This window comes from Streptomyces sp. NPDC002889 (assembly GCF_042888425.1).
Lineage (GTDB): Bacteria > Actinomycetota > Actinomycetes > Streptomycetales > Streptomycetaceae > Streptomyces.
The window spans coordinates 1-114,394 of the sequence record NZ_JBIAPT010000016.1 but is presented as its reverse complement, the minus strand read 5'-3'; the positions used below and the strand labels follow the sequence as shown (position 1 = coordinate 114,394).

Sequence of the window (114,394 nt, the reverse complement as noted above, 5' to 3'; positions counted from 1 at the left end):
GGCGGCCTGACGGCGCCGGTACGCTCGCCCGTTGCGGCGTCCCACAGGCCCACGAACCCGTCGCCGCCGGCGGTGACCACACGGGTGCCGTCCGGCGAGAACACGGCGGTGTGGACGGACTTCATTGCGTGTCCCCGCAGGGTGAAGGCGTGGCGCGGCTCCGCGCAGGCGGCGCCCTGCCACACGTCGGCGACCGGAAAGAACGAGCCGGCGGCCACGCGGTCGCCGTCCGGCGAGAAGGCCACCGAGCTGCGCCGGTTGCGCCAGTCGCCGACCGTGAAGCCGGCCGGCCCACGGAACAGCACATGCAGACGGGACCCGTCGAGTGCGTCCCACAACGTGAGGTCGCCGTAGCGGGTCAGCGTCGCGATGCGCGTGCCGTCCGGAGAGAAGGCCGCCCACTGCACCTCTTCCCCCGTCTTCAGACGCAGCACGGCCTTGCCGTCCTGCGTCCGGTGCACGATCGCCGTTCCGTCCGCCGAGGCCGTCACGACCCGGTCGCCGCCCGGGGCGTACTCGGCCGAGCAGACCTGGCCGGTGTGCCCTTCAAGGACCAGGAGTTCGCGCCGCTCGTCCACGCTCCAGAGCCGGGCCGTGCCGTCGTCGGACGCCGTTGCCAGGGTGGTGCCGTCGGGTGCGTAGGCCACCGAGTTCACCGGGCCGGTGTGCCCGGTCATGAGCCCGGTGAGGCGCGAGGTGCGGACGGCCCGGTCCAGGGCGTATCGCGTTCTCGGCGTCGGCGGGTACTCCTCGATCGCCGCCAGCGAGAGTACGACGGCCCGCTGCGGGTCGTCCTCGAGGTCGGCGAGCACCCGTCCGGCGAGCAGGTCCGCCGCGCGTCGAAGTGATGCCTGGTCCCGGGCGTGAGAGCAGTCGAGGAACTCCCGTACGAGCGCAGTGGGCGGCGTGGTGCGGCCGGCCGTCCATGCCTCGGCTGTTCGGAGCCGCTCGGACCGGAGGAGGTAGGAGCCCTGCCGCCCGGCGCGGTCCCAGTCGCGGGCCAGCCGCTCCAGCTCGGCCCGGGTGCGCAGGTCGTCGCGGGAGGCGGCGATCGCCTCCCGCAGTGGCGGCCAGGCCCGCAGCAGGGTCTCGTGGGCGACCCGCACGGCGGCCGCACCGCCGTCGGCGGTGCTGTCGCTGACCAGGAGCCGGGCTTCGGTGAAGGCACTCAGGACGGCCCGCTCGGCCGGGGCCAGGCCGCTCTTGGCGAGGGGACGGCCGAGGGGCTCGTCGTGGTCGTCCACGGCCACCAGCCGCAGGAGCGTCGGGATGACGGCGTCGCCGTGCCCGGCCTCGCGCAAGGCTGCCAGGGTTTCGTCGGCCCGCCGCCGCAGGGCCCCGGCGACGCCGCCGAGCCCGTCGTAACTCGCGGTCGTGACCAGGCTGTCGGGCCCGTGCCGCTCGTAGAGCTGCTGGAGGGCGTAGCCGAGCAGCGGCAGCGCGTCGCCGCCCCGGGTGTCCTCGGCCATGCGCTGGACCAGCCCGGGCTCGTAGCGCAGTCCCGCCCGGCGGGCCGGTCCCTCGATGACCTCGGCCAGCCGGGAGCGCTCCAGCGGGCCGACGACGACGGGGTCGTGGACGAGGTCGATCAGCTCGGGGTCGGCGGCCATCGGGCCGAGGAACTCCGAGCGCAGGGTGCTCACGACGCGCACCGCAGGTTCGCCGCGCGGGCTGTGGCGGAGGATGTCGATGAACGCCCGGCGCTCGCGCTCGGCGGGGCCGCCCGTCTCCTCACGCCGCAGCAGCTGCTCGGCCTGGTCCACCACCAGCAGGACACAGGCCGGGGTCCCCGGGCCCGCCGCGGAGGCCACCAGATCCCGTACCACTTCCCCGAACTCCTCGGGAGACTCCCGCAGTTGCCGTTCGACGGCCGCTCTGTCCGCCGCGCCCCGCGGCCCCGAGACCGCCAGTGCACGGGCCAGCGCCGTCACGGGCCGTGCGCCCGGGACGAACGGCTCCAGCACCAGCCAGCCCTGCCTCGGCCGCCGCAACCGGGGCACCAGGCCCGCCCGCACCAGCGACGACTTTCCGCACCCGGACGGGCCGACGACGGCCACGAACGGCCGTCCCTGTCGGCCCAGTGTCGTCGCGATCCGGCCCAGCAGATCCCGGATCAGATCCGAGCGGCCGAAGAACACCGCTGCGTCCTCCGGCCGGTACGCGCTCAGGCCCGGGTACGGAGGTCGCCCCGGATCCCAGTCGAAGGAGTCCTCTGCGCCCAGCCCGCGCCGCCTCATCGCCGACCACAACCGCCCGTACGCCGCCTCCCCCTCCGCCACGGCGTCGACCCACTGCACGTCATGGATCAGCGGATGCCCCACTCCCTCCGCGACCCGCACCGGGAACAGCGGCTTCCCCATCGCCCGCGCGAACGCCAGCTCGGCGAAGCACCACCGTGATTCCACCGAGTGCTCCGTCCCGAGGAACAGCACCGCGTCGGCCCGCTCCAGCGCGGCGTACAGTGCCGGTTCCCACCGGCAGCCGGCGGGGATCCCCCGATCAGGGTCGTGGTCGACGAAGACGGCCTCGAAGCCCTCCGCCCTCAGCCGGCGCACCATGTCGGCGACCGGAACACGGTCCCGGGAGCTGTGGCTGATGAAGAGCGAGGCCATCCACCCACGTTGACATACCGGCGTCACTCCCCGCGGGGTTTCCCCGAGTCGACCCAACGCACCGGCGCCGTGTGCCCCCGTCGTCCTCCCTCCTGCCGGCCGCCGGGCTCACGCCGTCAGATCGAGCGAGCTCCGTGCGCCGGGACATGCGGACAGTCGGAAAGGGGGAGGTGCCTTTCGAAGCCGGCCTCGTCTCGGGCGCGGGGCCGGCCGTTCCCGCCTTGTGGCACCTCTACCGGTCGGCGGGCTCGGGGACGAGACCATCGGCGACCAGGCCGGCAAGGACCGCCTGACCCAGAGCATGCACGGCGGACTGGGGGCGAACCATCACAGTGAACTCCTTGACCCGGCCCGTCCCGTCGAACTGGAGCAGGTCGATGCCGTGGATCTGCTTGCCGTTCACGGTGGCCCGGAACAGCAGGACGGTCGACGGCGCCTCGGTGCCGTCGGCGCTGGTCTCGGCGGCGCCTTCGAGCTCCCCGACGTACCGGAAGTCCTCGAAGGTGCGCAGCAGGACACCGAAGAGCCCCAGCACCATGGGCTTGCCCTCGAAGGGGGTGAACTTCACCGGACTGTAGAGGCGGATGTCCTCGGTGAACAGGTCGTCCAGCGCGGCGAGATCGCCCTTCTCCACGGCGGCGCGGAAGCGTTCGGCAGTCTCCATGACTCCTCCTGATACTCAAGAATATGACTAGTAAGATTCTTGAGTATGATGCAGGGGCGCACAAGGAAAGGGAAGGGGCTGCTTCGATGGCCTTGCGACATGCCGTGCTGGCGGCGCTCCTGGACGGCGAGTACAGCGGATACCAGCTGGCGAAGGCGTTCGACATCGGCGTCGCCAACTTCTGGCACGCCCTGCCCCAGCAGCTGTACACCGAGCTGGCCAGACTGGAGAAGGAAGGGCTGGTCGCCGGTCGGCAGGTGGTCCAGGAGACCCGGCCCAACAAACGCCTGTTCCGGGTCACCGACGCCGGTCGCTCCGAGCTGGAGAGATTCGCCGCAGCCGTAGCGAAGCCCTCGTTCATCCGCGACGACCTGCTGGTCAAGGTCCAGACGGCCGACCGTATCGGCACCGCGTCGGTGATCGAACAGCTCGAGGAACGAGCGTCCGCGGCCGAGGCCAAGATCGACCTTCTCGGCAAGCTGCTGCGACAGATGCGCGGCGATATGGACGAGGAGGGGTTCCTGCTCCGGGGCGAGCGCATCGGGGCGTACCTGACCGGCCTGCGCGGCCTGGCCTTCGAGCAGGAGCACCGGGACTGGTGCCTGCGGATCGCAGGGGTTCTACGGGAAAGGCAGACGACCCATGCCGAACGGTGAATACCTGCGCTACGTCGCCCTGGGCGACAGCCAGACCGAGGGGATCGGCGACGGGGACGACACCGTCGGCCTACGGGGCTTCGCCGACCGGCTCGCCGAGCACCTCGCGGCCCTCAACCCGGGGCTTCGGTACGCCAATCTGGCCGTACGAGGACGCGTCGCCGCTCAGGTCCGCGCCGAACAGCTCGGGCCCGCCCTGGCCATGCGCCCCGACCTCGCCACCGTCGTCGCCGGGGTCAACGACCTGCTCCGCCCCCGGTTCGACGCGGCGGAGGTGGCCGGGCACCTGGAGGAGATGTTCGCCGCACTCACGGCCGCAGGGGCCCACGTGGTGACCCTGACCTTCCCCGACGTGGGGAAGATCGCGCCTCTTGCCCGGCCTGTCAGGTCCCGCGTGATCGACCTCAACACCCGCATCCGCGCCGCGGCCGCCCGCCACGGGGTCACGGTCGCCGAAGCCGGACGGCACGCCGTCGCCACCGACCCGCGGCTGTGGACCGCGGACCGACTCCACGCCAGCCCCCTCGGCCACGAGCGGATCGCCGCAGCCCTCGCCCAAGCCCTCCACCTGTCCGGCAGCGACGACGCCTGGACGCTTCCTCTGCCGCCACAGGCGGTCCCCTCCGGCCGGCAGGCCGCGGGAGCCGAACTGCGCTGGGCGGCCTCGTTCCTGGGCCCCTGGCTCGGACGCCGTCTGCGCGGCCGGTCCTCCGGCGACGGCCGCACCGCGAAACGCCCGCAGCTCCTGCCCCTGAGCGCCACACCCGACCCACCGGTGGACGCCGGTCGGCCCACCGCTTGAGTGACGTCAAGACTCGGTTCTGGCACAGATCTTGGGGAGCGAACGCGGAGGGTTACCCCGTCGTGATCGGACCGCTGCGGGGCCTTACAAGATCTCGACAGTCCCAGGCGGAACCGGCCCCTCGCCCGCGTAGGTGTCGCCCAGTGGCGCCGACGGCGCGTCGTCCTCGGCGAGCGTCAGGCTGGGCCAGGGCCTAGCGAGGGCGGCGTCATCCAGGGCGATCCCGAGGTGGTCCAGTACGAGGGCCACCACAGGAGCCATCCCGGCATCCTCGCCTTCGTGTGCCGCGAGCGCCGCTTCCACCCGATCCCACCAGGGGCCGGACCGGGTGTGCTCCTTGCCGGGCTCGAAGTACTCGACGCACTCGCCGTCACGCCAGTACTGGAAGACGTCGATCCCCTCGGTCGTTGCCAGGCTGTACGTCTCAGTGCCCCGAGACAGCGCCGCGAGCGTTTCTTCCCCAAAGCCGATGCCACCTTCCTCCTCGACGCAGAAGGCCCATTCACCGATCCTCCCGGACCGCAACAGCGAGATCATCCCGTCGCCGGAGTCGCCCGCGGGCAGGTCCGAGGCTGCGTCCCATTCGAGCAGGCGTGCCTGTTCCGGGTCGGCCCCGTACCGGGTGAAGACCTCCTCGGGGCTCAGGCCGCGGGTAAAGGTGACGCACATCCAGGCCACCGCCCAGCGGAGCGAATCCATGTCCGCGTCTGTCTTCATGTCTTGCCTCCGTCATTCACTTCGGTACCGCTCGCCGACCTGCCGGGCCGCCGTGTTCCCGGCCATGCGCGTGGCGCGACGACGAGCCAGGCTCATGCTGCCTGATGGCCGCGGAGGCTATTGCAAGCAGGATCATCTTGCGGAGTAGTTCGAATCCGGCTCGACCGTAGAGCTGCCTCTTGATCTTCTTGATCCGGTTTACGGCGCCCTCGGTGCCGCCGGAGCTCCATTCCAGGGTGAGTCCGGCCGTCACTGCGTCGAGGTCTCGGAGCAAATGGAGTGCGAAACCGGTGAGGCCGGGCAACTGGCTGGCATCGACGACGTCGATCCAGCTGGGGAGCGTGGTGCCGAGGCGATCGGTGAGTATCTCGCCGAAGTCGCGGATGTGCCCGGCGGCCGTGTCCACACCCAGCACCCGCGGAGTGCTGCCCTGCGGATCCGGCAGCGCCATGACCGGCGCAACAAGGTCATCCTCCCTGCTTCAAGGCCCAGTTGGGCGGCCAGCCTGGAACCGGCCCGTCCAGCCGGCGCCAGCCCGAAGCGCTCCAGGGCGCGGTTGAGCCGGCGGGTGAAGCGCGCGTACGGGGTGGTCAACTGCGCGAACGGCTCGGCGAACCTCCGGCGCGGGCAGTCCGCCGTGCCACAGATGAAACGCCGGACCGTCAACAGGATCACGACGTGGAATTCGCCGATCGGGAGATCTCTGAGTCTGCGCTGGTAGGAGCCGTGTACCGGTTCGAGCAGCCACAGCAGTCCGGACAGACGACCCAGGTCGCCCGGCCTCTTGCTACCACCTCGACCGTGCCGAAGCTGGCGGTCACCGCTTCGACGGCCAGGTCGTCGATCCCATCGAACACCAGCGAGTCCCAGAACGATACGTCGGCCTGCATGACCAGCACCGTCACCGGCCGCTACCACAAATGAGGGAGATCTACGGACACTTGACGGAGCGTCACTACTCGTTGTTCGGCGCGGTACGGCGTACGCGGTCTCACGCTCGATCCGTGTACCGCATTCGAACGCTGCGGTCACCCTCCGCGTTCGCTCCCCAAGATCTGTGCCAGAACCCAAGACTCATCGACGTTGATCACGACAGGTGCCGCGAAACGCCTCCCGAAGTCAACGTTGCCCCTACGGGACTAGGCTGATCGTCATGAAGACGACGAGCCGGCGCCGTACCGTCTTACCCACCGTTGTGGCTGTGTTTCCCTTGCTGGCCCTCGGGTGTTCGGCCCAGACGGATACCGATGGCGCGGGCGGCCCCAAAGGCAAAGGGCCTTCGTCCACCAGTGCCGACGACGCGCCTCGCCCCGTCGAGGGTCTGGGGAACATCGTCGTCGCCGGCCGGCCGGTCACCGGCTCACAGCCGTCGGGGCATGAGAGGGTCCCGTACCAACGAACCTACACGTCGGGGCCGTTGTATGCCGCCGTCACCGGCTTTCGGTCGATGGCCTACGGGCAGACGGGCCTCGAATCCGTGTACAACGAGGTGCTGTCCGCCGGCGTCAAGGGCGGGGGCAGCCGTTCGGGCCATGTCGTCACGACGATCCGCCCGGAACTTCAGACGGCCGCCGCCGACGCTCTGGGAAGCCGAAAGGGCGCCGCGGTTGCCCTCGACGCCGGCAGCGGCCGCATTCTGGCGCTGGTGAGCACGCCCTCGTACGACCCGTCCGCCTTCAGCGGGTACTCCGGCTCGGACGAGAAGGCGTGGAGGGAGCTGGTGTCCGACAGCGACAAACCCGTGATCAACCGGGCGCTGCGCGAGGCCGTGGAGCCGCGCGAGACGTTTCACCTCGTCGTGGCGGCTGCCGCGCTCGAGAAGGGGCTGTACCGGTCGGTCGACCAGGCCACGAGCGTCCCGCTGCCCTACACCCTGCCGGGGACGACGACCGAACTCACCTCGGATGCCGCCCCGTGCGCACGCGCCTCGATCCGGACCGCGCTCCGGCACTCGTGCGACAACGTCTTCGCCGGCATCGCCGCCGAGCTCGGTCACAGCAGCCTCGCGGCGACGGCCGAGGCGTTCGGCTTCAACAACGACGCGTCGGATGTCCCCGTACGGATGGTGGAAAGCACCTACCCCACGGGCGATGTGAGGGACACCGAGGTCGCCCTGTCCGGTATCGGGAAGGGCGGGGTGAGGGCCACGCCACTCAAGATGGCCGAGGTCATGGCAGTGATCGCCAACGGCGGCCGGTCCGTGGCCCCTTCGGTGGTCGACACCGTCGTCCTCGGCGACGGAACCGTACAGAAGCCCAAGCACGGGGCATCCTCCGCGGCACCGCGCCGGGTCATCAGCCAAAGCACTGCCGGGCAGCTGCAATCGGCGCTCAAGGACGCCGCTGATGGGAAAAGCGCCGTCGGTACGACCGGCTGGGTCGCACCGTCCACCGGGTCGTACGGCTCCGAGCCGACCGCCTGGTCCGTGTCGTACGCCAGGGACAAGGGCGGTCGGCTGATCGCCATCGCGGTACGGGTGGACGGCCCCGGCAGCGGCGGGACCGGTGATGCGCGCCCGGCGGTCGCCGTGACCGACCGGATGTGGGCGGCGATGTCCTGAAGGCGTCGTCGCGCGGCCGGACATGGCAGCGGTGGGGCAGGACCCGTCGATCCATCAGGATTCTCGGCCGCCCATGCCGACATGTGCCTCGACCTCACTCGGCAACTCGTCGGCGACGGCGAAGGCGACACCAAGCTCCTGCGTGTCACCGTCGGACAGGCCCGGGACGACGCCCGGGCCACGCGCATCGCACAGAGGGTGGGACGCCGTGCCGCTGCCGGGAGCCTTTTCCGGACGCTCTACTTTGCGCTGTCCTCGGCAAGGGTGTGCGCGACAAGGGCGTTGGCGTGGCCGTGGCCCAGTCCGTGCTCGGCCTTGAGCCAGGAGACAAGTTCCATGTGCTTCGTCAGGGGCGAGGAACGAATGAGGTCCTTCCACTCCGCAATCGGGCGGCCGTACCTCTTCTCGATCGACGGGAAATAGCCGGCGGGGCCCTTCACGGTTTCAGTCATGTCGGCAGTGTCCCGTCTCTTGTCTTTGAATGATCTTTGTTCTCGCGATCTGCGTGCCAAGTGCGGTAGGCCGCCGATCGGCTGTCGTCCCGCTACCGCGGTGTCGTTGCTTGTATGACGGGAGCGGCGGATCGAACTGATCGGTTCGGCGCATGTGATCCGGGTCATATCGACTACGTGTAGCCACCGGGCGAGGAGGTTGCGGGAGTTCACCGTGTGGAGGTGGTCGGAGCCGTGCACCCGCAGCCGGTCGGCGAGCAGCTCGGCCAACGCGGCGGCGGCCCCATCCGCATCCCCTGCTACCGGGCGAAGTCGTCGACGGCCGCGTCCGGCCCCTGGCCGCGTCGACCGCCGGCTCGAAGAGGCCCTCAACCACGGCGCCGATGCGCTCCACCTCGCGCTCGTCTTCGGCATCGACGAGAAGACGGCCATCCGCTACGCGGAATCGACTCGCGTGTTTCTGGGCGAGGCTGACGAGCGGTCATCGCAGTCAAACCAGCTCGACCTGGTCACCTCGTTGAAGAGATCATTGGGCATGGAGTTCCTCTGCTACCACCACGACCGGCCCGGCTCCCTGCCGCTGCGCGACGAGCTGCTGGAAGAGCATTGGTCCTATATGGACCGGTACGCGAAGGAGATGATCGCCCGGGGCCCGACCTTCGCCGGCGACGGCGATACACCCACCGGAAGCGTGCACATCGTCGACCTGCCCGATCCCCTCGCCGCCCGCGCGTTCGCCTTCGACGAGCCGAACTACCAGGCCGGCGTGTACCGGGACGTGCTGCTGCGACGGTGGCGCAACACGCTGGGGCGCACCATGTGGGACTTCCCCGGCGGCCGGACCGGCGGCAACCGGTACCTGGTACTCGGCCTCGGCACGGGGCATGCCGCCGACCTCGCGGTGCCGCCCGACCAGGACGAGCTGATCGCCTACGGGCCGCTGCTGTCCGACAACGGCGCCACCTGGCTGGGCGCGGCGGCGTTGCTCCGGGCGCCGGACCCGGACACGGCACGCGCCATCCTGACCCCGGACCGGTACGCCGACATCGAGGTGCACAACTGGCAGTTCGGCGGGCGGCCGACATAACCCGAGGACGTCCGGCCGACGTTACCGCCGAAGCCCTTCGGATCGCTCAGCATCCTCGTTTTTCACTCGAACCCACGGATGCATCGGCCTGACGCACATCGGTGCATCCGTGGGTTCGCAACTGAAGGATCTTCGGTTTCCCTGAACCCACGGGGATCACGGGGTGCCGGCAAGAACCGTGTCACCAGCCGCAAACAACGGCATCCGGCCTCTACAACTGTAGAGAATTCCTGAACCGAACGGAGGGGTGTTCCATGCCGAAACGTCACGCGGTGGTGGTCGGGGCCGGAATAGGCGGCCTCACGGCCGCCATCGCACTGCACCGCCGCGGCTGGCACGTCACCGTCTGCGAACGCGCCCCCGAACCCCCCACCACCGGCGCCGGCATAGGACTCGCCCCCAATGCCCTGCGCGCACTCGAAACCATCGACGTCGACGCCGCCCACGCCGCCGGCAGTGCCGTACCCACAACGATGGGCCTACGCCGCTCCGACGGCCAGTGGCTCACCCGGACCGACATCGCCGACATGGCAGCCCGCTACGGCATGCCCCCGATCGCCGTCCCGCGCCCGGCTCTGGCCGCCGCCCTGGCCGCAGCCCTGCCGCCGGAGGCCCTCCGCTACGGCACCGCCGTGACCGCCGTCGACGACGCCGCGGGCCGCCCGACCATCCGTACGGCAGCCGGCCCGGACCTTCCCGCCGATCTGGTCGTCGCCGCCGACGGCATCCACAGCCCGCTGCGCCGCGCGTACTTTCCCGCCCACCCCGGCCTGCACTACATCGGCGAGACCGCCTGGCGGACCATCGTGGACGCCCCGGACCTCCGGATACCGGCCATGAGCGAGACCTGGGGACGGGGCGAGCGGTTCGGCGTGACCCCGCTCTCCGACGGCCGGTTGTACCTCTACGCCACCGCAGTCGTCCCGGCCGGCACCCGGTCAGCCGACCACCGCGCCGAACTCCGCCATCGCTTCGGCTCGTGGCACGACCCGATTCCGGCCCTGCTGGACCGCGTCGGCCGCCTCGCCCCCGCCGACGTCCTCCGGAACGACCTCTACGATCTGGCCGCCCCGCTCCCACGCATGCACCACGGCCGGATCGCCTGGCTTGGCGACGCCGCTCACGCCATGGCCCCCAACCTCGGCCAGGGCGGCTGCCAAGCCATCGAGGACGCGGTGGTCCTCGCCCACCTGCTGCCCGCCGGAGACAGCGGTGACAGTTCAGACTCCACCCCGGCCGCTCTCGCCGCGTACACCGCCGCCCGCCGTGACCGTACCGACGCCGTGCGCGTCCGCGCCCGCCGGGTCGGCCGCCTGGGCGCCCTCCGTAACCCGCTCGCGGTGGCGGCCCGCGACCTCGCGGTCCGGGCCACCCCCGCCCGCCTGGCCCTGCGCGGCATGGACGACCTGTTCAACGGCTTCCGCCTTCCCGGGTAGCCGGGACCCGCCGGGTTCGTTCGTCAAAGTCCCGCCTGGCCCGTGCCACTTTGACGACAGGGCCTGGCGAAGACGATCGACGGCCGGCGCGGGTGCCGATGGACGTTGATGAGTTTGCGCATCTAGCGGTGTTCGAGGACGAAGACGTCGTTGCCGATCATCATCACCTCGCCCGCCTCCATCTGCTGGACGGCCTCGCCTTCGGTGCGGACGCCAACGCCCTCGTTGACGCCGACGCTGCCGACGAGGACCGTCAACGCGAGAACGAGCGTAGCCGCCGCGATGGCGTCCGTCTTACTCCCTGGCACGTGTGCCCACCCCCGATTACTGGTCCTGACGCTGCGTCAACGTTAGCGGACCGTGCTGCCCGCGGCCGGCGCAGGGCCGCGCACGCCGGCGTTCGCCGACGGGGCGCGCAGAGGCCGCACTGCGCGGCCCCGCTGGTCACCGACGCCCAGACTCCCGGCATCCGGCTACTGACCTGAGCCCCGCTACTGCTGAGATCTCAAACGCGGTCCTAGACGAAGACCCCTGCCGACCCGGCATCGCCGCGCCGCACGTCGACCACGGTGTCGAATTTGCGCCAGTCGTTCCCATTGAACGGGTTGTTGTCGTTGATGTTGAGCAACAGTCGCCCAGGATTCCCGCCCGGCGGGGTGCCTTCCCAGAACGGTCCGGTCTCGATCCAGCTGCCTGCCGCGCCACCGAACGAGACGAGCAACGCGAATGCGGTGCCATCGGGTTTTGGGGCAGCACCGTCCGCCTTGTGCCCGGGCCAGCCCTGCGGGCCGTGCAAACCTGCGAGGAAGATGCCGGACCAGATCTCGCCCGTGGTACGCACGGTTACCTTGTCTCCCGGGTTGACGTTGATACCGGTGTCGACGAGCCCCCCTCCCGGACCGTCGTAGGGGAAGAAGTGAGCTCCCGTCACGTCAGCGCCCTGGGCAGTCAGCGCCTGAACGTACTCGGCGGCGAGTCCCACGCGTGCCAGTGTTCCATCGGCAACGTGACGGGCCGTGAAGGAAATCGGAGCGCCCAGGTTCTGGGAATTGAACATGAGGCCGCTCCGGTAGACCTGTTGGAGTTCGGCTATGGGATCCGCGAGCGTTTGGAAATTGCGTCCGCCCGGCACTCCGATGGTGTACGCCTTCACATCTGAGCTCTCCAGTACCTCCTTTGTTCGTACACCCACGTTGGCGTTTACCGTTGTGGCTGCTTGAATGTTTGCTCTGAGCGCCGCCGTGAGTTCGGAGCTGGAGAAGCTGCCCCGTGCGGTCAGGCAGATGAGTCGTCCGTACTGAACGCTGTCGATGTAGAGCGGAGGGTTGCCTGCCCCGACGAACGGTGCGATGTCGTCGAAGTCGACACTTGCGTCCCAGAAGCCTCGAGCCTGCGGGTAACTCGGAGTGAAGGTGACAGAATAGAATATCTGCCGGATGACAGCGACAGCCACACTCTGTTTGTATGTCTGGTTGAGAGTCGCGTTGGCGTCGACACCGAAGCTCGACCCCTTGATGGAAATCCCGAGTTTGACGCCGACTTCACGCAGTGTCGAAGCCTTGTCGATGCCCACCTTGAGTACGCCCGGGGAATCCGTCGGGTTGACCTGCTGAATGATCGAGCGGCGTGCGGCATCGACACTCGCCGACGTCGGTTCCTGCAGGAGGCTGCTCTGTCCGGCGCCGGCAACGTTGGAGATGAGGTCGGTGACGATGTTCACCGTGCCCGGCACCCTCGGGAACGGGCCGACCGGCGCGACGTCGCCCGCAAGGAGGGGCCCGCCCTGGATCACTTGCCCCGGCCAGACGCCCATGGCGGCGATGTCTTGGAGAAAGGCATGTTCAACGGTCTCGTTGACCAGCCTGCGGCGCTGCTCGGTCACGGTGTAGGCGACGCCGTTCGCGTCTACTGTGGAGGCCTGGGGAGGGGCGACGTCCGTGGAACCGGTTACCACCGCCGGCAGTCGGCCGAGATGATCGAGCGAGGCGGACAGGCCGGCAGCCGCGTCGACGAGTCCAGCGGCGTTGATCGCGCCTGCTCCGCCGGGGATTCCCGTCGCCCAAACGGACCGTACGCCATCGTGCTTGATGACAAGGTTTCCGTCGTCCTGCAGCACGAGGTACGGGTCCACGAAGGCAGGACCCCACGTCCCGGAACCCCACCGAGGGATGTCATCCTTGTCGTAGAGCACCAGGTGCGCATCCTTCTGCAGAACTGCGCGGACCGGGCGTTGCGGCGCCGGTGAGGCCCAAGTGTCAGTGGCCCAGTAGGCAGTGGACCTTCCCAAGGGGAAGGTGAGGCCGCTGACTCCGGCCAGTTGGAGCCGAGGGATTCGCGATGGCCTCCGAAGTTGGCCCGGCAACGTGAACGGACTCTTCCGTTGATACAGCACAAGATTGCCATCACCCTGCATAACGAGTTCGTAGATCCCGTTGGATGAGGAGAGTTTTTCGTCGACCTTCAGTTGCTCATCGGCTGATAGCCGGTCAACCATGGCCCCTCCTTTTTCGGTCGTGAATGGGTCGTTCTCAGGTGTGTGTGGCTGTTTACACTTGCACTGGTTTCGTCGTCACACAAGATGAATTGAGGCCGCCCGTCAAAGACTCGTCGAAGAACCGGCCGACGAATCCGGCGACCTCCGTACGAGAACTACGCCCGCTGATGGCCTTGTCCCACCAATAGTCGCGGAGGGCCCGGGAATCTCCTGAGTTGCCCTTCACCTCAAAAGCCAACTCCCCTCGCAGTTACAGGATTCCACTGAGCACGCCCACCGCAGGGGCCTTGCTGCGCCATCTCAGCCGGCCCTTGCCCCGGCAGTCGGCGTAGCGGGCCTCGGCGAACAGATCGGTGCGTAGGCGATGGGCCGTCGCCCAACGTCGGGGGGCGACGCCGAACGACCCCACCCTGCGGGAGCTTCACCGCGCTCTGCGGCAGCTCCGGGAGGACCTGCGCTCGGAATTCGCGGCCTTCGCGAGCGGGCTGGAGAAGAGCCGCCGGTACGGGACCCGGGCCCGCGGATTGCCTCCGCCGCGAGCTCGGCCCGGTGGAGGCCACGTGACCTGATGCGGTCCTCCGCGGCTCGGATGAGGACAGTGCCCGGCCCGCACGACTGCAGGGCCGGGAGTACCCCGAGCCGCTACAGCGTGCCCGCGCCTGCCGCGACCCGGTGTCGACACCTCCGACCACCACCGGAAGTCCGGCAGGGGTCCTCAGACAGCTCCGCCCGCGGGAGGTGGCGGCGGGGGAGTCTGCTGGGCGGCCGCGACCGCTGTGACGCGGCGTGCGGGCCTGCCCAGCGCGTTCTCAAGAGTCCGCCCGGGCATACGGGACAGGCCGAAGATCACCGCGAGAGAGACCGACGGCGCGCCGACCGCGAACGCCGCGACCAGTGGCTCGCCCGCGTCGAGGCTGTACTTCGCGAAGAGGAGCATGGCAGCAACGGAAGTGAGGGCGAACAGCTGCCCCGCGGTTCGCTGGCCGACGGCTGCCCAGGCCAGGCGCCGCCGATGGCGTTCGTCCGTGCGGAATTCCTCCCAGATCTCCGCCGCCAGGCCGGGTTTGACGGTCTCCCACTCCTTGGCGACCTTCGCGTCCCAACGGGGACCGGGGCCTTCGTCCTGCCGCGCCATCACTGCTCCCGGCCGTTGACGGGTTCGATGCTGCTGTCAGCGTCGGTGTCGCCCTCCGGGTACACCCGGGAAAGGAACGCGTCCTCGAGCCGCTGAACCCATGCCAGGCCGGCGGAAGCCCTTGCGTGCCCGGCCCGGGACGCCCGGCGCAGCCACTTGGCCGCCTCCAGGAATTCGTCCTGCTCCGCGAGCAGCAGCCCGAGATTGTAGGCGGCGTGGGAGCTTCCGCGGTCTGCGCCCCGGAGCCACCACCGCTGGGCGCGCTCCAGGTCGCCCCGCTCCTGCCACAGAAGGCCCAACAGTGAATCCGCGTCTGCCACGCCCTGTTCGGATGCCACGGTCCAGGTACGTTCGGCTTCCTTTAGCCGCCCCGCGCGACGCAGGAGCAGCCCGAGATCCTTGCCCGCCAAGGCATGACCGCTGTGGAACGCCGACCGGAGACACCGCTCGGCCTGTGTGCTGTCGCCCACCCGGACGAGCGCCAGGCCCAAGTAGTGTTCTGCTCGGGTGTCGCTCCGGGTCGACGCCTCCCGCCAGAGGTTCTGTGCTTCCTGTACGGCGCCCGATCGGAACCGGAGCACTCCGAGGTCGGTGAGGGCCCGCAGGCTGCCGGCGTCCGCCAGTCCCTTGAGCAGCTGGGCCGCAGGGGCGGTCTGGCCGCCACGAACCAGATCGATCGCGCGAAGGTGGGAGTCGTACGCGAACGTCCGCGTGTCCTCGGGGGGCGGCGGCCCCAACGCGGCGTAGGCGGAGGCCCAGTGAAGTCTCAAGCGCTCGTGGAAGACGTCGGCCCTGTCGTGCCCGTCGGTCGGTGGATGACCGGGTGCGATGACGTCCAGTGCGCCGTCCAGGATGTTCCGCCACGCCACTGGCCCACCCCACCCCACATCACGTCGGTCACCACCCATGCTAGGGCGCGAAGAGCGGGTCGTGTGCCGGAAGTTCGCATCTGCCGTGGAAGCGCATGCGGACTCGACCAACAGGCACCCCCGCCCCGCGCTACGCGCCCGTCGTGCCGTCGACGCTCTCCCCGAGCAGGTCGGCGTGACCGTTGTGCCGGGCGTACTCCTCGATCATGTGGATCAGGATCCAGCGCAGCGAAACCCCCTCGTCATCGACGTAGCCCGCCTCGTCGCAGGGGAGCGGGCCCGCAGTCGTCCAGCGACGCCTCGGCGATCAGAGCGCGGCCTTGGGCGACCTCCGTGCGCCAGGTCGCCAGGGCCTCGTCGATCCCGCGGAACGAGTTTGGCGGGCGGGCTGGTTGTCGGTTCCAGGGCTCCCATGCTTGCGTCGTACCGACGCTGTTGACCAGCGGGGACGCGCGGCGGACCACCGGGCGCGACCGGTGGTCCGCGTGTACTGGGGCAGTCCCCGGTCTCAGCCGGGGAGTACGCCGGCGGTCGAGGACAGCGGCATCACGTCCCCCGGGGCCGGGGCGTTCGCGGTCACAGGCTTCCCGAGATCCGACAAGGTCATGGTCGCCGTGACACTCGTCATGCTGGTGAGCGACAGGCGGGCGCGTACCAGGCGTCCCTTCTCGTCGACCCAGGCATCGGCGAAGACGGGGATGTCGCTGTCGAGCAGGTCGCGCATCTTCTCGGCATTGGCCCGTGCCTTCGGTGCCATCCGGAGTGTGAGCGTCGCGTGGTCGAGCATGCCGCGGTAGTGCACGGCGGGCGCTCCGTTCACTTCTTCCTTGCCGACCTTCGAGGCCTTGCGCATCGCGGCCACCTGACGGAGCACGTGCTCAGGGTCGTTGACGGGTGCGCGGAGCGCGGAGTGGGCCTCGGCCTTGTCCCGCGCGATGGAGCCCCATGTGTTCTCGGATCCCTGGACGCCGCGCAGATAGACAGTGTCGCCGGCGAAGGTCTCGTCCAGGTGGCTGATGGCCCCGCCCGGAAAGTCCACCGAGAGCCGGCCCTTGTCCTTCGCCAGGTCGAATCTGCCGGTGACGGAGATCCTGTAGGTCGTGTCTCCGTCCCGTACCTCGATCCGTTCGTCGATCCGGGCGGTGCTCCTCCCGGTCGCGGCCACCGCGGCACGGACGGCGGACCCGTGGTCGGTCGGTGGGACGGAAGCGGAGCCCGGGCCTGCGGCGTCGTCTCCCGAGGCACCTGAGCAACCGGCGCACAACAGCACGGCGATGCCGATGAGGATGGGGGGACGTCGCATGGTGACTCCGAAAAGGCAGGGCTGGTCAGGGCCTTGTGGTCGCATGAATGATCGACCGAGCCCGGAAAGCCTGCCACACAGTCGTTCGCGACGCCCTCGAGTATCCCGTGCGGGTGGGGGGACGGACCCCGGACGGGCCCCCATACGCTGCACACCTGGCTGCCCGGGAGGATCAAGCCGATCGGGTGCGCCCGGTTGTCAGGGCGAAACCCGGTGCGGGCAGGGTCGTTCGCGACAATGTGGCGGTCACGGTGTTCCGTACCGGACGCCCGCATCGACCGAAAGGTGGCGCCACCCGTGAACTCGCCCACCCCGTCCCCGGGCGCCGGGCACCGTGTGCAGATCGAGTACTGCACACAGTGCCGCTGGCTCCCGAGGGCCGCATGGCTCGCCCAGGAACTCCTGACCACCTTCGAGGCGGAGCTCGACGAGCTCGCGCTCAAGCCCGGGACCGGCGGTGTCCTCGTCGTGCGCGTCGACGGCGAGGTGGTGTGGGACCGGAGGAAGCAGGGCTTTCCGGAGCCGACGGCCGTCAAGCGTCTGGTGCGCGACCGTGTGGCGCCGGGGCGGACCCTCGGCCACTCCGACAGGGCGGATACGGCGGAGAAGGCCGAATAGGACTCGTACGCCGATCATGTCACTGCCCGTGTCCGGGTCGTTGACGCGGGCATGGGGCGGGGTGATCTGAGCGATGCGGAGGGGGAACGGCTGCAGCCGTTCCTGCGGATGCACCGTGGGCTCGGTCGTAGCTCCACGCCCCTGATCTGCCGTGCCTTCGTACGTTTCATCAGCCTCTCAGGCGAGCTCAGTTGGCCCTGAGCGATGCGGGCGGGCAAGGCTGCCCGCCGGAGCGGCACGGCGGAATTGTTCGGGGTCGGTAACAGCCGCATCCGTTGACGTCCCCACCCCGTCCTCCCGGATGCAAGACGGGTGCAGGCGTAGGAAAGGGCAGGGGGCGGACATGGGGCGCAGTCGAAGCCGAGGGACGAACGGCCGTGTACTGGTGGCGGCCGTAGGAGTGGCGGGGCTCACCGCCCTGGCCGCGGCGTGGACCACTCAGGCCGCCCCCGCCGGGGCCGGGCCGGCCGCCCCGCCGAAGCCGAAGCCGATCGCGGGCCAGACCTCCGTGCCGGATCCCAAGCTCCCCGCCCCCGCTGTCAGCATGGACATCGCCCACGCCTCCGACAAGGGCCCCAAGGGCGTCAACATCACGATCGACGACGGTCCGGACCCGGCATGGACGCCCCAGGTCCTCGCGGTGCTCAAGGAGAACGGCGTCAAGGCGACCTTCTGCATGGTCGGCACGCAGGCCCAGGCCCACCCCGACCTGGTCAAGGCCGTGGTCTCGGACGGTCACCGGCTGTGCGACCACTCCGTCTCCCACGACACGACGATGGACACCGCGTCACGTGCCCGCCAGGCCAAGGAGATACTGGACGCTGAGCGGATGATCACCGAAGCCTCGGGCGGTGTCGAACCTCTCTACTACCGTGCTCCGGGAGGCGCTTTCACCCCGTACAGCCGTCAGCTCGCCGCCTCGCGGGGCATGCGGCCGCTGGGCTGGAACGTGGACTCCAAGGACTTCAAGCAGCCGGGAGCGGCCACGATGGTCGAGACCGTGAAGAACGAGATCTCCAACGGTCCGACGGTCCTCTTCCACGACGCCGGCGGCGACCGCAGCCAGACGGTGGATGCCCTGCGGCAGGTTCTGCCGTGGCTGCGGCAACAGGGGTACGTCTTCGGCTTCCCGGTGCGGTGAGACCCCAGCGAGGTTGCGACATCCGTCACGAGGGCCCCTCGGCAAGCGGGCCCGGGCGGGCGCCAGGTGCCCTCGGGCAGTGGGCTGTGGTGAGCAAGTAAAGGTTTCCGCCGCCCGTTTGGCCACCGTCGACCCCGTGCCTATGCTGCGGTGGATCCCGGAAGATCATCTCGCGGGAAGCATGCGGAACCATACCCGGCCAACCGGGCAGAAACAGCGGGGACATGAACAAGTACACAGCGATGGCGGCCGGTCTCGTCCTGTCACTCGGACTCGTCGCGGGCTGCAGCCCTTCCGACGGTACACAGGCCGACGGCCGGGGCGGGAAGAACAGCTCGGGCGCGTCCGAGGGTGACACGGCGGGCAAGGGACCGGTCTATGCCGGACCGGCGATACCGGGTCTCGCCGAGAAGCAGGCCTGGAGCCTTCCGCCCGCCGGTGCGATCGACCTCGGTGAGACCCTCCTCTTTGTCAAGGGCTCGGGGGGCACGTACGCGACAGGCGGGCCGTACGACGACGACCCGGTCGACGGCAGCACGGGAACGTTGCATTCCAGCGATGCACCGGAGCCCCTCACCCTGGAATTCCGTGATGTGAAGACCGGCGAAGTGCACAAGAGCCTGAAAGTGTCGGCCAGCCGGGTCGCAGCCACCACCTGGCACAACGGTGTGCCGGCCGTCGAGGTCCGTGCCGACAGCACGACGGAGTCCGACAGGCTGAGCGCGGAGAAGACCACCGTGACCGTCACCGTCTACGGCAGCGACGGCGCGGAGCTCGGGAAGGCCGAGCGGGCGGGCGGCCCCTTCCATGTCCACGAAGGCCATCTTGTCGAGGCAGCCGGTGATGCGAGCCTGCGGTTGACTCCCCTCGACGGAGGCGCACCGCGCACGGTCACCTGCACGGGCCCCCAGGCGACCTGCTCCTTCGACCCGCGCAACAAGGACATCGACGGCGGCTCGGCGCACGCCCCGCTGATCACCGGCACGTACACCTTCCACGTGGAGAACGCGTCCACCTATGCGGACGAGCCGACGCAGCTCGTCATGTCCGACCTCGCCACCGGCAAGAAGGTGTGGAGCACTGCGGACGTCACTCCCCCCGCAGGTGTGAAGCTGGATGCCGACAAGGAGCGGACCAGCGGATCCCTGCGCGTGCTCGACGTGCGCGACGGCAGGATCCTCACCGCATGGGGCGCCGGTGCCTTCACCCCGGACACCTGGGTCACCGCGACGTACGACATAAAGAGCGGCGAACAGATCGGCGGCTCCACCACGTACGCCTACGCCGACAGCCCCGCCGACACGATCAACACCGAGGGGTCGTCCGTCTTTTCTCCCGATCACCAACTGGCTGCGGCTGCCACCGAGAAGGGCAGCGCGGTGTGGCAGTTGGCCGACGGCAGGGAACTCTGGGCGCAACAGGACGGTGAGAATCCGATGACACCGCTGCGGTTCTCTCCGAACGGGGTGCTGTACGGCACTACGGACGGGGAGGGGGACGGCCGGACCGTGCTCGCTGTCGACGCCCGCACGAAGAAGGTGCTCGCCAAGAGCCTGCCGGTGGACAACGTCCCGCTGTTCTCCGAGCCCTCCGGCTACGGACACTTCCACACGGAAAAGGGCTTCTTCGTCTTCCCCTCGGCCCAGTGATGCGGGGCCGCTGACGAACAGCGGGAACGGCCGCGGCCGTTCCCGCCGATCAGAGGCTCCCCGCTTGATCGCCCGTCCGGAACCTGGCGGCGAAGACGCACATGCCCCCGGTGCTGTGCTGTGCTGTACCGGGGGTGGTGCGGAGGTATCGCGACAGGATCAGCCGACCAGTTGCTCGTACGCGGGCAGCGTGAGGAAGTCCTCGTAGTTCTCGTCCAGCGCGACCTTCAGCAACAGGTCGTGCGCCTGCTGCCAGTTGCCCGATGCGAACGCCTCCTCGCCCACCTCGGCGCGGATGGCCTCCAGTTCCTCGGCCGCGACCTGGCGCGCAAGCTCAGGAGTGGCCCGCACGGTCTTTCCCTCGTGCTCGAATTCGACACCCGCGTTGATCCACTGCCAGATCTGGGAGCGTGAGATCTCCGCCGTGGCGGCGTCCTCCATCAGGTTGAAGATCGCGACCGCGCCCAGGCCGCGCAGCCAGGCCTCGATGTAGCGGATGCCGACCTGGACGGCGTTGCGCAGACCCTCGTACGTGGGCCTCGCGTCCAGGGAGTCGATGGCGATCAGGTCGCCGGCCGCCACGGACACGTCCTCGCGCAGCCGGTCCTTCTGATTGGGCTTGTCGCCGAGCACCGCGTCGAACGATGCCATCGCGATCGGGACCAGGTCGGGGTGGGCGACCCAGGAGCCGTCGAAGCCGTCGCCCGCCTCGCGGTCCTTGTCCGCCTTGACCTTCTCGAAGGCGACCTTGTTGACCTCGGCGTCGCGGCGGGACGGGATGAACGCGGCCATGCCGCCGATCGCGTGCGCACCGCGCTTGTGGCAGGTGCGGACCAGGAGTTCGGTGTACGCGCGCATGAACGGGGCTGTCATCGTGACCGCGTTGCGGTCAGGGAGAACGAACTTCGCGCCGCCGTCACGGAAGTTCTTGACGATCGAGAAGAGGTAGTCCCAGCGGCCCGCGTTCAGGCCGGAGGCATGGTCGCGGAGTTCGTAGAGGATCTCCTCCATCTCGTACGCCGCCGTGATCGTCTCGATCAGGACGGTCGCACGGACCGTGCCCTGCGGGATGGCGACGTAGTCCTGCGCGAACACGAAGATGTCGTTCCACAGGCGTGCCTCGAGGTGGGACTCCGTCTTCGGGAGGTAGAAGTACGGGCCCTTGCCGAGGTCGAGCAGCCGCTGCGCGTTGTGGAAGAAGTACAGGCCGAAGTCGACCAGGGCGCCCGGCACCGGGGTCCCGTCGAGCTGGAGATGCCGCTCGGCGAGGTGCCAGCCGCGCGGGCGCATCACGACGGTCGCGAGCTCCTCGGCGGGCCGCAGGGCGTACGACTTCCCGGACTTCGGGTCGGTGAAGTCGATGCGGCGCTCGTAGGCGTCGATCAGGTTGAGCTGGCCGAGGACGACGTTCTCCCAGGTGGGGGCGGAGGCGTCCTCGAAGTCGGCGAGCCAGACCCTGGCGCCCGAGTTGAGCGCGTTGATGGTCATCTTGCGGTCGGTGGGCCCGGTGATCTCGACGCGGCGGTTGTCGAGGGCCGCCGGCGCCGGGGCGACCTTCCACGAGTCGTCCGCGCGGATCGTGGCGGTCTCCGGGAGGAAGTCCAGGGTGGAGGTGCGGGCGATCTCGGCGCGGCGCTCACCGCGGCGGGCGAGCAGCTCGTCGCGGCGCGGCGTGAACCGCCGATGGAGCTCGGCCACAAAGGCAAGGGCCGCGTCGGTGAGGACCTCTTCCTGGCGGGGCAGGGGCTCGGCGTCGACGATGGCCAGCGGGGACGGCGCTGGTGCGGACATGATCTGTCACTTCCTTCAGCGAGCTTCACGGGCGGTGCGGTGCGAGGCGGTGCCGGGGCGAGTGTCGGTACAGGGGCTGTGCGGGTGCCCGCCCGGCCGACGTGAGGTGGCACTCGGTGCCAGGGCTCCGGTGCGGACCGGTGGGCGCCGTCCGACGGGTCGGGCGCTTCTGAACAGTGGATAGTAGTTATCGCATGGTGGAAGTTCAATGGTTTGTTGATGTCGAGATTCTCTGGGTCGACATATCGTGGCGCTCAGTGCCACGCCGCTCACTCGGTGCTCATTCAAGGCGTGTCAGATCCTCGGGCGTGTCGATGTCGTACGCCTCGGCCACGTCGCCGCACTCGACCAGCTCCACATCGGCCTCATGTTCCGTGAGATACGCACGCGCTCCGCGGTCCCCGACCGCGCTCGCCGCGATGCCCCCCCAGTGGTCCGCGCCGAAGAGAACCGGATGCCCGCGCTTCCCGTCGTACGCGGCAGCCACCAGCGAACCGCGGGAGCGGTACGCGGCACGGACCCGCGCCACCGCCGCCGTGCCGATGCCCGGCTGGTCCACCAGCAGGACGAGCGCCGCGTCGGCGCCGGACGGCAGAGTGCTCAGTCCCACCCGCAGCGACGACCCCATCCCCTCCTCCCACTCCGGGTTGTCCGCGACCACGCAGCCGGACAGATCGGCTTCCTCGCGCACCCGCGAGGCGGACGCGCCCAGCACCACATGCACCGGGTCGCACCCGGCTTCGCGCAGTACGCGCACCGCGTGCTCGACGAGCGGCCGGCCGCGGTAGGCCAGCGTCGCCTTCGGCCGGCCGCCGAGCCGCCGTCCCCCGCCTGCCGCGAGCAACAGCCCCGCGACAACGGGTTTCTGAGCGGGTGAGGGAAATTCTGGTCGTGGCATAAGGACTCCCTACCTCATATCCGGGCGAAGCGCTGCGCCGAACGCGCACTCTCCGTCCCAGGGCTGCAACCGCCCGCGCACCGCGGGTCGTCCGACGTGGAGAGCAGGAGGGGACCTTGGATAAGGTTCAACTCCAAATAGTGAGGTTCGCCATGGGGGATCGAGAATCGATGAGTGGGCGCGCGCACCAGGGAGTATTCAAGCCACTGGGGGACGAGGATCCGCAGAACGTCGCCGGCTATCGCCTGGCGGCCCGCCTCGGGGCCGGCGGTATGGGCAAGGTGTACCTGTCGTACACCCCGGGCGGCCGGCCCGTCGCCATCAAGGTGATCCGGCCCGACTTCGGCCAGGACCCCGAGTTCCGGCGGCGGTTCGCACAGGAGGTGCAGGCCGCGCAGCGCGTGCAGGGCCTGTTCACGGCTCCTGTCATCGATGCCGACCCGGAGGCCGAACAGCCCTGGCTCGCCACCGCGTACGTCCCGGGGCCCTCCCTCGCCGACGCGGTTGCCCAGCACGGCAAGCTCCCGGTCGAGACCGTCCTGCTGCTCGTCGCCGGGATCGCCGAGGCGCTGCAGGTCATCCACGGCGCCGGCATAGTCCACCGCGACCTCAAGCCCGCCAACGTCCTGCTCGCCGCGGACGGACCGCGCGTCATCGACTTCGGTATCGCCCGCGCCGCCGACGCCACGTCGCTGACCAGCAGCGGCGTCACCATCGGAACGCCGTCCTTCATGGCCCCGGAGCAGGCGGCCGGCAGCCATGTCACGCCGGCCACCGACATCTTCGCGCTCGGCCAGATCGCGGCGTACGCGGCGACCGGCAGGGCGGCGTTCGGCGAGGGCACCTCGCACGGGGTGCTCTACCGGATCGTGCACGAGGAGCCCGACCTCAGCGAACTCCCTGAGCAGCTCCATGAGTTGGTGACGCGCTGCATGGCCAAGGATCCGGAGGGCCGGCCCTCGGTCGCCGACATCCTGAGCATCTGCCAGGTGGCCAACGGTGAAACCGTGCTGCGCCGGCCCGAGGAGTGGCTGCCGAGCGTCGTCGCCGCCGAGATCACCACCCGCAAGGCCGCGCCGGCGCCGCCGGTCACCCCGGCCGGCGGGCAGCAGGCCGTCGCGGCCCAGCCTCCGGCGGCCCAGCCGCCCACCGCGCCGACCCCCACGCCCACCGCGCACGCCGCGCCGACGACTCCGCCGCCCGGGTTCGGCCCGGCGCCGCAGCAGCCCGCCCAGCCGCACCCCCAGCCCCAGTCGTACGGCTATCCGCAGGCGACGGCCCCGCAAGCCCCGGCGTACGGATACCCCCAGGCGGCGCACCCCGGCCAGCCCGGTCACCCGTACGGCACGGTCCCCACGCCCCTGGCGGCCACCGGAACCGCCGCGCCCAAGAAGAAGAACAAGGCGCGCAATCTCGTCATCGCCGTTCTCGTCATGCTGGCCCTCGGCGGTGCCGCGGGCGGTGGGGCGTACCTGGCCCTGTCCGGCAAGGACGAGAGCAAGGGCAATGAGAGCCGGGACCAGGACAAGGGCGGTTCCACTCCGGAGACCAAGCCCGAGGACGACACCCCGGCGGATGACGCATCGACGCCGAGCAGCGAGGACAACGGTCCGGACACGCCGCCCGACGAGCCGGTGGCGGACCCGACGCCCAAGACGTACACCGGGATCGACATCGTGGACGACTACCACATCAGGCTCGACGACGACCCCGTCAAGCCCCTCAACGACGACTCCAACCCGGACTTCGAGTTCGAGTGGGATCTGAGGCGGGTGGAGGCGACGAACGGCCGGCTGATCCTGCTGCGCAACGGTCAGGCCGGAGATCTGGACACCTGTCGGAGCGACACCCGGTACGCCGACACCATCGAGCTGAACCTCCTGTCGAAGGGCTCGAAGATCTGTGTACTGACGGATTCCGGTCATGTCGGGGTGGTCACCTACCAGGGGAAGTCGTCCGACACCGACCCCAGCCAGTTCATCACCGTGGATGTGACGGTGTGGCGTAATGCCATGGACGCCTCGCCCTCGTACTGAATTCTGTCCGTGCGGTGGCGCGTTGCGGGCCGGATGGCGTTAACTGGCCCGCAACCCAGGGCGCTCGACCAATGACCCTGGGTCGTCAAACCGGGCACAGGGACGTGCGAGGGGCGGGGCTTTGTTGCGGAGCGTGGGGCAGACGCGGGTGACAGGCAGCGGCGAGGATCTGCGAGCGACGGAGCTGCGCGCTGCCGTCTCCCGGCTCCGCCGTGAACTGGCCGGACATCCGGCCGAGTTCTCGGACCGGGCCATCGCCGAGGACGAACTGGCCGTGCTGGCCGCCATGGTGGCTGCCGGGAATCCCGAGATCCCGCGGATGCGAAGGTCGTTACTCCTGATCGCGGGCGCGATCGGCTCGGTGAGCGCCCTCGCGCCCGCGCTGATGCAGGTGCGCAACGCGGTCGACCTGTTCGGCGAGGTTCCGCCGCAGCGCGCGCTGTGACGGCCACCTGGCGCGGGGCCGGCCGCCACAGCCTGCGCGACCAGGACTGCGGGGGCGTGCCCGGCAGGGCGGGCAGCGCCTGCCGGGCACGCCCCAGCTACGTCGCCGCCCGCGCCGGGACGTACGGAACCTGGGTCTCGTTCCGCACAGCTGCTGTCCACCGGGCCTGAGTTCCACCCGTAGTACTTCTGAGCTACGCGCAAGGTGCACTCCCTGGCGGGACGCCGGCCACACGGTGTGATCCATAGCTTCGGTACCGGAAAGCTCGACTGTCATCCGGTACGGAAGGACCATCCACCATGGCGTCCCGCCCGCGCACCAGCCGTCTGCGCCGCACCCTGCTCGCCGCGTTCGTCGCCGCCTCGGTGGCCGGGGCGGTGTCGGCGGCGGCCCGCCCCTCGGCTGTACCGGCGCCCGTGCCGGCTGCCCTCACCCCTCTCGGGTCCGCGACTCCCGCCGCCCTCGCCGAGCGATACGGCGCCCAGCGCGACGGAATCCGAGCGGCCGAGCGGATGGCCGCCGGGCACGGCGACCGGCGCCGGGCCGCCGTTCTGCGGGGCATGGCGGACCCGGCGCGCAGCTTCCTGTTCTTCGACGGCCGGGACGACGGCCGCATCGCCGAGGTCTTCGGTGATCTGTCCCGGGCGGAGCGGATCGCGGTGCTGGTGCCGGGCTCGGACACGGGTCTTGGCACGTACGAGCGCTTCCGGACCGGTGCGACTGCGCTGCAGCGGGAGATGGGTGGCCGGTCCGCCGTGGTCGCCTGGCTGGGGTACAGGACGCCGGGCACGCTCAGCCCCGAGGTGGTGACACCTGACCGTGCGGAGGACGCTGCACCCGAACTTCAGGAATTCGTGAGGGAGTTGGGTGGCGCAAGGCAGACCGCCCGGATCTCGCTCGTATGCCACTCCTACGGTTCCGCGGTCTGCGCCCGCGCCGCACGGGCCCCGGAGGTCGCCGACATCGTTCTGTACGGCAGCCCGGGCGTCGGCTACGACAACGCCGCCGCGCTGCGCACCCGGGCCACCGTCTGGGCCGGCAGGGGCGCCGACGACTGGATCGCGGACGTGCCGCACACGCAGCTCCAGCTGCCTTTTGGCACAGTCGGGTTAGGGCGTGATCCGGTCTCCGCACCGTTCGGTGCCCGTGTCTTCGCGGCCGGCGACGGCGGTCACAGCGACTATCTGAAGCCCGGTTCCCTCTCCCTGAGCAACATCGCCCGGATCGCCGGCGGACAGACCCCCGCCGAGGACGGCCGTCATGCGTGACCTCATCAGGCGTATCGACGCCGCGACGCCTCCCGGCCGCGACCGTGCCGTCGACGCGCTGCGTGCCCTCGCCATCCTGGGTGTGGTGCTCGGCCACTGGCTGGTCACCGCCCTGGTCGCCGACAGCGGCACGCTGCGTGGTGCGAGTCCGCTCCAGCACATGCCCCGACTCGCCCCCGTCTCCTGGGTGTTCCAGACCCTGGCGGTCTTCTTCCTGGTGGGTGGGCATGTGGCGGTGAAGAGTCGATCCTCGGCCCGCGCCGCGGGTGCGACGTACGGGCAGTGGCTCGGCGCCCGGATGGCGCGGCTGTGCAGGCCGGTCGCCGCGGTACTGGTGGTGTGGACCGTGGTGGCGGTGACGATGCTCGGATCCGGGGCCGAACAGGAGAGCCTTCGTACGCTGCTCAAGCTGGTGCTGTCGCCGCTCTGGTTCCTGCTGGTCTTCGCGGCACTGACGGCGGCGACCCCGCTCGTGGCGAAGCTGCACCCGCTGTGGCCGCTCGCCGTCGTCCTGCACGTCGACCTGATCCGGTTCGGCCTGGCGGGGCCGGCCTGGCTGGGCTGGATCAATGTGGCGGCGGGCTGGCTGGTCCCGTACTGCCTCGGCGCGGCCTGGGCCCGGGGCAGCCTGCAACGCCGCCCGACAGCATGGGGGCTGCTGCTCGGCGGAGCCGCCGCCACCGCCGGCCTCGTCCTGTGGGCCGGGTACCCGGCCTCCATGGTGGGGGTGCCGGGAGCCGGGATCTCCAACCTCAACCCGCCCACCCTCGCCGCCGTCGCCTTCGGACTCGCCCAGTGCGGAGCGGCCCTGCTGCTGCTCGGCCCGCTGCGGCGCATCCTTCGGCGGCCCGCGGCCTGGGCGGCCGTGGCGCTGGTGAACCTCTCGGCCATGACGGTCTTCCTCTGGCATCAGACCGCCATGATCGCGGTCACCGCGACCGGCCTGGTCGCGGGCGGGCCGCCGGCAGGCCTGCACACCGTTCCCGACGGCGCCGGATGGGTGCTCGCCCGCCTGGCCTGGCTGCCGGTGTTCGCGGTGGCGCTGCTGGTGTGCTGGGCGGCGTTCGGCCCGTACGAGCAGAAGCGGCGGGGGAGCCGCGGCGGCACCCGGGTCGTACGCGAACAGCGGCCTGCCCGCCCGGCGGCGAAGGAGCGTACCTAGGATGGATCTTGTGAACGAGCGGGGCGGGAAGAGCGGGTGGCAGCGGCTGGTGGCAGCACTGCTGAGCGCGCCCCGCGCCCTGCGCGACGATCTGTGGACGGTGGCCCGCGACCCGCTGCCGCGCCGGGGATGGCTGGGCTGGCTGCCGCATGCCCATGCGGTGCTGTTCGCGGTGCTCCTGCTCTGGCTCAACCTGGAGGACTACGGCCCGGGGAGGGAAGCCTGGGAACTCGTGCCGCTGCTCACTGTGCTCCAGTCGGCGGCCGTCGTCCTCGCGTTGTCCCGCCCGGTGCCCGCCTGGTGGCTGTCGACGCTCACGCTCTTCCTGATCGCGGAGCTCGTGGAGGCCGACAGGGCTTTCGAGCACTGGCCCTGGAACACCGCCGGGATCGCGCTGCACACCCTCGTCCTGTTCCTCCTGGCGCTGCGGGTCCCGCCGCGGATCGCGGCCGAGGCGCTGGGGATCACCCTCCTGACGGGGGTGGTCAACCTGGCCCTCGCCACGGATGTCCACAACGGTGTCCTCACGCAGTGGGGCGTCTTCTCCTTCGCGACCGCCGTGGTGGTCGGTGTCTCGCTGCGCATGAGCCGGGTGGCCCGGACACGGCTGGTCGAGCAGCAGGTGCTCACCGCCGAGGAGCGCGCCCGACGCACCCTGCTGGAAGAGCGCAACCGTATTGCCCGGGAGCTGCACGACGTGGTTGCCCACCACATGTCGGTGATATCCATCCAGGCGCAGGTCGCCCCGCATCTGGTCCAGGACCCGTCGGACGAGCTGAAGGAGAACCTCGCGGGCATCCGCGAGAACGCGGTCGAGGCCCTGACCGAACTGCGCCGGGTTCTCGGCGTGCTGCGCTCCGAGGACGCGCGGGCGGACGGGGTACGGCACGCCCCCCAGCCCACCCTCGACCGGCTGGACGAGCTCGTCGGCAATGTGCGCGGGGCCGGGCTCACGGTCACCACCGAGACCACCGGCAGGCCGCGACCGCTGTCGCCGGGCGTCGAACTGTCGGCCTTCCGCATCGTGCAGGAGGCGCTGAGCAATGCGATGCGGCACGCGCCCGGCGCGAGGGTGCAGGTGGAGATCGGCTACGGCTCGCAAGAGCTCAGCATCCGGGTCGCCAACACCGCGCCGGACGCCCCCGTCCCGCCCTCGCCGGGCGCCGGGCACGGGCTGCTCGGCATGCGCGAACGCGCTGCCATGCTCGGCGGCCACCTCGCCACCGGCCGTACCCCGCAAGGCGGTTACGAAGTGACCGCGATCCTGCCCGCCCCGCGCCCCGCGGCCGACTGACCCCGACTCCGTTGAGGACGCCCATGACTACACCTGTGACGACCCCCATCCGTGTATTGATCGCCGACGACCAGATGATGGTCCGTCAGGGCTTCACGGTCCTGCTCGGCGCCGAGCCCGACATCGAGGTCGTCGGACAGGCGGTGAACGGGATCGACGCCGTCGCCAAGGTCGCCGAACTTGCCCCTGACGTGGTTCTGATGGACATCCGGATGCCCGAACTCGGCGGCATAGAGGCGACCCGCCGCATCGCGGAAGCGGACGGCGCCACCGTCAAGGTCCTCGTACTGACCACTTTCGACCTCGACGAGTACGTGTACGAGGCGCTGCGCGCGGGCGCGTCCGGGTTTCTGCTGAAGGATGCCTCCGCCGACGAACTCGCCCAGGCGGTACGGGTGGTGGCGGCCGGCGACGCACTGCTCGCCCCGAACATCACCAAACGGCTCATCGCCGAGTTCTCCCGCATGACGGGCACCCCCCGCGGCCCGCTCAAGGACCGCGTCGGCAGCCTGACGGAACGTGAGACCGAAGTCCTGTCCCTGATCGCGCAGGGACTGTCGAACGGGGAAATCGCCCAGCGGCTGGTGGTCGCCGAACAGACAGTGAAGACCCATGTGAGCCGGATCCTGGTCAAGCTGGGTCTCCGCGACCGGACCCAGGCCGCGGTCTTCGCGTACGAGACGGGCCTGGTGCGACCGGCCGGATACTGAATACCCGCGCGCCCGGTCCGCGTCCGGCCCCGGGCTCAGCCCTGCCCGGACGTGTTCGCCAGCGCCTCGGAGAGATCCTTGGCCACCTGCTGCAGCACGGGGACGATCTTCTCCATGGCGGCCTCGGTGACCCGGCCCGCCGGTCCGGAGATCGAGATCGCGGCCGCGGTGGGGGAGTCGGGGACGGGGACGGCGAGGCAGCGGACGCCGATCTCCTGCTCGTTGTCGTCCACCGCGTACCCGGTGCGGCGGACCAGCTCGAGCGCGTCCAGGAAGGCGTCGGGTGTCGTGATCGTCTTCTCGGTGGCTGCCGGCATGCCGGTGCGGGCCAGCAGCGCCCGTACCTCGTCCGCGGGTGTGTGCGCGAGCAGCGCCTTGCCCACACCGGTGGAGTGCGGCAGCACGCGGCGCCCGACCTCGGTGAACATCCGCATGGAGTGCTTGGACGGCACCTGCGCCACGTACACGATCTCGTCGCCGTCCAGCAGGGCCATGTTCGCCGTCTCGCCGGTCTCCTCGACCAGGCGAGCGAGGTAGGGGCGGGCCCAGGTGCCGAGCAGCCGGGAAGCGGACTCGCCGAGCCGGATCAGCCGGGGGCCGAGCGCATAGCGGCGGTTGGACTGCTGCCGGACATAGCCGCAGACCACCAGGGTGCGCATCAGACGGTGGATGGTGGGCAGCGGCAGTCCGCTGCTGGCGGAGAGCTCGCTCAGCCCGACCTCGCCACCCGCGTCGGCCATGCGTTCGAGCAGGTCGAAGGCGCGCTCCAGGGACTGCACGCCGCCGCTGGAGGCGGACTTGGCTGCGTCGGTGGTGCTGGCGCTGGACGTCGGCACGTCGGCGGTCCTTTCGGGCAGGCAGGGCAAGCCAGCAGCCTACCGGGCGCTCGCGCCGGGCACACCGCTCCCGGCAGGGCGTCCCTGCCGGTCAGGGGCCGTTCGTCCCTGTGTCTGCGGTCGCCCGGGGGATCGGGCGACCCTCTCCCTCGGGGGAAGCGAGCTTTTGCTGTGCGAAATTCTACTTCCATCTTATGGAAACCGCTAGGCGGGCGGGGAGGCGGCATGCTGGGGGAAGAGGGTCTTGACGGGCAGGGGCGGGGGGTGAAGACTCCTTCAACAGTTCGTTGAATTTTGGCCGTGGTCCGGAACAGCGGGATCCGGAACACAGGATCCGGAGCAGCGGGAAGAGAGGGGCAGCGGGTGTCCGACGTGGACGGGAACGGCGACGTGGACCTGGTACTGCGCTCGACGCGCGTGGTCACCCCGCAGGGGGCGCGCGCCGCGACGGTCGCCGTCGCCGACGGGACGATCGCGGCGGTGGGGGCGTACGACGCCGAGGTGCCGAGCGGGGCGCGGTTCGAGGACTTCGGGGACGACGTTTTGCTCCCCGGCCTCGTCGACACCCACGTCCATGTGAACGACCCCGGCCGCACCGATTGGGAAGGCTTCTGGACCGCGACCCGCGCCGCCGCCGCCGGAGGCATCACCACGCTGCTGGACATGCCGCTCAACTCCCTGCCGCCGACCACCACCGCCGGTCATCTGGAGACCAAGCGGGACGTCGCCCGCGGCAAGGCGCACATCGACGTCGGCTTCTGGGGCGGCGCGATCCCCTCCAACGTCAAGGAACTGCGGCCGCTGCACGACGCCGGGGTCTTCGGCTTCAAATGTTTCCTCTCGCCGTCCGGCGTCGAGGAGTTCCCGGAGCTCGACCAGGAGCAGCTCGCCCGCTCCCTGGCCGAGATCGCCGGCTTCGGCGGCCTGCTGATCGTGCACGCCGAGGACCCTCACCATCTCGCGTCCGCACCCCAGCGGTCCGGGCCCAAGTACGCCGACTTCCTTGCCTCCAGGCCGCGCGACGCCGAGAACACCGCGATAGAGAGCCTGATCGCCCACGCCCGCCGGCTGAACGCCCGCGTACACGTGCTGCATCTGTCCTCCTCCGACGCGCTGCCGCTGATCGCGGCCGCCAGGGGCGAGGGCGTACGGATCTCCGTCGAGTCCTGCCCCCACTTCCTCACCCTCACCGCCGAGGAAGTCCCGGACGGCGCAACCGAGTTCAAGTGCTGCCCGCCGATCCGTGAGGCCGCCAACCAGGATCTGCTGTGGCAGGGACTGGCCGACGGCACCATCGACTGCATCGTCTCCGACCATTCCCCGTGCACCACCGACCTCAAGTCCCCTGATTTCGCCTCCGCCTGGGGCGGTATCTCCTCACTCCAGCTGGGTCTCCCGGCGATCTGGACCGAGGCCCGCAGACGCGGCCACACCCTCGACGACGTCGTCCGCTGGATGTCGGCGGCCCCCGCCGCACTCGTCGGACTGCACGGCAAGGGCGCCATCGAGGCGGGCCGTGACGCCGACTTCGCCGTGCTCGCGCCCGACGAGACCTTCACCGTCGACCCGGCGGCACTGCACCACCGCAACCAGGTGACCGCGTACGCCGGCAGAACGCTGCACGGGGTCGTCAGATCGACGTGGCTGCGCGGTGAGCGGATCGTGGAGAACGGCACCCTGGCCGCGCCGTCCGGCAGGCTGCTCGAAAGGAACAACTGATCGTGTCCTTCCCTTCCTTCCCCTCCTTCACCGGTGACGCCAGTCCGTACGGCGGTGGCGACCCGTACGCCGACTACCGCACCGCCGACTTCCCGTTCACGCACCACGTGGACCTCGCCGACCGGCAGCTCGGCGCGGGTGTCATCGCCGCCAACGACGAGTTCTTCGCCGAGCGCGAGAATCTGCTGAAGCCCGGGGCCGCCGAGTTCGACCCGGAGCACTTCGGTCACAAGGGCAAGATCATGGACGGCTGGGAGACCCGCCGGCGCCGCGGAGTGTCGGCCGAGCAGCCGCACCCCACCGACGCGGACCACGACTGGGCGCTGGTACGCCTCGGTGCCCCCGGCGTCGTACGAGGCATCGTCGTGGACACCGCCCACTTCCGCGGCAACTACCCGCAGGCCGTGTCCATCGAGGGCGCCTCGGTGGCCGGCTCCCCCTCGCCCGACGACCTGCTCACCGACGATGTGCAGTGGACGACCCTCGTGCCCCGCACCCCTGTCGGCGGCCACGCGGCCAACGGCTTCCCCGTCGACATCGAGCAGCGCTTCACGCATCTGCGGGTCAACCAGCACCCCGACGGCGGCATCGCCCGGCTGCGGGTCCACGGAGAGGTCGCACCGGACCCGCGGTGGCTCGGCGTGCTCGGCACGTTCGACCTCGTCGCTCTGGAGAACGGGGGACAGGTCGAGGACGCCTCCGACCGCTTCTACTCCCCGGCCACCAACACCGTCCAGCCCGGCCGCTCCCGCAAGATGGACGACGGCTGGGAGACCCGCCGCCGCCGCGACAAGGGCAACGACTGGATCCGCTACCAACTGGTGGCGCAGGCCGAGATCCGGGCCGTCGAAATCGACACCGCGTATCTGAAGGGGAACAGCGCGGGCTGGGCGGCCCTGTCCGTACGGGACGCAGAGGACGGACCCGAGGGCAAGTGGACCGAGGTGCTGGCGCGCACCCGGCTGCAGCCCGACACCAACCACCGGTTCGTGCTGCCCGCCCCGGCGGTTGGTACGCACGTGCGGATCGACATCTATCCCGACGGCGGCATCTCGCGGCTGCGGCTGCTCGGCTCGCTGACCGAGCGGGGGGCGGCGCGACTGAGCGCCCGTCACCAGGAGTTGGGCGGCTGATCTCTGACCGGACGGGCTGGGGAACCAAGCCCGTCCGGCGCGGGAGTTCCGCGCCCCTGCCCAGCCGCGGGCTTCCGTCAGGCAGCGTGCCCGCCCGGGTACCGCACCTACGAGGCCGACTGAAACATGTAGCACCCACGGGGTTCGTCCCGGTACGGTGATCGCTCCATGTGCGAGCCGCCGGGGTCTCCACCAGGCCGTATCCGTTGGAGAACCAGGTGTCGTCGATCGCCGTACCCGCCCCCGCCCTTGCGCCGCGCCGGGCCTGGCTCACCGACCTGCCCGTGCTGCTGGTGGCCGCCGTCTGGGGTGCGAGCTATCTCGCCGCGAAGGGCATCACCACCACCCACACCGTCGTGGCCGTGCTCGTCCTGCGCTTCGCGCTCGTCCTGCCCGTGCTCGCCCTCGTGGGACAGCGCACGCTGCGGACACTCACCGCGGCGCAGTGGCGCGGTGCGGGACTGCTCGGACTCGTACTCGGCGGGATCTTCCTGCTGGAGACGTACGGGGTGGTGCACACCTCCGCCACCAACGCCGGGCTCATCATCAGCCTCACCATGATCTTCACGCCGCTCGCCGAGGCGGCACTGACCCGGCAGCGCCCCTCCGGAGCCTTCGTGGCCGCCGCCGGCCTCTCCCTCGCCGGAGTCGTACTGCTGACCCAAGGCGGCGGACTCACCACCCCCTCGCTCGGTGACCTTCTGATGCTGCTCGCCGCCCTCGCCCGGACCGTCCACGTGCTGGCCATGGCCCGGCTCGAGGCGGTGCGCGGCGCGGACTCGCTCTCGCTGACCACGGTCCAACTGGGCGGCGCGGTCGCGGTGTTCGCCGCACTGGCCGCCGTTCCCGGCACCGGCGCGTCGCCGTGGGCCGTGGCCGTCGGCTTCGGCCCGCGCGAATGGGCCGGGCTGCTGTTCCTGTCCGTGTTCTGCACCGTGTTCGCGTTCTTCGTGCAGATGTGGGCCGTACGGCGCACATCGCCGTCCCGCGTCAGTCTGCTGCTCGGCACCGAGCCCCTCTGGGCGGCCACGGCCGGTATCGCCGTCGGAGGTGAACACCCCGGCGCCGCGGGCCTGGTGGGCGCGGCACTCGTCCTCGCCGGCACCACATGGGGGCGGCGGGCCGCCGACAAGCCTGCCTGCTAGGTTCGACCGCCATGCGATCGCTTGTGTACGACATAAACTTCCGCGCCCGCGCCAAGAAGACCCAGGCATGGGGCCTCGCCCTGCTGTCCGTGGCGGCGCTGCTGTGGGTGTGGTGCGCCGTGCTGATCGCCCTGCCGTACGAGGAGGACGAGGGCAGGGAGTGCAGGGCACGCCTGTTCACCGAGTGGGGCACGGCGAACGAGGGCGCGGACGAGTCGCCGTGTGCGGACGAGCGTGACTGGCCCGAGGCCCTCGCCGTCCTCGGTCTCTCCGTGCCGCTCTCGGTCGTCGGCGCGGTCCTCTACACGAGTGGCAGTGTCAGCAACCGGATGAGCGAGCACGCTGCCGAGATCACCCGCCTCAACGAGGCCGCCGACCGGGCCGACGGCCGGCATTGAGCGACGCGGGCGGTGACTCCTCGGGGGAGGCGTCTCGGCAGCGCTCCCAGAACTTCGTCGTTGGTGCTCGCTCCCACAGCGCGGGAAGGGGAGACGCACGTCACATTCGCTCATGTCACATCGTGCCGAGCCGTTCCGTCAGAGGTGTGTAGCCACCGACAACGGCAGAGGAGCACACCATGGATGCCCGTTTGAACGTCTTCGGCAGCCCGACCGCAGGCAAGGTCCTGAAGTACTTCACCTCGGCAGGCAAGGTGGTCTCGGACTCGGCACTGCCGGCCGCGACGCAGGAACTGGTGAAGATCCGCTCGAGTCAGATCAACGGCTGCGGTTACTGCCTCGACATGCACACCAAGGACGCCGCCGCCGCCGGTGAGACCTCGGCGCGCCTCAACCTGGTCGCGGCGTGGCGGGAGGCCACGGTCTTCAGCGAGGCCGAGCGCGCTGCGCTGGAGCTGACGGAGCAGGGCACCCGCATCGCGGATGCGACCGGTGGTGTCACGGACGAGGCCTGGGCGAACGCGGCCAAGCACTACGACGAGGAGCAGCTCACCGCCCTGGTGTCCCTGATCGCCCTCATCAACGCCTTCAACCGGCTGAACGTGATCATCCAGCAGCCCGCCGGCGACTACCAGCCCGGCCAGTTCGGATAGCCGGGAGTGCCCGGCCCGGAGAGCTGGTGCCGTTCCGCGCCGGCAGCAGCCCCGGGCTCCGGGCACCGCCGGCCGGATCCGGGGGGCGTTTCCCCAGCCTGATCTGAACGAAACTCCCTACGCGCGACGCCCATGGCGGCCCGTCGCCGTCATGAGGGCGAGGCCCACCACCGTCAGCACCACGCTCGCGTAGAGCTCGTAGCCGTCGAGCAAGTCCAGGCGCCGCACCACCCCCCCCACAGGCGGAACCAGCCGGTCAACTCGTGCAGTACTCCGGCCGCGCCCCACAGGAACAGGATGAAGCCGGCGACCTCGCAGATTTTCCTCATGGCCAAAGGCTCCCGGGCACCTGCCCGGTGGCGCGTCGGCCGTCGGGATGCGGGGTGGCCGTCGAAAGTCTGAGCCTGTGCGACTTTGGTGGCTTCCCGGGTCCGTACGGTCCCGACCAGGCTCTCCCCTCCGTAGATTCGTCGCCATGACGCGTACGGAGTACCCGTGGCTGCTGCCCTCGGCCATGTCCGACCCCCTGGAGGCGGACCTCCCCGAACACCGGGCGCGGGTCAGGCCGCGCCGAACCGTACGCGACTGGGTCGTCGACATCCTCGTCTTCGCGATCGCCGCGGGCATCGGACTGCTCACCGCCGGGACCGCCGTGAAGGCAGGCAATCCCGATCTCGTCGTCTTCGCCGACCAGATCGTCGGTGCCGCGGCCTGCTGCGCCCTGTGGGTGCGCCGGCGCGCTCCGGTCACGCTTGCCGTCGTCCTCGTCGTGGCCGGCGCGGTCGCCCCGGTGGCCGGAGGCGCGCTGCTGCTGAGCCTGTTCAGCCTTGCCGTGCACCGGCCTTTCAAGCCTGTCGTCATCGTCGGCGCCCTCGCCGTCGTCTCCGGCACCGTTCAGTCACTGGTGCGTCCCGATCCGACCATGTCGCTGCTCGTATCGGTGATCACCGGGGTGATCCTCGTCCTGCTGATGATCGGCTGGGGCATGCTCGTCCGCGCTCGCCGGCAGCTCGTCCTCGCTCTGCGCGAGCGCGCCCGCCGGGCCGAGACGGAGGCGCGGCTGCGTGCCGAGCAGGCGCAGCGGCTTGCTCGCGAGGCCATCGCCCGCGAGATGCACGATGTTCTCGCTCACCGGCTGACCCTGCTCAGCGTGCACGCGGGCGCCCTGGAATTCCGGCCGGACGCGCCCCCGGCCGAGGTCGCCAGGGCTGCCGGCGTGATCCGCGAAAGTGCCCATGAGGCGCTCCAGGACCTGCGCGAGATCATCGGCGTGCTGCGCGAGCCCGGCGATGCGGACGGACCCGACCGGCCGCAGCCGACTCTCGCCACGCTCGGCGCACTGGTCGAGGAGTCCCGGGTGGCCGGGATGAGGGTCGTCCTCAACAACCGCGTCGACGACGCGGACGCGGTACCTGCCGCCACCGGCCGCACCGTCTACCGCATAGCCCAGGAAGCCCTGACCAACGCCCGTAAACACGCACCGGGTGCGCAGGTCACCGTGGCCGTGCGCGGCGGGCCGGGCGACGGGCTGACCGTCGAGGTCGACAACCCCGCCCCCATGGGGGACATCGAGACGGTCCCCGGCTCCGGGCAGGGACTGATCGGGCTGACGGAACGGGCCACGCTGGCCGGCGGACGGCTGGAGCACGGTCCACGGGGGGACGGCGGATTCGGCGTCCGGGCCTTGCTGATGGACATCAGGATGCCGGTCATGGACGGGCTCACCGCGACCGAGGAGCTGCGCCGCAGGCCCGGCGCACCCGAGGTCGTCGTGCTCACCACCTTCCACGCCGACGAGCAGGTGCTGAGGGCCATGCGCGCGGGGGCGGCCGGGTTCGTGCTGAAGGACACGCCGCCCGCCGAGATCGTCGCGGCGGTACGGAGGGTGGCGGCGGGCGACCCGGTGCTGTCCCCGGCCGTCACCCGGCAGCTGATGACCCATGTCGCGGCAAGCGACCCGGGCACCCGCAAGGCTGCCGCCGCCGGAAGGCTGGAGTCGCTCGCGGAACGCGAGCGGGAGGTCGCGGTCGCCGTCGGCCACGGCCGGTCCAACGCACAGATCGCGGCCACCCTGTACATGAGCGTGCCGACCGTCAAGACGCACGTCTCCCGGATCCTGGCCAAGCTGGGCCTCAACAACCGTGTCCAGATCGCGCTGTTGGCCCATGACGCCGGTCTGCTCGACGACCGGGAGGACGACGTAGTCTGAGGCGATGACGATCGTCGACCTGGGGGAGTACGGGGCGGACTTCACCGCGAACCCTTATCCGTACTATGCGCGGCTGCGTGAGAGAGGGCCCGTGCATCAGGTGCGTGCGCCGGACGGCGGCCTCTTCTGGCTGATCGTCGGCCACGAGGAGGCACGAGCCGCGCTCGCCGACGCGCGACTGTCCAAGTCACCGGCCACCATCGCCGCGACGATGCTCGACGAGCAGGTCGTCGGCCCCTATCTGCTGGTCGTGGACCCACCGGACCACACCAGGCTGCGCAAGCTCGTCACCCGCGAGTTCACCGCACGCCGGGTCGAGGCGCTGCGCCCCCGCGTCCAGCAGGTCACCGACGAACTACTGGACGCGATGCTGCCGGCCGGGCAGGCGGACCTTGTGGACACGCTGGCTTTCCCGCTGCCGATCACTGTCATCTGCGAGCTGCTCGGCATTCCGGCCGCCGACCGCGAAGCGTTCCGCAAGTGGTCCAACGAGGTCGTGGCGCCCACCGGTCCGGAGGCCGGCGAGGCGGCGGTCCACGAACTCGCCGCCTATCTCGACGACCTCATCGAGGACAAACGGTGCGCCGGCCCCGCGGACGATCTGCTCTCCGCACTCATCCGCACCCGCGCGGAGGACGACGACCGGCTCTCCGCCGCCGAACTGCGTGCCCTCGCCTATCTGTTGCTGATCGCCGGCCACGAGACGACCGTCAATCTGATCTCGGGCGGGGTACGGGCGCTGCTCGACCACCCCGGCCAACTCGCCCTCCTGCGCGCCGACCTCGGGCTTCTGGACGGTGCGATCGAGGAGATGCTGCGCTACGACGGGCCGGTGGAGACCGGCACCGTACGCTTCAGCGCCACGCCCGTCCCGGTCGGCGACATCGTGATCCCGCCCGGCGAGATGGTCCTGGTCGGCATCGCGGCAGGCGACCGGGACCCGGCCCGCTTCCCGGACCCGGACCGTTTCGACATCCGCCGGGACACGCGCGGGCATCTGGCCTTCGGGCACGGCATCCACTACTGCCTGGGCGCGCCGCTGGCCCGCCTGGAGGCGAGCGTCGCGATCCGTACGCTGCTGGAGCGCTGCCCGGACCTCGCCCTGACCCGGCCGACGGACGCGTACGACTGGCTGCCCGGCCTGCTCATGCGCGGGGTGCGCCGGCTCCCGGTGCGCTGGTGAGACAGCCATGGCGGAACGGGCGCGCCATGTGGTGGTCAGCGAGGGTGACGAACTCCGCCCGCAGGCCGGTCCCGGGACCGAGGCACGCAGCGTAGTGCGCGACGTACTCACGCAGCTTCTCCCAGACCTGAGAGGAAAGACCGTGACCAGCAACGCCGCCCTGGTCGATCTCGCCGCCCTCGGCGAGGACTTCACCCGCGATCCCTATCCCGTCTACGCCGAGTTACGTGCCCGCGGCCCCGTGCACCGGATCCGGATGCCCGAGGGGCACGAGGCCTGGCTGATCGTCGGATACGAGGCCGGGCGCGCCGCGCTAGCCGACGCGGCCTTGTCCAAGGAGTGGAGCAACGTCTCGCCCGGACTCGGCATCGGCCGGCTCGCCTCAGGCATCACCATGCTCAGCGCCGACGCGCCGCTGCACACCCGCCTGCGCAAGCTGGTCGCCCGTGAGTTCACCATGCGCCGGGTGGAGCAACTCGCCCCGCGTGTCCAGGAGATCACCGACCAGCTGCTGGACGCCATGCTGCCGGCCGGGCGGGCCGACCTCGTCGACGCTCTCTCCTTCCCGCTGCCCATCGCTGTCATCTGCGAACTGCTCGGAGTGCCGTTCCTGGACCGGGACTCCTTCCGCGGCTGGTCCAACACGGCGCTCGCCTCGACCGACCGCGCCGCGCGGAAGACGGCGGCCGGACAGCTGACGCAGTATCTGGTCGGCCTGCTCGCCCAGAAGCGGGCGCAGCCCGGGGACGACCTGATGAGCGCGCTCATCCACGCGTCGCAGGGCGAGGGCGACGACCGGCTCAGCGGTGAGGAACTGATGGGCATGGCCTGGCTGCTGCTCGTCGCCGGACACGAGACCACCGTCAATCTCATCTCCAACGGTGTGCTCGCCCTGCTGAGCCACCCGGATCAACTGGCCGCGCTGCGCGCCGACTTCTCGCTCATGGACAGCGCCGTGGAGGAGATGCTGCGCTACGAGGGCCCCGTCGAGACCCCCACCTACCGCTTCACCGTCAAGCCCTACGACATCGGCGGCACCACCATCCCGGGCGGCGGGCAGCTGGTGCTGGTCGCCCTGGCCGACGCCGACCGCGATCCGGACCGGTTCCCGGACCCGGACCGTTTCGACATCCGCCGGGACACGCGCGGGCATCTGGCCTTCGGGCACGGTATCCACTACTGCCTGGGCGCGCCGCTGGCCCGCCTGGAGGCGCGGACCGTGATCCGTACGCTGCTGGAGCGCTGCCCGGACCTGGCCCTCGACACGCATCCGGCCGCCGTGACCTGGCGTGCCGGCATGCTGATCCGGGGCCCCGAGCGGCTGCCTGTCACCTGGTAGGGCCGACCCGCAGCAGGCGGGGCCGGGCGGGTCAGTCCGCCGGGATCTCCTCCAGCAGCACCCGTCTGTGCTCCCGGCGAGAGAGCTCGCACGCCTCGGCGACCCGCAGCGCCGTCAGCGCCTCCCGCCCGTCGCACGGGTTGTCCACCTCGCCCGAAACCAGCCGGACGAAGGCATCCAGCTCCGCCTCGTACGCCGGGGCGAACCGCTCCAGGAAGCCCGGCCACGGCTTGTCTGCCGCCGACGGGCCCTTGGGTTCGGTCGAGCTGATCGGCGTACGGTCGTCCAGGCCGACCACCACGGTGTCGAGCTCGCCGGCCAGCTCCATCCGTACGTCGTAGCCGGCGCCGTTGCAGCGGGTGGCGGTCGCGGTGGCCAGAGTGCCGTCGTCCAGGGTGAGCAGTACGGCCGCCGTGTCGACGTCACCCGCCTCACGGAACATCGCGGGCCCGGCGTCCGAGCCGGTCGCGTACACATCGACGATCTCGCGGCCCGTCACCCAGCGCAGGATGTCGAAGTCGTGGACCAGGCAGTCCCGGTACAGACCGCCGGACAGCGGCAGATACGCGGCGGGCGGCGGAGCCGGGTCGGCCGTGACGGCCCGCACGGTGTGCAGCCGGCCGAGCCTCCCCGAGCGCACCAGTTCCCGGGCCGTGGTGTAGCCCGCGTCGAACCGCCGCATGAAGCCCAGCTGGAGGACCGTGCCTGCCCGTTCGACCTCGTGCAGTGCCTCGAGTGTGCCGGGCAGGTCCAGGGCGATGGGCTTCTCGCAGAACGCGGGCAGGCCACTACGGGCGGCGCGGCCGATGAGCTCGGCGTGCGAGGCGGTCGCGGAGGCGATCACCACCGCGTCCACGCCCCAGGTGAAGATCTCGTGCGCACTGGGGGCCGCGGTGGCTCCGATGCGGTCGGCCACCGCGGCGGCACGCCCCCTGTCGGCATCCGCCACGACCAGCGAACCGACCTCCCGGTGGCGGCTGAGCACGCCCGCGTGAAAGGTGCCGATACGGCCTGTCCCGATAAGTCCGATGCGCATGGCCCAAAGGTGAAGCCGGGCCCGCCACCCTGTCAAGACTTTGTCCTGACAATCGAACCTCACGACTTCCCGTCAACATTCCCTGCGACTACGCTCGCCCACGTGCCCAAGCAGCCCAGACACGAGACGGAGCCGTCCCTGTCCCTCCAGTTGAGCGTGGACCGCACCAGTCCGGTCCCGCTCTATTTCCAGCTCTCGCAGCAACTGGAATCGGCCATCGAACGGGGGACGCTGACCCCCGGCAGCCTGCTCGGCAACGAGATCGAGCTCGCGGGCCGTCTGGGTCTGTCCAGGCCCACCGTCCGTCAGGCCATCCAGTCGCTGGTCGACAAGGGGCTGCTGGTGCGCCGCCGCGGGGTCGGCACCCAGGTCGTGCACAGCCAGGTCAAGCGCCCGCTGGAGCTCAGCAGCCTCTACGACGATCTGGAGGCGGCCGGGCAGCGGCCCGCCACAGAAGTCCTGCGCAACCTCGTCGAACCGGCGAGCGCCGAGGTCGCCGCTGCCCTCGGCATCCCCGAGGGCAGTGACGTCCAGCTGATCGAGCGGCTGCGCTATGCCCATGGCGAGCCGATGGCCCGGCTGCGCAACCATCTGCCGGCCGGACTGCTCGACTGCGACACCCAGCGGCTGGAGTCCACCGGGCTGTACCGGATGATGCGTGCCGCGGGCATCACGCTGCACAGTGCCCGGCAGTCGGTCGGGGCCCGCGCCGCCGGTGAGGCCGAGGCCGGGCTGCTGGGGGAGGCGGCCGGAGCGCCGCTGCTGACCATGGAGCGCACCACCTTCGACGACACCGGCCGGGCTGTGGAGTTCGGCTCGCACATCTACCGCGCCTCGCGGTACGCCTTCGAGTTCCAGCTCCTCGTACGCCCCTGACGCGCCACCCACTCGGCGCTTCGCGTAAGAATGTTCGGACAAAGTCTTGACGGGGTGGCGGGGCAGCCGTAGAAACTCACCCAGCCGCAACCGGGCGGCCGGGAGAGAAGGCGGACCCACCATGCGTACCACCCGCACGGCAGCAGCCCTGCTCGCCGCAAGTGCCCTGGTCGTCGTAGCCGGATGCAGCAGTTCCGGCGGCAAGGACGCGAACGAGAAGCCGTCGGACGGCGGCGGGGGCGAGGCCGCCGGGACCGCCCGCATGAAGATAGCGATGGTGACCCACTCGGGCGAGGGCGACACCTTCTGGGACATCGTCCAGAGCGGCGCCGAGGTCGCGGCCCGCAAGGACAACGTCAGGTTCCTCTACGCCGCCGACCCGGAGGCCAAGGAGCAGGCGCAGCTCGTGCAGACCTACATCGACCAGAAGGTCGACGGGATCGTGGTCACCCTCGCCAAGCCGGAGGCGATGAGAGACGTCGTCAAGAAGGCCGTCGCGGCCGGCATCCCCGTGGTCACCATCAACTCCGGCGCCGAGTTCTCCAAGGACCTCGGTGCGCTCAGCCACATCGGCCAGGACGAGTCCGTGGCGGGCGAGGCGGTCGGCGAGGAACTGAACAAGCGCGGCAGGAAGAAGGCGCTCTGCGTCATCCACGAGCAGGGAAACGTTTCCCTCGAAGCCCGCTGCGCCGGTGTGAAGAAGACGTTCAAGGGCAGCGTCGAGAACCTCAACGTCAAGGGCACCGACATGCCCTCCTCCACCTCCTCCATCGAGGCGAAGCTGCAGAGCGCCAAGGACATCGACGCCGTCGTCACGCTCGGCGCGCCGTTCGCCGCCGCCTCCGTCAAGGCCAAGGCGGGCGCGGGCTCGAGCGCCGAGGTCAACACGTTCGACCTCAACGCCGATGTGGTCAAGCAGATCAAGGCCGGCGAGATCGCCTTCGCCGTCGACCAGCAGCCCTACCTCCAGGGCTATCTCGCCATCGACGAACTGTGGCTCAACAAGACCAACCTCAATGTCATCGGCGGTGGCAAGCCGATCCTGACCGGCCCGGCCCTGGTCACCGAGAAGGATGTCGAGGCCCTGGAGAGGCTGACCGCCGACGGGACCCGATGACGCACCCGATGACGACCCCGCGATCAGCCGTGACCCATACTTGGGCGGCCGGTGCGGTTCACCGCGAGACCCGGCCGCACCAGGCACAGCAGCGAGTACGGCAAGAAGGGCACGGCGTCGTGGCACGGGCAGGAACAGGGGTACGCGCGCTCGGCGCGGTGCTGGCAGCGGTGCTCGGAGCCGCTCTCGCGGGATGCAGCAGCACCGGGGGAAAGCGCGCGGAGGATGCGCGCGAGGCCGCCCGCAACGCCACGGGCAAGGCCGCCGTGACCACTCCGAAGTGGACCTTCGCCATGGTCACCCACTCCGGCGACGGCGACACGTTCTGGGACATCGTCCAGAGCGGCGCCGAGCAGGCAGCGGCCAAGGACAACATCAACTTCCTCTACGCGCACAGCGAGGAAGGACAGCAGCAGGCCCAGCTCGTCGACTCGTACATCACCAAGAAGGTCGACGGGCTGATCCTCACCCTCGCCAAGCCCGATGCCATGAAGGACGCCGTCGCCAAGGCCCGTAAGGCCGGCATCCCGGTGATCACCGTGAACTCGGGCTCCGAGCAGTCCAAGGAATACGGGGCGCTCACCCATATCGGACAGGACGAGACGATCGCCGGCGAGGCCGTCGGCGACGAGCTCGGCAGGCGCGGCAGGAAGAAGGCCCTGTGCGTCGTGCACGAGCAGGGCAACGTGGGCCATGAGCAGCGCTGCGCCGGAGCGAAGAAGACCTTCGGCGGCGAGCTGCAGAACCTGTACGTCGACGGCACCAACATGCCCGACGTCAAGGCGTCCATCGAGGCGAAGCTCCAGGCCGACCGGTCCATCGACTCCGTCGTCACCCTCGGCGCGCCGTTCGCGGACGCCGCCGTGCAGGCGAAGCGGACCGCCGGGTCCAAGGCGGAGATCGACACCTTCGACCTCAATCCCAAGGTCGTGGCGGCCCTGAAGGCCGGCACGCTCGGCTTCGCCGTCGACCAGCAGCCGTACCTCCAGGGCTACGAGGCCGTGGACCTGCTGTGGCTGTACAAGTACAACGCCGATGTGCTCGGCGGCGGGCGGCCGGTCCTGACCGGCCCGCAGATCGTCACCGAGAAGGACACCGCCGAACTGGAGCAGTACACGGAGCGGGGGACCCGATGAGCGCGACCGCACCACCTGCCACACCCGACAAGGCACCCGAGAGCCCCGACGAGCGGCTGCTGCGCGTCTCGCCGGTGCGCAAGCTGCTGGGCCGGCCCGAGCTCGGCTCGGTCGTCGGTGCCGTGGCGGTCTTCGTCTTCTTCTCCGTCGTCGCGGACTCCTTCCTGCAGGCGTCCAGCTTCTCCACCGTGCTGTACGCGGCGTCGACGATCGGCATCATGGCCGTGCCGGTGGCGCTGCTGATGATCGGCGGCGAGTTCGACCTCTCGGCCGGTGTGCTGGTGACCAGCTCCGCGCTGATCTCCTCGATGTTCAGCTACCAGATGACGGCCAACATCTGGGTGGGTGTGGGCGTCTCGCTGCTGGTCACCCTGGCCGTCGGAGTCTTCAACGGCTTCCTGCTGACCCGTACGAAACTGCCGAGCTTCATCATCACGCTCGGCACGTTCCTGATGCTGACCGGCCTCAATCTCGGCTTCACCAAGCTGATCAGCGGCACGGTCTCCACCAAGTCGATCAGCGACATGGAGGGCTTCGAGTCCGCGAAGAAGGTGTTCGCCGAGACCCCCCTCTTCGGTGACACGACGGTCAAGTCCACGATCCTGTGGTGGTTCGCGCTGATCGCCCTGGCCACCTGGATCCTGCTGCGCACGCGCGCCGGCAACTGGATCTTCGCGGTCGGCGGCGGAGCGGACGCGGCCCGCGCGGTGGGCGTCCCGGTCGAGCGGACCAAGATCGGGCTCTACATGGGTGTCGCGTTCGCGGCCTGGGTCTCCGGACAGCATCTGCTGTTCTCGTTCGACGTGGTGCAGTCCGGCGAGGGTGTGGGCAACGAGCTGACGTACATCATCGCGGCGGTCATCGGCGGCTGTCTGATCACCGGCGGCTACGGCTCCGCGATCGGCTCGGCGGTCGGCGCGTTCATCTTCGGCATGACCAGCAAGGGCATCGTGTACGCGGAGTGGAACCCGGACTGGTTCACGTTCTTCCTCGGAGCGATGCTCCTTCTGGCCACCCTGCTCAACGCATGGGTACGCAAGCGTGCGGAGGCGACACGGTGACATCGGTGAAGACCGGGACGGCCCTCGTCGAGCTCGCGGGGGTCAGTAAGTACTACGGAAACATCCGCGCCCTGGAAGACGTCTCGCTCGAGGTGCACGCAGGGGAGATCTCCTGCGTGCTGGGTGACAACGGCGCCGGCAAGTCCACCCTCATCAAGATCATCGCCGGCCTGCACCGGCACGACGCCGGCACCTTCCTGATCGGGGGCGAGCAGACCACTCTCGCCAGTCCCCGCGAAGCCCTGGACCGGGGCATCGCCACGGTCTACCAGGACCTCGCGGTCGTCCCGCTGATGCCGGTGTGGCGCAACTTCTTCCTCGGCTCCGAGCCGACCAGGGGCGCGGGCCTCTTCAAGCGCCTCGATGTCCAGCTGATGCGCGAGACCACCCGGTCCGAGCTGCTGCGTATGGGCATCGACCTGCGGGACGTCGACCAGCCGATCGGCACGCTGTCCGGCGGCGAGCGTCAGTGCGTCGCCATTGCCCGTGCCGTGTACTTCGGCGCCAAGGTGCTGGTGCTGGACGAGCCGACCGCGGCGCTCGGGGTGAAGCAGTCCGGAGTGGTGCTGAAGTATGTGGCGGCCGCCAGGGACGCAGGGCTCGGCGTGGTGCTCATCACCCACAACCCGCACCACGCCTATATGGTCGGCGACCGCTTCGTCCTGCTCAAGCGCGGCCTCATGTCGGCCGGCCACACCAAGGACTCCGTCACTCTGGACGAGCTCACCCGCCAGATGGCGGGCGGCAGCGAGCTCGAGGATCTGCGTCACGAACTGGAACGCGCACCCGCCCCGACCCACCTCGGCGGTCATCCGGTGAAGGAGGACGAGCCGCCCGCCGACTAGCATCGAGAACGGCGAGCGCCGCCCGCCCCGGTGATCCGGACCGGCCATCCAGCACCCGCAGGGACGACTTGAGCACGTACCGCGACTTCACGCACCGAGGCACCGCCCGCGCCACCGTCCTCAAGACCGTCGGCACCCGCGAGCGGCGCTCGCACCTCACCGCGCCCCGGGTCCCCACCGTCGGCATCGACATCGGCGGCACCAAGGTGATGGCCGGTGTCGTCGACGCCGATGGCGTCATCCTGGAAAAGATCCGCACCGAGACCCCCGACAAGTCCAAGAGCCCCAAGGTCGTCGAGGACACCATCTGCGAGCTGGTCCTCGATCTCTCCGACCGGCACGATGTGCACGCCGTGGGCATCGGCGCGGCCGGCTGGGTCGACGCCGACCGTTCCAAGGTGCTCTTCGCACCCCACCTCGCCTGGCGCAACGAACCGCTGCGCGACGCGCTCTCGGCCCGTCTCGCCGTCCCCGTCCTGGTCGACAACGACGCCAACACCGCCGCCTGGGCGGAGTGGCGCTTCGGCGCGGGCCGCGGCGAGGACCACCTGGTGATGATCACGCTCGGCACCGGCATCGGCGGCGCGATCCTTCAGGACGGCCAGGTCAAACGGGGCAAGTACGGCGTTGCCGGCGAGTTCGGGCATATGCAGGTCGTGCCCGGCGGACACCGCTGCCCGTGCGGCAACCGCGGCTGCTGGGAGCAGTACAGCTCCGGAAACGCCCTGGTGCGCGAGGCCCGCGAGCTCGCCGCCGCGGACTCCCCGGTCGCGTACAACATCATCGACCGCGTGGGCGGCAATGTCCGTGACATCACAGGACCGCTGATCACCGAGCTCGCCCGCGAGGGCGACGCCATGTGCGTCGAGCTCCTCCAGGACATCGGCCAGTGGCTCGGCGTCGGCATCGCCAACCTCGCAGCCGCCCTCGACCCGTCCTGTTTCGTCATCGGCGGCGGTGTCAGCGCCGCCGACGACCTGCTCATCGGACCCGCCCGCGACGCCTTCCGCCGTCACCTCACCGGCCGCGGCTACCGCCCCGAGGCCCGCATCGCCAAGGCCCAGCTCGGCCCCGAGGCCGGTATGGTCGGGGCCGCGGACCTGGCCCGCCTGGTGGCGCGCCGCTTCCGCCGGGCCAACCGCCGCCGTCTCGAGCGCCATGAGCGCTACGAACGCTACGCACAGGCCCTGCGCAATCCCAGCTCCGTCCGGACGACCCAGGAACCCCCTTCATGACCATGTCCCGCCCGTCCGCGCCGACCCAGACGAGTACCCGCATGCCCGAGGACAGACGGCACATGCTGCTGCGCCGCTGGCTCACCGCGATCACCATCGTGCTGCTCGTCGGCATCCCGGCCGGCTATCTGGTCATCTCCGCGGAGCAGAGCCGCGCCAGCGGCCGTGACAAGGAGGCCGAGTCCGCGGCCACCGGCCTGCGCGACAAGTGGCCCTCGCTGATGAAGCGCCGCGTGTTCGAAGTGCCGATCCCGGAGGGCTCCTGGCGGGTCGGCTACTACGAGACGAGCAACTGGAAGACCAGCCGGCTCTACGTCCAGTTCCGTACCTCGCCCGACGGGCTCGACGCGTTCCTGGACGGCGTGGGGACCAGCCGTGCCGCGCTCAAGGACGGCAAGGTCACCATCGGCGACCGCGACGCCGAGGTGGTCGGCTGGAACTTCGGACTGCAGGGGCGCGCCTGGGCCGGCACCCGCCATCCGCAGAAGGATCCGCGGCCCAGCCAGGACATCACGGTCGATCTGACCGAACCGACCCGTCCATGGGTGTATGTCGTCTCGACTTCGACCCCCTGACCGGAGCAGGTCATTCCACTCACTACCGTGGGGCACGTGAGTCAGACGCAGACGCCCCCGAAGACCCTGCAGTACCGGATCGACGGCCCCGACGACGCCCCCGCGCTGATCCTCGGCCCGTCGCTGGGCACCACATGGCACATGTGGGACCGGCAGATCACCGAGCTGTCCGAGCGCTGGCGAGTGATCCGGTTCGATCTGCCCGGCCACGGCGGCGCCCCCGCACACGCCGCCACCTCCGTACCCGAACTCGCCGAGCGGCTGCTCGCGACGCTCGACCAGCTGGGAGTCCAGCGCTTCGGGTACGCGGGCTGCGCCGTAAGCGGCGCGATCGGCATCGAGCTGGCGCTGCGCCATCCGGAACGGGTCGCCTCGCTCGCGCTCGTCGCCGCGTCGCCCCGGTTCGGGACCGCCGACGAGTTCCGCCAGCGCGGTGTGATCGTGCGCACCAACGGCCTCGACCCGATGGCCCGCAGCGCGCCCGAGCGCTGGTTCACCGAGGGCTTCGCCGCAGCCCAGCCCGCGATCGTCGAGTGGGCGGTCCAAATGGTCCGCACCACCGACCCCGGCTGCTACATCGGCGCCTGCGAGGCCCTCGCGGCCTTCGACGTACGCTCCGAACTCGGCATGCTCGGTGTGCCGACCCTGGTGCTGGTCGGTTCCGAGGACCAGGTCACGGGCCCCGCCGAGGCCCGCACCCTGGTCGCCGGGATAAGGGACGCCCGCCTGGCCCTGGTCCCCGGCGCCTCCCACCTCGCACCCGTCGAGCAGCCCGCCGCCGTCACCGACCTGCTGCTTCACCACTTCGCGACCGCCTGGCACGACACCCTCACGGCCATCCCTGTCCCCGTCGTGCCCGTGACATCGGCGCCCGTCGCCCCCGTCGCCGAGATCGCGGCCGCCGTGCCCGACCGGCCTGCCGGCGACCGGTCGCCGCGGCCCGATCCGTACGACGCCGGGATGAAGATCCGCCGCGAGGTGCTCGGCGACGCGCATGTCGACCGGGCGGCGGCCGCCGCCGACGAGTTCACCGGCGATTTCCAGGAGCTGATCACCCGCTACGCCTGGGGCGAGGTCTGGACCCGCGAGGGCCTGGACCGGCGCGCCCGCAGCATCATCACGATCACCGCGCTGGTGGCGGGCGGACACCTGGACGAGCTGGCCTTCCACACCCGAGCCGGGCTGCGCAACGGTCTCACCCCGGCCGAGATCAGGGAGGTCCTGATCCATGCCGCCGTGTACTGCGGCGTTCCCGCGGCGAACTCCGCGTTCAAGGTGGCCCAGGCCGTGATCCAGGAGGAGACCAGACCCCCGGCGTAGCAGGATGGAGGGCATGAGGCTCACCAAGAAGACCCATGCCTGCGTCCGGCTGGAGAAGGACGGGAGCGCGCTCGTCATCGACCCGGGCGGCTTCAGCGAGCAGGACGCCGCCCTCGGCGCCGACGTCATCCTGGTCACGCACGAACACCCCGACCACTTCGACGAGGGCCGGCTGCGGGCCGCGCTGGAGGCGAACCCGGCGGCAGGGCTGTGGACCCTGCGCAGCGTTGCCGACCAGCTCTCGCCGGCCTTTCCCGGCCGGGTGCACACCGTCGGCCACGGCGACTCGTTCACCGCGGCCGGCTTCGACATCCAGGTGCACGGCGAGCTGCACGCGGTGATCCACCCCGACATCCCGCGGATCACCAACGTCGGCTTCCTGGTGGACGGTTCGGTCTTCCACCCCGGCGACGCGCTCACCGTCCCCGGTCATCCGGTCGAGACGCTGATGCTCCCGGTGCAGGCCCCGTGGAGCAAGATCTCCGAAGTGATCGACTATGTGCGCGAGGTGAAGCCGCGGCGTGCCATCGACATCCACGACGCGCTGCTCACCGATCTCGCCCGGCCCATCTACGACAGGCAGATCGGGGAGCTCGGCGGCGCCGACCACGGCCGGCTGGCCCCGGGCGAGGCGCGGGATCTGTGACTGTCACACCTCGCCGTTAGGCTGTGGCTCATGCGCATCGCCACCTGGAACGTCAACTCGATCACCGCCCGGCTGCCCCGGCTGCTGGCCTGGCTGGAGAGCACCGGCACCGACGTGCTGTGCATCCAGGAGACCAAGTGCACCGAGGAACAGTTCCCCGCCGACGAGCTGCGCGAGCTCGGCTACGAATCCGCGATCAACGCCACCGGCAGGTGGAACGGCGTGGCCCTGGTCTCCCGGGTGGGGCTGGACGACGTCGTGCGGGGCCTGCCCGGCGGCCCCGACTACGACGGTGTGCAGGAGCCGCGGGCGATCTCCGCGACCTGCGGCCCGGCCCGCGTGTGGTCGGTCTATGTGCCCAACGGCCGCGAGGTCGCCCACGAGCACTACGCGTACAAGCTCCGCTGGCTCGAGGCGCTGGGGACGGCCGTTGCCGCGGACGCCCCGGGCGAGCGGCCTTTCGCGCTGCTCGGCGACTTCAACATCGCACCCACCGACGACGATGTCTGGGACCCGTCCTTCTTCGAGGGCATGACCCATGTGACCCCGGCGGAGCGCACGGCTCTGGAGGCGCTGCGCGGTCGCGGGCTCGCCGATGTGGTGCCGCGCCCGCTCAAGTACGACCACCCGTTCACGTACTGGGACTACCGCCAGCTGTGCTTCCCCAAGAACCGGGGCATGCGTATCGACCTGGTGTACGGGAACGAGCCGTTCGCGAAGGCGGTCAAGGACAGCTATGTCGACCGGGAGGAGCGCAAGGGCAAGGGCGCATCGGACCATGCACCGGTTGTTGTCGACCTGGACATCTGACGTTTGTTGACGCGCGCCCAGTGGTGCGCTCCCTGTCAGGGATGCGAGGGTGAGTGGTATGAACATCCCTTTCTTGGACAACTGGCTGGGACGCCACGGCGATGAACGGGAGAAGGGCGAGTCGGCCGCCGACACCGAGACCGATCCGGAGCGTGCGGCGGCGGTCGCCGAGCTGCTGTCCGAGTGCGAGCTGCTGCGGGTCCGGGCCGGCCAGGCGGGACTCGAACTGGACGACTCCCCGGGTTCCTTGACGGCGCTCGACCAGCTGCCGCCGCGCTGGCGCGACGACCCGGAGGAGCTGCCCTGGCTCGGCAACGACGCCGGCCTGTACCTGGGCACCGTGATCGTGCGGACGGTGCCCGGCGCGCACTGGCACATCTGGCCGGGCGGCCATCCGGTGGTCCGGCTGGCGTCCGGCCGTGAGATCAGCGTGGTCGAGGCCGGGCTGGAGTGGGCGGTCAACGGGGCGCCCGAGCTGTCGCAGGTGTACGGGGAAGCGGCCGAGGCCTGATTAATACGGCTTATGCCCTATTTATGCGTGTCGGCTGCGAAGTCCCTTTCCGCGCTGGATAGTTTGCGCTGACCGGACACAGCTGAGATTGGGGCAGGGCAGCGTATGGCCGTCGATCCGTCAGGCGCCGTCGATCCGTTAGGGGGAGGGCAGCAGCTCATGGAGCACCACCCTCCCCGTGCCTGAGGCAGGGGCACCCGCCGGCTGCAGCCGGTGATCACTCCTCGCGCAGCGGGACCGACAGATAGGACGGGTCGGCTGCCGACGAGGAGAAGGTCAGCTGCGCGCCGGACGGGTTGTGCTCGATGTAGAGCGGGTCGACAGTGTCGACGACCACGGCGAGACGATGACCGGCCGGTACGTCGTAGGCGGTGGAGAACAGGTCCAGGTCCACGCTGAACGGCCGGCCCGGCGTCCGGCCGTGGAAGGTGTACGGGGCGTTGCTGACCAGCTTGCCGAGGCCGAGCGGGCCCACGTCGTAGAGATAGGCGATGAGGGTGCCGCTCTCCTTGGTGCTGGTGACCGTGGTGTGCAGCCGCGCGGTGCCGCGGACGTGCTGCGCGGAGCCGTACCGCTCGGACTGCCAGACGGCGGCGAAGACCCGTGGCAGCAGCGGGATCGACGCCATCGGGGGCAGCCTGGCGAACTGGTCCAGGATGCTGGACAGGAACAGGATCCCGCCGTTCGCGCCCGAATCCCAGTTGGCGTAGAGGTGCTCCGAGTCGGCCAGCTCGATCTTGCGCTTGTTCGCGCCCACCGACTTCCAGTCCGGGTACGACTCGTACGCGCCGGTCGAACGGCTCTTGATGCGCACCGGCTGCTCGCGGTCCACGCCGTTGTCGACACCCTTCAGGTGGTGGTCGAACCAGCGGCGCGTGCTGGTCCAGGTGTCGTTGGGCAGGCCGAACAGGCCGCCGATCTCGGCCGTCGCATGGTCGCCGGGGCGGAACTCGAGGCGCTTGGGGCCGGTGAGCTTCTCGTAGAAGTCCGCGGACTGATTGGGCGGGAAGATCGTGTCGCCCCAGGCATTGCCGATCATGATGGCGGCGCCGTTGGCGTTGATCTTGTCCAGATAGGTGAGCGGGGAGCGCTTCTTCCCCCAGGCGAGCAGCGCCGGCTCCTTGGAGAGGTCGGAGGAGTAGTAGTCGGCCGTGATCCGCCGGAACTCGGCGCTCGGCCGGCCGGTGAGATATCCGGTGCCGGCGAGCATCGCCGTGGCCTGCCGGCTCTGCGTGCGGTTGCGGTAGATGGAGTCGACGAGGTCGGCCCAGCCGCTCAGCGCCGCCACCACCTTGATCCGCTTGTCGTGGCCGGCGGCGAGCAGGCAGAGGCCCCCGCCGTACGAGACACCGGCCATGCCCACCCGGTCCGGATCGGCCGGGGTGTTCGCGAGCGCCCAGTCGATCACCTTGGAGGCGTCGGCGATGTCCGACGGCCCGGCGACCTCGATCTCGCCGCCGGACTGCCAGAAGCCGCGGACGTTGTAACTGACCACCACATAGCCGGAGTCGGCGAGCTGCGCGGCCTGGGCGGCGTACTCCACCTGGGGCAGGGCCCAGCTGGTCGGCAGCACGATCACGGGGTAGGTCCGTCTGCCGTCCCAGTCGGCGGGAGTGAAGACATTGGCCTTGAGCACGGTGCCGCCGTCGCCCTCGATGTCGACGAAGCGGAAGCCCGGTGCCCCGGCCGACTGCGTCCGAGCCGTCTGTGCGCCGGCCGCCGCGGCAGGCGTGGCGACGACGGTGGGCGCGGCGAGAAGCGCAGCGGAAACCGTACCGATGGCGGTGGTGCGCAGAACCTTGCGGTGAAGTCCCACGGCGTCACTCCTCGTTCGTCCGACTCATCTGTCACAGTGAAGTGACCCGACGGTAACCTGGAGGGCGTACCTGCGGTAACTCCCCGGTAAGTTACGCGCGCGTAACAATTATTGGACGTCGTGTCAGTTCATCTTCCGCCGCGGCGCGGCGACTTGGCCGTCACCGGTCCGGACGAGCCGATTCCGGCCAATTCCGCGGTCCGCCCGGCAGCGGACCACCCAACGGCCGCCAAGGGGCTGCGACCATGACGTCGGCGGGGCACGCACGCGCGAACGAAACGCGCCAGCCGGCCCGGTCGGGTCCCCGGCCGGGCCTTGCCCGCCAGGGCCGTTGACCGCACGGTGGTGGCGTATGTCTGCGCCGGTGAACGGAGAAGCCGTGGCCCCCTTCCTGCTGCCCCACTCCCTGCACGGCTCCGGCCCGCACCGCATCGTCGCCGTGCACGGCTGGTTCGCCGACCGCGCCGCCTTCGCCACCACCCTGCCCGACCTCGACCGCCAGAACTTCACCTACCTCTTCGTCGATCTGCGTGGCTACGGCGAAGCACGCGACGCCGACGGCGCGTACACCTCCAACGAGGGCGCCGCCGACGTCCTTGCGCTCGCCGACCGGCTCGGCTGGGACTCGTTCTCGCTCATCGGCCACTCGATGGGCGCGTCCGTCGTCCAGCGCGTTGCGGCGGCCGCCCCGCAGCGTGTACGGCGGATCGTGGGGATCTCGCCCGTACCCGCATCCGGCATGACGATGCCGCCCGAGCAGTGGGAGCTGTTCACGGCGGCGGCCGAGCAGCCCGCACACCGCCGCACCATCATCGACCTCACCACCGGCTCCGTGCGGCCGGCCGCATGGCTGGACCGGATGGTGGACAGGTCCGTTGCCCGCAGCGACCCCGAAGCGTTCCGCGCCTGGCTCGACTCCTGGGCCGGCGAGGACTTCCATGCCGATGTGTCGGGCTCGACGATCCCGGCGCTGGCCGTGACAGGTGCGCTCGACCCGGCGATCGGTACGGACCTGATGCGGCGGACCTGGCAGCGCTGGTTCGCGGCGGCGGAACTGGTCGAACTGCCGGGCGCCGGACACTATGCGATGGACGAGACCCCGCTCCAGCTGATCCGCACCGTCGAGGACTTCCTGCGCGCGGACGACGCCGTGCACGATGCTCCGGTATGACGCCAAAACCGCCTGTGCCCGGCGTGCCCGATGTCTTCGACCCGCGGATCTACGCCGCCGGACTGCCGCACGACGCCTACCGGCAGCTGCGCAACCACCATCCGGTCGCCCGGCAGGAGGAGTACGAGGTCCTGGGCTGGCCGGCCGGACCAGGGTTCTGGGCGGTGACCCGGCATGCCGATGTGGTCCGCGTTCTGAAGGACGCCAGCTTCTCCTCTCACCTCGGAGCCACCCAGATCCGTGACCCCGACCCGGCCGACCTGCCGTTCATCCGCCGCATGATGCTCAACCAGGACCCGTCCCCACGTCTCGCGGGGGAGACCCCGTCGGACCACGCGAGACTCCGGCGGCTGGTGAGCCGCGCCTTCGTCCCCGGTCGCATCGACCGCTTCGCCGCCGCCGCCCGCTCACGCGCCCGCGGGCTCCTCGCCGGGGCAAGGGAGTCGGGACCCGACTTCGACCTCGTCCACACCGTCACCGACGATTACGCCCTGCTCAATCTGGCCGATCTCCTCGGCGTCCCCGACAGCGACCGCGGCCTGCTGCTGAAGTGGACCGAACGCGTCATCGCCTACCAGGACCCCGACGAACCGCCGGTCCTGGGCCCCGACGGCACGCCTGCCAACCCCCGCTCACCGGCCATGCTGCAGGAGATGTTCGATTACGCCCAGCAACTCGCCGCATACAAGCGCCGCAACCCGGCCGACGACATCATGACCTCCCTCGCCCGGTCCGAACTCCTGGACGCCGAGCTGGAGATGTTCTTCTTCCTGCTCACCGTCGCCGGCAACGACACCGTGCGCAGTGCCGCCCCGGGCGGCTTTCTCGAGCTGGCCGAGAACCCCGGCGAGCAGCGCAGACTACGGGCCGGGGAGGCCGGGCCGGAGCCCGCCGTCGACGAACTCCTGCGCCGCCATCCCCCTGTCCTCAGCTTCCGGCGCACGGCGACCCGCGACACCACCCTGGCCGGGCAGCCGATCCGGGCGGGAGACAAGGTCGTCGTCTTCCATGCCTCCGCCAACCACGACGAGCGGGTCTTCTCGGACCCGCAGCGCCTCGACCTGTCCCGTACGCCCAATCCGCATGTCTCCTTCGGTGACGGCCCGCACGTCTGCCTGGGCGCGCATTTCGCCCGCCTCCAGCTGCGGGTGCTGCACGAGGAGGCACTCCGCCTGCTGCCGCCGTACACCACCGCGGGTCCGCCGCGCCGACTGGTGTCCAACTTCATCAACGGCCTCAAATCGCTCCCGTTGACGGCGGTCTGATCGGCACAACGTGGACCAGTGGCTTGGCGGCCCGAGGTCCTTCAGGTGATCCACCTGGTTGCCGGCGCTGCTGCTCGGCGTCGTCACCCGGGGGCTGAACCAGCCGCCCCCGTCGAACCGGGGCAGGGACGCCGGTGCGGGCTGTGGTTCAACCAGGCGGCGACGAGCTATTGCGAGGGGGACAGCACCAGTGATTCGATGCCGCCACCGCACCCGGGCCGCGGGTGGTTCAGCTCGTCAAGGACCGTCATCGTCGGCCAGGCATAGCGCACCAGTCGCATCTGTGCGTACTCGGCCACGAGCAGGACCCTGCCGGAGTCCAGCAGACATGCGGTGTCAGCGTCGTCGTGCCACCGTCGCAGTGCTCCGGTGCCCACGTCCCACAGCCCCACGCCGCCGTGCACGGCCGCCGTGACGCTGCCGCCGTCGTCGGAGAGGTGCAGCAGGCGCGGATCCGCCAACGGCAGTGCCTGCGTTGCCCGGGGCCGGAGCGGGGGCACCTCGAACTCACCCACGACCCCGGTGTCACGGAACCGGAATTTCTCCACCGGGGCATGCTAATGGCTTGTAACGCGGCCTTGGCCGGGCGCCGGCGACGCCTGGCGAGCCACTAGCTCGCCGCGCGGCGGGACCTGCGGGGCGACGGCACCGGTTCCGACGCCGGGACCGGGACCGGGGCCTGCGCCGCCTGGGTCACATCGGCGACCAGTTCGACCACGTCCGGTCCGTACGCCTGTGAGTTGACCACCTTCAGGAGCAGACAGAAGGAGTTGCCGCCGTGCTTGCGGGCCAGTTTCTCGTGGTGGCGTGCCAGATAGCGGGTGGCCGCCTGGTTGGTGATCGCGCGCTGGCCGCAGAACAGGAAGACCGGTCGCGCGTCCTGCCCCGCGGTCAGCCGCGCCAGCAGCACGTACTCGGCGGTGCCGGGCTCCATGAGGTGGCGCTCCGAGCCGATCTGGAACGCGCCCTGTTCGGGGCCGGGCTCCGCATCGGTGTTGATCTTCACGCCGGGCAGCAGGGAGTGGAGATGGGCGGCCATCCGGCGGTTGGAGACCGGGCCGCCGACGCAGAACTCGGTCCGTTCGCCGAAGCCCTGCTGGGCTATGTCGTGCCAGACGATCTGGGAGTTGGCGCCGCAGTCCTTGATGAGCGCGGACAGCTCGAGCAGCGCGAAGACGTCGAAGCGGTGTACGGACCCGTCACGGCCGGCCTCGCGGTTGACGACGAGCATGCACTCCGAGTTTCCTGGAAGCCCGAAAAAGCCCTGTTTGCGCCGGAGTCTGCGCCGCCAGAGGTACGTGCGGGCGAGCCAGCCGACCGTGGCGCTGATTCCCGCAGCCACCACGCCGAGCACGATATTGCGAACGTCGTCAGTCATGGGCGCGCATGCTATCGGTGCCGCGGACCGTTGTTCGAGGCGGTCCTGACGGGGGAGGTGCGGTGAAGTTACGCTGCGCGGACGTACGTTGACTGGAGGTACGGATGCGTCGCTCCGCCGCACGAAATGTGTCGGTTCTGGCCGTTGCCGCGGCCATGGTCTCGATCGGGGCGGCCGCACCGCCCTCACAGGCGCCGCCGACCCCGGCGCCGCCCGTCAAGTCCCCGGTGGCCGTCGGGCACGGCGGCGCGGTCGCCAGTGTCGACGCCGACGCGTCGTCCGCCGGGATCGAGGTCCTGCGGCGCGGCGGGAACGCGGTGGACGCGGCCGTAGCCACCGCCGCGGCGCTCGGTGTGACGGAGCCGTACTCGGCGGGCATAGGCGGGGGCGGCTTCTTCGTCTACTACGACGCGAAGTCCCGTACCGTCCACACCATCGACGGACGCGAGACCGCACCGCGCTCCGCGGACGCGTCCCTGTTCCTGGAGAACGGCAAGCCCATCCCCTTCGAGGAGGGCATGACCAGCGGACTCGGGGTCGGCACCCCCGGCACCCCCGCCACCTGGGAGACCGCGCTGGATGCCTGGGGCAGCAGGCCGCTGCGGCAGCTGCTGCGGCCCGCCCAGCGCCTCGCCGACGACGGCTTCACCGTCGACGCGACCTTCCGCTCCCAGACCGAGGCCAACCGGGCCCGCTTCGCGGATTTCCCCGACACCGCCAAGCTGTTCCTGCCGGGCGGCGAACTTCCGGTCGTCGGCACCGTTTTCAAGAACCCCGATCTGGCCCGCACCTACAAGGAGATGGGCCGCAAGGGCGTCGGCACGCTCTACAACGGCAAGATCGCCGAGGACATCGTCCGCACGGTACGCACACCGCCCCTCGCGCCGGGCGCCACCCGCGTGGTGCGCCCCGGCGATCTGACGGAGCGCGACCTGCGGGCGTACGAGACGGTGCGGCGCGCGCCCACCAAGGTGTCCTACCGGGGTCTCGACGTGTACGGCATGGGACCGTCCTCATCCGGCGGTACGAGCATCGGCGAGGCGCTCAACATCCTGGAGCGCACCGACCTGTCCAAGTCCTCGCAGGCGCAGTATCTGCACCGCTTCATCGAGGCGAGCCGGATCGCGTTCGCGGACCGCGGGCGCTGGGTCGGCGACCCGGCCTTCGAGGACGTGCCGGTCAAGGGGCTGCTGTCCCAGCGGTTCGCGGACTCGCGCGGGTGCCTGATCAAGGACGACGCCGTGCTGACCAGTCCGCTCGCCCCCGGCGACCCGGGCAACCCCGTGGCCTGCCAAGCGTCCGGGACGGCAGCCCCCACCACGTACGAGGGTGAGAACACCACCCATCTGACCGCCGCCGACAAGTGGGGCAACGTCGTCGCCTACACGCTGACGATCGAGTCCACGGGCGGCAGCGGCATCACCGTCCCCGGACGCGGCTTCCTGCTCAACAACGAGCTGACCGACTTCTCCTTCGCCCCGGCCAACCCCGCGGTCCACGACCCGAACCTGCCGGGCCCCGGCAAGCGGCCGCGCTCCTCCATGTCGCCCACGATCGTGCTCGAGCACGGCCGTCCTGTGCTGGCGCTGGGCTCCCCGGGCGGCGCGACCATCATCACCACCGTGCTGCAGGCCCTCACGGGGCATCTGGACCGTGGCCTGCCCCTGGTCGAGGCGATCGCGGCACCACGCGCCAGCCAGCGCAACCAGACGACCACGGAGCTGGAGCCGGGTCTGTGGAACAGCCCGCTGCGCGCCGAACTGCAGGCGATCGGCCATGGCTTCCGGCAGAACCCGGAGATCGGCGCGGCGACCGGTGTCCAACGGCTGAGTGACGGCCGTTGGCTGGCGGCGGCGGAGAAGGTCAGGCGGGGCGGCGGCTCGGCGATGGTCGTGCATCCGAGCCCGTGAGCACGCACACGGCACCGGGGCGCGCCCCGGTGCCGTAACCCGTCCGGCCGCTGACCGGAGGGGGCCGGGGCCGCGGCGGGTAGGGAGGCTTCCGACAGAAAGGCTCCCAGTGCGCATTCGACACACCGTTCTCGCCGCGACCGGCGGCGCTGCCCTGATGGCGGTGGCGGCCCTGCCGGCCGCCGCAGACCCGGCGGTCCCCCCGCCCGCACCCCCCAACCCCGTGTTCCGCACCGAAGCGACGCGGCAGGAAGCGGCCACCGAGGCACCGGTGACCGCGAGCCAACTGCTGGACAAGGTCACCCGCTGCACGCAGATCTCCCGGGGCAAGTACCGCAGCGACCAGGGCGCGGCCGCGAAGATCCCCGTCTGCGACGCGAAGGGTGCCGTGTTCTGGAAGGCGGACATGGACATCGACTGCGACGGTCAGCCCACCGTGCGGTGCAACCGGCAAACCGATCCGTACTTCCAGCCGACGACCGCGTTCCAGCAGTCCGACGGTGCCCAGCTGAACGCCGAGAAGCTGCCGTTCATCGTGGTGCCCGGCCCCAGCAGCATCTGGGACTACCGTGTGTCCGGCATCCGGGGCGGTTCGGTCGCGGCCGTCATCTACAAAAACAAGGTGCAGTACGCCGTCGTGGGCGACACCGGGCCCACCGGGATCATCGGCGAGGCCTCGTACGCCACCGCCAAGGCGCTGGGCATCGACCCGCACCCCAGCACGGGCGGTGCGGCCTCGGGCGTCACCTACATCGTCTTCAAGCAGTCGCGGGTGTCGCCGATCGAGAGCCGCAACGCGGCGCTCACCCTCGGCAAGAGCCTGGCGAGGAGCTTCGTCAAGAACAATTAGATCTGCTGTCCCGCGACGTTGGTGACGGGCGACCGTCGCGGGCCGGACAAGACAGCCGGGGCGCTTACAGCGCGGTGAGGATCCGCGGGCCGTCGTGCGTGACTGCCACGGTGTGCTCGGCGTGGGCGGCCCGGCTGCCATCGTGCGGCGCACGGACAACCAATTCTCGGTGAACGCGATGTCCGCGATCAACACGAAGGGCCGGTTCGTGTGCGGGGGCCTGGCCCGATGTCCGCGCCGTATACAGCCAAGTGCACTTCGGCGGGTCAATTCGCTTTGTTTCGGGCGGAGTTGTGCCGTGCACAGGCATACTGACCGAGGGCCGGTCGCTTGGCGGCCGGTGAAGGGGGCTGGTAGAGCAAGCCCGGGCACGGGAGTCCACATCCCACCGGCACTCGTCTGCAGACGCATGCCACATCCGCCGACCGGCCGACCGACGAACCGCTCGCAATCGCGCCACGGAGGTCACCACGTATGAACCAGAACCGCCCGGACCGTTACGACGTGCACACCGGGAACGTCACCGGGCAGGTCGTAATCGGTCGGGACAACACAGTGACGGCCTCCGGCCCCGCCACCACACTCAACCTTCCCGAATTGCTGCGCTTCACCAACGCCGTCGTCCAAGCACTCCCCGTACTCGTGATGACGGCAGAACGACAGCAGGTCGTTCAGGCCCTCACTGCGGAGATCCTGCAGGCGGCCGATCAAGGTGAGCCTGACCACAGGAATCTCCGCCAACTCGGCCAGAGCCTGCGCACGATGCTGGAAGGCGCTGCTGCGGGCGCTCTCGGCTCCGGGCTGCTCTCCCTCTGGACTCCCTGAGCAGAGTCGGCGAGCGCTGAGAGCTCCGGCGAACCGCCTCGTGGACAGCACCGCGGCCGGAGTTCGCGTCGGATCGCAACGTGGGCGATCACCCCGCGCCGATCCGCACCCGCCCCGGTGTTCGCGAACGCCCTCCCGGACCAGCCGGGCCGCCGATCTGGAGAAGGGGTGAACGCGACGATGGCACGGGTGATGAGCATGGAGGGAAAGCTGCGGGCCGGCCCCGGAAGGTGCTCATTCTCTCCCATAACATAACAATTTTGCGCAATACCGGAGATGAGTGGGTAATCGGCCGGGTCAGCGACTAGACCAGCCTTGGGTTGGCACGGGGGACACGGAGACGCAAGGGGGCTGTCCGATGCCCGACGAGAGCAACATCCGCCTGTACGGCGACATCGTCGACGCGCAGGTCGTCGTCGGCGACCGGAACATCGTGATCAACGCCGAGCGCGGCTCCTCCGTATCGGTGCGTACCGAGGAACCGCCGCCCTTTCGCCGCAAGGACCGGCCCGAGGGTCGTGCACTGCCCCGCGAAGCGCCCGAGCTGCTGGGGCGCGATCTCGAACTGGCCGCGCTGGAGCGCCGGCTGGCCGAGGGCCACGCGGTACAGATCTACGGGCCGCCGGGCATCGGCAAGACCGCGCTGCTGCGCCGCTTCATGGTGGACCGCGCCGCGGACGGGGCCGCCGTGGTGCACCTTTCGGGAGCAGGGCTGCCGGTCACCGACCTCGTCCAGGACCTCTTCCACGCCTGCTACGAGGTGGCGGACTACAAACCGGAACCGGCCAGGATGCGGCGGCTGATGGCGGCGGTCCGGGCCCTGCTCGTCGTCGACGACTTTCACGGCTCGCGGCAGGACCTGGCCGAGCTGGTGGACGCCGCTCCGGGCTGCGAGGTCGTCGTGGCGTCCATCGAGCCCTGCCCATCGGGCGAGGCACGGGCGATTCGGCTTGGCGGGCTCCCCGAGCAACCCGCGCTGGCACTGCTGACCCGAGAGCTGAGACGCCCGCTCAGTGGAGGCGAGCTCTCTGCGGCCCGGCGGCTCGTCGCCACGGCGGGTGGGCACCCGCTGACCCTGGTGCAGGTGGCCGACGCGACGAGGGTGACCGGGGGACGGCGGGGCGTGACGGCAGCGGGCGCGGGCGGTAACGGTGCCGGTGCCGAGGGCGCTGTGGCCGCCGAGAGCGCCGATCGCGCGACTGGTACGCCGGATGTCACTGGCCCTGGCGAGGGGTTCGACGTCGACGAGTCCGCGCTCGCCGTCGGCCTCGCGGCGCGGCTGAGCGATGGCGCGGGGGAGCTCCTGCGCCTCCTCGCAGCCTTCGCCCCGCTGCCCGTATCGCCCGCCATGCTGGGCGCGCTGGCCGGGGACGTGGACCGGACGGCCGCCGGCGAGCTGGAGTCGCTGGCTCTTGCCGCGTCGGACGGCGCTGGCCTCCGTGCCGCGGGGCGGCTCGCCACGCTGGTCGCCGAGCGCGCCGGGACCTTGGGGGGCGCGGCCCGCTTCGCGGCACCGCTGCTGGAGTGGGTGCGGTCCACGGCCACCCGGCAGCAGATCGCCGCCGAGGCCGCCGCGGTGGTCCGGGTCATGGCGGCGGCGGCCCGCGTGGGCGATCACCCCGCCGTACGAGACCTGGCGCGGGCGACCGCACCGGCCCTGGCCCGTACGCTTCGCTGGGGCAGCTGGCAGCGGGTGCTGGAGCACGGCGCGGAGGCGGCCCGCGCGCTGGGCTCGGCGGAGGACGCGGCCTACTTCGCGCACGAGGAAGAGGTGCGCAAGCGGGGGCTGGGGTTGGTGGTTGGAGTGCCTTTGGGCGCCGTGGCCGGAGCCGGCGCGGTACTCGCCCACGGCGCGTCGGCCGGCACGGCGGCCAAGTCGGGCGGCGGGCTGGCCGCGATCGTCACCAACCCCGTGACGATGTGCCTCGGAGCGGCGGCGGTGGTCGCCGGCGGATTGTTCGCGGTGGCCGTGGTGGCCGGCGGCGGCGATGAGGACCGGGCGACGGGCTCCGCCGCACCGAGGCCCGGCGTCTCCCGCACAGTGAACCAGGGAGCCTCGACGTCAGGGGGGACGGCGGGCGGCCGGGCGGACTCGGTCGCCCCTACCCGGACGCGGCACGGCGTCACCACGTCCCCGACGCGGCCAACGACGAAGGGCGGCAGCTCCGATTCCGGGGAGTGTGAGGTCGTGTCCCTGGGGTCCTATACCCCCGGTCGGCCGATCGAAGAGGGCGAGAAGTTCAGCGAGCATCTCCATTACACGTCGTCACAGTGCGACGACGTGAGCACGATGACGGTCAGTGATCCCGCCGCCTGGGCGGTGGAGCCGGCGGGGTGCCCACCGCCGGGCAAGCCTGACGGCTGCGCATTCGACGTGACCTTCGCCCCGCCCCGGCCGGGCACCTACAAAGCGCGGGTGAACATGTACAGCGGCGAGGGTGTTCTGGTCATGACGTTGGACGTGACCGGGACCGGGGTCCCTGCGGCCGAGAACACCGTCGCCGCACCCACCGATCTGCAGGTCACGGCCGTGAACTCGACCACCTTCCGGCTCCGGTGGGCGGACGACTCCGGTGATGCGGCGATGTACGAGATGAACACCGGCAACAACAACGCAACGGTGGAGGCGAGCTGGAAGGAGTACGAGTGGGGCAGCCAGGCGCCGGGCACGACCCTGTGCTTCCGGATCCGCTCGCTGACCAGTGACGGCCGCGCGTCGGCATGGACCCCGGCCGAAGCCCCGTACGAGGTGTGCGCGACCACGCCCAACGCCTGACCCGCGGCGGCCGACCGCCTTCTCCTGGCGGACCTCGTCGACGGCCACGTCGAGGGGGCGGACCGGCCCGACCAGGGCATCGACGCAGCACCGCCGCCTGGCGCGCGAGTACGTCAACGGTACCGGCGTGGACGAGGGACGGGTCACGATGAGCGAGCCGCTGAGGGACGACATCTTCGCCGACCCGGATTGCAGGCACCGGATACAGCCGATCCGCTTCGGAGACAAATGGTCCGGCATGGTGCTGCGCTGCCTCGAGGGCGGCCCGCGCCGCTTCCTCGAAGTGCGCGTCCCGCTGCACTGGATCACCCCCAATGCTCACCGAGCCACTGCGCCCCATGGAGCGGAACGGATTCGTGAGCCGGACTGCGTACGACGAGAACCCGCCGCGTGTCGAGTACGGGCTCACCTCGCTGGGCTGCTCGGCGCTCGACCCGATGAACGTGGCATGCGACCGGGCCGGGGCGCATCCGGACGAGCTCATCGCCGCCCGTGACGCCCACGGCGGCGGCTGACGTACGCTCGCAGCGTGAGTGCCGAGAAGTTCGCCAGCGCCAGGTATGTCAGCGTCACCACATTCCGGAAGAACGGGACGGGGGTGGCCACGCCCGTGTGGTTCGCGGTGGACGGCGGTGAACTGTTCGTGTGGACGCGGTCCGACTCGTGGAAGGTCAAGCGCCTGCGCAACAACACCCGTGTGGTGGTCACCGTGTGCGACGCGCGGGGCAGGGTCGCCGAGGGTGCCCCGACCGCGGAGGGTACGGCGCGGCTGCTGGACCGGGCAGGGACGGGCGCGGTGCGGCGGCTGTTGGCCCGCAAGTACACCTGGCAGTTCTGGCTCGTGGACTGGCCCGCGATGGTCGTTCGGCTGGGCAAGAGGCCGCACACCGGCATCGCGGTCACGTTCTGAAAAGAGTTCGTCACAGCCTCGTAACCTGTCTGCGATCGAATGCCAGCGGGTCCAGGGAACCGGAAGGTTCCCTCCGGCGGTGGGACAGGGGCGGCGATGGCGGTGCATCAACTCCCGGTGGATGTCGGGGTGTTCGCGCGGTACCTCGGGGATCTGGTCGCGCTGCTCGACCGGTCCGAAGGCTGGTACGGGATCTTCTGGCAACGCGACCCGGGCGGTATGCAGGCCTGTCTGAACGGTGTGGAGATCCCGCCCTGGGACGTGGTCGAATCCCTGCTCCAGGACCTGGCCGCCGGGCGCGGGCCGCAGTACGCCGAGCAGCAGTCGCTGCGCGCAAGCCGGCTGCACGCGCTGGCCGCGGCGGCACACGACCGGCTGCCGGGCGGGCACGAGGCGCTGGAGAACCGGCTGGACCTGATGCTCCGGGAGCAGACCTACGCACAGGGCCGGGCCCAGGAACTGATCGGGCTGCTGGCGGGAGAGGCGGAGGGCACACCGCCTGCGGAGCAGTACGCCAACGAACTGGCCTGGACCCGCGACGACCACCACCGTGCGGCGGCCCGCATCACGGAACTCCGCTCCAGACTCAGGGCCCTGTCCGCACCGGAGCAGGCCGTCGCACCCCACCCGGCGGCGCCCGGCGGGTGGGCCGGACAGGAACCCGCCGACCCGCAACCGGTTGCTCGGCCCGGCCGGCCCGGGTCGGGAGCCGAAGACCCTGACGCCGCCGCGACCCATGACCGCTTCCGGCCGGACAGCGCCGCGTACGCGCCCGTGGCGGACGCCTCTCGCGGCAGCGGCCGGGCCCAGGGGCCCTACGCAGCCGCCGGCACCGCTGCCGTCGAGTCCGTCGTACCGAACGGGTGGTTCCGGCCGGCGCCCGCCGAACCCGACCAGCACCGCCGGGCCGAGTCGGCCGGGCCCGCCGACGGCGCGCACCCCGCCGGAACGCCGCCCGGCGCGGACGTCCCACCCCCCGCGCAGTCCCGGGCAGCGAAGCGGCGGCGGCCCCGTGGAGCCCGGTTCGCCGGGGTCGAGAACCTGGGGGAGGAGGGCACGGTCGCGCAGCCGGTCCCCGTACTGCCCGTCGCGGACGATGTGCCCCGCGGGGCACGCTACGGCGGGGCCCCCGCCGTCACCGACCATGCCTCGCCCGCCGTGGCGCCCGTGCCCGAGGGCGCCTCCCGGGCCGCCCGGGAGACGGTTGCCGCGCTGGGGCGGCTACGAGCCGAGGGCCGCAGCGGCGAGGCGCACGCCGTGATCTGCGAGGCCGCCGCCCGGCCCGTCGGCTGGCTTCCCCCGCTCGCCGCCGAGCTGCACCGCGCCGGCCTCGCCGCCGACTGGGCCACCCTGCTGTGGGAGGTCGCGTCCCAGCCCGCCGCACGGCTGACCGCCGCCGCCGACGCGCTCACCGCGGCCGGCCGCGCCGACGACGGCCGTCAGCTTCTGCGCCAGGGCGTCTCACGCTCCACCGACGAGATCGCCGCCGCCGTGATCGCCCTCGAGGACGAGGGCCTTGCCGTCAGGTCCCGTGCGCTGCTGGACGCGTTCGTACGGGTCCGCACCCCGGAGGACACCGCCAGGGTCGCCGAGCCCGATCCCGGCCGCCTCGTCCCGAGCCTGCTCGCCGCCGCCCGTGCCGTGTCCCCGGCACACGAACGCGACCTCGTCCATGCCCTGCGCGTGGCGGGCCATCTCTGAGCCGAAGTCGTTCGATGTGGACCGCTCGGGTGTGAAACATGATCGACTCAGCGGGTTAATGACGATGGTCTTGCCCCGCTGTGTGACGGGGCTTACGTTCTCTTCCTACGCACCGCATCTACGTGCGTAGAGCTCTCTGACGTCCCGTCGAAGGAGCAACTCATGGCCAATGTCGTACGCGCCGCACTGGTCCAGGCGACCTGGACCGGCGACACCGAATCCATGATTGCCAAACATGAGGAACACGCCCGTGAGGCGGCCCGGCAGGGCGCCAAGGTCATCGGATTCCAAGAGGTCTTCAACGCTCCGTACTTCTGCCAGGTCCAGGAGCCCGAGCACTACCGCTGGGCCGAGCCCGTCCCGGACGGTCCGACCGTCCGCCGGATGCAGGAACTCGCCCGCGAGACCGGCATGGTGATCGTGGTCCCGGTGTTCGAGATCGAGGGCGCGGGCTTCTACTACAACACCGCCGCCGTGATCGACGCCGACGGCACCTACCTCGGCAAGTACCGCAAGCACCACATTCCGCAGGTCAAGGGCTTCTGGGAGAAGTACTACTTCAGGCCGGGCAACGCCGGGTGGCCGGTGTTCGATACCGCGGTCGGCAAGGTCGGCGTCTACATCTGCTACGACCGCCACTTCCCCGAGGGCTGGCGCCAACTCGGCCTCCAGGGCGCCCAATTGGTCTACAACCCCTCCGCCACCTCCCGCGGTCTGTCCGGCTACCTCTGGCAGCTGGAGCAGCCCGCGGCCGCCGTCGCCAACGAGTACTACATCGCCGCGATCAACCGCGTCGGCCAGGAGGAGTACGGCGACAACGACTTCTACGGCACCAGCTACTTCGTCGACCCGCGCGGCCAGTTCGTCGGCGACCTCGCCAGCGACAAGGCGGAGGAACTCCTCGTACGCGACCTCGACTTCGACCTGATCGACGTCGTACGCCAGCAGTGGGCCTTCTACCGCGACCGCCGCCCCGACGCCTACGAGGGCCTGGTGCAGCCATGACCCACCTGTACGACCGGCACAAGGCCGTCATCCCCGACTGGGTGGCGCTCTACTACAAGCAACCCATCGAGATCACCCACGGCGAGGGCCGCCACGTCTGGGACGCGGACGGCAACCGCTACCTCGACTTCTTCGGCGGCATCCTCACCACCATGACCGCCCATGCCCTGCCCGAGGTCACCAAGGCGGTGAGCGACCAGGCCGGGCGGATCATCCACACCTCCACCCTCTACCTCAACCGCCCGATGGTGGAGCTCGCCGAGCGGATCGCCGCCCTGTCCGGCATCCCCGACGCCCGTGTCTTCTTCACCACCTCCGGCACCGAGGCCAACGACACCGCGCTGCTGCTCGCCACCAACCACCGCCGCTCCAACCAGATCCTGGCGATGCGCAACAGTTACCACGGCCGGTCCTTCTCGGCCGTCTCGATCACCGGGAACCACTCCTGGTCACCGACCAGCCTGTCCCCGCTGCAGACGCTGTACGTGCACGGCGGCGTCCGTACCCGCGGTCCCTACGCCCAACTGTCCGACGCGCAGTTCATCGAGGCGTGCGTCGCCGACCTCGAGGACCTGCTGGGCCACACCCGCGACGTCGCCGCGCTGATCGCCGAACCCGTCCAGGGCGTCGGCGGCTTCACCTCGCCGCCCGACGGCCTCTACGCCGCCTTCCGTGAAGTGCTCGACCGGCACGGGATCCTGTGGATCTCCGACGAGGTGCAGACCGGCTGGGGCCGTACGGGCGACAACTTCTGGGGATGGCAGGCGCATGCGGGCAGCGGCCCGCCCGATCTGCTCACCTTCGCCAAGGGCATCGGCAACGGCATGTCCGTCGGCGGTGTCGTCGGCCGCGCCGAGATCATGAACTGCATGGACGCCAACTCCATCTCCACCTTCGGCGGCAGCCCCATCACCATGGCCGCCGGTGTCGCCAACCTCTCCTATCTGCTGGAGCACGACCTCCAGGGCAACGCCCGTCGCGTCGGCGGACTGCTGATCGAGCGGCTGCGCGCCATCGGCGCCGGGGTCCCGGCCGTACAGGAGGTCCGCGGGCGCGGGCTGATGATCGGCATCGAGCTGGTGCGGCCCGGCACCGACCTGGCGAACCCCGAGGCCGCGGCGAAGGTCCTGGAGGCCGCGCGCGAGGGCGGGCTGCTGATCGGAAAGGGCGGCGGCCACAACACCAGCGTCCTGCGGATCGCCCCGCCGCTCTCACTGACCGTGGCCGAGGCCGAGGAAGGCGCATCGATCCTCGAACGGGCGCTGCGCAGCGTGTAGTCGACTGTACGTACGTAAGGGAGCGCACCCAGCATGAGCAGCACCCGCACCCTGGTCCGCGGCGGCCTGGTCGTCACGGCCGCCGACGAGATCCACGCCGACGTGCTCATCGCGGACGGGCGGATCGCCGCCCTCGCCGCCCACGGCACAGCTGCCGCCGAGACCTGGACGGCGGACCGCACGATCGACGCCACCGGTAAGTACGTCATCCCTGGCGGCGTGGACGCGCACACCCATATGGAGCTGCCGTTCGGCGGGACCTTCGCCTCGGACACCTTCGAGACCGGTACGCGCGCGGCCGCCTGGGGCGGCACCACCACCATCGTCGACTTCGCCGTGCAGAGCAGGGGCCACTCGCTTCGGGAGGGCCTGGACGCCTGGTACGCCAAGGCCGACGGCAACTGCGCCATCGACTACGGCTTCCACATGATCCTCTCCGACGTCAACGAGTCGTCCCTGAAGGAGATGGACCTGCTGGTGGAGGAGGGCATCACCTCCTTCAAGCTGTTCATGGCCTACCCCGGCGTCTTCTACAGCGACGACGGGCAGATCCTGCGCGCCATGCAGCGCTCGTCCACCAACGGCGGGCTGATCATGATGCACGCCGAGAACGGCATCGCCATCGATGTACTCGTCGAACAGGCCCTCGCCCGCGGTGAGACCTCTCCCCGCTACCACGGCGAGGTCCGCAGGGCTCTGCTGGAGGCCGAGGCGACCCATCGCGCCATCCAGCTCGCCCGGGTCGCGGACGCGCCGCTGTACGTCGTGCACGTATCGGCCGAGGAGGCCGTCGCCGAGCTCGCCGCCGCCCGGGACAAGGGACTTCCCGTCTTCGGCGAGACCTGTCCGCAGTATCTGTTCCTGTCCACCGACAACCTCGCCGAGCCCGGCTTCGAGGGCGCCAAGTACGTCTGCTCCACCCCGTTGCGGCCCAAGGAGCACCAGGCCGCGTTGTGGCGCGGACTGCGCACCAACGACCTTCAGGTCGTCTCCACCGACCACTGCCCGTTCTGCTTCTCGGGCCAGAAGGAACTCGGCCGCGGCGACTTCTCCAAGATCCCCAACGGGCTGCCCGGTGTGGAGAACCGGATGGACCTGCTCCACCAGGCCGTCGTCGACGGGCACATCAGCCGTCGCCGCTGGATCGAGATCGCCTGCGCCTCCCCGGCCAGGATGTTCGGCCTCTACCCGAAGAAGGGCACCATCGCGCCGGGCGCCGACGCCGATGTCGTCATCTACGACCCGCACGCCGAGCAGACCATCTCCGCCACCACCCACCACATGAACGTCGACTACTCGGCGTACGAGGGCAGGACCGTCACCGGTCAGGTGGAGACCGTGCTGTCGCGCGGTGAAGTCGTCATCGACCAGCGCGAGTTCACCGGGCGGGCCGGCCACGGTGTCTACACCCCCCGCTCCACCTGCCAGTACCTCAACTAGCCCGAACCAGGAGGCCCCGACGTGGACTTCGGACTCGTCCTGCAGACCGACCCGCCCGCATCGGCCGTCGTCTCACTGATGCGGCGCGCGGAACGCAACGGCTTCCGCTATGGCTGGACCTTCGACTCCGCGGTGCTGTGGCAGGAGCCGTTCGTCATCTACAGCCGCATCCTCGAACACACCCAGCAGCTGACCGTGGGACCGATGGTCACCAATCCGGGGACCAGGACCTGGGAGGTGACCGCGTCCACCTTCGCCACGCTCAACGACATGTACGGCAACCGCACCGTGTGCGGCATCGGGCGCGGGGACTCGGCGATGCGGGTGGCCGGCCGCAAGCCCAACACCCTTGCCAGGCTCGGCGAGGCGCTCGGCGTCATCCGCGACCTGGCCGAGGGCCGTGAGGCCGTCGTCGACGGTCAGCCGCTGCGGCTGCCGTGGGTGAAGGGCGGAAAGCTGCCGGTGTGGATGGCGGCGTACGGGCCGAAGGCGCTGGCGCTCGCCGGGCAGAAGGCCGACGGCTTCATCCTGCAGCTCGCGGACCTCTATCTGACGGAGTGGATGGTCAAGACCGTGCGGCAGGCAGCCGCCGACGCGGGCCGTGATCCCGACTCCATCACCATCTGCGTCGCCGCCCCCGCCTATGTCGGTGACGACCTGGAGCACGCCCGCGACCAGTGCCGCTGGTTCGGCGGGATGGTCGGTAACCACGTCGCCGATCTCGTCACCCGCTACGGCGAGCACTCGGACGTGGTCCCGGAGGCGCTGACGGCGTACATCAAGGAGCGGCACGGCTACGACTACAGCCACCACGGCCGGGCCGGGAACCCGTCGACGGACTTCGTACCCGACGAGATCGTGGACCGCTTCTGTCTGCTGGGGCCCGCGTCCGCGCACATCGAGAAGCTCGAAGCGCTGCGCGACCTGGGCGTGGACCAGTTCGCGGTCTACAACATGCACGACGCGAAGGAAGCGACGATCGACGCGTACGGCTCCGAGATCATCCCCGAACTCAACCGCTGAAGTCCGCGCACCGCGCACGCCTGAAGGGTCAGCCGCCATGACCTCGACCGTTCCCCCCACTCCCTCCGACGGGCCGATATCCACCCCCATGTCCGTACAGACCGCTCGCATCGAGCTCGCACCCGGCGAGGTCCCCGCCGACAACCGCTTCGTCAACGACGATCTGCTGCCCGTTCCGATCGCCGACCGTCACTGGACGACCTACAACTTCGCGGCCCTCTGGGTCGGCATGGCCCACAACATCCCGTCCTGGCTGCTCGCCTCGGGCCTGGTCGCGCTCGGCATGGACTGGAAGCAGGCGGTGTTCACCATCGCGCTGGCCAATCTGATCGTGCTGGCGCCGATGCTGCTCACCGGGCATGCCGGGCCGAAGTACGGCATCCCCTTCCCGGTCCTGGCCCGCGCGTCGTTCGGCCTGCGCGGCGCCAACCTGCCCGCGCTGATCAGGGCCGGGGTCGCCTGCGCCTGGTTCGGCATCCAGACCTGGATCGGCGGCCAGGGCATCTTCATCCTGCTCGGCAAGATTTTCGGCGGCTGGGCGGAGGCGGCGGAGATCGGCGGGCAGCCGTGGACGCTGTGGGTGTGCTTCGTGCTCTTCTGGGCACTCGAACTCGCCATCATCTACCGGGGGATGGAGACACTGCGCCGGTTCGAGAACTGGGCCGCGCCCTTCGTCATCGTGGGTGCGCTGGTCCTGCTCGTGTGGATCACGAACAAGGCGGGCGGCCTCGGGCCGCTGCTGGACCAGCCGTCGCAGCTCGGCTGGGGCGCGGACTTCTGGCCCGTCTTCTTCCCTTCGCTCATGGGCATGATCGCCTTCTGGTCCACGCTGTCGCTGAACATCCCGGACTTCACCCGCTTCGGCAAGGGCCAGCGTGCGCAGGTGTGGGGCCAGACGCTGGGCCTGCCGACGACGATGACCCTGTTCGCACTGCTGTCGGTGCTCGTCACCTCCGGCTCCCAGGCCGTGTACGGCGCCGCCATCTGGGACCCGGTCGCTCTCGCCGCCAAGACCGACAACGTCTTCGGGCTGCTGTTCGCGCTGGTGACGGTGCTGATCGCGACGATCTCGGTGAACATCGCGGCGAACGTCGTCTCGCCCGCGTACGACCTGGCCAATCTGGCACCGCGGTTCATCAACTTCCGCAGAGGCGCGCTGATCACAGGCGTCGTCGGTGTGCTGATCATGCCGTGGAAGCTCACCGAGACGCCCGAGCTGTACATCTTCACCTGGCTCGGACTGGTCGGCGGACTGCTCGGCACGGTCGCGGGCATCCTCATCGCCGACTACTGGCTGGTGCGGCGCACCGTGCTGGACCCTACCGGTCTGTACACACCGGGCAGCCGCTACTGGTACACCTCCGGCTGGAATCTGCGCGCGGTGGCCGCGTTCGCGGTCGGCGGGCTGCTGGCCATCGGCGGCTCCCATTCCGCGCCGGGCAAGGGCCCGTTCCCCGAGGACGGCCTGATCCCGCTCCTCAAGCCGCTCGCCAACTACGGCTGGGCGGTGGGTCTCGGGGCATCGCTGCTGCTCTACATGCTGCTGATGATGCCCGAGCGGGCCAGGCAGCGCTGAAGACCGGCCCGCGTGCCCGGACCAGCCGCTCCCTCGGCCGGTCCGGGCCCCAAGGACTCTGCTCAGCGGCGTGAGCGCTGGGCCTCCACGATCTTGCGGATCACCGGCTCGGCGCCCGCCCGCCGCTGCACCCGCTCGGCGAAGCCGGGGAACTGGGCGGCGATCGCGGTCAGGAGCCGGAGCTCCAGGGGCGCGACGTTGATCTCGGCGACATTGCGCTCGACGGCGCGCACGACGCCGTCGACGACCTGACGCGGGGACACCGTACGCACACCGCCGGGCGTCTTGGACCCGGTGGCGGCGAACATCCCCAGGTCACGTACGAAGCCGGGCTGGACGATCGAGACGCCGACACCCGTGCCGTGCAGATCCTGGCGGAAGGCGAGCGAGAACCCTCGCAACCCGAACTTGGTCGCGTTGTACAGGGACGACGACTTGGTCGCGGCCCTGCCGGAGAGCGAGCCGACGAAGGCGATGTGCCCTCGGCCGGCGTCGATCATCGCCGGGGCGAGCAGGCGCGCCAGCATGGCCGGGGCGCGCAGGTTCACCGCAAGGGCACGGTCGATCTGCTCCGGCGTGTAGTCGAGCACGTCGCCGCTGGACGGCAGTGCGGCGTTGGCGATCAGGATGTCCGTGCCCGCGGCCTCGTCCGCCAGCCGACGCACGTCGTCGGGGTCGCCGAGGTCGGCGAGCACCGTGCGCGCGCCGTACCGTTCGGCGAACGGTTCCAGCGCCTCACGACGGCGGCCGGTGACCACCAACTTCGCTCCCTTGGCCGTCAGTTCGGCGGCGAGCGCCCCGCCGATGCCACCCGTGACGCCGGTGAGCAGAACGGTTGCTCCGGTGATGCGCATCTGGTTACCCTCCAGTTCTGTTCGTTCGAACGAACAATAAGGAGGCGGGGCGGTCGTGTCCACAGACGAATTCGGCGGACTGGCTGAACGCATAAGCGAGTTGAGGGATGGGCACACGACGTCCGAAACCCTCGTGGCGAGCACCATCGAGCGCATCGAGGCAAGTCAGGCCACCATCAACGCCTTTCGCTGGGTCCGTGGCGAGGAGGCGCTCGCCGAGGCCAGGGAGGCCGACCGGCGACTGGCCGCGGGGGAACGGCTGCCGCTGCTCGGCGTACCGATGGCCGTCAAGGACGACACCGATGTGGCAGGGCTCCCCACCCTCTTCGGCTGCCGCGGCGAGACCGCGGCGGCGGCGACGGACGGCGAAACCGCTCGCCGGCTGCGCGCGGCCGGAGCCGTGATCGTCGGAAAGACGAACTCCTGCGAGCTCGGCCAGTGGCCCTTCACCGAAGGACCCGCCTTCGGCGCCACCCGCAACCCCTGGTCCCTCGACCACACCCCCGGCGGCTCGTCCGGAGGTTCTGCCGCGGCCGTCGCGGCCGGACTCGTACCCGCTGCCCTCGGATCCGACGGCGCGGGCTCCATCCGCATCCCCTCCGCCTGGACCCATCTCGTCGGCATCAAACCGCAGCGCGGACGCGTCTCCCTCTACCCCTACACCGACGCCTTCCAGGGGCTCGCGGTCAACGGCCCGATCGCCCGCACCGTCGCCGACGCGGCCCTGCTGCTCGACGTGGTCCAGGGCCCGCACCTCGAGGACCTGCACCGGCCCGACACGATCGACGCCTCGGCCGCCGCACGCCGTGACCCCGGCACGCTGCGCATCGCACTCGCCTGGCGGCCCCCGCTGACCCTCACCGGCACCAAGCCGCACCCCGAGGTACGCCGCGCCGTGACGGCCCTCGCCGAGGCACTCGCCCGGCTCGGCCACACCGTCGAGGAGGCCAGGCCCCGTTACGGGCTGATCGGTCTGAGCATGGTCCCGCGCGGCACGACGGGTGTCGGTGAACTCGCTGCCCTGCACCCCGAACCCGCCCTGCTCGACCGCCGCACCCGCAGCGCCATGCGCAGCGCCCGGCTGCTGCGCGGCCCGGTCGTGCGCGCCGCCCGGGCCCGCGAGATCCATCAGCACCGCCGCATAGGCGCCATGTTCGACACCTACGACATCATTCTCACCCCGACCACCGCCGCGCCCCCGCCGCGCATCGGCACCTTCGACAGCCTCGGCACCTGGCGCACCAACGCCGCGATGACGGCGGCGTGCCCTTACGCCTGGCCCTGGAACGTCCTCGGCTGGCCCGGCATCAACGTCCCCGCAGGCCTGACCGCCGACAAACTGCCCGTCGGTGCCCAGCTGCTCGGCCCGGCCGGCAGCGAGGAGAAACTGATCGCGCTCGCCGCCCAACTGGAGGCCGACCAGCGCTGGTACGAGCAGCGCCCACCCGCCCCCCTGATCAACAGGAGCGCCCCGGTGGAACAATGACCGTCATGTCCAACGCCGCCCGCTCCGCCCCCACCCGGCAGCGCATCATCACCGCCGTCCTGCACATCATCGGCAAGGACGGCGTCGCGGCGGTCACCAACCGGCGGATCGCCAAGGAGGCCGGGGTCTCGCTGGGTTCGGTCACGTACCACTTCGAGACCCAGCACGACCTGCTGCGCGAAAGTCTGCTGCACTTCGTCCGCGAGGAGACCCGCCGCTTCACGGAGATGGCCGACCAGTGCCAGAGCGACGGCATCGACATCGCGGGCGCCGCCTCTCTGGCGGGGCAGGTGGCGGGCGGCACCGCCTTCGACAGCGAGCACATCGCGCCTTTCGAGCTGTACGTCCAGGCCGGGCGCGACGCGCGGCTGCGGGAAGCGGCCGCCGAGGCGTTCGCCGCGTACGACCGCCTCGCGGCCCAGATCCTCACCGGTCTCGGCGTCCCGGACGCCGAGCGCTTCGCTGCGACCACCGTCGCCCTGGTGATGGGCCTGCAACTGCGCCGTATGGCCACGGGCGGCCCGGCCGACGACCTCGTGGACGCGCTGCTGCTGCTGGCTCGGGGCGCGATCGGTGAGGACGCCGGGCGGTGACCGCGTCCCTCCGACGTGCGGCGGGGCAGCTTCGCAGGGTGTGGGACGGCCGTCCGATCTAACCTGAGAGGGTGCATTTCGTGCGCCGGGCGGTTGCGCCCGCCCTGTCCTCGGCCCTGACCCTGATCCTGGCCCTCGGCGCGACGCCCGCGCAGGCTGCCGCCGGTACGCCGCCCTCGCACTCGTTCCGATTCCCCGGCGTCGGGCTCTCGCCCCGCGTCACGGATGTCTCGCGGGCCGAACTCGGCGCCAGCTACGAGCCCGGCTGCCCGGTGCCACCGGCCCGGCTGCGGCTGATCGAGATGAACCACTGGGGCTTCGACGGACGTGTCCACCGCGGCGAGCTGATCGTCCATCAGGACGAGGTGCGCCCCTTGCTGGGCGTCTTCGCGAAGGCCTTCGGCGAGCGCTTCCCGATCCGGCGGATGCGGGTGATGGCGGACTACGGCGGGAGCGACGCGGCGGCCATGGCGGACGACAACACCTCCGCCTTCAACTGCCGCCGGGTGACGGGCGATCCGCGCCAATTGTCCCGGCACTCCTACGGCGACGCGGTCGACATCAATCCTTTGGAGAACCCGTATGTGGACAGCTCGGGCGCCGTCCACCCCGCGGCCGCGAGGCGCTGCCTCGAGCGTGACCGCCCCGTACGGGGTCTGATCACGGACGGTGATGCGATCACCACCGCAATGGAGGGCATCGGCTGGCGGTGGGGCGGTCGCTGGCACCCTCCCGACTACCAGCACTTCTCGGCCGACGGCACGTGACGGCACACGTCGGGCGGCCGTGACGGCAGGCGAAATGCGATCTGCGATCCGTGATCACTTCTGGCGGCGGACAGCCCCTCGCGGGTCGTGCTCCGGGCCCGTGCGTATGCAAGGCGTCACGGTGGGTGAGGAAGCCGGAGGCCGGATATGTGGGGTCGCCACGCACTCCGGGACGGGGCGTCCCGGCGAACCCGGAGAACCCGCGCGGCATGCGGGGTTGTCCGGCAGGCCGCCGAACGGTCATCCGGCGTTCCCCCTTTCGCGCCCGCGCGGTCAGGCGGTGTCCATCGGCTGGTCGCCGGGCGTCGACGGGGATGTCAGTCGGCCGTGCTTAGCTGGACACATGATCGATGACTTTCTGACCGGGGACCTGTCCGACGTCGAGGAGGCGATCCGCAAGGCGGCCGCCACCGAGATCACGCCGCGCTTCCGTCAGCTCGCCGCGCACGAGATCGTCGAGAAGAGCGGCCCGCACGATCTGGTGACGATCGCGGACCGCAGCGCCGAGGAGCATCTCACCGCCTCGCTGACCGCCCTGCTGCCCGGCTCGGTCGTGGTCGGCGAGGAGGCGGTGCACGCGGACCCGTCCGTGTACGAGGCGCTGCGCGGCGACGCGCCGGTGTGGATCGTCGATCCGGTCGACGGCACCCGGCAGTTCGTGCAGGGCGAGCCCGGGTTCTGCACCCTGGTCGCGCTCGCGCTGCACGGCGAGGTACTCGCCTCGTGGACGTACGCACCGGTGCTGGAGGAGCTGGCCGTCGCGGTGCGCGGTGGGGGAGCGCGGCTCAACGGTGCGCCGATACGGGCCGGTTCGCCCACCCCGGGCGCGGTGCTCGAGGTGGCCATGTCCCACCCGGACTACACGACGCCGGACCAGAAGCGCTCGCTGCTCGGCCTTGCCGTGCCCGGGGTGCACGCCCGGCCGTGCGGCTCGGCGGGCCTGGAGTATCTCGACGTGGCCCGCGGGGACCTGGATGCCGTGGCGTTCTCGTGGGAGCAGGCGTGGGACCACGCTGCCGGCCTGCTGCTGGTGGAGGAGGCGGGCGGGACACATGTCACGCTCGCGGGAGAGCCGTTCCGGATTGTCGGCGGCAATGTCCTCCCGTTCACCGCGGCACGCGACGAGGCGACCGCTCACCGGATACGGGAGCTGCTGAGCTGACACGCGCTGCCGGCCGGCGGGTCAGACCATCAGGGACCTGACCTCACGGACCAGCCCGTCGGCCGAGTCCACGGCTGCCGCGTCCAGACCGGCGAGCGCGGCGCTCACCCGCGCCGTGAAGTCCCCCGGGACACCGGGGAACGCCGCGGCCGTCGCCAGCGCGCCCTTTTCGTTGAGACACCACACCCGGTGGTGTGCGTGCAGCGACTGCGCCAGCACACCGAACGCCCGGGACAGGCACAGCGACACATGCAGTGTGTCCGCGGACCGTGCCGACTTGCGCGCCGCCGCGACCGAGAACTCCGCCTCCCACGCCGCATGCACCAGCGCCGCGCGCAGGGGCTCCGGATACCGCTGCGCCTCACTCCGAAGCACCCTCAGCTCGCCGTGCGGATCGGCCAGTACACGGCACAGCGCCACCTCCCCGGCATACGCGGGCGACCAGAACCCCAGTGGATGCCCCGCCTGCACTCCCGTTTCGTACCGCCCTTCCCGGCACTCGGACCAGACGTGCTCCACCCGGTCCAGGTCCCGCAGGATCCAGTCCACCGCCACGCCGTCCACCGACAGCCAGGCACCGCCGTCGACCCAGGGGCCCCAGCCGCCGGGACCGGCGACCTCCACCGGCTCGCCGGTCATCTCACGGGCCAGTGCCGCCATCGCCGCGACATCGACGCCGCCCCGGTAGTACACGCCGACATCCCAGTCCGAGTCCGGGCCGTGCGTGCCTCGTGCCCGGCTCCCGCCGAGCGCGACCGCACGCACGCCGTGCACGGACGTGAGCCGTCGCGCCATTTCTTCGATCGCGCTGTTCATCGCGCCGTTCAACGTGCTGTTCACCGAGTTGTCCATCGCGGCGGAGGGTATCCCTGCCCCCGCTGTCGGTGCTGCGGAATATCCTGGGACTCTTGGCCACCGGCTGACAAAGGAGTCCGAGTGCCGTCGATGCTCGATGCCGTCGTCGTGGGGGCTGGACCCAACGGACTGACAGCCGCTGTCGAACTGGCCAGGCGCGGCTTCTCGGTCGCGGTGTACGAGGCCCTGGACACCATCGGCGGCGGTGCGAGAACGGAGGAGCTCACCCTCCCCGGCTTCCGCCACGACCCGTGCTCCGCCGTGCATCCACTCGGCATCGGCTCGCCCGCGTTCAATGCCATGCCGCTCGCGCGGCACGGGCTGGAGTGGCTGCACCCCGAGCTGCCTCTTGCCCACCCCTTCCCGGACGGCAGCGCCGCCGTGCTCAGCCGCTCGGTCGGCGAGAGCGCCATGTCGCTCGGCGCCCACGACGCGGGCGCCTACCGACGGCTCCTCGCCCCCTACCTCGGCCACTGGGACACCATCGCCGCGGACTTCCTGCGCACGCCCTGGGACGGGTTGCCCCGTGACCCCTACCGCATGGCCCGCTTCGGACTGACCGCGCTCCAGCCGGCGACCTGGATCGCGCGCCGGTTCCGCGGCGAGCGGGCCCGCGGTCTGCTCGCGGGCCTCGCCGCCCATGCCATCGCGCCCACCAGTGGCCTCGCCACCGGGGGTATCGCCCTGATGTTCGCGCTGGCCGCGCATGAGGTGGGCTGGCCGGTCCCGCGCGGCGGATCCCAGGCGATCAGCGATGCACTGGCCTCGTATCTGCGTGAGCAGGGCGGCGCCATCCAGACGGACACGCCGGTCAAGCGCCTGGACGAGCTGCCCCCGGCCCGCGCGTACATCTTCGACACCTCGCCCACCGCGCTCGCGCGGATCGCCGGGCTAGGGGACGCGTACGGGCACTACCGCTACGGCGCATCCGCCTTCAAGGTCGACTACGCCCTGTCGGGGCCGGTGCCCTGGACCTCGGAAGAGGCCCGCGTGGCCGGGACCGTGCACCTCGGGCCCACCGCGCGCGAAATCGACGGGGCGCTGACCGCGGCGGTGGCAGGCCGGGACCCGAAGGTCCCGTTCCTGATCGCCGCCCAGCCCAGCCTGATCGACCCGAGCAGGGCACCGGCCGGCAAGCACGTGCTGTGGGCTTACGGCCATGTGCCGGCCGGCTGGGACGGCGACGCCACCGAGGTCATCGAGCGGCAACTGGAGCGCTTCGCACCAGGGTTCCGCGATCTGGTGCTGGCCCGGGCCGTCGCCGGACCGCCGCAGCTGGCCGAGCGCAATCCCAACTATGTCGGCGGCGACATCGCCTGCGGGGCCTTTGCCGGCCTGCAGACGGTGATCCGCCCCAAGCTCGCCCGTGTCCCGTACGCCACCGCGCACCCGGCTGTCTTCCTCTGCTCGTCGGCGACCCCGCCGGGCCCCGGGGTGCACGGGATGTCGGGCCACCACGCGGCAAGGGCGGTGTGGCGCAGACTGCGGGCACGCTAGCCGCGCGGTCGGGAAGGCAGGCCCGGGAAGGCCATGCCCTGAGGCCTTGCGCAGGTCCCACCGGCGCCACGGACGGCGGTGCCCGGCGCCAGCCCGTACACGCTTCCCGGAGCCCTGCTGCGCCAGGTAATGCAGCCGGTTAACCGATGTCGGCAGTCGTGGGCGAGCGGCCGTAACCGCCGATGTTTGCTGCTGTTGGTGTCAGGCGTCGATGTCAGCGAGAACGGCGGCGTTTGACGGGTCCGGTCACCGCCTGGATCAGCGTGGCCGCTGCTCACCGAACCACCACGAACGGCGCGGCGGCCGCACGTGCGCTCCCGTCACCGCCGCCCTCGCGGCCATGGCCGCCCTTCGCTCGCTCATCGCCGTCGAGAACCGCTGGTCACGCGCCCCGAGGTGCGCAGCGCGCCCGGCTGGTCGAGATTGGAAGTAACCCGACCGGCCGAACGGGAACGCGCGGTTGTGCGGGGCCGTACGACACCAAGGAGCCAGCAATGACGAGTCACGTGAGTGGGGCCCGCCGGAGCTCGACCGGCATCGGCAGCGGCTGGTTGGTCTTCGCCGCCGTGCTGATGATCTTTGGCGGCCTGATGATGCTGTTCGCGGGCATCTCGGCCATCGCCAACGACGACGTGTTCGTCCGCACTCGGAACTACGTCTACGCGTTCGATCTCACCGGATGGGGCTGGATCCACCTGATCGTGGGCGTCGTCATCGTTCTCGCCGGTTTCGCCCTGTTCCAGGGCGCCACCTGGGCGAGGGTCGTCGGCGTGGGGCTGGCCGGCCTGGCGATGCTCGCCAACTTCCTGTGGCTCCCGTACACGCCGTTCTGGGCGCTCGTCCTGATCGCGATCAACGGCTTCGTGATCTGGGCACTGTGCGCCGCTCCCAGTCCGTCCGAAGACTGAAGCCAATGCATCCAGGCCGCACGTGCGTTGCCGCCCGTCCGCCTCCCTCCTGGGACGATCCCCTGGACAGGCGATCCGCGGGAAACGGACTTACGGTCGAGCAGTAGACGTTGCACCGAGATGCGGAGCCCTTGCTACCGCCCGCTGATCCTCGTCACGACACCATCAGGAGACGATTCGCCATGGCCACAGCATCTGAAACCCCGGTACTGGACACCCTCGCAGCGATGACGGTCGATTCGATTGAGCGGTGCGGGCTGACCCCGGACATGTTCATGCTCACCCGCATCGCAGCCCTCGCCGCCTCGGACGCTCCGCCGATCTCCTACGTCGCCCACATCGACCCCGCCCTCCAGGCCGGCCTGACCGCCGACCAGCTGCAGGATGTCCTGGTCGCCATCGCCCCCATCGTTGGCACAGCCCGCGTCATGACAGCAGCCGGGAACATCGCCAAAGCACTCAGCATCGAGATCGCCGTCGCCGACGCCGAGGCCCGGGGCGGAGCGTAGAGACGTCGCCCGAGGTCTGGAGCCGCCGGCCGCGCCCGGCATCGATGAAGAGACCGTCGCCTTGATGCTGCTGCCGACCGCTGCCTAGTTCGGTGGTCCGGCTTCCGGGTTGGCGGTATGGAGGGAGTGGCGGCGTCGGAGTCGTCCTGGACAGCCCCGTTCACCGGCTGAGCCCGCGCTCACCACCGGCGAACGGGGCCCGCCCACATGCCGAATGCGGAGGTCCGCCTGGCCGCCTCGGCCCTCTCCGCCCTCAGCCTCGCGGCCGTCCGCAACGACCGCGACCTGCTGTGCACCGTCGAAGTTCCCGGTGGTGACGCCCGGCGCCCGTCCGGTGACGCCGACTCACTCCCTGTCCACCTCCGCCAGCGAAGCCCGCAACTCCTCCTGCAGCTCCGGGTGTTCCGCCGCCCGTTCCACGGCCAGTGCCGTACGGAACTCCCGTCGTGCCCGCGCCCGCGCTCCCGCCGCCGCGTACGACTGACCCAGGCGGCGCCGGATCTCCATTTCGAGCCGCGTGCGGTGCGGCTCCGAACGCCGCGAGATGCCCGCGTGCAGCGCCAACGCCTCGCGGTGGCGGCGTTCCGCCTCCGCAAGGTTCTCCGCGACCGACCCCAGCCGTGTCAACGTCAACGCCAGCAACAGCGCGTCGCCGGTCTCCCGCAGCAGTGCCTCACCGCGCAGCAGCACCGCCCGCGCCTCCGCCCGTTCGCCGAGCGCCGCATGCCCGTCCGCAAGGGAGACCAGGCGCTGGCTGACCGCTATCGGGCGGCCGTTGCGCTCCGCCGCGGCGAGCGCCGCCCGCGCGTCGGCGAACGATGCAAGCACCTCACCCTGCACGAACCGGCTCATCGACCGCAGCGCCAACGCCAGCGACATCCCCCACTCGTCGTCGGTCCGTTCCAGGACCGGCAGCACCTCATCCATGGTGGCCGTCACCGTGTCGTACCGCCCCTGCAAGAAGTCCTGGATGGCCAGACCGGTCAGAGGCAGCGCCGCCATCGTCTCGTCGCCGTTCTCGCGGGCGGACTTCAGCGCCTCCCGGAACCAGTCGCCACCCTGCGCGTGCCGGCCCTGTTGGTAGTCCAGCAGCCCCAGCGACGCCGCTGCCTGGACCCGCAGCGCCGGGTCCCCGGTCCGCTCCGCGGCTTGCAGCGCCGTCGTCAGCGCCGTGCGGCCCTCGTCGTAGCGATCGTGGTGGAGGAAGTAGTCCCGCAGCGCCACACCCAGCTGGGCCGCCAGGACGTCCTCGCCGTGCGCCGCCGCGTACCTCGGTACGTCGGCCAGGTCCGCCCCCGCCCCGTCCAGCCACCGCGCCGCGTCCCGCGCGGAGTCGAACCGCGGAGGATCCCCGTCCGATGCCCGGCCGTCGTCGCCGGTGAGCCTGCCCGCCTGGACGTACAGCTCCAGTGCCTGCCGGCAGGCCTGCGCCGTCTCCTCGGGCCGGGCGTCGGCCAACTTTCGGGCGTGGACCCGCACAAGGTCGTGGAGGCGATACCGCCCCGGGCCCGGCTGCAGCACCAGGCTTGCGTCGTACAGCTCTTCCAGCACGATCTCCGCCTCATCGACACCCACTCCGAGCATCGCCGCCGGCGTCCATGCGTCGAACTCCGGCGTCGGCGCATGTCCGAGCAGCCGGAACGTCCGCTGCCGAGCCTCACTCAACTGCTCGTAGGACATGTGGAACGCGGCCTCCACACTGCGGTCCCCGGCGCTCAGCTCGCCCAGTCGGCGCTCGTCCCGCGCCATCCGCACCGCCAGGTGGGCCGGCGACCACGATGGCCGGTGCTGCAGCCGCGCGCCGGCGATCCGCAGGGCCAGCGGGAGGCCCCCGCACAGCCGCGCCAGGTCGGTGACCGCCTCGGGGTCGGCGTCGGAGCGCGCCTCGCCGATCAGGCGGCGCAGCAGACCGATCGAGTCGGTGGTCGGCAGTGGCTCCAGGGTCACGCACCGGTCCGCGTCCAGTCCGGTCAGCCTGCGCCGTCCCGCCACCAGCACGTGGCTGCCCGGACCGGCAGGCAGCAGTGGCCGCACCTGCGCGGCGCTTCCCACGTCGTCGAGAACGAGCAGCAGCCGCAGCCCGCTGGTGGTGTCGCGCCACGCGGCGATCAGGTCGTCGCGGTCCTGGGGAACGTCCGCGTCGGCCGTGCCGAGCGTGCGCAGCAGCCGCTGGAGCAGCCGCTTCGTCAAGGGACGGTCGCCTGCCGGTGAGTGGTGCGTGAGCAGATCGAGGAAGAGGACGCCGTCCGGGTGCTGGGGGCGAAGCGTCCACGCCGCGTGCACCAGCAGCGATGTCTTCCCGACCCCGGCAGGCCCGTCCACCGTCGCGACGGTGACGGCGTCGTGGGGGGCGGGCGCGGTCAGTGCGGCGACCTCCGCGACGCGACCGATCAACTTACCTGCGTTTCCGGGGAGTTCGTTCACTGTGCGAAGCGGTCGGGCCTGCGCCGACACCGGCGGCAGCGATGCCCGGGGACGCCGCGAGGCAGCTGCCGTGGGGGCCTTCGAGGCGGTCGCTGCGTCCGGGAGGACAGAGCCGCCGGCGGTGGCCGAGCCGCCGAGGACGGCCGTGTCGTCGTGACGGAGCACTGCCGCGTGCAGGTCCCGCAGGGCCGCGGACGGTGCGGCCCCCAACTCCTCTCGCAGCCGCCGCCGCAGCCCCTCGTATGCGGCGAGCGCCTCGCCCTGCCGGCCCGTGCCGTACAGCGCCCGGATCCTCAGCGCCAGTACCGGCTCGTCCAGCGGATGGGCGGCCTCCGGGGAGGCCAGGTCCGCGAGGACCTCGCTGCCGCGGCCGAGCTGCAACAGACACTCCAGCCGCTGCTGCTGCAAGGACCGGCGCTCGATCAGCAGACGCTGCCGTTCCCCGAGCGCATACGGGCCGGGCAGCCCCGCCAGCGGTTCCCCGCGGAACAGGCGCAGGCCCTGCTCAGCGGCGGCCAGTGCCCCCGAGGTGTCACCGGCATCCAGCAGCCCGCCTGTCCCCACGGAGAGTTCGGTGAGGCGTGCTGTGTCGAGGCGGACCGGTGCGGCGAAGCGGTAGCCGCCCGACCCGCCGCGGATCACCGATCCGTCCTGCCCCGCACCCGGCACGTCCAGGGCCCGCCGCAGCGCGTACACGTAGCTGGGCAGGACGCGTCGGCCCGTCGGCGGCGGCTGGTCGCCCCACACTCCGTCGATCAGCTGCTCGTGGCTGACCAGCCGGCCTCCGCGCAGCACCAGCGCCGCCAGCACCGCCTGTCGGCGGGCCGGGCCGACAACCGCCTCCCGGTCGCCTCGCCATGCCTGCACGGGGCCGAGTAACGCGACGTGCAGTTCCTCCGACGGCCCCATTGCCATCCGGCCCCCTGTCATCACGGATCATCAGAATTTCATCGCTATTGCAGCGGCGTGCACCACGGTTGGCAAGTCAGAGCAGGAGCGCGGTCGTCGCGGTGCCGTACGGGGGACGGCACCGGCGCCGCCGCCTGCAATCCGGCGCCGCGCGCGCCCGACCCACGGGGAGATGCCATGACCCCTGAGGTTGCACTGCTTTTGGGCCGCCGCGGCCTCGTTCTGTACGGCCTGGACGACGGCAGCTGCCGGATCTGCGTTGCCGGCGGCTCGGTCGTCGGCCGGGTTGAAGGCAGCGCGGGCGCCTGGAGCGCCTGGGCGCGGCGGCACGACGGGTGTCAGGTCCTGGTCGCAACCGACCTGCCCAGCCGGAACGCGGCGGTGTGCGCGGTCGTCGATCACGCCGAGTGGGAGGACCCGGCACGGGTCCGGCCCGCCGAGACGACACGGAGGTACCACATGACGAGCATGAAGCGGCGCCACCTGTGGAGCCTGGCCCGAGAGGCCCGCAGGGCGCGGGAAGCGGGGGAGACGACGCACACGGTGCAGCTCTGCCTCAATCGACCGGTGTACGGAAAACGGGCCGTCAGGCGCATGGACCGCGGAGTCGACGAAGTGATCCAGGCCGTTGAGGGCGCAGGCTGGGAGTGCTGTGGGGTCGAGCCGTGGCTCGGCACCGGTGTGCTGCTCAGCTTCGTTCGGGCCGACTGATGGCGTCGCGCCGGGCCGGCTCCGGCTGTCCGGAGGAGTGGCTGCGCCGCGCGGCCGACGTCGTGGACCGTGCGGAGGGAGACGCCACAGCCTCCGGCCCAAGCGGGACCCAGCCTTCAGCAGCCCGGCGCTCCAGGACGGGCATCGTAGGGGCCGCTCCAGAAGCATCGGCCGGGCCGAACCACCGCCCGGGGCCCGCTGTGGCCTCAACCAGGCGCTGCACAATGTTCGCCGGCCGACTGGACAGCCCGGGGCAGCCGCTCGCCGCGTCGTCGTCGACGCCGGTCGACCGCTGGCCGCTGACCTGGACCCAGCGGGTGGCGACGGCACGTCGCACGGAACAGTTTCGGTGCCACCAGGGACACAACGCCTCTTGCCAGGACGGTGTATGGCGTGGCCACGGAAGCCGCGATCTCGACGCGGAGGTGTCATCGACCGAATGCAGGAGGACGTCATGACGGAGCCGGGCCCCATCGAGGGGCAGTCGCCGGCCGAGGGCCGGCCGCCCTCAGGTGCAGCATGCGTGCCTCCACCGCCTGCTCGCCCCCCGGCGCCGGTGCATCATCCGTGGATGCCGAGGTTCCAGGTGCTGACCGGACGTCAGCGCATGCTGCTCTTCGGCGGGGTCGGGGCACTGATCCTGGCGTTGCTGGCCGGGCTGCTGACCTGGGTGAACTCCTCCTCCGAATCCGCGACGCCCACGGCCAAGCGGAATCTTGAGCCGTTCGAGGAGGCCGTTGACGATCTGGCCAGGACCCCGGGCCTGCGTTACCGGGACACGGCGATCGCTGGTATCACCGAACGGGACATCACCGTCACCGCGTCCGGCAGCCAGTTCGGAACCACGGGCTCCGGCAACAAGGAACACGATCACGACGTCCTCCGGATCGGCGGGAAAACCTTCACCCGGTGGCAGGTGGACCCGGCCCCCGACCAGGACGTCGAACCCGGCACGCGAACTCCGGGCGAATGGTCGGTCGGGTACGAGGACGGCTCCAAGCTGCTGAGCAAGGTACTCGACCAGAGGCCGTCCCCGTCGACACTGGCAGCTCAACTCTCCAAGGCACTGGAGGAGCTGGGCGACGTACCGCAGGCGGACGACTCGGAGCAGCGGCCCCTCACCGTGAACGGGACGCCCGCACTCGGAATCGACACCTCGACGGGCCGTCTGCTCGTCACCGAGCAGAAGCCGCACCGAGTGCTGCGCCTGGAACCCTACGACCTGTCCGAACTGGCCGAGCGTTTCCAGAACGGGGAAGCACCGACCGAAATCCCCCAGGTGACAACCGGGCCCCTGGCTGAGGGCGACTCCGAGGGGATGGACCTGATCCCGATCGTCGGGGACGCCGTCGTCACGATGTTCGACACCCTGCTGAAGCAGGCCAAACAGCTCAACCGCGCGAGCGACAGCGGCATCAACTTCACGCTCGACGGCTCGGGAGACATGAATTGCGGCCCAGCGGGCTGCTCCGTCAACCAGAAGTTCACCGGGGAAGTCACCAGCGGGGCCCAGACCCGCATCACCGACGGCAGGGTCACCGCCATCGTGAGCGCGACCTTCACCATCGGCGGACAGCCCGCCGGCCGGTGCACCAGCACTCCCAGCACCTTCCCGGTCACCGGCAACAGCGTCTCCGGCACCCTGACCTGCTCCAACCCAGGCGCCGGCCCGGTCTACGCCTCGGTCGCCGCGAGGTACAAGGCCCAGGCCGAGGCCCAGTCCCGGGCCGGTGGCGGCCGGACGGTCCGCTACAGCATCCCGCTTCGCGCCAACACCCTGATCGATGCCCGCGCCCTGGCCGCGGTCGAGGTGAAGCAACTCGTCGAACGCGTGCAACGGGAACGGGACACCGCGAACTGTGCCAAGCCCCGCAGCTTCCCCTCCGGCACACAGGTCCTCCTCGCCGACGGATCCCACCGAGCCATCGAAGACATCCGCGTCGGGGACCGGGTGACCGCCACCGACCCGGAACGTCGGATCACCACCGCACGGCCGGTGACCAGCGTCATCACCACCGAGGACGACAAGGACTTCACGCGGCTCACCGTCACTACCGACCGAGGGCCCGCCACCATCACGGCGACCGACAACCACCCGTTCTGGCTGGCGAACGACAAGCGCTGGACGGACGCCAAGGACGTCCGGGTCGGCGACGAACTGCGCAGCTCCACGGGCCCGTCCCTCCCGGTAACAGCGGTCCTCGACGAGCAGGGCCGGCAGCGTACGCATGACCTCACGGTCAACGGTGTCCACACGTACTACGTGCTGGCCGGCGGAGCACCGCTTCTTGTCCACAACCAGGATTGCCCCATCGGGTTCACCGAGGACACGGTCTCGGACGCCTTCACGGGCATGAACAAGGGTGGAGGGCATGCCATGCGCCACTTGATCAAGGACGGTCTGATCCCGAACAAGGGAAGCGTCGCCTCGCAGGCCGCGTACTTTCAGAAGAAGTTCTCGCCGGTCCTCACCTCACCGGACAAGACCTTCGACTGGAAGATCGGTGGCACGCAGGCGAAGGGATTCGCTGCGAAGGCCGATGGGAGGGTCGTGGTGCTGTTCGTGGCGAAGGAAGGTCCTTACCAAGGAAAGGTGCTGTCTGCGATGGTTCCGGGTGCCCAGAACATGACGAAGTGGGGTCTCTGGTAGTGGGCTCGCTCATGCAGGCCATCTCGTGGAGTGGTGCTGCGGTCGTCAACCTGTTCGTGATCGGACGCGATGAAGCACCGATGGCCGACTCCGACTTCGCGGTGTCCGGGATGCGTCCGGATCGTGTGGAGGTCTTCCCCCTCAGGGACGATTCCGTATGGGACCGAACGGCTGCAGTTCGGGAGTACGACCTCGTCTTCAACGCCCCTTTCCCGGACCTCGGCGCGTACGTGGAGGCCTGCCTCCGCCGTGCAGGTTCAGGAGCGGACACCGTCGCGTGGGCGGCCTTCGAAGGGTCCTTCCACTTCGATCACCTCCTCACGGACGATGTCGCGGACCAGATCTACGGGTTGTGCGTGAACGGCCGGGACCCCGTGGTGACCTGGAGCAGCGACGTGCTGAAGAGCGAGGGCTGGAGGCGGCAGGTCAGGGAGGCCCGCGCCTGCCTGGAGAGGGCCTTCCCGGGCGCGGCCGAGGCATGACGGTCGGGTCTTGCGTGAACTACGACTTCCTGACGGTGTACCGGCCGACCCCAGACATCGTGGAGCTGCCGCCCGAGGTGTATGCCGCGGACCGGTGCGCCACCCCGGCCACCGACGGTGGTGCCCCCGATTGGCGCCGGCCGGGCTTCTTGCCCATGCGGGGGGCCGGCCGGGAGGGCATCTCGCGCAGCGACAGGTGCAGACGGCGAGGGCGATGACGGCGACGGAGCATTCCGGCGGGTGGGTGGCCGGCGAGGGCGCAGGGTGCGGTGCAGCGGTCCGCCGGCCCGGCGGGACTCGGCGACGCGGGGCTATGAGTTGAACTGTTCGGGCAGGTCCATCCAGGGTGAGCCGGTGCGGTACTTCCAAGCCATGGCTGCCTGGACCAGCGAATCAGATGATCCGAGAAAAACGGCCTAACGTGCTCCCCTGTCGTTGGGCCGCTCCGCACGCAGCGCCCGGGGTCGGTCGCCGAAGAATGTCCTGGGGGCCGCACTTGGCCATGCGGCGCGGGCCAGGCGGGGCCCGGACATCCGACCGGCTCCCCAGAGCGCGATCGTGACGAAGACGATCTGCTCGGGGATCCTGAACCACAAAGGCGTGGCCGGGGCGCCGTCGAACGGCACCTCAGCGACAGCGGCGTACACGTTGGCCGGGAACATCAGCACGAAGAGCGCGGCTAGGGCCGTCCCGGCCGCAGAGCGGGTCGCGGCAAGGACGAGTCCCAGGGCGCCGAGGAGTTCCAGCGCTCCGCTCGCGTAGACCATCAGACCGGGGAACGGCACGAACGGCGGGACCATGGCCACCATGTCGGCGTGACTGGGCATCACCGTGACGCTCTCAGGAGCGAAGTGTGCGGCGCTGGTGAACACAAGCATGACCGCCAGCCCGTGTGCGGCACTGTTCCGCCAGGTGGCGAATCGGCCGAGTCCCAGAGCGCCCAGCAGGCGAAAACCCAGACAGGGGCACGCGAGAAGCATGAGGGTTCCGAACATGATCGTCCTTTCGGGGTGGTGAAGGCGTTCGCACGGATGGTGAAGTGGTGGTCGTGCCGCTTTCCCAGCCGATTCCGGATGGCCCTCTCCTGCGGGTGCTCACCCGTTCAGTGACAGGCGATCCTGCCCCTGGGGTGTCCGGAAGCCGCCCATCACGCGTTCCGGCGGGGAGACGGGCTGTGGAGATCGGGCCCGATACGGCCGGGTTCCGCACGTGGGGCCACGGTTCGGCGGGGCGTGGCTCCCAGAACCCTGTCGGCGTGTGCGCAGGAGATGCCGCGGAAAACGGTGACCATGCCGACGGCGGTGTCGCGGACCTTTGCCCGCGGCGTCCCGACGATCAGCGGGTGGTGAAGAACAGGCCGGCGCCGTAGGCATCGCGCAGGGACACGAAGAACCCGTCACCGGTCGTCCGGGTTGCGGTGCCGCTCCGCTCGACGGTGGCGCGGGCGGTGTCGATGTCGTCGACCAGCACGGTCATGGCGGCCAGGTATGACTCGGAGGGCGCGGGTTCACCGGGCAGCACCTCCCCGGCGTCCGAGGCCCGGACGATCTCCAGCTGCCCGTTTCCCATGTCCAAAGCGGTGCGGGGGCCATCCCGCTCGGGCCGCGCCTGAAGGATGCGCGCGTACCGGTCGGCGATCGCGTCGAACCGGTCGTCCTCGGCCACTAACAGCACGGCGGCGATGCCGCGCGCCCCGTTCGGGTGAGCGAGATAGCGCGGCTGGTGGACGTACCCGCGCGTCAGGTGCTGGGCAATTCCGACGTAGCCCTCCGGGGTTGAGGCGCCATCCACGTGAACGGCGCGGGCTCGCATGGTGCGGGGTCCGTCCTCCGTGTCGACCTCGCGCTCCAGGCCCAGCACCCCCGACGTGCGCAGCCCCTCACCGGTCAGCAGGCGGTCGGCGGCCTCGGCGTCGTCGGTGTCGAGGTTGAGGATGCGGAATCCCTCGTACTCGTCGGCCATCGCCTTGGTGTGCCACGGGTCGAGCGCCGACTCGTCAACGATGCCGAGCAGTTCGATGTACGACCCGCCGAACAGCACACACAGGTTGGCCGTACAGCCCGGCACCGGCGCCGCGCCCGGCCGCTCGCTCAAAAGGTGCCGCGAACGGGGGCTGAGCGTGAAGCCGAACCCCGTGAACCTCTGCTCCAGCCCGTCGAGATCGCGGGTCAGGATGCCCATGTGGTGGAAACCGCGGACGTTGCGTGTCATGCGTCCGAGTCTGCCCGTGCGCCCGCACCCCGGCGGGGGAACGCCGCCACGGCGCCGGTCTGCGACACGCAAGTACCCTGACGAGGTGGATACGGTCACTCTGGACTCGCTGGACCTGAGACTGCTGCACGCACTCCAGCTCGACGGACGCGCCGCGTTCAGCAGAATTGCCGAAGTCCTCAACGTCCATGACCGCACGGTGGCCCGTCGTTACGAGCGGCTGCGCGCCGCGGGCGCGGCCCGGGTCGCGGCAGTGACCGACAGGCGCCGCACCGGCCATGCCGAATGGTTGATCCGCCTCCGCGTCTTGCCCGGCGGCGCCGCCGCCATCGCCCAGGCGCTGGCCCGGCGACCCGACACCGCCTGGGTGACAGTCGCGTCGAGCGGCACCGAGATCGTGTGCGTCTTCCGTACCGCCGACCAAGGTCCGGTTCCCCTGGAGGCCCTGGCCCGCCATCCGCAGATCCTCACAGTGGACGCGCACTGGCTGCTGCGCCACCTGATGGACAGCCGCTGGCTCGCCCGCACCTCGGCGCTCACAGCCGAAGAGATCTCCGCGTTGCGCTCACCAGGTCCCGGCGACGCCGCCCCAATTCGGCTCACCGACCTCGACCGCCGTCTGCTTCCCGCCCTCGCGACAGACGGCCGCGCCGCCTACCCGGCCCTCGCCAAGCAGACCGGCTGGTCGGAATCCGCCATCCGTCGCCGTCTGGAAGAACTGCGCCGTTGCGGCCTGCTCCGGTTCGACGTCGAGACCGACCCGGCACTCTTCGGTTTTTCCGTGCAATGCATGCTCTGGCTGACCATCGCCCCGTCCCAGCTCGCCACCATCGCCCGGATCCTGGCCGCGGACCCCGAAGCGGCCTTCGTCGGAGCGACGACCGGAACGCACAATCTGCTCGCCATCGCCATCTGCCGGGACGCAGACGCCCTCTACACCTACGTCACCGACCGCGTCGGCTCCCTGAACGGCGTCGAACGCGTCGAAACGACCCCGGTCACCTCCTACATCAAACGCGCCGCCCCAACGCTCTGACGAGCTCGTGCATGGTTGGCGGTGGTGCGTCGGGCTCCTTGATCGTTGATCACGGTCTGTGTGGTGGGGAACCGGGCACGTGCAGCGATTGTCCGGAGCCAGCAGATCACGGGGCTGACACCCCATGTGGCTGCTGAACTCGTCGCCGGAGTCGGTCTGTTGTGGCAAGAACGGCATCAGGCTGCGCTCGCGTCGCGCCCTCGGCACCGGCCGATGACGCGAATCGCGCCGAGCAGATGGGTAACTGACTGGCTGTGCTCGATACTGGTGCAGTACGGACACAGAGGTCCCCGGTGCCGACGGGTGGCGCGCCCGTGTGTCCGACCTGCCACCCGGCCAGTCAGGGACCGACTAGCGGCGACATGCCGTGAAGCGCCTTGCCCTGTTGTCGTTCACGCCCGGGCTGGAGACCCGGGCGAGTGCTGAGACCCTGGTCGGGCGTCAGCTCGGGGATGTCGTCGCGTCGTGGCACCTGTGCGGTCACCGGGCTGAGCCCGCGCCGGTTCGGCAAGCTCGTGACCGTCCTTCGGCGCGAGGAGGCGGACTCGGTCCACAGGGCCGGCGGTCTGGTCTCGACCGCCGCCGACTGGCCGGCGTTCGGCCGGATGCTGCTCGCTGAAGGGACGGTCGGCAGCCGCCGACTGCTGTCGCCGGAGTCGGTACGGCAGATGACCGCCAACCACCGGACCCAGCCCGAGCGCGAGGCGGCCGCATCGGGCTGGGCTTGTGTGCGTCTACCGGTCTGTGGTGGGCACGGCTGCGAGGAGGTTGGGGACGCCGCAGGCGCCGGCGAGGAGGTCGGCGTAGGCGGTGAGGATGTTGCGGGTGTCGCGCAGCGCGGTCCGCAGTTCGCCTGCGCGGGTCCAGGCCTGTTCGTGGTCGCGGCGCGAACGGTCGGCGGGGCGGCGGGTCTCCCAGTCCTCCAGAGCGGGGTGCCAGGTGGCGAGCAGTGGGCGGATGCCGTAGTTGAGCATGGCTACGGCCAGGTAGCCGAAGTTGTACTGGCCGTTCTTCTTGGGCTCGGCGACTTCCGGGCCGTACTTGCGCAGTACCTCGCGGGTGGTGGTGAACAGGGAGTACAGGCTGCTCAGCGCTTCCCGCAGCAGCCCCTCTTCCTCACGGAGCGGCACCACCGAGACCCGGGTCACCAGCTCGACGTACAGCTCCCAAGCGGCCCGCCGCTCGGCGTCGTTCGGCTCCCATGTGCCGGAGATCTCCAGCACGCGCAGGTTCAGCTTCACCTCTACGCTCTTCGGCGCCCGCACCATCTGTTGCCCCCTTGCCTGGACTGCTGTGATCTCAACGATTCACACCCTGCGGCCACCGTATACGGGGGATCATTGGTGCGGCGTCGTGTCGGGGCGACCTTGAGGGAAACGGGAGCAAGGGATGGCCGCAGCAGCGGAGTCGGTCGTCGTCAGCTGTGCCGGGACGGACTGTGCCTGGGCGGAGTGGGCGGCATGGCACCTTCGGGAGACCGGCCATCGCGTGGAGCTGGACGTGTGGTTCGCAGATGGTCCCCATGCGAAGTCGAAGAAGCGATCTCGATCACCGCGATCCGCACTCGTGCGGAACGGGCCCGAGACGGTCGTTCCGGGCATACGTCGTCCGACGCGTGCCGGCTTACGCCGCGGCCGCCGTGGGCTTCATCCGGGGCTGCCCGGTCCCTGGTGCGCCATGACTCGCCCGACGCGGTGGGGAGGGGGATGTCATGCCCGGTAGGCCTGTGGCGTTCATGAGCTATGTCCGTTTCAACGATCAGCATGATGACGGCCTGCTCACCGCGTTCCGGGAGCGGCTCGGTGCCGAAGTCCGGGCCCAGACCGGCGAGGAGTTCGAGATCTTCCAGGATCGTAACGACGTCGCCTGGGGGCAGAACTGGCAGCAGCGCATCGATGAAGCGCTGGATGCGGTGACGCTGTTGCTGGTCATCATCACGCCGAGCTTGTTCCGTAGCCCCGCCTGCCGGGCTGAGGTGACACGATTCCTGGAGCGGGAGCGCGGCCTGGGCCGCCAGGACCTGATCCTGCCGGTGTATTACATCAGTGCCCGGGAGCTGGATGATCCCGAGTTGCGCGAAGCCGATGAGATGGCCCGGGCGCTGGCCTCGCGGCAGCACGCCGACTGGCGGGAGCTGCGGTTCGAGCCGTTCACCTCACCGCAGGTGCGCAAGGCCACAGCTCAACTGGCGTCGCGGATGCGGGATACGTTCTGGCAGCCGCCCGCCACCGCCCCGGGGCGACCCGCCGGGCGTGCGGAGGCCACTGGAGCAGCTGCTGGGTCGACAGAACAGGCGGGGGTCACGGCCAAGACCGAGCCGCCGACCCACGTGGTGGATCCCTATCACCGGGGAGACTTCGTCACGGTCAGCGCCGCGATCAAGGCCGCGAGACCTGGTGACCGGATTCTGGTCCGGCCCGGCCTGTACGAGGAGGGCCTGGTGGTCGACAAGCCGCTGGAAATCCTCGGCGACGGGCCGGTCGCCGACATCCAGATCCGTGCGCGCGACGCCAACGCGCTGAAGTTCCGGGCCAGCATCGGCAGGGTCGCGAACCTGACTCTGCGCCAGACCGGTGGTGACTGGTTCGGCGTGGACATCGCCCAGGGGCGGCTGGAGCTGGAGGGCTGCGACATCAGCAGCCAGGGGCTCGCGTGCGTCGCGATCCGCGACGGCGCCGACCCGCGGCTGCGCCGTAACCAGATCCACGATGGTGAGCAGGGCGGCGTGTACGTCCATGACAGCGGCCTGGGCACGCTGGAGGACAACGACATCACCGGCAACGCTTTGGCGGGTGTGGAGATCGCCACGGGCGGAAACCCCACGCTGCGCCGTAACCGGATCCACGATGGTGAGCAGGGCGGCGTGTACGTCCATGACAGCGGCTTGGGCACGCTGGAGGACAACGACATCACTCGCAACGCTTTGGCCGGTGTGGAGATCAAAACGGGCGGAAACCCCACGCTGCGCCGTAACCAGATCCACGATGGTGAGCAGGGCGGCGTGTACGTCCATGACAGCGGCTTGGGCACGCTGGAGGACAACCACATCACCGGCAACGCTTTGGCCGGTGTGCAGATCGCAAGGGGCGGAAACCCCACGCTGCGCCGTAACCGGATCCACGATGGTGAGCAGGGCGGCGTGTACGTCTATGACAGCGGCTTGGGCACGCTGGAGGACAACGACATCGCCGCCAATGCTTTGGCGGGTGTGGAGATCGCCACGGGCGGAAACCCCACGCTGCGCCGTAACCGGATCCACGATGGTGAGCAGGGCGGCGTGTACGTCTATGACAGCGGCTTGGGGACGCTGGAGGACAACGACATCGCCGACAACGCTTTGGCCGGTGTGGAGATCAAAAGGGACGGAAACCCCACGCTGCGCCGTAACCGGATCCACGACGGTAAGCAGGGCGGCCTGCACGTCCATGACAGCGGCTTGGGCACGCTGGAGGACAACGACATCACTGACAACGCTTTGGCCGGTGTGGAGATCAAAACGGGCGGCAACCCGACCTTGTGCGCCAACCGGGTCAACAACAACGCATATCAGGCGGTATGGATCCACGAAGGTGGCCGTGGCGTGATCGAGGGAAATGACCTGACGGGGAATACGAGAGGCGCGTGGAAGATCGCAGAGGACTGCGAGGGTACCGTGACCCGCGCCCGGAACAAGGAATGAACGACGGTGCAAGCGTCGATTTCCAGAGAGCAGTTGAGGCCTGGTGCAGCTCACACACCGCGCTCAGTCGCCCTGCACAACGCCGACGACGTGAGGGCGTTGGATGCCGGGTAGCGTCTACGGGGTCAGCTTGAAGACCCGGCACACATCCGGATCCCCGAGCCGGGCGAAGAGCACCGTGTGCCCGTCCTCCTTGCCGACGAGGAGTTCGGTGACCGTCGCGCCCCGGGCGCTGGTGTCGAGATCGTCGAAGGCGAGCCCGACCTCGGCGTCCTCTCCCGGCGGGTTCAGCAGCTTCCAGACCCCGCCGCCGTCGAACGAGGGACGGTCCTCCGTCAGGATCTCGGGGCCGTCCTCCTTGGGCCAGTGCTTCACGGAGAACGTGACCGACGTGCCGCCGTCAGCGGTGAGGTCGAGGCGCGCTCCGTGCGGGCCGGTGTAACTCCTGTACAGATCGGCCTGACCGACCTCCGCCGTGGGGGCCGGTCCGCACCCGGCCGTGTCGCTGGAGCATCCCGCGGTCAGCAAGAGGGCGACGGAGGCCAGCGCGAGGGCCGGGGCAGCCGACTTCGTCCGGCCGCCGGCGCGCGCGGCGCTCACTGGTTCTTCCCGGGGATGCGCTCGGTCCAGGTGACCGTCCGGTGCACGGCACTCGTCACCGGACCGTGCACGGAGGAGCCCGCGGGGCCGTGAAAGGCGTCGAAGACCTGGTCGGCCACACCGGCCGCCTTCTTGAGCACGCCCTCCGCGATGACCAGCTTGGGCCCGATGCCCGGAGGGGCGGCGCCCAGCAGCGGCGGATCCAACGGCCCCCGCGCGCACGGCGGGAGGGGCAGGTACGGCAGCGGTTCGTCGCCGGCCTTGGCCCTTTCCTTGCTCATGCGGTGCTGCTCTTTCATCCGTGCGGACGCCCCCGTAGGCAGATCCTTCACAGAGGCTAACCCGGACGGAGGAGGGCGTAGGGGTCCGGGGGGTTCACCCCCGAGGCCGTACGCGGTGATCCCGCTGACGTACCTGAGGTCGCCGGCGAACGGCCGCACGCGCCGGCAGGCACAAGGCCGTCCGGTGCCATCAGCGCGTGCCCCGGCCGCCGGCCACCGGCATCATGATCTCCATGACACAGCAGCGTCCTGCCATCACCCTCGTTCGCGGCGACATCACCGAACAGCACGTCGACGCCATCGTCAACGCTGCCAACTCCTCCCTCCTCGGCGGCGGAGGCGTCGACGGAGCCATCCACCGCAAAGGCGGCCCCGAGATCCTTGCCGCATGCCGGGACCTGCGCGCCTCCCACTACGGCAAGGGCCTGCCCACCGGACAGGCCGTCGCCACCACCGCAGGCCGGCTCGACGCCGACCACGTCATCCACACCGTGGGCCCCGTCTGGTCCCGCTCGGAGGACCGGTCCGATCTGCTGGCCTCCTGCTATCGCGAGTCGCTGCGCGTGGCTGCCGAGTTGGCAGCCGAGACCGTGGCATTCCCGGCGATCTCGACCGGTATCTACGGCTGGCCCATGGACGACGGCGCACGCATCGCGATCCGCACGGTCCGTGAGGCGGCGTCGGCGCCGGTCGAAGAGGTGAGGTTCGTGCTGTTCGACGAGGCCGCTTACGCGGCCTTCGAGACGGCCCTCGCGGCCTCGAACTGACCGACCGACGACGCCGTTCGCCGTTGGTGAGCGGCACTGCGAACTACCCGTCGGTACTTGTGCGGTGACGTGGGCGCAGCACCGATCGGGGCGGAGACGGCGCTCAAGCACGGTTGCTGTTCGGTGTGTCGGGAGCCGAGGAACATGGTCGTCACCGACACCCAGCCTCGTCCACGGCAGCGCCGAGCCTGCATCGCTGTGCCACGAAGACTCGTCTCCGGCCCCGACCGGCACAGCGCCTCACACGATCGAGTCCGTGCTGTGCACGGAGAAGGACCGACGAGGCAGCCGCCGGCCACGTTACGACCAAGGTGCCAGGCGGCAATTCGAGGAGGCCCTGGCAGTGCTGGGTTGATGTCGGATATCCGCCAGCCTCGGGCCCGGGGATCGCCGATGCTGGAGGCATGCACACCGACACCGAGCGCTGCGTACGCGCCGTCCGGTCGAAGGACGCCCGCTTCGACGGCTGGTTCTTCACGGCCGTACTGACCACGCGGATCTACTGCCGCCCCAGTTGCCCGGCCGTGCCGCCGAAGGCCGAGAACATGACCTTCTATCCGAGCGCCGCCGCCTGCCAGCAGGCCGGATTCCGGGCCTGCAAACGCTGCCGCCCCGACACCAGCCCCGGCTCCCCGGAGTGGAACGCCCGCGCCGACGCCGTCGCCCGCGCCATGCGGCTGATCGCGGACGGCGTCGTCGACCGCGAAGGCGTGCCCGGGCTGGCCGCCCGCCTCGGCTACTCCACCCGCCAGATCGAACGCCAGCTGCTCGCCGAACTGGGCGCGGGCCCGCTCGCGCTGGCCCGCGCCCAGCGGGCCCAGACCGCGCGCCTGCTCATCGAGACCACCCCGCTCCCCATGTCCGAGATCGCCTTCGCCGCCGGCTTCTCCTCCATCCGCACCTTCAACGACACCGTCCGCGAGGTGTTCGCGCTCGCCCCCGGTGAGCTGCGCACCCGGGCGGCCCGCAGCCGCACGACAGCGCCCCGGACCCCGGGAGTGATCGCGCTGCGGCTGCCGTACCGGGCACCGCTCAACCCCAGCAATCTCTTCGGCCATCTCGCGGCAACCGGCGTCCCCGGCGTCGAGGAGTGGCGGGACGGCGCCTACCGGCGCACCCTCACCCTCCCGTACGGGCACGGCATCGCCGCTCTCACCCCGCACCCCGACCACATCGCCTGCCGACTGTCCCTGACCGACCCCCGCGACCTCACCATCGCCATCAGCCGTTGCCGCAGGCTGCTCGACCTGGACGCGGACCCGGTCGCCGTCGACGACCAGCTGCGTACGGACCCCTTGCTGGCCCCCCTCGTCGACAAGGCGCCCGGCAGGCGGGTGCCGCGCACGGTCGACGCAGCCGAGTTCGCCGTACGGGCGGTGCTCGGCCAGCAGGTCTCGACGGCCGCCGCCCGTACCCACGCCGGCCGCCTGGTCAGCGCGCACGGCGTTCCGGTCGACGACCCCGAAGGAGGGCTCACCCACCTTTTCCCGACGTCCGAGGCGCTGGCCGCGCTCGACCCCGAAGACCTCGCGCTGCCCCGCAGCCGACGCACCACGTTGACCACCCTGGTCGCGGCACTCGCCGGCGGCGCCCTGAAACTCGACCCCGGCAGCGACTGGGACCGGGCGCGGGTCCAGCTGTCCGACCTGCCCGGCTTCGGTCCCTGGACGGTCGAGGTGATCGCCATGCGCGCCCTCGGCGACCCCGACGCTTTCCTGCCCACCGACCTCGGCATGCGGCGCGCGGCGGCCGAGCTCGGACTGCCGTCCACCCCGGCCGCGCTCACCGCGCGCGCCGCCGCCTGGCGTCCCTGGCGGGCCTACGCCGTCCAGTACCTGTGGGCCACCGACGACCACCCGATCAACCGCCTCCCCGCGTAAGGAAGTCCGAACATGACCAGGCAGCACACCGTCGTCGACAGCCCGTACGGTCCGCTCACCCTCGTTGCCACCGACGGCGTACTGAGCGGGCTCTACATGACGGACCAGCGCCACCGCCCCGGGGAGGAGACCTTCGGAGCGCGCGACCAGGCGCCCTTCGGTGAGGCGATCCGCCAGCTGGATGCCTACTTCGCCGGCGAGCTCAAGGAGTTCGAGCTGCCCATACATCTGGCGGGCACGCCCTTCCAGCGAGGCGTCTGGGACCAGTTGCGCACGATCCCCTACGGCGAGACACGCACGTACGGCGAACTCGCCGAGGCTCTCGGCAACCCCGGAGCGTCCCGCGCGGTGGGCCTGGCCAACGGCAAGAACCCGATCGGGATCATCGTGCCCTGCCACCGGGTCATCGGCTCGGCCGGCAGCCTCGTGGGATACGGCGGGGGACTCGACCGCAAGCAGCGTCTGCTCGCCTTCGAGCGAGGCGCCCTGGACGACGCGCTCTTCTGAGGCGGCGACGGGCCAAGTCCGAACGCGCCGGCGATCTCGCCTTCTGCGACGCCCTCATGGCCACGGCGCCGTCCTGCGAACCCGCGGCGATGACATCGGTTGCGCGCCGAGCAGGGAACCGTCCTCACGGCCGGTGCCGTGAGGACGGTGTCGGGTACCACCCCTGGTCAGGCACTACCGGTCAGGTACTACCACCAGAAGACGAGGTACCCGTTGCCGCCGTTCACCCCGGGCACCCCGGGGGCGCCGGGCGCCCCGCCCGGGCCGCCGTCGCCGCCCCGTGCGCGGCCGAGGGGCGGGCTGACGATGCCGTCGGCGACGCCGCCGCCGAAGCCGAGGCGAGCGTCCAGGCTAGGCCGGCTCACGGCGCCACCCTTGACGCACTCGCCGCCGGCGCCGCCGGCTCCGGGGACGCCGTTACCACCGCTGGTGAAGCCGCCGCCACCCCCCTTGCCCCCTTCGGCTGTGAGCAGCCCCTCATCCTCGGACGAGGTCACAGTCGTCTCGGTGGCGTCGGTGCCTGCGCTGCCGTCGGTGCCTGCGGCACCGCCCGGACCGCCCTCGCCGCCCTCGCCCAGGTCCACCGTGACCGCGGGCTTCTTGGGGTCGAGATCGATCACACACCAGACGAAGCCGCCGCCACCGCCGCCGCCACCGCGGCCACCGAAGATGGGCGCGACGTTGCTCCCGCCACCACCGCCGCCGCCGCCACCACCGGCGCCCCATGCCTGGACGTACACCGACGTGACGCCCTTGGGAGGGGTGAACGTCCCGTCCTCGGTGAACTCCTGCAGTCCGTGCAGGACCACCTTCTGCTTGTCCTTGTCCTTGTCCTGCGGCACGGCGTCCCGGCCGGCGGCCTCAGCGCCAGGGGCCGTGATCAGTAGCTGGCCTGCCAGGGCTGCTACCGCCATGGCGGCGAGCAGGGCCTTGCGACGGGCAGGTCGGGTCTGGCTGTTCCCGTTCATGATGTCCTTCCCCTGTGGCCGATTTCGTGGCCACGGGCGCGCGGTGAGCTGATTGGTCGGACCGGAGGGTCCGCAGCTCATCCGACAACCCCGCCCGCCGTCCCACCAGGCGGCGGTGCTGATGCTTGGCCCAACCGGGTCGCGGGGTGCCCTGCTCGGGTTACCGGTGCGGCCGAACAGGCGTACTCGGTCGGCCACCCCTTCGGGTATCGGAGTGGTGCGCTCGACCTGCCGGGACAGGCAGACCGGTGGAGCGCTACCGGGCGGGGCCGGTCAGACGCTTCAGCAGGTCGGGCAGCGCGGTGCCGATCGGTTCTCGGACGACCTCATGGGCCAGCTCGTCGTACGGCGTCGGGTCGGCGTTGACCACGATCAGCCGGGCGCCGTGCTCGGCCGCGATTCCGGCCAGCGAGGCCGCGGGCTGTACCTGGAGCGTCGTGCCGACCGCGATGAACACCTCGCATGCCTTGGCGATCCCCATCGCCTGGCCCAGCACCTCCGGGTCGAGCCGCTCACCGAACATCACCGTCGCCGACTTCAGGATCCCCCCGCACTCGGCGCACGGCGGATCCTCCTCACCGGCCTTCACCCGCTCCAGCGCCTGCGCCATGGGGGAGTGGGCGTGGCAGCGGGTACAGGTCACCGTCCGCGAGGTGCCGTGCAGTTCGATCACCTTGCGGCTCGGCAGACCGGCCAGCTGGTGCAGCCCGTCGACGTTCTGGGTGATTACCCGTACCGCGACCCCCGACTCCCGGTCGAGCTCGGCCACGGCGCGGTGTGCGGCATTGGGCTCGGCACTCCAGGTCGGACTGTCGCGCCGCATGCGCCAGGAGCGACGGCGGATCTCCGGGTCGGCCATGTAGTAGTCGTAGGTGACCAGCTTCTCGGCCTCCGGGTCGCGCCGCCACAGGCCGTTGGGACCGCGGTAGTCGGGGATGCCGGAGTCGGTGGAGATACCGGCGCCGCTGAGGATCGCGACGAGAGTCATGCCGCGAGCGTACGCACCACGGCGACCTGCGGCGAACGGTTTCCTGCCGGTACCCGGTGCGGCCACCGCGCACCCTGGGGGCGGTGGCCGCACACGACGACGGGCCCGGACCGTCTACTGGTCCGCTGCCTCTGGTTCGACCTTGGTGAACGGCGTCGGCGTCAGGCCCGTCCAGCGGTGCCGCACCGCCCTGCCCGTCTCCTTGACGACGTCGCCGTCCTGGATCTTGCCGGTCTCTGCCAGGTAGAAGCCGCCGTCGTCGAGCGAGACGAGACCGTACTGACCGGTGGACTGCCAGCCGTACGTCCCCGACGGTGCGTCGTACAGCCCCTCGGGCAGCAGCGACAGCAGCCGTCCGCTCTCCGGCTGCTGCTGGCCCCGGACGGGGCCCCACACCGGGCGGTGGTCCCCGTCGACGACGAAGAGCGAATAGTTGGGGAAGGCGGGCTTGGTCCCCTTGTACACGGCCATCAGCCAGTTGCCGCTGTGGGCGTCGTACTCCAGGTTCTGCACGCCGTACCTCGTGTTCCCGGTGTACACGAAGTACTTGCCGGCGGGAGAGCGCGGGCCGCTGCGGTGCGGCTCGGCCTCGGTCAGCGGCCGCTCGTACTTGCGCCAGGTGCGCACGTCGTACTGGAGCAGCACCTGGTGGTCGTTGTCCTGGCGGGTGGTGTGGGCGTAGACCCCGTAGGCGACGGTCAGCCTGCGCGGCCCTGTCGTCCTGCCGAACGCCGGGCCGAACGCGACTCCGTCGATTCCGCTGCACCCGTAGCGGTGGTCCGCGGTCCTGGCCGTGTCGCCGTCGAAGACCCCGTCGCCGTTCATGTCGGCCGTGTAGTCGCGTACCACTTCCTCGAGATGGACAGCGGAGACGACACCGCTGGAGTGGGCGTCCATGTTCATCCGGGTGATGCGGTCACCGTCGAGGATCGCGATGTAGAAGGCCTTGGCCGACTTGTACTCCAGCGAGCCGTAGACGCGACCGTCGGCGGTGTTGATGTCGAGGTCGCCGAGGTGACCGGTGAATCCGGTGACCGAGCCGACGGGCCGGCCGCTCAGATCCGTCTTGACCAGGAGGTTGGTGAACGAGAAGTACATGAAGCCCTTGCGGCGGTCCAGCGCCATGCCCTGGAGGTGCCCCGACTGCCAGGCCCCGCCATCGACGGTGAGCGGCAGTGGGTGCGTGGTTTTCGCGGGTGCGGCGTCGGCTGCGGGGGCGACGGCGCCGATCGCTGCCGCGGCCGAGAGGACGGCGGCAGTCAGCAGGCTGTACGTGTGCCTGTGCATGATCCCTCCGGTGTCTGTGGTCCGGATGGTGCCCGGGGGGCGTGCACGGCGGCCCAACGCAGCGTGAACGCCCGGCAGCGGCATATCAGTTGACCCGCAGCCTTGTCATCATCGCCGCGCGGTCGGCGGCCGGAGACGGCCGCGAGGGCCATCCGGTGCGGCCACCGCGCTCCCGGGCGCGATGGCCGCACCGGACGTCAGGGGGCCGCCGCCGCAGGGACCTTGGTGAACGGCGTCGGCGTCCGGCCCGTCCAGCGGTACTGCACCGCCTTGCCCGTCTGCTTGACGACGCCGCCGTCCTGGACCTTGGCCGACCGGCCGATGTAGTAGCGGCCGTCGTCCAGGGACACCAGGCCGAACTGGCCCGGTCCCTGCCAGCCGCGCACACCCGACGGCACATGCTGCAGCCCCTTGGGCAGCAGCGTCAGCACGCGCCCCGTCTCCGGCCTCTGCTGACCCCGGATCGGTGCCCACGCCGGCTGCTTGCCGCCGTCGACCGCGAAGAGCGCGTAGTTGGGGAAGGCGGGCTTGGTGCCCTTGTACACGGCCATCAGCCAGCGGCCGCTGTACGTGTCGTACTCCAGGTTCTGCACCCCGTACGTGGTGTTGCCGGTGTACACGAAGAACTTCCCTTCGTGCGCGGCGGGACCGCTGTGATGCGGGCGGGATTCCTTCAGGGGGCGCTCGTACTGCTTCCAGTCGCGCACGTCGTACTGCAGCAGGATCTGATGGTCGTTGTCCTTGCGGGTGGTGTTGGCGTAGACGCCGTAGGCCACGGTCAGTTTCTGCCGGCCGAACCTGGTGCCGAACGCCGGGCCGAACGAGACACCGTCGATGCCGGCGTTTCCGTAGCGGTGGTCCGGGGTCTTCGCGATGTCGCCGTCGAAGACGCCGTCCCCGTTCATATCGGCGGTGAAGTCGCGTACGACTTCCCCGAGATGGACCGTGGTCAGCACACCGCTGGTCTGCGCATCCATGTTCATCCGCGTGATGCGGTCACCGTCGAAGATCGCGACGTAGAACGCCGAGGCCTTGCTGTACTCCAGCGATCCGTAGACCCGCCCGTCCTGCGCGTTGAAGTCGAGATCGCCCAGATGACCGCTGATGCCACGGACCGATCCGACCGGCTTTCCGCGCAGGTCCGTCTTGACGAGCATGTTGGTGAACGAGAAGTACATGAAGCCCTTGCGGCGGTCCAGCGCCATGCCCTGGAGGTGGCCGGAATTCCAGGTTCCGCCGTTGACAGTGACAGGCAGCTGCACGCGCGCGGTTCTCTCGCTGGGGGCCGCCGCGGGGGCGGTGCCGGCAAGCGTCACAACGGCCAGCGAGACGATGGTCGTCAGCCAGCCGCGAAGGTGCATGAGCATGATCCCTCCGGTGTCCTGGGACTCCGGATGGTGCCCAGCGGTCGTGCACGCGTTAGGGCCGGCTGGACAACGCGATATGAACGCCCGTGTATGGCACATCGGTTACCGGCATACCCGGTCAAATGGGCAGCCGTGGTGCATAGATCAGGCAGGCATCAGCAAGACGAAAGACAGGGAGCGGCGAGGCGTCGGCCAGGCGAAACGTGAGGATCGGCGATGGGGCGGACCAGGTCGGCGGAAGCCGGGGAGGCGGCGGGAGCGCGTCGGGCCGGGGGAGGCCGGGGAAGCGGCGGGAGCGCGTCGGGCCGGGGGAGGCCGGAAGCGCGCAATCCCGGTGGGGCCCGGGAACGCGTCAGGCCGGCGGGAGGCCGTTCTCCAGCTCGACCGCGCCGACACCGTCGGCCAGTGCGTCGAGCGCCGCCAGGACCCGGTGGCCGAGTGAACCCATCAGATACTCGGGGATGTCCTCGCGTGCCACGAGCTGCCAGGACAGCAGCTCCTCCTCCTGCAGAGCGATCGACGTGAACTGAGCCGTCGTCAGCACGCCGCCGTCGTAGACATATGCGGCGATGGGCGGCCGGGCGTCGCCCGTCACCCAGTCGACCGCCAGCAGGGCACCCAGCTCGAGATCCAGACCGATCTCCTCGAGGGTCTCCCGGCGGGCCGCCTGACGCGGTGTCTCGCCCAGGTCCGACTCGACGGTGCCGCCGGGCAGCGCCCAGCCCTTGCGGTAGTTGGGCTCGACCAGCAGCACCCGCCCCTCGGTATCGCGGAACAGCGCGGCGGCGCCGGCGAGGATACGGGGGAGGGAGGCGATGTAGGCGGCGTAGTCAGACGTGGTCACGGCACGCAGCGTAAGACATCGGGGGCGCCTTGCCCGGCTGTTTCGTGGCCGGTATGGAGGTCCTGCCCAGTCCCGCTGCCCATCGTTGGCCGATGGTGCGATGGCCTGGCGTCCGACGGCGCGGATAGGGTCGAAGCGGCGCGACTGCCTGTTCGAAAGCAAGGGATGGCAAGTGACGGACGGAGCAGTTTCACAGCCCGCGCGAGTGCTCGTCGCGGCTGACAAATTCAAGGGCTCGCTCACGGCCGTGCAGGTCGCCGAGCGAGTGACGGCCGGCCTGCGGCGGGTGGTGCCCGATCTGGAGGTCGAGAGACTGCCCGTCGCGGACGGCGGCGACGGCACCGTCGCGGCGGCGGTGGCGGCCGGGTTCGAACAGCGTCAGGTGCGGGTGACCGGGCCGCTCGGCACGCCCGTGACCGCGGCGTACGCCTTCCGGGACGACACGGCTGTGGTGGAGATGGCGGAGGCCTCGGGCCTCCAGCACCTCCCGGCGGGTGTCTTCGCGCCGCTCACAGCGACGACGTACGGCTCCGGCGAGCTGCTGCGTGCCGCGCTCGACGCGGGCGCCCGCACGATCGTCTTCGGCGTCGGCGGCAGCGCGACGACGGACGGCGGCGCAGGGATGCTGGCCGCGCTCGGGGCGCGCCTCCTGGACGCGGACGGGGTACCGGTCGGCCCAGGCGGAGGCGCGCTGGTGGACCTGGCGTCGGCCGACCTGTCCGGCCTGGATGCCCGCTTCAAGGACGTTCGCCTGGTACTGGCCAGTGACGTCGACAACCCGCTGACAGGTCCGAAGGGAGCGTCCGCCGTGTACGGCCCGCAGAAGGGCGCCACACCGCAGGACGTCGCGACCCTGGACGCGGCGCTCGCGCACTACGCGTCCGTGCTCGGCCCCGACCAGGCCGCCGCGCCCGGTGCGGGCGCGGCGGGCGGTATCGGCTACGGGGCGCTGGTCGCCCTCGGGGCGAGCTTCCGCCCCGGCATCGAGGTCATGCTCGACGTACTCGGCTTCGCACGGGCGCTGGAGCGGGCGACGCTGGTGATCACCGGCGAGGGCTCGCTGGACGAGCAGACCCTGCACGGCAAGGCCCCGGCGGGAGTCGCGGCGGCGGCCCGCGCCGCGGGCAAGGAGACGGTGGCGGTCTGCGGCCGCCTCGCGCTCCCCCCGGAGGCCGTCGGCCGCGCGGGCATCCGCCGTGCCTACGCGCTGACCTCCCTGGAACCGGACCCGGCCACGTGCATGGCGCAGGCGGGCCCGCTGCTGGAACGTCTCGCGGAGTCGATCGCCCAGGACTTCCTGACCTGAACCGACCGGGACGGGCAGCGGGTGCGCCGATGTCCCCTGCGCGGTTTCGGCCGACGGCCTGCTGAGCGGGGCCCTTGACCGGGGCCCTGGGGTGCGCCCCCGCCCGGACTCCGAGCCCGGGGTTGCCGCCGACGAGAGGGGCTGTCTGCAGGGCGCAGACGGGCCCGCCGCTGGAGCGTCCCGCGGAGTCGATCGCCCAGGTGGGTGGGCCTATGCCTCGTGCCCGGCATCGGTGGACGGCCTGCTGATCGCATGCCCTGCAGGCGCCCGCCTGCAGGGCATGCGGGGGCTGCGTCCCGGACGCCGAGCCCGCGGGTTGCCGCCCCTGGCACTCGCCGACGAGCGGGATGATCCGGGCCCCGAGGACGAGCGGGGCTGCCGCCTCCGTGGTCGGCCTCCAGCCGTGCCCGGGGATCGTGGGCCCCGGGCCTCTGCGGAGGTGGGTGGCCCGCGTGCCAGGTGCCCGAAGCTCCGTCCTCAGGGTTGCGCCCGGACTGCGGCGTGGTTCCGAGGGCCTGCGGCCGCATGCTTTCCAGGGGCCGGCCTGCCCCCCGTCCGGGGCCGACGCTTCCTCGCCCCCGCCGCCGGCCGTGCGCGCCGCCATGGCGCCGTACCTGGCGAGCAGGCCCCTGACCAGGCCCTTGTGCCCGTGCACACCGCATCGCCTACGTCGCTGGTCAGGCGCAGCGATTCAGCGTTGGGGCATGGACCGGGACCGTCCGCGGTGCTCATGTTGGCCCTCACAAGGCGCGCCGACCGGGCGAGCCGGAGAAGGGGGTTCGTATGGCCGCCGCGCTCGAGGTGCGCGCGCTGACCGTGGGGTATGGGCCCGTGCGGGCGTTGCGGGAGGTCTCCGTCGATGTGCCGGACGGGGCGATCGTCACCGTGCTGGGAGGCAACGGGGCGGGCAAGTCGACCCTGCTGCGCGCCATCTCCCGCACCCTCCCCTTTCAGCGTGGGCATGCCACTGCCGGAAGCATCCGGTTCGAGGGGCGACCGCTCGACGGGCTCAGTCCCGCCCGGGTCGTCGCCCAGGGCATCGTGCAGGTTCCCGAGGGCCGGCAGGTTTTCGCGCGGATGACCGTGGCCGACAATCTGCGGGCGGGCGCACTCGGGGTGCGCGGGGGCCGGCGGGAGGCCGCCGCGACGCTCGCCCGCATCCACGAGCTGTTTCCTGTACTTGCCGACCGTGCCGGGCAGAAGGCCGGACTGCTGTCCGGCGGCGAGCAGCAGATGCTCGCCATGGGGCGGGCGCTGATGGCCCGGCCCCGTCTGCTCCTGCTGGACGAGCCCTCGCTCGGCCTCGCCCCCCTGATGGCGGCCCGCATCGCGGAGACCGTCCAGGAGATCAACGCCGCCGGGACTTCGGTCCTCCTGGTCGAGCAGAACGCGGCGATCGCGCTGCGGCTCGCCTCGACCGCCTACGTCCTGGACGTCGGCGAGGTCGCCCTCGAGGGCCCGGCGGACGAGCTGGCCGCATCCGACGAGGTACGCAGGCGCTACCTGGGCGTGGTGGACGAGGCGGCCGCACAGGACGCCGCCCGCGCCGAGGCGGCCGCACCCGCCCTGAGGAGGTGGTCCGCGTGACACAGGAAGACAGGACGGCCGCGACGGACGCGGCCGTTACCGCGCCGGACGCCGGCACCGGCCCTTCTGCGGTTTCGCAGAGTGCCGTGGAGGCCCGGTCGGGTTCCGCGGAGGCCGTCCGAAAGGACGCCGACGACCCGGCCGCCGCCATGGACGCGGCCCGCACCTCGCAGGAGGACCGGACGGCCGCGACGGCGCCGGACGACAACGCCGACGGGGTTGCGCGCAGCGCAGCCGAGGACGCCTCCTCCGAAGCCGCCGGAAGGAAGGACGAGGTCGACTCGGCGGAGGCTGCCGGAGAGGACCCCGGTGATCCGGCTTCCTCCACGGACGCAGCCCGCGGAACGCTGAACGACGGGGATGCCCCTGTGCCGGTGGGCCGCACCGCGCCCGAGGCGGTGGCGCGCACCGCGTCGCGCGACCGGACGGCCCCCGCGCAAGCCACCGCCGCATCGGGCGACGGAACGGCCGCCCCCGCGCTGGTCGTCGACTCCGTCACCGTCAAGTTCGCCGGCCTCACCGCCCTCGACGCGGTGTCCTTCACCGTCGAGCCCGGCAGCGTGCACGCCATCATCGGGCCCAACGGAGCCGGCAAGTCCACGTGCTTCAACGTGCTCTCCGGTGTGTACCGCGCGACGTCCGGCAGCGTCCGGCTCGGGGAGCGGGACATCACCGGGCTGGCACCGCACCGCATCGCCGGCCTCGGTGTCGCCCGCACCTTCCAGAACATCGCGCTCCCGCCCCACGCCACCGTCGCCGACAGCCTGCTGCTCGGTCGCCACCGGCTCACGCGCGCAGGGTTCGTCGCCACGGGGCTGCGGCTGCCCTCGGCCGCCCGTGAGGCGCGGCTGCACCGTGAACGCGTCGGCGAGATCGCCGAGTTCGTCGGCCTCGCGGACGATCTGCACCGGCCCGCCGGAGCCCTTCCGTACGGCAAGCAGAAACTCGTCGAGCTCGCCCGTGCCCTGTGCATGGAACCGCGGGTCCTGCTGCTCGACGAGCCCATCGCCGGCATGACCGCCGACGAACGGCAGCAGAGCGCAGCCGTCGTCGCCGGTGTGCGGGACAGCCTCGGGATATCCATTGTGCTCGTCGAACATGACATGGGGGTGGTGATGCGGCTCGCAGACGCCGTGACCGTACTCGACTTCGGACGCCGCATCGCACACGGCACACCTGCCCAGGTGCAGAGCGACCCGGCCGTTGTCCAGGCGTACCTCGGAACGGAGGGCACATCATGACGACGTTCATCGAACTCTTCCTCGGCGGCCTCTCCATCGGTTCCGTCTACGCCCTGATCGCCCTCGGCTTCGTGGTCATCTTCAAGGCCACCGAGGTCGTCAACTTCGCTCACGCATCCCTTCTCCTCGCCGGTGGCTATGTCACCGCCGTCCTCCACGACGATCTGGGCTTCTGGCCCGCTCTGGCCGTCGGCATCGCCGGAGCCGCGGTGGTCGGCTCGGCCGTTGAGTACCTCGTCATGCGCCGCTACCGCGGAGCGGACCACAGCGTCCTCGCCATCGTCACCATCGGCGTGGACATCCTGCTGACCACCGAACTCACCCGCCGTATCGGCACCGATGTGCTCGCGCTCGGTGACCCGTGGGGCGACCGCGTCGTGAACATCGGCGCGATCACCATCGCGCAGACCCGCATCGCCGCCTTCGTGGCCGCTGCCCTGCTCATCACCGCCTTCCTGCTCGCTTTCCGGTACACCTCGTGGGGCGTGGCGATGCGCGCCGCCGCCGAGAAGCCCGAGACCGCGGCACTGATGGGGGTACGGCTGGGGCGGGTGTCGCTCGCCGCCTGGGCAGTCGCAGGCTCGCTCGCCGCCGTCGCCGCACTGTTCCTCACCGTTTTCCCGACACCCGGACTCGAACGCGCCACGTCGCTCGCCGCACTCAAGGCGTTCCCCGCCGCGATCCTCGGCGGGCTGGACTCGACGACCGGCGCCCTCGCCGGAGGCCTGATCGTCGGTGTCACCGAATCGTTCGCGACCGGATACCAGAGCGAACTGTCCTTCCTGGGCGGGGGAATCGGCGATCTCGCGCCGTATCTGGTGATGCTGGCCGTGCTGCTGGCGCGGCCTGCCGGACTCTTCGGCACGAAGGAGCTCGTCCGTGTCTGACACTCTGAGCCCGGGACTGCGCGGTCGCCTCAAGGCCGGCCGCCCGCGTCCCCCGCACCCCGACCCCGCGCCCGGCCGTACGGTCCGCCGCCTCGACCTGAGGCGCCCCGGCAGCTACGTCTGGCCCGCCCTCGCTCTCCTGCTGGTTGCCCTCCCCTTCTATCTCGACCGCTTCTGGCTCCAGGCCGGTCTGTTCGCCATGGCCGCCGCGATCGGAGCCATCGGCATCAACCTCCTCACCGGTGCCACGGGTCAGCTGTCCATGGGGCACGCCTTCTTCCTCGCCGTGGGCGCGTACAGCTACTGCATCCTGGCGGGTGGGGACGACGTCGAGAACGGCCACCAGCTCGTCGGCCTGGGGCTGCCCACCTGGCTCGCCGCCGTACTCGCCGTACTGCTTGCCGGTGCCGCGGGCGGCCTGTTCAGTCCCATCGCGGGACGGTTGCGCGGCGCGTATCTCGGCATCGCCACCCTGGCGTTGATCTTCATCGGCCAGCATGTGCTGTTCAACGCCCGTGATCTGACAGGCGGTTTCAACGGCCGCTCCGTTCCGCCGCTGTCCCTGTTCGGCTTCGACTTCGACGACACCGCGGTGGTCGTCGCGGCCGTGCCGTTCCAGTCGATGGAGAAGCTCTGGTACGTGGCGCTGCTCGCGCTCCTCGCCGGCGGGCTCTTCGCCCGGGGCGTGCTGCGTGGCCGACCGGGCCGCGCGATGAACGCCCTGCGTGACCACCGCATCGCCGCCGGGGTGATGGGTGTGCCTGTCGCCCGCTACCGCGCCGCGGTGTTCGTCCTGTCCTCGATGTACGCGGGTCTCGCGGGCGTCCTGCTCGCCCTGATCTTCCAGCGAACGGTCCCCGAGTACTTCGGCATGCTCCTGTCCCTCGAATTCCTCGCCATGATCGTCATCGGCGGCCTCGGCACGGTCGTCGGCGCGGTCGTCGGTGCGGTCTTCGTCTCCCTCCTGCCCCAGATCCTCACCTACTACAGCGACGCTCTTCCGCTGGTCTCCGCCCCTGGCACGGGCGGCGTCTCACCGGCCGAGGCGTCCCGCTATCTGTACGGCGCGGCGGTTGTCGCGGTCGTGCTGTTCCTGCCCGGCGGGCTCACCCGCCTCACTCCTTCCCCTCGGGAGAAGTCATGAAGTCAAGAACCTGTGCCGCGGCCCTGGCCGTGCTGGCGCTCACCGTCGCCGGATGCAGCGGGAAGGCAACCACCGACGACGGCGGCCAGAAGGGCGCCGGGGGAGTCAAGACCGACGTCGGTGTCACCGACAAGACGATCACCCTTGGCGTCCTCACCGATATGACCGGCGTCTACGCCTCCCTCGGTAAGAGCGTCACCCAGGCCCAGCAGTTGTGGGCGAAGCAGACCAACGCCGCGGGCGGCATCTGCGACCGGAAGATCGAACTGACCGTCCGCGACCACGGCTACGACCCGCAGAAGGCCGTCGCCGCATACACCGAGCTCGCGCCGAAGGTGCTCGGCTTCAGCCAGTTCATCGGTTCGCCGTTCGTCGCGGCCATGAAGCAGCGCATCGACGGTCAGGACAAGGCACTGGTAGTGCCGCAGGCCTGGTCCGCACACCTGCTCGGCAGCCCGTACATCCGCGTCGTGGGCGCCACGTACGACATCGAGACCATCAACGCCGTCGACTTCCTGCTCGCCGAGAAGCGCATCGCCAAGGGCGACAAGATCGGCCATGTCTTCTTCGAGGGCGACTACGGGGAGAACGCCCTGGCCGGCTCCAAGTACGCGGCCAAGCAGGCCGGACTGAAGATCGTCGAGCAGAAGATCAAGCCGACCGACAACGACATGTCCGCGCAGGTCGCGGCCTTGAAGAAGGCCGGTGTCAAGGCCATTCTCCTCAGTGCGGGGCCGCGCCAGTCGGCCTCCCTGGTCGGCGTCGCGGCGGCCGGTGGCTTCAAGGTCCCCGTGGTCGGCAACACCGCCGCGTTCGCGCCGCAGCTGCTGGCCACCCCGGCCGGTCCGGCGCTGACGAAGGACTTCTACGTCGCTTCCTCCACGCTCCCCATCGGCGCTCCCGACAAGGGCCCGGCCACGCTCGCCAAGGAGTACAAGGCTGCCTACCCCAAGGACGGTCTGGACAACGGCGTGGTCGCGGGATACACCGCGGCGAAGATCTACGGTGAGGTGCTGAAGAAGGCCTGCGCGGACAAGGACCTGACCAGGGCGGGCATCGACAAGGCGCTGCTGACCCTCAAGGCGTACGACCTCGGCTTCGGGATCACGCACGACTTCTCGGACCCGGACGCGCCCTCCACACGGCAGAGCCTGATCATGAAGCCGGACAGCAAGGTCCCCGGCGGACTGAAGGTGGTCCGGCCGGCGGCCGCGGCGAAGGCCGCGGAGACCTTCAAGACGGGCAGTTAGCCGAGGCTTGCTGCCGAGAGAGGGCCGAGGACGCCGGGGAGTCCTCGGCCCTCTGCATGACCCGGGGGCGCGGCCCTTCCCTGGGGCTGCTTCGCAACGCTCCTTTTCCGGACCGGAGCGCCTCGTCGCCCGCCTCGGCCCTCTTGCTGCCGGACGATCAACTGATGCTCTGCGACGCGATGTTCCTTGCGATGTTTCTTTGTCGTATGACAACGAGCATGGAGGACACTTCCTTCGGTCTCACTCGTCTGCACGGACGGGGCCGACCTGATATCCGCAAGGGGAATCAGAAAACTGACCTGCACTTGGGCGTGAAGAGCACGCATCCGGGCATGCGCTGATGCGCGCATGCGGGCTGTGGAGTCTGATACACGCTGTGGGTGGACCACAGCCAATCTGCTTGTGGTGTGGCTGCTCGGCTTCGTGGTTCGCCCCGCAGGCCACGGGTCAAGCGAGGCCGCTGGTGGAGGCCACTCGACCCGCCGCGAGGCGCCCCGGTGCAAAAAGCACCGGGGCGCCTCGCATTTTCGTCAACGGTGGCATGTCCGGTGTACGCGGCGATGGTTCGGGTACCCGGTTCGCTGCTGCCGGGAAGTGCATCCGGCAATGCGAGAACCTTTCGCGGAACGGCAGGCGTGAAAGTCCCGGCCACGGGCACATGGCCCAACACGTGGGAAAGCAAAGAGAATCCGCGTCCGAATGCGAACAACCACCGAGGAGAATTCTGTGAGCGAGTACATGTGGGGTTACCTTCCGACCAGCGGTCACACTCCGGACGACGACCTGACGGGCTACAAGGTGGAAGCCACGGACGGTCACATCGGCAAGGTCGACAAGCACTCCAACGAGGTCGGCTCGCAGTACATCGTCGTCGACACGGGCGTGTGGATCTTCGGCAAGGAGGTCATGCTTCCGGCCGGCACGATCACCAGCATCGACCACGAGGAGCGCGAGATCTTTGTGTCGCGGACCAAGGACGAGATCAAGGCGTCGCCGGAGTTCGACAAGGACAAGCATCTCGGCGACCCCGCCTACCGCGACCAGCTCGGCGGCTACTACTACGGCTCCGGCCACTGACCCATGGTGCGTGCTGTGCCGGGTGCGCCCCCGAAGCCGGGGGCGCACCCGGCATCACGTCGTTCCCACGTCCGCAGCGCTCCCCGCCGACCCGGACGTCCATACCCGGGGGCATGACGCAGTTTGCGGGAAACGCGGCCCGACAGGTCGGGGTTGGGCGCTGAGCGCTCCAGGTGGCCGGGTCGGCATGGTGGGCGTGGGGCCGGTTCTCGGCGGTGGCCAGGTCCGAGGGTGTGGGGTGGCCGGTCCCGGCGTGGGCCCGGTCGGCGGGGGCGACGCGGGAACGATCCCGACGGTGGCCGGGTCCGGGGGTGTGGGGTGGGGCAGGTCCGGGGGTGGCCGGGTCGGGAAGTGGGCCGGGGCCGATCGGTCCATGGGTCTCGGGTTTGGCCGGGTCCGTGGGTGTGGTGGGTGTGGTGTGGGCCGGTCTCGGGTTTGGCCGGGTCCGGGGGTGTGGTGTGGGGCCGGTCTCGGGTTTGGCCGGGTTGGTGGGTGTGGTGTGGGGCCGCCCTCCTGGTCTTGATGGTGGCGGCTTCGGGTCGGGCGTCAAGGGCGCTCGGTCGTTCCTCCCTCGCGTCGCCGTTGGCGATTTCGCTTCGCTTCACCCTTGACCCCCGCCCCTTCACCGCCGGGAAATGCTCTTGGGAGGGCGGCCGGGGGAAAGGTGCGGCGCAGGGGGTCCGTCCGGGGCCGTTCGTTTCGGGCGGCTGCGGGCCGTGGGTGGGTTGCGCGGCAGTTGAATGGGGCGGTGACGGGCGAGCTCAGCGACCGCAGGCATGTTCCGGGCTGGGTTCAGGACCGCTGGTCACTGTCCGGTGGGTGGTGCACGGGAGTTGAGTGGGGTGGCCCGGGCCGGCTCGGTGGGTGACGCTGGTCTGTGGGTGGGGGTTCAGGCCCGCCGGTCACTGTTCGGTGGTGGGGGAAGTGGGTGTGTGGGAGCGTCGCCCGGCAATTTCGTGGGGCAAAAGAGGCATAATGACCCCCTCCCTGAGTTCTTGTACACGGATTCCGGTCTCACCGGAATCCGCGTACACGACCTGTTCCATACACGGGACATTAAGGTGCATTTCGGGCAACAGCTCTGCCTCCGAGCCCGCCCCGCACCCCGACCACCCGCAGCCGCCCCCGCACCCCGGCCCACGCCGGCCCTCCCCCCACCCCGGACGGTGACCAGC

103 protein-coding genes and 2 pseudogenes (1 of these 105 cut by a window edge) are annotated in these 114,394 nt (G+C 70.6%); 72 read left to right on the top strand and 33 right to left on the bottom strand.

Annotated elements, in window-relative coordinates:
- Together ACFYWI_RS24225 and ACFYWI_RS24220 are read right to left on the bottom strand one after the other, a co-directional pair.
- Positions 1-2,612, bottom strand: partial view of a TIR domain-containing protein gene (locus tag ACFYWI_RS24225; RefSeq protein ID WP_389236234.1) — the 5' portion only. It extends 1,243 nt beyond the left edge of the window; the window shows 2,612 of its 3,855 coding nt (coding positions 1-2,612); it begins with the start codon at positions 2,610-2,612; its stop codon lies off the left edge, out of view.
- Positions 2,613-2,844: 232 nt separating this feature from the next.
- On the bottom strand, positions 2,845-3,276 hold the full coding sequence (locus tag ACFYWI_RS24220) for a nuclear transport factor 2 family protein (protein ID WP_389236232.1): 432 nt from the start codon (positions 3,274-3,276) through the stop codon (positions 2,845-2,847).
- Positions 3,277-3,362: 86 nt separating this feature from the next.
- Here ACFYWI_RS24220 and ACFYWI_RS24215 point away from each other — a divergent pair, with 86 nt between their 5' ends.
- Both ACFYWI_RS24215 and ACFYWI_RS24210 read left to right on the top strand, forming a co-directional pair.
- Positions 3,363-3,932 carry a PadR family transcriptional regulator gene (locus ACFYWI_RS24215; RefSeq protein WP_389236230.1) on the top strand — a complete coding sequence of 190 codons (570 nt, stop codon included), beginning with the start codon at positions 3,363-3,365 and terminating at the stop codon, positions 3,930-3,932.
- Positions 3,919-4,734 (top strand): SGNH/GDSL hydrolase family protein, encoded by an 816-nt coding sequence (locus ACFYWI_RS24210; RefSeq protein ID WP_389236228.1) that lies wholly within the window; start codon positions 3,919-3,921, stop codon positions 4,732-4,734. Before ACFYWI_RS24215 ends, ACFYWI_RS24210 begins: the two co-directional genes overlap by 14 nt.
- A gap of 84 nt (positions 4,735-4,818) precedes the next feature.
- Here ACFYWI_RS24210 and ACFYWI_RS24205 read toward each other — a convergent pair whose 3' ends face one another.
- The 3 genes from ACFYWI_RS24205 to ACFYWI_RS24195 are packed head-to-tail and all read right to left on the bottom strand — an operon-like array spanning position 4,819 to position 6,144.
- Positions 4,819-5,451, bottom strand: coding sequence for a DUF6461 domain-containing protein (locus ACFYWI_RS24205; protein ID WP_389236226.1), 633 nt, complete (start codon positions 5,449-5,451; stop codon positions 4,819-4,821).
- Between the two features lie 16 nt (positions 5,452-5,467).
- Positions 5,468-5,755, bottom strand: a complete 288-nt coding sequence (locus ACFYWI_RS24200; RefSeq protein ID WP_389236224.1) for a hypothetical protein — start codon at positions 5,753-5,755, stop codon at positions 5,468-5,470.
- Positions 5,701-6,144 (bottom strand): hypothetical protein, encoded by a 444-nt coding sequence (locus ACFYWI_RS24195; protein WP_389236400.1) that lies wholly within the window; start codon positions 6,142-6,144, stop codon positions 5,701-5,703. The genes ACFYWI_RS24200 and ACFYWI_RS24195 overlap by 55 nt, the downstream gene beginning before the upstream one ends.
- On the opposite strand from ACFYWI_RS24195, the gene ACFYWI_RS24190 reads away from it, so the two are divergent.
- From ACFYWI_RS24190 to ACFYWI_RS24180, 3 genes and pseudogenes are all read left to right on the top strand, one after another.
- A complete protein-coding gene (locus ACFYWI_RS24190) occupies positions 6,130-6,375 on the top strand; it encodes a hypothetical protein (RefSeq protein ID WP_389236410.1) in 246 nt (81 codons plus the stop codon). The two genes, ACFYWI_RS24195 and ACFYWI_RS24190, sit on opposite strands and share 15 nt — an antisense overlap.
- Positions 6,376-6,604: 229 nt before the next feature.
- The gene (locus ACFYWI_RS24185) at positions 6,605-8,011 is read left to right on the top strand and encodes a penicillin-binding transpeptidase domain-containing protein (RefSeq protein ID WP_389236222.1); all 1,407 of its coding nucleotides are present in this window, start codon (positions 6,605-6,607) and stop codon (positions 8,009-8,011) included.
- Between the two features lie 57 nt (positions 8,012-8,068).
- Positions 8,069-8,206, top strand: a pseudogene (locus tag ACFYWI_RS24180) (bifunctional ornithine acetyltransferase/N-acetylglutamate synthase); the annotation flags it as partial.
- A 44-nt stretch (positions 8,207-8,250) separates the two neighbouring features.
- On the opposite strand, the gene ACFYWI_RS24175 reads toward ACFYWI_RS24180, so the two are convergent.
- On the bottom strand, positions 8,251-8,463 hold the full coding sequence (locus ACFYWI_RS24175) for a DUF4287 domain-containing protein (RefSeq protein WP_389236220.1): 213 nt from the start codon (positions 8,461-8,463) through the stop codon (positions 8,251-8,253).
- A gap of 535 nt (positions 8,464-8,998) precedes the next feature.
- On the opposite strand from ACFYWI_RS24175, the gene ACFYWI_RS24170 reads away from it, so the two are divergent.
- Together ACFYWI_RS24170 and ACFYWI_RS24165 are read left to right on the top strand one after the other, a co-directional pair.
- Positions 8,999-9,550 (top strand): YciI family protein, encoded by a 552-nt coding sequence (locus ACFYWI_RS24170; protein WP_389236398.1) that lies wholly within the window; start codon positions 8,999-9,001, stop codon positions 9,548-9,550.
- A 254-nt stretch (positions 9,551-9,804) separates the two neighbouring features.
- Complete coding sequence (locus tag ACFYWI_RS24165; protein WP_389236218.1) at positions 9,805-10,986, top strand: FAD-dependent oxidoreductase; 1,182 nt, start codon at positions 9,805-9,807, stop codon at positions 10,984-10,986.
- A 122-nt stretch (positions 10,987-11,108) separates the two neighbouring features.
- Here the strand turns inward: ACFYWI_RS24165 and ACFYWI_RS24160 are convergent, their stop codons facing one another.
- The 6 genes from ACFYWI_RS24160 to ACFYWI_RS24135 form a co-directional block, all read right to left on the bottom strand.
- Positions 11,109-11,294 carry a hypothetical protein gene (locus tag ACFYWI_RS24160; protein WP_389236216.1) on the bottom strand — a complete coding sequence of 62 codons (186 nt, stop codon included), beginning with the start codon at positions 11,292-11,294 and terminating at the stop codon, positions 11,109-11,111.
- Between the two features lie 209 nt (positions 11,295-11,503).
- The gene (locus tag ACFYWI_RS24155; RefSeq protein ID WP_389236214.1) at positions 11,504-13,480 is read right to left on the bottom strand and encodes a thiol-activated cytolysin family protein; all 1,977 of its coding nucleotides are present in this window, start codon (positions 13,478-13,480) and stop codon (positions 11,504-11,506) included.
- Between the two features lie 715 nt (positions 13,481-14,195).
- Positions 14,196-14,615 carry a hypothetical protein gene (locus tag ACFYWI_RS24150; protein WP_389236212.1) on the bottom strand — a complete coding sequence of 140 codons (420 nt, stop codon included), beginning with the start codon at positions 14,613-14,615 and terminating at the stop codon, positions 14,196-14,198.
- Positions 14,615-15,484 (bottom strand): tetratricopeptide repeat protein, encoded by an 870-nt coding sequence (locus tag ACFYWI_RS24145; protein WP_389236210.1) that lies wholly within the window; start codon positions 15,482-15,484, stop codon positions 14,615-14,617. The genes ACFYWI_RS24150 and ACFYWI_RS24145 overlap by 1 nt, the downstream gene beginning before the upstream one ends.
- A 130-nt stretch (positions 15,485-15,614) precedes the next feature.
- Positions 15,615-15,701, bottom strand: coding sequence for a DUF664 domain-containing protein (locus ACFYWI_RS24140; RefSeq protein WP_389236396.1), 87 nt, complete (start codon positions 15,699-15,701; stop codon positions 15,615-15,617).
- Between the two features lie 291 nt (positions 15,702-15,992).
- The gene (locus ACFYWI_RS24135; RefSeq protein WP_389236208.1) at positions 15,993-16,787 is read right to left on the bottom strand and encodes an LppX_LprAFG lipoprotein; all 795 of its coding nucleotides are present in this window, start codon (positions 16,785-16,787) and stop codon (positions 15,993-15,995) included.
- Between the two features lie 297 nt (positions 16,788-17,084).
- Here ACFYWI_RS24135 and ACFYWI_RS24130 point away from each other — a divergent pair, with 297 nt between their 5' ends.
- The 3 genes from ACFYWI_RS24130 (at position 17,085) to ACFYWI_RS24120 (ending at position 20,195) form a co-directional block, all read left to right on the top strand.
- Positions 17,085-17,405, top strand: a complete 321-nt coding sequence (locus ACFYWI_RS24130) for a SelT/SelW/SelH family protein (RefSeq protein ID WP_389236206.1) — start codon at positions 17,085-17,087, stop codon at positions 17,403-17,405.
- Between the two features lie 343 nt (positions 17,406-17,748).
- Positions 17,749-18,546, top strand: coding sequence for a polysaccharide deacetylase family protein (locus ACFYWI_RS24125; protein WP_389236204.1), 798 nt, complete (start codon positions 17,749-17,751; stop codon positions 18,544-18,546).
- Positions 18,547-18,770: 224 nt separating this feature from the next.
- A complete protein-coding gene (locus tag ACFYWI_RS24120) occupies positions 18,771-20,195 on the top strand; it encodes a hypothetical protein (protein ID WP_389236202.1) in 1,425 nt (474 codons plus the stop codon).
- Between the two features lie 159 nt (positions 20,196-20,354).
- On the opposite strand, the gene aceB is transcribed toward ACFYWI_RS24120, so the two are convergent.
- A complete protein-coding gene (gene aceB / locus ACFYWI_RS24115; RefSeq protein ID WP_389236200.1) occupies positions 20,355-21,986 on the bottom strand; it encodes a malate synthase A in 1,632 nt (543 codons plus the stop codon).
- A 280-nt stretch (positions 21,987-22,266) separates the two neighbouring features.
- Entirely contained in the window at positions 22,267-22,884 is a 618-nt protein-coding gene (locus tag ACFYWI_RS24110) for an NTP transferase domain-containing protein (protein ID WP_389236198.1), read from the bottom strand.
- A gap of 170 nt (positions 22,885-23,054) precedes the next feature.
- Here ACFYWI_RS24110 and ACFYWI_RS24105 point away from each other — a divergent pair, with 170 nt between their 5' ends.
- The 6 genes from ACFYWI_RS24105 (at position 23,055) to ACFYWI_RS24080 (ending at position 29,799) form a co-directional block, all read left to right on the top strand.
- Entirely contained in the window at positions 23,055-24,920 is a 1,866-nt protein-coding gene (locus tag ACFYWI_RS24105; RefSeq protein ID WP_389236196.1) for a serine/threonine-protein kinase, read from the top strand.
- Between the two features lie 121 nt (positions 24,921-25,041).
- The gene (locus ACFYWI_RS24100) at positions 25,042-25,365 is read left to right on the top strand and encodes a DUF5955 family protein (protein WP_389236194.1); all 324 of its coding nucleotides are present in this window, start codon (positions 25,042-25,044) and stop codon (positions 25,363-25,365) included.
- A 299-nt stretch (positions 25,366-25,664) separates the two neighbouring features.
- Complete coding sequence (locus ACFYWI_RS24095; protein WP_389236192.1) at positions 25,665-26,633, top strand: alpha/beta hydrolase; 969 nt, start codon at positions 25,665-25,667, stop codon at positions 26,631-26,633.
- Entirely contained in the window at positions 26,626-27,795 is a 1,170-nt protein-coding gene (locus ACFYWI_RS24090; protein WP_389236190.1) for an acyltransferase, read from the top strand. The genes ACFYWI_RS24095 and ACFYWI_RS24090 overlap by 8 nt, the downstream gene beginning before the upstream one ends.
- 1 nt (position 27,796) lies before the next feature.
- Complete coding sequence (locus ACFYWI_RS24085) at positions 27,797-29,089, top strand: sensor histidine kinase (RefSeq protein WP_389236188.1); 1,293 nt, start codon at positions 27,797-27,799, stop codon at positions 29,087-29,089.
- A gap of 23 nt (positions 29,090-29,112) precedes the next feature.
- Positions 29,113-29,799, top strand: coding sequence for a response regulator (locus tag ACFYWI_RS24080; RefSeq protein WP_389236186.1), 687 nt, complete (start codon positions 29,113-29,115; stop codon positions 29,797-29,799).
- A 35-nt stretch (positions 29,800-29,834) separates the two neighbouring features.
- Here the strand turns inward: ACFYWI_RS24080 and ACFYWI_RS24075 are convergent, their stop codons facing one another.
- The gene (locus ACFYWI_RS24075; RefSeq protein WP_389236184.1) at positions 29,835-30,635 is read right to left on the bottom strand and encodes an IclR family transcriptional regulator; all 801 of its coding nucleotides are present in this window, start codon (positions 30,633-30,635) and stop codon (positions 29,835-29,837) included.
- Between the two features lie 372 nt (positions 30,636-31,007).
- Between ACFYWI_RS24075 and allB the strand changes: the two genes are divergently transcribed.
- From allB to ACFYWI_RS24050, 5 genes are all read left to right on the top strand, one after another.
- Entirely contained in the window at positions 31,008-32,354 is a 1,347-nt protein-coding gene (gene allB / locus ACFYWI_RS24070; protein ID WP_389236394.1) for an allantoinase AllB, read from the top strand.
- A gap of 2 nt (positions 32,355-32,356) precedes the next feature.
- The gene (alc, locus tag ACFYWI_RS24065) at positions 32,357-33,487 is read left to right on the top strand and encodes an allantoicase (protein WP_389236182.1); all 1,131 of its coding nucleotides are present in this window, start codon (positions 32,357-32,359) and stop codon (positions 33,485-33,487) included.
- Positions 33,488-33,705: 218 nt separating this feature from the next.
- Entirely contained in the window at positions 33,706-34,632 is a 927-nt protein-coding gene (locus ACFYWI_RS24060) for a DMT family transporter (RefSeq protein ID WP_389236392.1), read from the top strand.
- 11 nt (positions 34,633-34,643) lie between these two features.
- Positions 34,644-35,030: a hypothetical protein gene (locus ACFYWI_RS24055; protein WP_389236180.1), complete on the top strand. Its 387-nt coding sequence runs from the start codon at positions 34,644-34,646 to the stop codon at positions 35,028-35,030.
- 179 nt (positions 35,031-35,209) lie between these two features.
- A complete protein-coding gene (locus ACFYWI_RS24050; RefSeq protein ID WP_389236178.1) occupies positions 35,210-35,683 on the top strand; it encodes a carboxymuconolactone decarboxylase family protein in 474 nt (157 codons plus the stop codon).
- Between the two features lie 117 nt (positions 35,684-35,800).
- Here ACFYWI_RS24050 and ACFYWI_RS24045 read toward each other — a convergent pair whose 3' ends face one another.
- On the bottom strand, positions 35,801-35,923 hold the full coding sequence (locus ACFYWI_RS24045) for a hypothetical protein (protein ID WP_389236176.1): 123 nt from the start codon (positions 35,921-35,923) through the stop codon (positions 35,801-35,803).
- 235 nt (positions 35,924-36,158) lie between these two features.
- Here ACFYWI_RS24045 and ACFYWI_RS24040 point away from each other — a divergent pair.
- The 4 genes and pseudogenes from ACFYWI_RS24040 to ACFYWI_RS24025 all read left to right on the top strand — a co-directional run.
- Positions 36,159-37,373: pseudogene (locus ACFYWI_RS24040) on the top strand (sensor histidine kinase); the annotation flags it as partial.
- A complete protein-coding gene (locus ACFYWI_RS24035) occupies positions 37,374-37,892 on the top strand; it encodes a LuxR C-terminal-related transcriptional regulator (RefSeq protein WP_389236390.1) in 519 nt (172 codons plus the stop codon). It abuts the pseudogene before it with no gap.
- 4 nt (positions 37,893-37,896) lie between these two features.
- Positions 37,897-39,075 (top strand): cytochrome P450, encoded by a 1,179-nt coding sequence (locus tag ACFYWI_RS24030; RefSeq protein ID WP_389236174.1) that lies wholly within the window; start codon positions 37,897-37,899, stop codon positions 39,073-39,075.
- A 142-nt stretch (positions 39,076-39,217) separates the two neighbouring features.
- Positions 39,218-40,414, top strand: coding sequence for a cytochrome P450 (locus ACFYWI_RS24025; protein WP_389236172.1), 1,197 nt, complete (start codon positions 39,218-39,220; stop codon positions 40,412-40,414).
- 31 nt (positions 40,415-40,445) lie between these two features.
- Here the strand turns inward: ACFYWI_RS24025 and ACFYWI_RS24020 are convergent, their stop codons facing one another.
- Positions 40,446-41,450 (bottom strand): Gfo/Idh/MocA family oxidoreductase, encoded by a 1,005-nt coding sequence (locus tag ACFYWI_RS24020; RefSeq protein ID WP_389236170.1) that lies wholly within the window; start codon positions 41,448-41,450, stop codon positions 40,446-40,448.
- A gap of 156 nt (positions 41,451-41,606) precedes the next feature.
- Here ACFYWI_RS24020 and ACFYWI_RS24015 point away from each other — a divergent pair, with 156 nt between their 5' ends.
- From ACFYWI_RS24015 to ACFYWI_RS23965, 11 genes are all read left to right on the top strand, one after another.
- Positions 41,607-42,326 (top strand): GntR family transcriptional regulator, encoded by a 720-nt coding sequence (locus ACFYWI_RS24015; protein WP_389236387.1) that lies wholly within the window; start codon positions 41,607-41,609, stop codon positions 42,324-42,326.
- A 121-nt stretch (positions 42,327-42,447) separates the two neighbouring features.
- Positions 42,448-43,443 (top strand): sugar ABC transporter substrate-binding protein, encoded by a 996-nt coding sequence (locus ACFYWI_RS24010; RefSeq protein WP_389236168.1) that lies wholly within the window; start codon positions 42,448-42,450, stop codon positions 43,441-43,443.
- A 119-nt stretch (positions 43,444-43,562) separates the two neighbouring features.
- Positions 43,563-44,579 carry a sugar ABC transporter substrate-binding protein gene (locus tag ACFYWI_RS24005; RefSeq protein ID WP_389236166.1) on the top strand — a complete coding sequence of 339 codons (1,017 nt, stop codon included), beginning with the start codon at positions 43,563-43,565 and terminating at the stop codon, positions 44,577-44,579.
- Entirely contained in the window at positions 44,576-45,640 is a 1,065-nt protein-coding gene (locus ACFYWI_RS24000) for an ABC transporter permease (protein ID WP_389236164.1), read from the top strand. The genes ACFYWI_RS24005 and ACFYWI_RS24000 overlap by 4 nt, the downstream gene beginning before the upstream one ends.
- Entirely contained in the window at positions 45,607-46,485 is an 879-nt protein-coding gene (locus tag ACFYWI_RS23995) for an ATP-binding cassette domain-containing protein (protein WP_389236162.1), read from the top strand. Before ACFYWI_RS24000 ends, ACFYWI_RS23995 begins: the two co-directional genes overlap by 34 nt.
- A 68-nt stretch (positions 46,486-46,553) precedes the next feature.
- Positions 46,554-47,720, top strand: coding sequence for an ROK family glucokinase (locus ACFYWI_RS23990; RefSeq protein WP_389236160.1), 1,167 nt, complete (start codon positions 46,554-46,556; stop codon positions 47,718-47,720).
- A complete protein-coding gene (locus tag ACFYWI_RS23985) occupies positions 47,717-48,295 on the top strand; it encodes a hypothetical protein (protein WP_389236158.1) in 579 nt (192 codons plus the stop codon). Before ACFYWI_RS23990 ends, ACFYWI_RS23985 begins: the two co-directional genes overlap by 4 nt.
- Positions 48,296-48,331: 36 nt before the next feature.
- Entirely contained in the window at positions 48,332-49,615 is a 1,284-nt protein-coding gene (gene pcaC, locus ACFYWI_RS23980; protein WP_389236156.1) for a 4-carboxymuconolactone decarboxylase, read from the top strand.
- 13 nt (positions 49,616-49,628) lie between these two features.
- Entirely contained in the window at positions 49,629-50,261 is a 633-nt protein-coding gene (locus ACFYWI_RS23975; protein WP_389236153.1) for an MBL fold metallo-hydrolase, read from the top strand.
- Between the two features lie 30 nt (positions 50,262-50,291).
- On the top strand, positions 50,292-51,071 hold the full coding sequence (locus ACFYWI_RS23970) for an exodeoxyribonuclease III (protein WP_389236151.1): 780 nt from the start codon (positions 50,292-50,294) through the stop codon (positions 51,069-51,071).
- Positions 51,072-51,129: 58 nt separating this feature from the next.
- Positions 51,130-51,582, top strand: a complete 453-nt coding sequence (locus ACFYWI_RS23965) for a DUF6278 family protein (RefSeq protein ID WP_389236149.1) — start codon at positions 51,130-51,132, stop codon at positions 51,580-51,582.
- 217 nt (positions 51,583-51,799) lie between these two features.
- Here the strand turns inward: ACFYWI_RS23965 and ACFYWI_RS23960 are convergent, their stop codons facing one another.
- Positions 51,800-53,398: an alpha/beta fold hydrolase gene (locus tag ACFYWI_RS23960; RefSeq protein ID WP_389236147.1), complete on the bottom strand. Its 1,599-nt coding sequence runs from the start codon at positions 53,396-53,398 to the stop codon at positions 51,800-51,802.
- A gap of 352 nt (positions 53,399-53,750) precedes the next feature.
- On the opposite strand from ACFYWI_RS23960, the gene ACFYWI_RS23955 reads away from it, so the two are divergent.
- Entirely contained in the window at positions 53,751-54,569 is an 819-nt protein-coding gene (locus tag ACFYWI_RS23955) for an alpha/beta fold hydrolase (protein WP_389236145.1), read from the top strand.
- Positions 54,566-55,834: a cytochrome P450 gene (locus tag ACFYWI_RS23950; protein ID WP_389236143.1), complete on the top strand. Its 1,269-nt coding sequence runs from the start codon at positions 54,566-54,568 to the stop codon at positions 55,832-55,834. The genes ACFYWI_RS23955 and ACFYWI_RS23950 overlap by 4 nt, the downstream gene beginning before the upstream one ends.
- Before the next feature lie 167 nt (positions 55,835-56,001).
- On the opposite strand, the gene ACFYWI_RS23945 is transcribed toward ACFYWI_RS23950, so the two are convergent.
- Both ACFYWI_RS23945 and ACFYWI_RS23940 read right to left on the bottom strand, forming a co-directional pair.
- Positions 56,002-56,382 (bottom strand): hypothetical protein, encoded by a 381-nt coding sequence (locus tag ACFYWI_RS23945; protein ID WP_389236141.1) that lies wholly within the window; start codon positions 56,380-56,382, stop codon positions 56,002-56,004.
- A 62-nt stretch (positions 56,383-56,444) separates the two neighbouring features.
- Positions 56,445-57,212, bottom strand: coding sequence for a hypothetical protein (locus ACFYWI_RS23940; protein ID WP_389236139.1), 768 nt, complete (start codon positions 57,210-57,212; stop codon positions 56,445-56,447).
- 104 nt (positions 57,213-57,316) lie between these two features.
- Here ACFYWI_RS23940 and ggt point away from each other — a divergent pair, with 104 nt between their 5' ends.
- The 12 genes from ggt (at position 57,317) to ACFYWI_RS23880 (ending at position 72,505) form a co-directional block, all read left to right on the top strand.
- A complete protein-coding gene (gene ggt, locus ACFYWI_RS23935) occupies positions 57,317-59,122 on the top strand; it encodes a gamma-glutamyltransferase (protein ID WP_389236137.1) in 1,806 nt (601 codons plus the stop codon).
- A 109-nt stretch (positions 59,123-59,231) separates the two neighbouring features.
- Positions 59,232-59,972: a glycoside hydrolase family 75 protein gene (locus tag ACFYWI_RS23930; RefSeq protein ID WP_389236135.1), complete on the top strand. Its 741-nt coding sequence runs from the start codon at positions 59,232-59,234 to the stop codon at positions 59,970-59,972.
- A 474-nt stretch (positions 59,973-60,446) separates the two neighbouring features.
- Entirely contained in the window at positions 60,447-60,797 is a 351-nt protein-coding gene (locus ACFYWI_RS23925) for a hypothetical protein (RefSeq protein WP_389236133.1), read from the top strand.
- Positions 60,798-61,155: 358 nt separating this feature from the next.
- Positions 61,156-63,573, top strand: a complete 2,418-nt coding sequence (locus tag ACFYWI_RS23920) for a hypothetical protein (RefSeq protein WP_389236131.1) — start codon at positions 61,156-61,158, stop codon at positions 63,571-63,573.
- A 314-nt stretch (positions 63,574-63,887) separates the two neighbouring features.
- Complete coding sequence (locus tag ACFYWI_RS23915; RefSeq protein ID WP_389236129.1) at positions 63,888-64,088, top strand: winged helix-turn-helix transcriptional regulator; 201 nt, start codon at positions 63,888-63,890, stop codon at positions 64,086-64,088.
- A 14-nt stretch (positions 64,089-64,102) separates the two neighbouring features.
- Entirely contained in the window at positions 64,103-64,483 is a 381-nt protein-coding gene (locus tag ACFYWI_RS23910; protein WP_389236127.1) for a PPOX class F420-dependent oxidoreductase, read from the top strand.
- Between the two features lie 96 nt (positions 64,484-64,579).
- Positions 64,580-66,184, top strand: a complete 1,605-nt coding sequence (locus ACFYWI_RS23905) for a hypothetical protein (protein ID WP_389236125.1) — start codon at positions 64,580-64,582, stop codon at positions 66,182-66,184.
- 162 nt (positions 66,185-66,346) lie between these two features.
- Positions 66,347-67,189: a nitrilase-related carbon-nitrogen hydrolase gene (locus ACFYWI_RS23900; RefSeq protein WP_389236123.1), complete on the top strand. Its 843-nt coding sequence runs from the start codon at positions 66,347-66,349 to the stop codon at positions 67,187-67,189.
- Complete coding sequence (locus tag ACFYWI_RS23895; RefSeq protein WP_389236121.1) at positions 67,186-68,466, top strand: aspartate aminotransferase family protein; 1,281 nt, start codon at positions 67,186-67,188, stop codon at positions 68,464-68,466. The genes ACFYWI_RS23900 and ACFYWI_RS23895 overlap by 4 nt, the downstream gene beginning before the upstream one ends.
- Before the next feature lie 33 nt (positions 68,467-68,499).
- Positions 68,500-69,906, top strand: a complete 1,407-nt coding sequence (hydA, locus tag ACFYWI_RS23890; RefSeq protein ID WP_389236119.1) for a dihydropyrimidinase — start codon at positions 68,500-68,502, stop codon at positions 69,904-69,906.
- Between the two features lie 21 nt (positions 69,907-69,927).
- Positions 69,928-70,929 (top strand): TIGR03842 family LLM class F420-dependent oxidoreductase, encoded by a 1,002-nt coding sequence (locus ACFYWI_RS23885; RefSeq protein ID WP_389236117.1) that lies wholly within the window; start codon positions 69,928-69,930, stop codon positions 70,927-70,929.
- A 37-nt stretch (positions 70,930-70,966) separates the two neighbouring features.
- Entirely contained in the window at positions 70,967-72,505 is a 1,539-nt protein-coding gene (locus ACFYWI_RS23880; RefSeq protein ID WP_389236115.1) for an NCS1 family nucleobase:cation symporter-1, read from the top strand.
- Between the two features lie 62 nt (positions 72,506-72,567).
- On the opposite strand, the gene ACFYWI_RS23875 is transcribed toward ACFYWI_RS23880, so the two are convergent.
- Complete coding sequence (locus ACFYWI_RS23875; RefSeq protein WP_389236113.1) at positions 72,568-73,359, bottom strand: SDR family NAD(P)-dependent oxidoreductase; 792 nt, start codon at positions 73,357-73,359, stop codon at positions 72,568-72,570.
- 55 nt (positions 73,360-73,414) lie between these two features.
- Between ACFYWI_RS23875 and ACFYWI_RS23870 the strand changes: the two genes are divergently transcribed.
- From ACFYWI_RS23870 to ACFYWI_RS23855, 4 genes are all read left to right on the top strand, one after another.
- Positions 73,415-74,845, top strand: a complete 1,431-nt coding sequence (locus ACFYWI_RS23870; RefSeq protein WP_389236111.1) for an amidase — start codon at positions 73,415-73,417, stop codon at positions 74,843-74,845.
- 5 nt (positions 74,846-74,850) lie between these two features.
- Positions 74,851-75,438 (top strand): TetR/AcrR family transcriptional regulator, encoded by a 588-nt coding sequence (locus ACFYWI_RS23865; RefSeq protein WP_389236109.1) that lies wholly within the window; start codon positions 74,851-74,853, stop codon positions 75,436-75,438.
- 71 nt (positions 75,439-75,509) lie between these two features.
- Positions 75,510-76,205, top strand: a complete 696-nt coding sequence (locus tag ACFYWI_RS23860; protein ID WP_389236107.1) for a M15 family metallopeptidase — start codon at positions 75,510-75,512, stop codon at positions 76,203-76,205.
- A gap of 343 nt (positions 76,206-76,548) precedes the next feature.
- On the top strand, positions 76,549-77,367 hold the full coding sequence (locus ACFYWI_RS23855; protein WP_389236105.1) for an inositol monophosphatase family protein: 819 nt from the start codon (positions 76,549-76,551) through the stop codon (positions 77,365-77,367).
- Between the two features lie 21 nt (positions 77,368-77,388).
- On the opposite strand, the gene ACFYWI_RS23850 is transcribed toward ACFYWI_RS23855, so the two are convergent.
- Positions 77,389-78,219 (bottom strand): nucleotidyltransferase family protein, encoded by an 831-nt coding sequence (locus ACFYWI_RS23850; protein ID WP_389236103.1) that lies wholly within the window; start codon positions 78,217-78,219, stop codon positions 77,389-77,391.
- Between the two features lie 84 nt (positions 78,220-78,303).
- On the opposite strand from ACFYWI_RS23850, the gene ACFYWI_RS23845 reads away from it, so the two are divergent.
- From ACFYWI_RS23845 to ACFYWI_RS23835, 3 genes are all read left to right on the top strand, one after another.
- On the top strand, positions 78,304-79,719 hold the full coding sequence (locus ACFYWI_RS23845) for a phytoene desaturase family protein (protein ID WP_389236101.1): 1,416 nt from the start codon (positions 78,304-78,306) through the stop codon (positions 79,717-79,719).
- A gap of 494 nt (positions 79,720-80,213) precedes the next feature.
- Positions 80,214-80,627: a hypothetical protein gene (locus ACFYWI_RS23840; RefSeq protein WP_389236099.1), complete on the top strand. Its 414-nt coding sequence runs from the start codon at positions 80,214-80,216 to the stop codon at positions 80,625-80,627.
- 182 nt (positions 80,628-80,809) lie between these two features.
- A complete protein-coding gene (locus ACFYWI_RS23835) occupies positions 80,810-81,136 on the top strand; it encodes a carboxymuconolactone decarboxylase family protein (RefSeq protein ID WP_389236097.1) in 327 nt (108 codons plus the stop codon).
- A 345-nt stretch (positions 81,137-81,481) separates the two neighbouring features.
- Here the strand turns inward: ACFYWI_RS23835 and ACFYWI_RS23830 are convergent, their stop codons facing one another.
- Complete coding sequence (locus tag ACFYWI_RS23830; protein WP_389236095.1) at positions 81,482-84,475, bottom strand: BTAD domain-containing putative transcriptional regulator; 2,994 nt, start codon at positions 84,473-84,475, stop codon at positions 81,482-81,484.
- A gap of 171 nt (positions 84,476-84,646) precedes the next feature.
- On the opposite strand from ACFYWI_RS23830, the gene ACFYWI_RS23825 reads away from it, so the two are divergent.
- The 3 genes from ACFYWI_RS23825 (at position 84,647) to ACFYWI_RS23815 (ending at position 88,312) form a co-directional block, all read left to right on the top strand.
- A complete protein-coding gene (locus ACFYWI_RS23825; RefSeq protein WP_389236093.1) occupies positions 84,647-85,180 on the top strand; it encodes a hypothetical protein in 534 nt (177 codons plus the stop codon).
- Positions 85,181-85,751: 571 nt separating this feature from the next.
- Positions 85,752-87,830, top strand: a complete 2,079-nt coding sequence (locus ACFYWI_RS23820) for a Hint domain-containing protein (protein ID WP_389236091.1) — start codon at positions 85,752-85,754, stop codon at positions 87,828-87,830.
- Positions 87,815-88,312, top strand: coding sequence for a hypothetical protein (locus tag ACFYWI_RS23815; RefSeq protein WP_389236089.1), 498 nt, complete (start codon positions 87,815-87,817; stop codon positions 88,310-88,312). The genes ACFYWI_RS23820 and ACFYWI_RS23815 overlap by 16 nt, the downstream gene beginning before the upstream one ends.
- Positions 88,313-88,728: 416 nt before the next feature.
- Here ACFYWI_RS23815 and ACFYWI_RS23810 read toward each other — a convergent pair whose 3' ends face one another.
- Together ACFYWI_RS23810 and ACFYWI_RS23805 are read right to left on the bottom strand one after the other, a co-directional pair.
- Positions 88,729-89,307, bottom strand: coding sequence for a hypothetical protein (locus ACFYWI_RS23810; RefSeq protein WP_389236087.1), 579 nt, complete (start codon positions 89,305-89,307; stop codon positions 88,729-88,731).
- A gap of 340 nt (positions 89,308-89,647) precedes the next feature.
- On the bottom strand, positions 89,648-90,523 hold the full coding sequence (locus ACFYWI_RS23805; protein WP_389236085.1) for a VOC family protein: 876 nt from the start codon (positions 90,521-90,523) through the stop codon (positions 89,648-89,650).
- An 85-nt stretch (positions 90,524-90,608) separates the two neighbouring features.
- Between ACFYWI_RS23805 and ACFYWI_RS23800 the strand changes: the two genes are divergently transcribed.
- Positions 90,609-91,559 (top strand): AsnC family transcriptional regulator, encoded by a 951-nt coding sequence (locus ACFYWI_RS23800; RefSeq protein WP_389236083.1) that lies wholly within the window; start codon positions 90,609-90,611, stop codon positions 91,557-91,559.
- Positions 91,560-92,293: 734 nt separating this feature from the next.
- On the opposite strand, the gene ACFYWI_RS23795 is transcribed toward ACFYWI_RS23800, so the two are convergent.
- Positions 92,294-92,827: a hypothetical protein gene (locus ACFYWI_RS23795; RefSeq protein WP_389236081.1), complete on the bottom strand. Its 534-nt coding sequence runs from the start codon at positions 92,825-92,827 to the stop codon at positions 92,294-92,296.
- A 467-nt stretch (positions 92,828-93,294) separates the two neighbouring features.
- Here ACFYWI_RS23795 and ACFYWI_RS23790 point away from each other — a divergent pair, with 467 nt between their 5' ends.
- Positions 93,295-95,238, top strand: a complete 1,944-nt coding sequence (locus ACFYWI_RS23790; protein ID WP_389236385.1) for a right-handed parallel beta-helix repeat-containing protein — start codon at positions 93,295-93,297, stop codon at positions 95,236-95,238.
- A gap of 117 nt (positions 95,239-95,355) precedes the next feature.
- Here ACFYWI_RS23790 and ACFYWI_RS23785 read toward each other — a convergent pair whose 3' ends face one another.
- Together ACFYWI_RS23785 and ACFYWI_RS23780 are read right to left on the bottom strand one after the other, a co-directional pair.
- Entirely contained in the window at positions 95,356-95,838 is a 483-nt protein-coding gene (locus ACFYWI_RS23785) for a hypothetical protein (RefSeq protein WP_389236079.1), read from the bottom strand.
- Complete coding sequence (locus ACFYWI_RS23780) at positions 95,835-96,119, bottom strand: hypothetical protein (RefSeq protein WP_389236077.1); 285 nt, start codon at positions 96,117-96,119, stop codon at positions 95,835-95,837. The genes ACFYWI_RS23785 and ACFYWI_RS23780 overlap by 4 nt, the downstream gene beginning before the upstream one ends.
- Positions 96,120-96,352: 233 nt before the next feature.
- On the opposite strand from ACFYWI_RS23780, the gene ACFYWI_RS23775 reads away from it, so the two are divergent.
- From ACFYWI_RS23775 to ACFYWI_RS23765, 3 genes are all read left to right on the top strand, one after another.
- A complete protein-coding gene (locus ACFYWI_RS23775) occupies positions 96,353-96,886 on the top strand; it encodes an O-acetyl-ADP-ribose deacetylase (RefSeq protein WP_389236075.1) in 534 nt (177 codons plus the stop codon).
- Between the two features lie 404 nt (positions 96,887-97,290).
- Positions 97,291-98,766 (top strand): AlkA N-terminal domain-containing protein, encoded by a 1,476-nt coding sequence (locus tag ACFYWI_RS23770; RefSeq protein WP_389236073.1) that lies wholly within the window; start codon positions 97,291-97,293, stop codon positions 98,764-98,766.
- Positions 98,767-98,778: 12 nt separating this feature from the next.
- Complete coding sequence (locus ACFYWI_RS23765; protein ID WP_389236071.1) at positions 98,779-99,273, top strand: methylated-DNA--[protein]-cysteine S-methyltransferase; 495 nt, start codon at positions 98,779-98,781, stop codon at positions 99,271-99,273.
- Positions 99,274-99,461: 188 nt separating this feature from the next.
- Here the strand turns inward: ACFYWI_RS23765 and ACFYWI_RS23760 are convergent, their stop codons facing one another.
- The 5 genes from ACFYWI_RS23760 to ACFYWI_RS23740 form a co-directional block, all read right to left on the bottom strand.
- Positions 99,462-100,241 carry a hypothetical protein gene (locus ACFYWI_RS23760; protein WP_389236069.1) on the bottom strand — a complete coding sequence of 260 codons (780 nt, stop codon included), beginning with the start codon at positions 100,239-100,241 and terminating at the stop codon, positions 99,462-99,464.
- A 256-nt stretch (positions 100,242-100,497) separates the two neighbouring features.
- Positions 100,498-101,229, bottom strand: a complete 732-nt coding sequence (locus tag ACFYWI_RS23755; protein ID WP_389236067.1) for an NAD-dependent deacetylase — start codon at positions 101,227-101,229, stop codon at positions 100,498-100,500.
- Between the two features lie 114 nt (positions 101,230-101,343).
- Positions 101,344-102,516 carry a hypothetical protein gene (locus ACFYWI_RS23750; RefSeq protein ID WP_389236065.1) on the bottom strand — a complete coding sequence of 391 codons (1,173 nt, stop codon included), beginning with the start codon at positions 102,514-102,516 and terminating at the stop codon, positions 101,344-101,346.
- Between the two features lie 197 nt (positions 102,517-102,713).
- Positions 102,714-103,883: a hypothetical protein gene (locus ACFYWI_RS23745; RefSeq protein WP_389236063.1), complete on the bottom strand. Its 1,170-nt coding sequence runs from the start codon at positions 103,881-103,883 to the stop codon at positions 102,714-102,716.
- A 352-nt stretch (positions 103,884-104,235) separates the two neighbouring features.
- Positions 104,236-104,727 carry an NUDIX domain-containing protein gene (locus ACFYWI_RS23740; RefSeq protein ID WP_389236061.1) on the bottom strand — a complete coding sequence of 164 codons (492 nt, stop codon included), beginning with the start codon at positions 104,725-104,727 and terminating at the stop codon, positions 104,236-104,238.
- Positions 104,728-104,899: 172 nt separating this feature from the next.
- Between ACFYWI_RS23740 and ACFYWI_RS23735 the strand changes: the two genes are divergently transcribed.
- From ACFYWI_RS23735 to ACFYWI_RS23705, 7 genes are all read left to right on the top strand, one after another.
- Positions 104,900-106,033 (top strand): glycerate kinase, encoded by a 1,134-nt coding sequence (locus ACFYWI_RS23735; RefSeq protein WP_389236059.1) that lies wholly within the window; start codon positions 104,900-104,902, stop codon positions 106,031-106,033.
- Between the two features lie 783 nt (positions 106,034-106,816).
- Positions 106,817-107,620 carry an ABC transporter ATP-binding protein gene (locus ACFYWI_RS23730; protein ID WP_389236057.1) on the top strand — a complete coding sequence of 268 codons (804 nt, stop codon included), beginning with the start codon at positions 106,817-106,819 and terminating at the stop codon, positions 107,618-107,620.
- Between the two features lie 479 nt (positions 107,621-108,099).
- Positions 108,100-108,861: an ABC transporter ATP-binding protein gene (locus ACFYWI_RS23725; RefSeq protein ID WP_389236383.1), complete on the top strand. Its 762-nt coding sequence runs from the start codon at positions 108,100-108,102 to the stop codon at positions 108,859-108,861.
- Positions 108,858-109,748: a branched-chain amino acid ABC transporter permease gene (locus tag ACFYWI_RS23720; protein WP_389236055.1), complete on the top strand. Its 891-nt coding sequence runs from the start codon at positions 108,858-108,860 to the stop codon at positions 109,746-109,748. The genes ACFYWI_RS23725 and ACFYWI_RS23720 overlap by 4 nt, the downstream gene beginning before the upstream one ends.
- Before the next feature lie 97 nt (positions 109,749-109,845).
- Positions 109,846-110,892, top strand: a complete 1,047-nt coding sequence (locus ACFYWI_RS23715; RefSeq protein WP_389236381.1) for a branched-chain amino acid ABC transporter permease — start codon at positions 109,846-109,848, stop codon at positions 110,890-110,892.
- On the top strand, positions 110,889-112,142 hold the full coding sequence (locus ACFYWI_RS23710) for an ABC transporter substrate-binding protein (RefSeq protein WP_389236053.1): 1,254 nt from the start codon (positions 110,889-110,891) through the stop codon (positions 112,140-112,142). Before ACFYWI_RS23715 ends, ACFYWI_RS23710 begins: the two co-directional genes overlap by 4 nt.
- A 726-nt stretch (positions 112,143-112,868) precedes the next feature.
- Positions 112,869-113,219, top strand: coding sequence for a PRC-barrel domain containing protein (locus ACFYWI_RS23705; RefSeq protein ID WP_389236051.1), 351 nt, complete (start codon positions 112,869-112,871; stop codon positions 113,217-113,219).
- Positions 113,220-114,394: the final 1,175 nt, after the last annotated feature.

Excerpts from the sequence above, each read along its gene's own strand:
- ACFYWI_RS24220 (WP_389236232.1), bottom strand. The coding sequence starts at position 3,276 with ATGGAGACTGCCGAACGCTTCCGCGCCGCCGTGGAGAAGGGCGATCTC.
- ACFYWI_RS24215 (WP_389236230.1), top strand. The coding sequence starts at position 3,363 with ATGGCCTTGCGACATGCCGTGCTGGCGGCGCTCCTGGACGGCGAGTAC.
- ACFYWI_RS24210 (WP_389236228.1), top strand. The coding sequence starts at position 3,919 with ATGCCGAACGGTGAATACCTGCGCTACGTCGCCCTGGGCGACAGCCAG.
- ACFYWI_RS24205 (WP_389236226.1), bottom strand. The coding sequence starts at position 5,451 with ATGAAGACAGACGCGGACATGGATTCGCTCCGCTGGGCGGTGGCCTGG.
- ACFYWI_RS24185 (WP_389236222.1), top strand. The coding sequence starts at position 6,605 with ATGAAGACGACGAGCCGGCGCCGTACCGTCTTACCCACCGTTGTGGCT.
- ACFYWI_RS24175 (WP_389236220.1), bottom strand. The coding sequence starts at position 8,463 with ATGACTGAAACCGTGAAGGGCCCCGCCGGCTATTTCCCGTCGATCGAG.
- ACFYWI_RS24170 (WP_389236398.1), top strand. The coding sequence starts at position 8,999 with ATGGAGTTCCTCTGCTACCACCACGACCGGCCCGGCTCCCTGCCGCTG.
- ACFYWI_RS24165 (WP_389236218.1), top strand. The coding sequence starts at position 9,805 with ATGCCGAAACGTCACGCGGTGGTGGTCGGGGCCGGAATAGGCGGCCTC.
- ACFYWI_RS24155 (WP_389236214.1), bottom strand. The coding sequence starts at position 13,480 with ATGGTTGACCGGCTATCAGCCGATGAGCAACTGAAGGTCGACGAAAAA.
- ACFYWI_RS24150 (WP_389236212.1), bottom strand. The coding sequence starts at position 14,615 with ATGGCGCGGCAGGACGAAGGCCCCGGTCCCCGTTGGGACGCGAAGGTC.
- ACFYWI_RS24135 (WP_389236208.1), bottom strand. The coding sequence starts at position 16,787 with ATGCGACGTCCCCCCATCCTCATCGGCATCGCCGTGCTGTTGTGCGCC.
- ACFYWI_RS24125 (WP_389236204.1), top strand. The coding sequence starts at position 17,749 with ATGGGGCGCAGTCGAAGCCGAGGGACGAACGGCCGTGTACTGGTGGCG.
- ACFYWI_RS24120 (WP_389236202.1), top strand. The coding sequence starts at position 18,771 with ATGAACAAGTACACAGCGATGGCGGCCGGTCTCGTCCTGTCACTCGGA.
- aceB (WP_389236200.1), bottom strand. The coding sequence starts at position 21,986 with ATGTCCGCACCAGCGCCGTCCCCGCTGGCCATCGTCGACGCCGAGCCC.
- ACFYWI_RS24110 (WP_389236198.1), bottom strand. The coding sequence starts at position 22,884 with ATGCCACGACCAGAATTTCCCTCACCCGCTCAGAAACCCGTTGTCGCG.
- ACFYWI_RS24105 (WP_389236196.1), top strand. The coding sequence starts at position 23,055 with ATGAGTGGGCGCGCGCACCAGGGAGTATTCAAGCCACTGGGGGACGAG.
- ACFYWI_RS24095 (WP_389236192.1), top strand. The coding sequence starts at position 25,665 with ATGGCGTCCCGCCCGCGCACCAGCCGTCTGCGCCGCACCCTGCTCGCC.
- ACFYWI_RS24090 (WP_389236190.1), top strand. The coding sequence starts at position 26,626 with ATGCGTGACCTCATCAGGCGTATCGACGCCGCGACGCCTCCCGGCCGC.
- ACFYWI_RS24085 (WP_389236188.1), top strand. The coding sequence starts at position 27,797 with ATGGATCTTGTGAACGAGCGGGGCGGGAAGAGCGGGTGGCAGCGGCTG.
- ACFYWI_RS24080 (WP_389236186.1), top strand. The coding sequence starts at position 29,113 with ATGACTACACCTGTGACGACCCCCATCCGTGTATTGATCGCCGACGAC.
- ACFYWI_RS24055 (WP_389236180.1), top strand. The coding sequence starts at position 34,644 with ATGCGATCGCTTGTGTACGACATAAACTTCCGCGCCCGCGCCAAGAAG.
- ACFYWI_RS24050 (WP_389236178.1), top strand. The coding sequence starts at position 35,210 with ATGGATGCCCGTTTGAACGTCTTCGGCAGCCCGACCGCAGGCAAGGTC.
- ACFYWI_RS24035 (WP_389236390.1), top strand. The coding sequence starts at position 37,374 with ATGGACATCAGGATGCCGGTCATGGACGGGCTCACCGCGACCGAGGAG.
- ACFYWI_RS24030 (WP_389236174.1), top strand. The coding sequence starts at position 37,897 with ATGACGATCGTCGACCTGGGGGAGTACGGGGCGGACTTCACCGCGAAC.
- ACFYWI_RS24020 (WP_389236170.1), bottom strand. The coding sequence starts at position 41,450 with ATGCGCATCGGACTTATCGGGACAGGCCGTATCGGCACCTTTCACGCG.
- ACFYWI_RS24010 (WP_389236168.1), top strand. The coding sequence starts at position 42,448 with ATGCGTACCACCCGCACGGCAGCAGCCCTGCTCGCCGCAAGTGCCCTG.
- ACFYWI_RS24000 (WP_389236164.1), top strand. The coding sequence starts at position 44,576 with ATGAGCGCGACCGCACCACCTGCCACACCCGACAAGGCACCCGAGAGC.
- ACFYWI_RS23995 (WP_389236162.1), top strand. The coding sequence starts at position 45,607 with ATGGGTACGCAAGCGTGCGGAGGCGACACGGTGACATCGGTGAAGACC.
- ACFYWI_RS23985 (WP_389236158.1), top strand. The coding sequence starts at position 47,717 with ATGACCATGTCCCGCCCGTCCGCGCCGACCCAGACGAGTACCCGCATG.
- ACFYWI_RS23975 (WP_389236153.1), top strand. The coding sequence starts at position 49,629 with ATGAGGCTCACCAAGAAGACCCATGCCTGCGTCCGGCTGGAGAAGGAC.
- ACFYWI_RS23970 (WP_389236151.1), top strand. The coding sequence starts at position 50,292 with ATGCGCATCGCCACCTGGAACGTCAACTCGATCACCGCCCGGCTGCCC.
- ACFYWI_RS23965 (WP_389236149.1), top strand. The coding sequence starts at position 51,130 with ATGAACATCCCTTTCTTGGACAACTGGCTGGGACGCCACGGCGATGAA.
- ACFYWI_RS23955 (WP_389236145.1), top strand. The coding sequence starts at position 53,751 with ATGTCTGCGCCGGTGAACGGAGAAGCCGTGGCCCCCTTCCTGCTGCCC.
- ACFYWI_RS23950 (WP_389236143.1), top strand. The coding sequence starts at position 54,566 with ATGACGCCAAAACCGCCTGTGCCCGGCGTGCCCGATGTCTTCGACCCG.
- ACFYWI_RS23940 (WP_389236139.1), bottom strand. The coding sequence starts at position 57,212 with ATGACTGACGACGTTCGCAATATCGTGCTCGGCGTGGTGGCTGCGGGA.
- ggt (WP_389236137.1), top strand. The coding sequence starts at position 57,317 with ATGCGTCGCTCCGCCGCACGAAATGTGTCGGTTCTGGCCGTTGCCGCG.
- ACFYWI_RS23925 (WP_389236133.1), top strand. The coding sequence starts at position 60,447 with ATGAACCAGAACCGCCCGGACCGTTACGACGTGCACACCGGGAACGTC.
- ACFYWI_RS23920 (WP_389236131.1), top strand. The coding sequence starts at position 61,156 with ATGCCCGACGAGAGCAACATCCGCCTGTACGGCGACATCGTCGACGCG.
- ACFYWI_RS23915 (WP_389236129.1), top strand. The coding sequence starts at position 63,888 with ATGCTCACCGAGCCACTGCGCCCCATGGAGCGGAACGGATTCGTGAGC.
- ACFYWI_RS23905 (WP_389236125.1), top strand. The coding sequence starts at position 64,580 with ATGGCGGTGCATCAACTCCCGGTGGATGTCGGGGTGTTCGCGCGGTAC.
- ACFYWI_RS23900 (WP_389236123.1), top strand. The coding sequence starts at position 66,347 with ATGGCCAATGTCGTACGCGCCGCACTGGTCCAGGCGACCTGGACCGGC.
- ACFYWI_RS23895 (WP_389236121.1), top strand. The coding sequence starts at position 67,186 with ATGACCCACCTGTACGACCGGCACAAGGCCGTCATCCCCGACTGGGTG.
- hydA (WP_389236119.1), top strand. The coding sequence starts at position 68,500 with ATGAGCAGCACCCGCACCCTGGTCCGCGGCGGCCTGGTCGTCACGGCC.
- ACFYWI_RS23880 (WP_389236115.1), top strand. The coding sequence starts at position 70,967 with ATGACCTCGACCGTTCCCCCCACTCCCTCCGACGGGCCGATATCCACC.
- ACFYWI_RS23875 (WP_389236113.1), bottom strand. The coding sequence starts at position 73,359 with ATGCGCATCACCGGAGCAACCGTTCTGCTCACCGGCGTCACGGGTGGC.
- ACFYWI_RS23865 (WP_389236109.1), top strand. The coding sequence starts at position 74,851 with ATGTCCAACGCCGCCCGCTCCGCCCCCACCCGGCAGCGCATCATCACC.
- ACFYWI_RS23855 (WP_389236105.1), top strand. The coding sequence starts at position 76,549 with ATGATCGATGACTTTCTGACCGGGGACCTGTCCGACGTCGAGGAGGCG.
- ACFYWI_RS23850 (WP_389236103.1), bottom strand. The coding sequence starts at position 78,219 with ATGGACAACTCGGTGAACAGCACGTTGAACGGCGCGATGAACAGCGCG.
- ACFYWI_RS23840 (WP_389236099.1), top strand. The coding sequence starts at position 80,214 with ATGACGAGTCACGTGAGTGGGGCCCGCCGGAGCTCGACCGGCATCGGC.
- ACFYWI_RS23835 (WP_389236097.1), top strand. The coding sequence starts at position 80,810 with ATGGCCACAGCATCTGAAACCCCGGTACTGGACACCCTCGCAGCGATG.
- ACFYWI_RS23830 (WP_389236095.1), bottom strand. The coding sequence starts at position 84,475 with ATGGCAATGGGGCCGTCGGAGGAACTGCACGTCGCGTTACTCGGCCCC.
- ACFYWI_RS23825 (WP_389236093.1), top strand. The coding sequence starts at position 84,647 with ATGACCCCTGAGGTTGCACTGCTTTTGGGCCGCCGCGGCCTCGTTCTG.
- ACFYWI_RS23820 (WP_389236091.1), top strand. The coding sequence starts at position 85,752 with ATGCCGAGGTTCCAGGTGCTGACCGGACGTCAGCGCATGCTGCTCTTC.
- ACFYWI_RS23810 (WP_389236087.1), bottom strand. The coding sequence starts at position 89,307 with ATGTTCGGAACCCTCATGCTTCTCGCGTGCCCCTGTCTGGGTTTTCGC.
- ACFYWI_RS23805 (WP_389236085.1), bottom strand. The coding sequence starts at position 90,523 with ATGACACGCAACGTCCGCGGTTTCCACCACATGGGCATCCTGACCCGC.
- ACFYWI_RS23795 (WP_389236081.1), bottom strand. The coding sequence starts at position 92,827 with ATGGTGCGGGCGCCGAAGAGCGTAGAGGTGAAGCTGAACCTGCGCGTG.
- ACFYWI_RS23790 (WP_389236385.1), top strand. The coding sequence starts at position 93,295 with ATGAGCTATGTCCGTTTCAACGATCAGCATGATGACGGCCTGCTCACC.
- ACFYWI_RS23780 (WP_389236077.1), bottom strand. The coding sequence starts at position 96,119 with ATGAGCAAGGAAAGGGCCAAGGCCGGCGACGAACCGCTGCCGTACCTG.
- ACFYWI_RS23775 (WP_389236075.1), top strand. The coding sequence starts at position 96,353 with ATGACACAGCAGCGTCCTGCCATCACCCTCGTTCGCGGCGACATCACC.
- ACFYWI_RS23770 (WP_389236073.1), top strand. The coding sequence starts at position 97,291 with ATGCACACCGACACCGAGCGCTGCGTACGCGCCGTCCGGTCGAAGGAC.
- ACFYWI_RS23765 (WP_389236071.1), top strand. The coding sequence starts at position 98,779 with ATGACCAGGCAGCACACCGTCGTCGACAGCCCGTACGGTCCGCTCACC.
- ACFYWI_RS23760 (WP_389236069.1), bottom strand. The coding sequence starts at position 100,241 with ATGAACGGGAACAGCCAGACCCGACCTGCCCGTCGCAAGGCCCTGCTC.
- ACFYWI_RS23755 (WP_389236067.1), bottom strand. The coding sequence starts at position 101,229 with ATGACTCTCGTCGCGATCCTCAGCGGCGCCGGTATCTCCACCGACTCC.
- ACFYWI_RS23750 (WP_389236065.1), bottom strand. The coding sequence starts at position 102,516 with ATGCACAGGCACACGTACAGCCTGCTGACTGCCGCCGTCCTCTCGGCC.
- ACFYWI_RS23745 (WP_389236063.1), bottom strand. The coding sequence starts at position 103,883 with ATGCTCATGCACCTTCGCGGCTGGCTGACGACCATCGTCTCGCTGGCC.
- ACFYWI_RS23730 (WP_389236057.1), top strand. The coding sequence starts at position 106,817 with ATGGCCGCCGCGCTCGAGGTGCGCGCGCTGACCGTGGGGTATGGGCCC.
- ACFYWI_RS23720 (WP_389236055.1), top strand. The coding sequence starts at position 108,858 with ATGACGACGTTCATCGAACTCTTCCTCGGCGGCCTCTCCATCGGTTCC.
- ACFYWI_RS23710 (WP_389236053.1), top strand. The coding sequence starts at position 110,889 with ATGAAGTCAAGAACCTGTGCCGCGGCCCTGGCCGTGCTGGCGCTCACC.